This window comes from Pseudomonas sp. Marseille-Q8238 (assembly GCF_965111915.1).
The window spans coordinates 1-114,016 of record NZ_CBCOPI010000001.1 but is presented as its reverse complement, the minus strand read 5'-3'; the positions used below and the strand labels follow the sequence as shown (position 1 = coordinate 114,016).

At 63.7% G+C, this 114,016-nt stretch carries 100 protein-coding genes and 1 pseudogene (1 of these 101 cut by a window edge); 40 read left to right on the top strand and 61 right to left on the bottom strand.

Translation table 11 applies throughout. The annotated features are described in order from the left end of the window. Window positions 1-1,351, bottom strand: partial view of a virulence factor SrfB gene (locus ACWPW0_RS00505; RefSeq protein WP_447587984.1) — the 5' portion only. 1,631 nt of this gene lie to the left of the window's left edge; 1,351 of the gene's 2,982 nt are visible here — the first part of the coding sequence; its start codon is at window positions 1,349-1,351; the stop codon falls past the left edge of the window. Between the two features lie 30 nt (window positions 1,352-1,381). Beyond that, on the bottom strand, window positions 1,382-2,734 hold the full coding sequence (locus ACWPW0_RS00500) for an SrfA family protein (protein ID WP_454254105.1): 1,353 nt from the start codon (window positions 2,732-2,734) through the stop codon (window positions 1,382-1,384). Window positions 2,735-2,766: 32 nt separating this feature from the next. Here ACWPW0_RS00500 and ACWPW0_RS00495 point away from each other — a divergent pair, with 32 nt between their 5' ends. Then, window positions 2,767-2,889, top strand: a complete 123-nt coding sequence (locus tag ACWPW0_RS00495; RefSeq protein ID WP_447587980.1) for a hypothetical protein — start codon at window positions 2,767-2,769, stop codon at window positions 2,887-2,889. 115 nt (window positions 2,890-3,004) lie between these two features. On the opposite strand, the gene ACWPW0_RS00490 is transcribed toward ACWPW0_RS00495, so the two are convergent. Next, window positions 3,005-3,391, bottom strand: a complete 387-nt coding sequence (locus ACWPW0_RS00490) for a DUF2388 domain-containing protein (protein WP_454254104.1) — start codon at window positions 3,389-3,391, stop codon at window positions 3,005-3,007. Window positions 3,392-3,502: 111 nt separating this feature from the next. Then, window positions 3,503-3,913 (bottom strand): GFA family protein, encoded by a 411-nt coding sequence (locus ACWPW0_RS00485; RefSeq protein WP_454254103.1) that lies wholly within the window; start codon window positions 3,911-3,913, stop codon window positions 3,503-3,505. Window positions 3,914-4,048: 135 nt separating this feature from the next. Here ACWPW0_RS00485 and ACWPW0_RS00480 point away from each other — a divergent pair, with 135 nt between their 5' ends. From ACWPW0_RS00480 to ACWPW0_RS00470, 3 genes are all read left to right on the top strand, one after another. Next, window positions 4,049-4,441 carry a DUF2388 domain-containing protein gene (locus tag ACWPW0_RS00480; protein ID WP_454254102.1) on the top strand — a complete coding sequence of 131 codons (393 nt, stop codon included), beginning with the start codon at window positions 4,049-4,051 and terminating at the stop codon, window positions 4,439-4,441. 337 nt (window positions 4,442-4,778) lie between these two features. Continuing rightward, window positions 4,779-5,552: a TerC family protein gene (locus ACWPW0_RS00475; protein ID WP_454254101.1), complete on the top strand. Its 774-nt coding sequence runs from the start codon at window positions 4,779-4,781 to the stop codon at window positions 5,550-5,552. A gap of 151 nt (window positions 5,553-5,703) precedes the next feature. Then, window positions 5,704-6,594 carry a tetratricopeptide repeat protein gene (locus ACWPW0_RS00470; RefSeq protein WP_454254100.1) on the top strand — a complete coding sequence of 297 codons (891 nt, stop codon included), beginning with the start codon at window positions 5,704-5,706 and terminating at the stop codon, window positions 6,592-6,594. A 63-nt stretch (window positions 6,595-6,657) separates the two neighbouring features. On the opposite strand, the gene ACWPW0_RS00465 is transcribed toward ACWPW0_RS00470, so the two are convergent. The 8 genes from ACWPW0_RS00465 to ACWPW0_RS00430 form a co-directional block, all read right to left on the bottom strand. Further along, complete coding sequence (locus ACWPW0_RS00465) at window positions 6,658-8,337, bottom strand: OmpA family protein (RefSeq protein ID WP_454254099.1); 1,680 nt, start codon at window positions 8,335-8,337, stop codon at window positions 6,658-6,660. 39 nt (window positions 8,338-8,376) lie between these two features. Beyond that, window positions 8,377-9,231 (bottom strand): hypothetical protein, encoded by an 855-nt coding sequence (locus tag ACWPW0_RS00460; protein ID WP_447587966.1) that lies wholly within the window; start codon window positions 9,229-9,231, stop codon window positions 8,377-8,379. Beyond that, entirely contained in the window at window positions 9,228-10,880 is a 1,653-nt protein-coding gene (locus ACWPW0_RS00455; RefSeq protein WP_454254098.1) for an AAA family ATPase, read from the bottom strand. Before ACWPW0_RS00455 ends, ACWPW0_RS00460 begins: the two co-directional genes overlap by 4 nt. A gap of 4 nt (window positions 10,881-10,884) precedes the next feature. Then, window positions 10,885-11,658, bottom strand: a complete 774-nt coding sequence (locus ACWPW0_RS00450) for a PspA/IM30 family protein (RefSeq protein ID WP_447587962.1) — start codon at window positions 11,656-11,658, stop codon at window positions 10,885-10,887. Window positions 11,659-12,070: 412 nt separating this feature from the next. Then, the gene (gene recD, locus ACWPW0_RS00445) at window positions 12,071-13,921 is read right to left on the bottom strand and encodes an exodeoxyribonuclease V subunit alpha (RefSeq protein WP_454254097.1); all 1,851 of its coding nucleotides are present in this window, start codon (window positions 13,919-13,921) and stop codon (window positions 12,071-12,073) included. Window positions 13,922-14,105: 184 nt separating this feature from the next. Beyond that, a complete protein-coding gene (gene recB / locus ACWPW0_RS00440; protein WP_454254096.1) occupies window positions 14,106-17,687 on the bottom strand; it encodes an exodeoxyribonuclease V subunit beta in 3,582 nt (1,193 codons plus the stop codon). Then, window positions 17,684-20,995, bottom strand: a complete 3,312-nt coding sequence (recC, locus tag ACWPW0_RS00435; RefSeq protein ID WP_454254095.1) for an exodeoxyribonuclease V subunit gamma — start codon at window positions 20,993-20,995, stop codon at window positions 17,684-17,686. Before recC ends, recB begins: the two co-directional genes overlap by 4 nt. Before the next feature lie 175 nt (window positions 20,996-21,170). Next, entirely contained in the window at window positions 21,171-22,448 is a 1,278-nt protein-coding gene (locus ACWPW0_RS00430) for an MFS transporter (RefSeq protein ID WP_454254094.1), read from the bottom strand. A gap of 159 nt (window positions 22,449-22,607) precedes the next feature. Between ACWPW0_RS00430 and ACWPW0_RS00425 the strand changes: the two genes are divergently transcribed. From ACWPW0_RS00425 to ACWPW0_RS00400, 6 genes and pseudogenes are all read left to right on the top strand, one after another. Further along, window positions 22,608-23,732 carry a PilT/PilU family type 4a pilus ATPase gene (locus ACWPW0_RS00425; protein WP_447587952.1) on the top strand — a complete coding sequence of 375 codons (1,125 nt, stop codon included), beginning with the start codon at window positions 22,608-22,610 and terminating at the stop codon, window positions 23,730-23,732. Between the two features lie 431 nt (window positions 23,733-24,163). Beyond that, window positions 24,164-25,873, top strand: a complete 1,710-nt coding sequence (locus ACWPW0_RS00420) for a Na/Pi cotransporter family protein (protein WP_454254093.1) — start codon at window positions 24,164-24,166, stop codon at window positions 25,871-25,873. A 222-nt stretch (window positions 25,874-26,095) separates the two neighbouring features. After that, window positions 26,096-28,366, top strand: a complete 2,271-nt coding sequence (locus ACWPW0_RS00415) for an EAL domain-containing protein (RefSeq protein WP_447587948.1) — start codon at window positions 26,096-26,098, stop codon at window positions 28,364-28,366. Further along, a pseudogene (locus ACWPW0_RS00410) lies at window positions 28,285-28,692 on the top strand (PAS domain-containing protein); the annotation flags it as partial. The gene ACWPW0_RS00415 and the pseudogene ACWPW0_RS00410, both read left to right, overlap by 82 nt. A gap of 540 nt (window positions 28,693-29,232) precedes the next feature. Beyond that, entirely contained in the window at window positions 29,233-29,985 is a 753-nt protein-coding gene (locus tag ACWPW0_RS00405) for a methyl-accepting chemotaxis protein (RefSeq protein WP_454256677.1), read from the top strand. A gap of 72 nt (window positions 29,986-30,057) precedes the next feature. Then, window positions 30,058-31,068, top strand: a complete 1,011-nt coding sequence (locus tag ACWPW0_RS00400; protein WP_447595504.1) for a DUF5924 family protein — start codon at window positions 30,058-30,060, stop codon at window positions 31,066-31,068. A gap of 250 nt (window positions 31,069-31,318) precedes the next feature. Here ACWPW0_RS00400 and hmpA read toward each other — a convergent pair whose 3' ends face one another. Then, window positions 31,319-32,500, bottom strand: a complete 1,182-nt coding sequence (gene hmpA / locus ACWPW0_RS00395; RefSeq protein WP_454254092.1) for an NO-inducible flavohemoprotein — start codon at window positions 32,498-32,500, stop codon at window positions 31,319-31,321. A 148-nt stretch (window positions 32,501-32,648) separates the two neighbouring features. Between hmpA and norR the strand changes: the two genes are divergently transcribed. Continuing rightward, window positions 32,649-34,208 (top strand): nitric oxide reductase transcriptional regulator NorR, encoded by a 1,560-nt coding sequence (gene norR / locus ACWPW0_RS00390; RefSeq protein WP_454254091.1) that lies wholly within the window; start codon window positions 32,649-32,651, stop codon window positions 34,206-34,208. 194 nt (window positions 34,209-34,402) lie between these two features. On the opposite strand, the gene ACWPW0_RS00385 is transcribed toward norR, so the two are convergent. The 7 genes from ACWPW0_RS00385 to ACWPW0_RS00355 form a co-directional block, all read right to left on the bottom strand. Continuing rightward, complete coding sequence (locus tag ACWPW0_RS00385; protein ID WP_454254090.1) at window positions 34,403-35,629, bottom strand: nucleoside recognition domain-containing protein; 1,227 nt, start codon at window positions 35,627-35,629, stop codon at window positions 34,403-34,405. A 524-nt stretch (window positions 35,630-36,153) separates the two neighbouring features. After that, window positions 36,154-36,615 (bottom strand): inhibitor of vertebrate lysozyme family protein, encoded by a 462-nt coding sequence (locus tag ACWPW0_RS00380; RefSeq protein ID WP_447587938.1) that lies wholly within the window; start codon window positions 36,613-36,615, stop codon window positions 36,154-36,156. Between the two features lie 9 nt (window positions 36,616-36,624). Continuing rightward, complete coding sequence (locus tag ACWPW0_RS00375) at window positions 36,625-36,789, bottom strand: DUF1328 domain-containing protein (RefSeq protein ID WP_233685637.1); 165 nt, start codon at window positions 36,787-36,789, stop codon at window positions 36,625-36,627. A 48-nt stretch (window positions 36,790-36,837) separates the two neighbouring features. Next, window positions 36,838-37,038, bottom strand: a complete 201-nt coding sequence (locus ACWPW0_RS00370) for a hypothetical protein (protein ID WP_447587935.1) — start codon at window positions 37,036-37,038, stop codon at window positions 36,838-36,840. A 27-nt stretch (window positions 37,039-37,065) separates the two neighbouring features. After that, complete coding sequence (locus tag ACWPW0_RS00365; protein ID WP_447587933.1) at window positions 37,066-37,305, bottom strand: hypothetical protein; 240 nt, start codon at window positions 37,303-37,305, stop codon at window positions 37,066-37,068. Window positions 37,306-37,559: 254 nt separating this feature from the next. Beyond that, entirely contained in the window at window positions 37,560-37,994 is a 435-nt protein-coding gene (locus ACWPW0_RS00360) for a PA2169 family four-helix-bundle protein (protein WP_447587931.1), read from the bottom strand. Between the two features lie 78 nt (window positions 37,995-38,072). After that, window positions 38,073-38,909, bottom strand: coding sequence for a BON domain-containing protein (locus ACWPW0_RS00355; protein WP_454254089.1), 837 nt, complete (start codon window positions 38,907-38,909; stop codon window positions 38,073-38,075). 228 nt (window positions 38,910-39,137) lie between these two features. Between ACWPW0_RS00355 and algB the strand changes: the two genes are divergently transcribed. Then, window positions 39,138-40,472 carry a sigma-54-dependent response regulator transcription factor AlgB gene (gene algB, locus ACWPW0_RS00350; RefSeq protein ID WP_447587927.1) on the top strand — a complete coding sequence of 445 codons (1,335 nt, stop codon included), beginning with the start codon at window positions 39,138-39,140 and terminating at the stop codon, window positions 40,470-40,472. Continuing rightward, a complete protein-coding gene (locus tag ACWPW0_RS00345; protein ID WP_454254088.1) occupies window positions 40,469-42,244 on the top strand; it encodes an ATP-binding protein in 1,776 nt (591 codons plus the stop codon). The genes algB and ACWPW0_RS00345 overlap by 4 nt, the downstream gene beginning before the upstream one ends. Before the next feature lie 110 nt (window positions 42,245-42,354). On the opposite strand, the gene ACWPW0_RS00340 is transcribed toward ACWPW0_RS00345, so the two are convergent. Continuing rightward, entirely contained in the window at window positions 42,355-43,131 is a 777-nt protein-coding gene (locus tag ACWPW0_RS00340) for an N-acetylmuramoyl-L-alanine amidase (RefSeq protein WP_454254087.1), read from the bottom strand. Then, a complete protein-coding gene (locus ACWPW0_RS00335; RefSeq protein ID WP_454254086.1) occupies window positions 43,128-43,721 on the bottom strand; it encodes a MarC family protein in 594 nt (197 codons plus the stop codon). The genes ACWPW0_RS00340 and ACWPW0_RS00335 overlap by 4 nt, the downstream gene beginning before the upstream one ends. A 222-nt stretch (window positions 43,722-43,943) precedes the next feature. Here ACWPW0_RS00335 and ACWPW0_RS00330 point away from each other — a divergent pair, with 222 nt between their 5' ends. Further along, window positions 43,944-45,344: a DASH family cryptochrome gene (locus tag ACWPW0_RS00330; protein ID WP_454254085.1), complete on the top strand. Its 1,401-nt coding sequence runs from the start codon at window positions 43,944-43,946 to the stop codon at window positions 45,342-45,344. 61 nt (window positions 45,345-45,405) lie between these two features. Here ACWPW0_RS00330 and ACWPW0_RS00325 read toward each other — a convergent pair whose 3' ends face one another. The 5 genes from ACWPW0_RS00325 to ACWPW0_RS00305 form a co-directional block, all read right to left on the bottom strand. Beyond that, window positions 45,406-47,406 carry a GGDEF domain-containing protein gene (locus tag ACWPW0_RS00325; protein WP_454254084.1) on the bottom strand — a complete coding sequence of 667 codons (2,001 nt, stop codon included), beginning with the start codon at window positions 47,404-47,406 and terminating at the stop codon, window positions 45,406-45,408. Beyond that, window positions 47,403-48,284, bottom strand: a complete 882-nt coding sequence (locus ACWPW0_RS00320) for an endonuclease/exonuclease/phosphatase family protein (protein WP_454254083.1) — start codon at window positions 48,282-48,284, stop codon at window positions 47,403-47,405. Before ACWPW0_RS00320 ends, ACWPW0_RS00325 begins: the two co-directional genes overlap by 4 nt. 10 nt (window positions 48,285-48,294) lie before the next feature. After that, the gene (locus tag ACWPW0_RS00315; RefSeq protein WP_447587913.1) at window positions 48,295-48,924 is read right to left on the bottom strand and encodes a thiol:disulfide interchange protein DsbA/DsbL; all 630 of its coding nucleotides are present in this window, start codon (window positions 48,922-48,924) and stop codon (window positions 48,295-48,297) included. A 214-nt stretch (window positions 48,925-49,138) separates the two neighbouring features. Then, window positions 49,139-49,783: a c-type cytochrome gene (locus ACWPW0_RS00310; RefSeq protein ID WP_447587911.1), complete on the bottom strand. Its 645-nt coding sequence runs from the start codon at window positions 49,781-49,783 to the stop codon at window positions 49,139-49,141. A 43-nt stretch (window positions 49,784-49,826) separates the two neighbouring features. Continuing rightward, window positions 49,827-50,120 (bottom strand): c-type cytochrome, encoded by a 294-nt coding sequence (locus ACWPW0_RS00305; RefSeq protein ID WP_447587909.1) that lies wholly within the window; start codon window positions 50,118-50,120, stop codon window positions 49,827-49,829. A gap of 202 nt (window positions 50,121-50,322) precedes the next feature. Between ACWPW0_RS00305 and yihA the strand changes: the two genes are divergently transcribed. Further along, window positions 50,323-50,970, top strand: coding sequence for a ribosome biogenesis GTP-binding protein YihA/YsxC (gene yihA, locus ACWPW0_RS00300; protein ID WP_454254082.1), 648 nt, complete (start codon window positions 50,323-50,325; stop codon window positions 50,968-50,970). Window positions 50,971-51,306: 336 nt separating this feature from the next. On the opposite strand, the gene polA is transcribed toward yihA, so the two are convergent. Continuing rightward, window positions 51,307-54,111 carry a DNA polymerase I gene (polA, locus tag ACWPW0_RS00295; protein ID WP_454254081.1) on the bottom strand — a complete coding sequence of 935 codons (2,805 nt, stop codon included), beginning with the start codon at window positions 54,109-54,111 and terminating at the stop codon, window positions 51,307-51,309. A gap of 73 nt (window positions 54,112-54,184) precedes the next feature. On the opposite strand from polA, the gene ACWPW0_RS00290 reads away from it, so the two are divergent. Then, window positions 54,185-54,472 carry a DUF2782 domain-containing protein gene (locus ACWPW0_RS00290; protein ID WP_447587904.1) on the top strand — a complete coding sequence of 96 codons (288 nt, stop codon included), beginning with the start codon at window positions 54,185-54,187 and terminating at the stop codon, window positions 54,470-54,472. Between the two features lie 59 nt (window positions 54,473-54,531). Further along, window positions 54,532-55,482, top strand: a complete 951-nt coding sequence (locus ACWPW0_RS00285; RefSeq protein WP_454254080.1) for a homoserine kinase — start codon at window positions 54,532-54,534, stop codon at window positions 55,480-55,482. 50 nt (window positions 55,483-55,532) lie between these two features. Here ACWPW0_RS00285 and ACWPW0_RS00280 read toward each other — a convergent pair whose 3' ends face one another. Continuing rightward, on the bottom strand, window positions 55,533-56,444 hold the full coding sequence (locus ACWPW0_RS00280) for a zinc ABC transporter substrate-binding protein (protein ID WP_454254079.1): 912 nt from the start codon (window positions 56,442-56,444) through the stop codon (window positions 55,533-55,535). A gap of 63 nt (window positions 56,445-56,507) precedes the next feature. On the opposite strand from ACWPW0_RS00280, the gene ACWPW0_RS00275 reads away from it, so the two are divergent. The 3 genes from ACWPW0_RS00275 to znuB are packed head-to-tail and all read left to right on the top strand — an operon-like array spanning window position 56,508 to window position 58,553. Then, window positions 56,508-57,008 carry a Fur family transcriptional regulator gene (locus ACWPW0_RS00275; protein WP_454254078.1) on the top strand — a complete coding sequence of 167 codons (501 nt, stop codon included), beginning with the start codon at window positions 56,508-56,510 and terminating at the stop codon, window positions 57,006-57,008. Then, window positions 57,005-57,772 (top strand): zinc ABC transporter ATP-binding protein ZnuC, encoded by a 768-nt coding sequence (gene znuC, locus ACWPW0_RS00270; RefSeq protein WP_447587897.1) that lies wholly within the window; start codon window positions 57,005-57,007, stop codon window positions 57,770-57,772. Before ACWPW0_RS00275 ends, znuC begins: the two co-directional genes overlap by 4 nt. Further along, window positions 57,765-58,553 carry a zinc ABC transporter permease subunit ZnuB gene (gene znuB, locus ACWPW0_RS00265; protein WP_454254077.1) on the top strand — a complete coding sequence of 263 codons (789 nt, stop codon included), beginning with the start codon at window positions 57,765-57,767 and terminating at the stop codon, window positions 58,551-58,553. Before znuC ends, znuB begins: the two co-directional genes overlap by 8 nt. Before the next feature lie 52 nt (window positions 58,554-58,605). On the opposite strand, the gene ACWPW0_RS00260 is transcribed toward znuB, so the two are convergent. Next, complete coding sequence (locus ACWPW0_RS00260) at window positions 58,606-59,499, bottom strand: LysR family transcriptional regulator (RefSeq protein ID WP_454254076.1); 894 nt, start codon at window positions 59,497-59,499, stop codon at window positions 58,606-58,608. Window positions 59,500-59,614: 115 nt separating this feature from the next. Between ACWPW0_RS00260 and ACWPW0_RS00255 the strand changes: the two genes are divergently transcribed. The 6 genes from ACWPW0_RS00255 (at window position 59,615) to ACWPW0_RS00230 (ending at window position 64,445) form a co-directional block, all read left to right on the top strand. After that, window positions 59,615-60,094, top strand: a complete 480-nt coding sequence (locus ACWPW0_RS00255; protein ID WP_454254075.1) for a VOC family protein — start codon at window positions 59,615-59,617, stop codon at window positions 60,092-60,094. Then, window positions 60,081-60,674: a glutathione S-transferase gene (locus ACWPW0_RS00250; protein ID WP_454254074.1), complete on the top strand. Its 594-nt coding sequence runs from the start codon at window positions 60,081-60,083 to the stop codon at window positions 60,672-60,674. The genes ACWPW0_RS00255 and ACWPW0_RS00250 overlap by 14 nt, the downstream gene beginning before the upstream one ends. 187 nt (window positions 60,675-60,861) lie before the next feature. After that, on the top strand, window positions 60,862-61,713 hold the full coding sequence (locus ACWPW0_RS00245) for a PA5502 family lipoprotein (protein ID WP_454254073.1): 852 nt from the start codon (window positions 60,862-60,864) through the stop codon (window positions 61,711-61,713). Between the two features lie 185 nt (window positions 61,714-61,898). After that, on the top strand, window positions 61,899-62,906 hold the full coding sequence (locus ACWPW0_RS00240) for a methionine ABC transporter ATP-binding protein (RefSeq protein WP_447587886.1): 1,008 nt from the start codon (window positions 61,899-61,901) through the stop codon (window positions 62,904-62,906). Next, window positions 62,906-63,583, top strand: a complete 678-nt coding sequence (locus tag ACWPW0_RS00235; RefSeq protein ID WP_447587884.1) for a methionine ABC transporter permease — start codon at window positions 62,906-62,908, stop codon at window positions 63,581-63,583. The genes ACWPW0_RS00240 and ACWPW0_RS00235 overlap by 1 nt, the downstream gene beginning before the upstream one ends. A 79-nt stretch (window positions 63,584-63,662) precedes the next feature. Continuing rightward, on the top strand, window positions 63,663-64,445 hold the full coding sequence (locus ACWPW0_RS00230) for a MetQ/NlpA family ABC transporter substrate-binding protein (RefSeq protein ID WP_447587882.1): 783 nt from the start codon (window positions 63,663-63,665) through the stop codon (window positions 64,443-64,445). Window positions 64,446-64,563: 118 nt separating this feature from the next. Here the strand turns inward: ACWPW0_RS00230 and ACWPW0_RS00225 are convergent, their stop codons facing one another. The 15 genes from ACWPW0_RS00225 to ACWPW0_RS00155 all read right to left on the bottom strand — a co-directional run bounded on the left by ACWPW0_RS00225 (window position 64,564) and on the right by ACWPW0_RS00155 (window position 80,658). Next, a complete protein-coding gene (locus ACWPW0_RS00225; RefSeq protein WP_454254072.1) occupies window positions 64,564-64,989 on the bottom strand; it encodes a YbaN family protein in 426 nt (141 codons plus the stop codon). Beyond that, window positions 64,982-65,572 (bottom strand): biliverdin-producing heme oxygenase, encoded by a 591-nt coding sequence (locus ACWPW0_RS00220; protein ID WP_454254071.1) that lies wholly within the window; start codon window positions 65,570-65,572, stop codon window positions 64,982-64,984. The genes ACWPW0_RS00225 and ACWPW0_RS00220 overlap by 8 nt, the downstream gene beginning before the upstream one ends. A 237-nt stretch (window positions 65,573-65,809) precedes the next feature. Continuing rightward, complete coding sequence (locus ACWPW0_RS00215) at window positions 65,810-67,144, bottom strand: TolC family outer membrane protein (RefSeq protein WP_454254070.1); 1,335 nt, start codon at window positions 67,142-67,144, stop codon at window positions 65,810-65,812. After that, window positions 67,141-68,472, bottom strand: a complete 1,332-nt coding sequence (locus ACWPW0_RS00210) for an HlyD family type I secretion periplasmic adaptor subunit (RefSeq protein ID WP_454254069.1) — start codon at window positions 68,470-68,472, stop codon at window positions 67,141-67,143. Before ACWPW0_RS00210 ends, ACWPW0_RS00215 begins: the two co-directional genes overlap by 4 nt. 85 nt (window positions 68,473-68,557) lie before the next feature. Further along, window positions 68,558-70,312 (bottom strand): type I secretion system permease/ATPase, encoded by a 1,755-nt coding sequence (locus tag ACWPW0_RS00205; RefSeq protein WP_454254068.1) that lies wholly within the window; start codon window positions 70,310-70,312, stop codon window positions 68,558-68,560. A gap of 156 nt (window positions 70,313-70,468) precedes the next feature. Beyond that, window positions 70,469-70,681 carry a hypothetical protein gene (locus ACWPW0_RS00200; protein ID WP_447587870.1) on the bottom strand — a complete coding sequence of 71 codons (213 nt, stop codon included), beginning with the start codon at window positions 70,679-70,681 and terminating at the stop codon, window positions 70,469-70,471. 250 nt (window positions 70,682-70,931) lie between these two features. Further along, entirely contained in the window at window positions 70,932-71,579 is a 648-nt protein-coding gene (locus ACWPW0_RS00195) for a heme acquisition protein HasA (protein ID WP_454254067.1), read from the bottom strand. Between the two features lie 129 nt (window positions 71,580-71,708). Further along, window positions 71,709-74,654 (bottom strand): TonB-dependent hemoglobin/transferrin/lactoferrin family receptor, encoded by a 2,946-nt coding sequence (locus ACWPW0_RS00190; protein WP_454254066.1) that lies wholly within the window; start codon window positions 74,652-74,654, stop codon window positions 71,709-71,711. A 255-nt stretch (window positions 74,655-74,909) separates the two neighbouring features. Continuing rightward, on the bottom strand, window positions 74,910-75,893 hold the full coding sequence (locus ACWPW0_RS00185) for a FecR family protein (protein WP_454254065.1): 984 nt from the start codon (window positions 75,891-75,893) through the stop codon (window positions 74,910-74,912). Window positions 75,894-76,117: 224 nt separating this feature from the next. Then, window positions 76,118-76,636, bottom strand: coding sequence for an RNA polymerase sigma factor (locus ACWPW0_RS00180; RefSeq protein ID WP_454254064.1), 519 nt, complete (start codon window positions 76,634-76,636; stop codon window positions 76,118-76,120). A 62-nt stretch (window positions 76,637-76,698) separates the two neighbouring features. Beyond that, on the bottom strand, window positions 76,699-77,337 hold the full coding sequence (locus ACWPW0_RS00175) for an SCO family protein (RefSeq protein ID WP_447587860.1): 639 nt from the start codon (window positions 77,335-77,337) through the stop codon (window positions 76,699-76,701). Further along, window positions 77,334-78,233, bottom strand: a complete 900-nt coding sequence (gene cyoE / locus ACWPW0_RS00170; protein WP_447587858.1) for a heme o synthase — start codon at window positions 78,231-78,233, stop codon at window positions 77,334-77,336. Before cyoE ends, ACWPW0_RS00175 begins: the two co-directional genes overlap by 4 nt. A 16-nt stretch (window positions 78,234-78,249) precedes the next feature. Continuing rightward, on the bottom strand, window positions 78,250-79,308 hold the full coding sequence (locus ACWPW0_RS00165) for a COX15/CtaA family protein (protein ID WP_447587857.1): 1,059 nt from the start codon (window positions 79,306-79,308) through the stop codon (window positions 78,250-78,252). Between the two features lie 50 nt (window positions 79,309-79,358). Beyond that, entirely contained in the window at window positions 79,359-79,940 is a 582-nt protein-coding gene (locus tag ACWPW0_RS00160) for a hypothetical protein (protein ID WP_454254063.1), read from the bottom strand. Further along, complete coding sequence (locus tag ACWPW0_RS00155) at window positions 79,915-80,658, bottom strand: SURF1 family protein (protein ID WP_454254062.1); 744 nt, start codon at window positions 80,656-80,658, stop codon at window positions 79,915-79,917. The genes ACWPW0_RS00160 and ACWPW0_RS00155 overlap by 26 nt, the downstream gene beginning before the upstream one ends. A gap of 74 nt (window positions 80,659-80,732) precedes the next feature. Here ACWPW0_RS00155 and ACWPW0_RS00150 point away from each other — a divergent pair, with 74 nt between their 5' ends. Next, window positions 80,733-80,936 (top strand): twin transmembrane helix small protein, encoded by a 204-nt coding sequence (locus ACWPW0_RS00150; protein WP_447587853.1) that lies wholly within the window; start codon window positions 80,733-80,735, stop codon window positions 80,934-80,936. A 42-nt stretch (window positions 80,937-80,978) separates the two neighbouring features. Here ACWPW0_RS00150 and ACWPW0_RS00145 read toward each other — a convergent pair whose 3' ends face one another. Genes ACWPW0_RS00145 through coxB form a run of 4 tightly spaced genes read right to left on the bottom strand, consistent with a single transcriptional unit; the run spans window position 80,979 to window position 85,177 of the window. Beyond that, a complete protein-coding gene (locus tag ACWPW0_RS00145; protein WP_447587851.1) occupies window positions 80,979-81,866 on the bottom strand; it encodes a cytochrome c oxidase subunit 3 in 888 nt (295 codons plus the stop codon). 12 nt (window positions 81,867-81,878) lie between these two features. Further along, window positions 81,879-82,457 (bottom strand): cytochrome c oxidase assembly protein, encoded by a 579-nt coding sequence (locus ACWPW0_RS00140; protein WP_447587849.1) that lies wholly within the window; start codon window positions 82,455-82,457, stop codon window positions 81,879-81,881. Between the two features lies 1 nt (window position 82,458). Beyond that, complete coding sequence (gene ctaD, locus ACWPW0_RS00135) at window positions 82,459-84,048, bottom strand: cytochrome c oxidase subunit I (RefSeq protein ID WP_447587847.1); 1,590 nt, start codon at window positions 84,046-84,048, stop codon at window positions 82,459-82,461. A 1-nt stretch (window position 84,049) separates the two neighbouring features. Continuing rightward, window positions 84,050-85,177 carry a cytochrome c oxidase subunit II gene (gene coxB, locus ACWPW0_RS00130; protein ID WP_447587846.1) on the bottom strand — a complete coding sequence of 376 codons (1,128 nt, stop codon included), beginning with the start codon at window positions 85,175-85,177 and terminating at the stop codon, window positions 84,050-84,052. Between the two features lie 374 nt (window positions 85,178-85,551). On the opposite strand from coxB, the gene ACWPW0_RS00125 reads away from it, so the two are divergent. After that, a complete protein-coding gene (locus ACWPW0_RS00125; RefSeq protein ID WP_454254061.1) occupies window positions 85,552-86,193 on the top strand; it encodes a hypothetical protein in 642 nt (213 codons plus the stop codon). A gap of 50 nt (window positions 86,194-86,243) precedes the next feature. Here ACWPW0_RS00125 and ACWPW0_RS00120 read toward each other — a convergent pair whose 3' ends face one another. From ACWPW0_RS00120 to ACWPW0_RS00105, 4 genes are all read right to left on the bottom strand, one after another. Further along, window positions 86,244-86,969 (bottom strand): carbonic anhydrase, encoded by a 726-nt coding sequence (locus tag ACWPW0_RS00120; RefSeq protein WP_447587843.1) that lies wholly within the window; start codon window positions 86,967-86,969, stop codon window positions 86,244-86,246. A 117-nt stretch (window positions 86,970-87,086) separates the two neighbouring features. Then, on the bottom strand, window positions 87,087-88,145 hold the full coding sequence (locus ACWPW0_RS00115; RefSeq protein ID WP_454254060.1) for a PA0069 family radical SAM protein: 1,059 nt from the start codon (window positions 88,143-88,145) through the stop codon (window positions 87,087-87,089). 82 nt (window positions 88,146-88,227) lie between these two features. Next, a complete protein-coding gene (locus tag ACWPW0_RS00110; RefSeq protein WP_447587839.1) occupies window positions 88,228-88,629 on the bottom strand; it encodes a hypothetical protein in 402 nt (133 codons plus the stop codon). A 45-nt stretch (window positions 88,630-88,674) separates the two neighbouring features. Beyond that, window positions 88,675-89,670: a bile acid:sodium symporter family protein gene (locus ACWPW0_RS00105; RefSeq protein ID WP_454254059.1), complete on the bottom strand. Its 996-nt coding sequence runs from the start codon at window positions 89,668-89,670 to the stop codon at window positions 88,675-88,677. Window positions 89,671-89,753: 83 nt separating this feature from the next. Between ACWPW0_RS00105 and ACWPW0_RS00100 the strand changes: the two genes are divergently transcribed. After that, complete coding sequence (locus tag ACWPW0_RS00100) at window positions 89,754-90,545, top strand: AraC family transcriptional regulator (protein WP_454254058.1); 792 nt, start codon at window positions 89,754-89,756, stop codon at window positions 90,543-90,545. Window positions 90,546-90,570: 25 nt separating this feature from the next. Here ACWPW0_RS00100 and ACWPW0_RS00095 read toward each other — a convergent pair whose 3' ends face one another. The 3 genes from ACWPW0_RS00095 to ACWPW0_RS00085 form a co-directional block, all read right to left on the bottom strand. Continuing rightward, window positions 90,571-93,012, bottom strand: coding sequence for a TonB-dependent siderophore receptor (locus tag ACWPW0_RS00095; RefSeq protein WP_454254057.1), 2,442 nt, complete (start codon window positions 93,010-93,012; stop codon window positions 90,571-90,573). Window positions 93,013-93,195: 183 nt separating this feature from the next. Beyond that, window positions 93,196-94,191 (bottom strand): FecR domain-containing protein, encoded by a 996-nt coding sequence (locus ACWPW0_RS00090; RefSeq protein WP_454254056.1) that lies wholly within the window; start codon window positions 94,189-94,191, stop codon window positions 93,196-93,198. 5 nt (window positions 94,192-94,196) lie between these two features. Next, window positions 94,197-94,706 carry a sigma-70 family RNA polymerase sigma factor gene (locus ACWPW0_RS00085; protein WP_454254055.1) on the bottom strand — a complete coding sequence of 170 codons (510 nt, stop codon included), beginning with the start codon at window positions 94,704-94,706 and terminating at the stop codon, window positions 94,197-94,199. 196 nt (window positions 94,707-94,902) lie between these two features. On the opposite strand from ACWPW0_RS00085, the gene glyQ reads away from it, so the two are divergent. From glyQ to ACWPW0_RS00030, 11 genes are all read left to right on the top strand, one after another. Further along, window positions 94,903-95,850 carry a glycine--tRNA ligase subunit alpha gene (glyQ, locus tag ACWPW0_RS00080; RefSeq protein ID WP_447587828.1) on the top strand — a complete coding sequence of 316 codons (948 nt, stop codon included), beginning with the start codon at window positions 94,903-94,905 and terminating at the stop codon, window positions 95,848-95,850. Then, entirely contained in the window at window positions 95,850-97,904 is a 2,055-nt protein-coding gene (gene glyS, locus ACWPW0_RS00075) for a glycine--tRNA ligase subunit beta (protein ID WP_454254054.1), read from the top strand. Before glyQ ends, glyS begins: the two co-directional genes overlap by 1 nt. 95 nt (window positions 97,905-97,999) lie before the next feature. Beyond that, window positions 98,000-98,530: a D-glycero-beta-D-manno-heptose 1,7-bisphosphate 7-phosphatase gene (gene gmhB, locus ACWPW0_RS00070; protein ID WP_454254053.1), complete on the top strand. Its 531-nt coding sequence runs from the start codon at window positions 98,000-98,002 to the stop codon at window positions 98,528-98,530. Between the two features lie 14 nt (window positions 98,531-98,544). Continuing rightward, window positions 98,545-99,318 (top strand): lysophospholipid acyltransferase family protein, encoded by a 774-nt coding sequence (locus ACWPW0_RS00065; RefSeq protein WP_454254052.1) that lies wholly within the window; start codon window positions 98,545-98,547, stop codon window positions 99,316-99,318. Between the two features lie 220 nt (window positions 99,319-99,538). Next, window positions 99,539-100,162, top strand: coding sequence for a CDP-alcohol phosphatidyltransferase family protein (locus ACWPW0_RS00060; RefSeq protein WP_447587820.1), 624 nt, complete (start codon window positions 99,539-99,541; stop codon window positions 100,160-100,162). Window positions 100,163-100,172: 10 nt separating this feature from the next. Continuing rightward, window positions 100,173-101,930 (top strand): bifunctional alpha/beta hydrolase/class I SAM-dependent methyltransferase, encoded by a 1,758-nt coding sequence (locus tag ACWPW0_RS00055; RefSeq protein WP_454254051.1) that lies wholly within the window; start codon window positions 100,173-100,175, stop codon window positions 101,928-101,930. Continuing rightward, window positions 101,930-103,288, top strand: coding sequence for a phosphatase PAP2/dual specificity phosphatase family protein (locus ACWPW0_RS00050; RefSeq protein ID WP_454254050.1), 1,359 nt, complete (start codon window positions 101,930-101,932; stop codon window positions 103,286-103,288). The genes ACWPW0_RS00055 and ACWPW0_RS00050 overlap by 1 nt, the downstream gene beginning before the upstream one ends. After that, entirely contained in the window at window positions 103,278-103,733 is a 456-nt protein-coding gene (locus ACWPW0_RS00045; RefSeq protein WP_454254049.1) for a hypothetical protein, read from the top strand. Before ACWPW0_RS00050 ends, ACWPW0_RS00045 begins: the two co-directional genes overlap by 11 nt. Before the next feature lie 9 nt (window positions 103,734-103,742). After that, window positions 103,743-104,366 carry a lysophospholipid acyltransferase family protein gene (locus ACWPW0_RS00040; protein WP_447587813.1) on the top strand — a complete coding sequence of 208 codons (624 nt, stop codon included), beginning with the start codon at window positions 103,743-103,745 and terminating at the stop codon, window positions 104,364-104,366. A 1-nt stretch (window position 104,367) separates the two neighbouring features. Further along, complete coding sequence (locus ACWPW0_RS00035; RefSeq protein ID WP_454254048.1) at window positions 104,368-105,300, top strand: phosphatidate cytidylyltransferase; 933 nt, start codon at window positions 104,368-104,370, stop codon at window positions 105,298-105,300. Window positions 105,301-105,328: 28 nt separating this feature from the next. Then, the gene (locus ACWPW0_RS00030; protein WP_454254047.1) at window positions 105,329-106,435 is read left to right on the top strand and encodes a hypothetical protein; all 1,107 of its coding nucleotides are present in this window, start codon (window positions 105,329-105,331) and stop codon (window positions 106,433-106,435) included. Window positions 106,436-106,452: 17 nt separating this feature from the next. Here the strand turns inward: ACWPW0_RS00030 and ACWPW0_RS00025 are convergent, their stop codons facing one another. The 5 genes from ACWPW0_RS00025 to dnaA form a co-directional block, all read right to left on the bottom strand. Continuing rightward, on the bottom strand, window positions 106,453-107,652 hold the full coding sequence (locus tag ACWPW0_RS00025) for a GGDEF domain-containing protein (protein ID WP_454256676.1): 1,200 nt from the start codon (window positions 107,650-107,652) through the stop codon (window positions 106,453-106,455). A gap of 251 nt (window positions 107,653-107,903) precedes the next feature. Beyond that, window positions 107,904-110,324 carry a DNA topoisomerase (ATP-hydrolyzing) subunit B gene (gene gyrB, locus ACWPW0_RS00020; protein WP_447587807.1) on the bottom strand — a complete coding sequence of 807 codons (2,421 nt, stop codon included), beginning with the start codon at window positions 110,322-110,324 and terminating at the stop codon, window positions 107,904-107,906. A gap of 4 nt (window positions 110,325-110,328) precedes the next feature. Further along, entirely contained in the window at window positions 110,329-111,432 is a 1,104-nt protein-coding gene (gene recF, locus ACWPW0_RS00015; RefSeq protein ID WP_454254046.1) for a DNA replication/repair protein RecF, read from the bottom strand. A gap of 7 nt (window positions 111,433-111,439) precedes the next feature. Further along, window positions 111,440-112,543, bottom strand: coding sequence for a DNA polymerase III subunit beta (gene dnaN / locus ACWPW0_RS00010; protein WP_447587803.1), 1,104 nt, complete (start codon window positions 112,541-112,543; stop codon window positions 111,440-111,442). A 30-nt stretch (window positions 112,544-112,573) separates the two neighbouring features. Then, the coding region (gene dnaA / locus ACWPW0_RS00005; protein ID WP_447587802.1) for a chromosomal replication initiator protein DnaA at window positions 112,574-114,016 on the bottom strand (1,443 nt) is incomplete at its 5' end.

Below are 114,016 nucleotides of genomic sequence, written 5' to 3'. Positions count from 1 at the left end.
GCACGCGCGAGTGGCTCATGCGCAGGCGCTGCGACGGGCTGTTGATCTGCATCAGCGCCTGGCCGAGCACTTCGCAGAGCATGAAGGTCATCAGCGAGCTGCGCGAATAATGCGGGTGGAATACCGGCATGCGCTCGTCGAAGGGCAGGGTGTAGAGCGCCTGGCCTTTTTCGTTTATCAGCCCGGCAACCGGTGCGGCGGTGGCATGCGGCTCGCTTTCGGATTTGACGTAGGCGCAGTTGAAGCGCCAGCCCGGCTCGTAGTTGTCCTCGTCCCACAGGTAGCGTTTCGGGCTGGACAGGCCGGTCGAACCCTCGGTGCCGCGACGGCGGCTGGCCAGGCGACCGGCCTCGCGGCCAACGCGGGCGATGGTCGGCCACTGGAAGGCTTCACGGCGACCGCTCTGCACCGAGAAATGGTCCTTGCCGAACACCGCCTGGGCGAACTCGATACGGCTCTCGAACGGCTCCGGGTAGACCTGCTCGGGCTGGGTCAGGTCGCGCAGTTCCAGCTCGTAGCGCTTGCTCAGGCCGTCGTTTTCCTGCGGATGGTCCTCGATCAGGATGCCGCAGGTCCGCGAGTTGCCGACGTCGAGCACCATGTCCACCGGGATCGCCTTGTGCAGGTCGCTGTCGCGGTTGGACACCACCTTGAGCTCCGGCACCGGCAGCGCCGTGCCAAGCAGGTGCAACAGGTTGAGGTAGTGCGCCTGGTGATAGAGCTCCTGGCATTCGTGCTCGATGTCGTCGAGCTGCATGCGCACCGGCGGCAACTGCGCCTGCTCGGTGAACACTTCACGCAGCCAGCCATCGACCCAGGTCAGGTCGAGGAACCAGCCCATTTCGTCGGCCTGGTGTGCCAGGGCGAACGCCGCACCGGCACGCACGTCGTCGCTGGTCGGCGCGAGATAGGCCGTGTCGCTGCGGCTGGCGAAGACCTTGGTGTCGAAGGCAAAGGTCACCCGGTGGGTGTGGCCGTCCGGATCTTCACCGTCCTTGAGCTCGACGATGCGCACCCGCGCCCAGTTCGACGGACCGTCGTCGAAGCGCCGGGGCGGGCTGAAGCGGAAGAATGGCAACGGCAACCAAAGGCCCTTGAGCAGGCGCACCGACTGATCGACCGCCACGCTGTAGGCCGGGCTCACCGCATTGCCGGGGGCGGCCGGGTGGAAGAAGCTGTTGTTGCGCTCGTCGAACATCAGCCGCGCCAGCGGGCCGTCGTTACGCTGGCGCACGAACTCGCCAGGCAGCTCGCGGCGCAGCTCAAGGGTCACGGCAAAGTCCAGGAACTGGACGCCGCTGCCCATGATCAGGGTGATCTTGTCTTCGTAATCGGTCTTTTCTGGAAACATGGTGCTCTTCTTCCGCCCTGTTCTCGCGCCTTACTTGGCGCCCTGTCTCATGGACATGGGGAATTGCTTGTTCTCGTAGCTGCCGGTGCAGTCGGCGGCGCTGCGGGCATCCGGGCTGCATACCACGTCCGGCAACTTGTAGCTGCTGCCATCGTTGCAGGCGGCCTGGCCCTGGTTGTTGATCGCCAGCTTGCCGCCCTGCATCGCGGCATTCACCGCGCCCGAACATTCGACGCCATCACCGCGACGTACCTTGACCTGGCCCTTGCCATCCTTGAAGTCATAGTCGAGCTGCATGGGCTTGCCGGTTTGTGCATCCTGAATGCCGGCACCGGCTTTCCAGTTTCCATTGAGGAACTCGGTGGAACCGGTTTCCAGCGCCTGCGGCGGAATACTCAGGTCCTGCGGTACGTCCTTGCCTGGCGGTTGCTTGCGCGGCTCCTGCTGTTCCTGTGGCGGCTCGGCAGGAGGCTCTTCACCAGACGCTTCGTCAGGCGCAGGCGGCGTTGGCTCTTCACCCGGTGCCTCGGACTCATCGGGAGCAGGAGCGCCGTCACCGGACTCATCGACAGGCGGCTCCTGCGCACCGGGCTCCTGTCCGTCCGGCAGTTGGCCATCGACCGCGGCACCACCCGCGCCATCAACCACGCCACCGCGCCCGATCACGTCAACCTCACGCTCATGCACCGGCATTCCTGGCAGGTCGATGCGATCCAGGCCGAGCGGCAGCTCGACCGTCGGTGCACAGGCTCGCAGCAGGAACAACAGCAACAGCAGGAGCAACGGCAGAAGCAGCAGCCACAGCCAGCGCCACCAACGGGACTTCTTCACCACCTCGACCGGCACGGCGGCAGCCAACGGCGGCGGCGCGAGCGGTGCGACCGGGGCAGCGCTGGGTACCGGCGGGCGCAGACACAACAGCGGGTCGTGGTCGTAGGTGCCGGCGTGGTCGGTAAACCCCCAGAAGGTGATGACCGGCTTACCGTCGACCAGATAGACGTGATTGCTGTCGGGGAAATGGATGGTCTTTTCCAGCAGACGGCCGAAGATCTGTTTCTCGCGGCTCTGCGCATCGCTGCGCATGGTCTCGCTGGTGCTGCCGAGCTGGGCATGCATGGCCTCGAGCTGAGCATAGGCCTGGGTACGCTCTTCGGCAGTGGCTGCCGACCAGGGCACCACATCGCCCTCGGCGGGCGCGTACCAATCGATTCGATCGCCGGTTTCGTTGGGCTGGGGAATGGCCAGGCAACTGGCAGCTTCGCGGCCCATCTTCAGGCGGATGGCCTCGCGCAGTTGCAGCGCTGCGCTGTACACCGGCTGACCGTCGACGCCCAGCGCCTTGAATTCCTGAAGATTACCCGTGCGGAGCAATGCACCTGGCATGTGCGGTTATCCTTTCCCAAGCCGATCTTGAAATGAAAGGCATCGCAGCCAAAGGCCACGACGCCTGCCCGCCCATCATGCAGGAACTCGCCGGCTTCGTCAGCGATGACGAAAAAGCCTTCGGAATTCAGCAGTTAGGAGCAGAGTTTAGGTGACAAAATGTGACACAAGCCTCGCTTCAATGGAATGCTTTTCTGTCGCCATAAGACTGGCGCTCGGCCCATGCCAGAGCCACCGCAACGGCTTTCCTGCCTGCTGGCAATAGCCGGCTCAGCGCCCTCCGGCACCCTGCCGGGCGAGAATCGCCTGGGCGAGGGACTGGTCGTCGTGCCCCGATAGACCGGGCCGTTTGCGCAAGGCCTCGAGGGCCGCCTCCAATTGCACGCCACGAATGCCGCCGACGCTGGCCACGAAGGCCGCCGCTTCATCCTGGGCCATGACCAGCTTATGTTCGAGGTTGTCGTCTCCCTGCGAAAGCTCGCCGGACGTTTCGCTACTTTTGTCCAGTGACCCCGAACTGACGAACAGCGGAATGGACGTCACCAACAAGCCATAGGCACTACCGGCCTCGACCGGACTTTCAGTGTTGGAAAACGCCACCGTGCTGAGTGCGCTGCACACCGCCACGCACACAATGGACAGGGTGAATCTGGACATGCGAAAGCGTCCTTGCAGAAGGGTGCTGGACCTGCAGCCTGCTGAATAGCGATGGCGCTGGCAAGTGAGCCAGCACGCGCAGAGAGAAAACGACGATGGCAGCGCCGGGCCTCAGCGGCCATCCATATGCTCCTCATGCTCTTCTGGCAGTTGCTCATCCAGATGCAACCAGGGCAGGCGACTGCCCACCCAGATATGCCGAGTTGCGGCAGCCTGGTCGACCTCATCCAGCGTCGCCACAGTGATATCCAGTGACACCGGGCTGAGCGTCGTGAACAACGCCAGGTTGCAGCCGCATCCCGGACAGAAGTAGCGCGTACAGGTTGCTGACGAGGCGTATTCAGTGGGCACACCGCAGGTCCAGCGAAAGCTCGCCAGCGGCACCGTGACCCAGGTGGTGACGATACCGCCGGTGGTGCGTCGACAGATCGAGCAGTGACAGTGGGCAATGTCATGCAAGGCCGCCTGGAAGCTGTAGCGCAGCCGGCCACAGTGGCAACCGCCGTTGTGCACATCAGTCATACGAGACTCCCAAAAAGCGCTGTCTGCCAAACCCTCGTTATACCGTGGCGATCTCTGCGCTGGACTGCCACTTGCCATACACGCCGTCATTGCGCAGGCTGCGGGTCCAGCACCCTCCTGCAAGGACGCTTTCGCATGTTCAGACTCGCCCTTCCGGCCCTGCTCATCGCATTGTTCAGTACGCATGCCAGCGCCTTCATCCAGGTGACGCCCAAGTTCAGCGATCAACCAGTGGCCGCCAGCACCTTCTTTGGCGTGATGATTACCGCGCTGCCGTTTATCAGTACCACTTCGCCGGAAGCCGGCAGCGATCTGTCCGATGCGCTCACCGAAGAAAGCAGCCTCGACCACAAACTGGTCATGGCCCAGGATGAAGCAGCCGCCTTCGTGGCCAGCACCGGCAGCATTCGTGGCGTACAGCTGGAAGCCGCCCTTGAGGCCCTGCGTCAGCTCCCTGAGCTGTTGCCATACGACGACCTCTACCTCGCCACAGCGATCCTTGCCCGTCAGAGCGCCGGAGGGCGCTGAGCCCACGGCCCCACAGCTTTATTACCGCGTATTACGTGCGCGGCCATCTCGTCCGCAGCAGAACCCAGCTGGCAAGCCTCGCGGCCTCTTTTCAGGAGGCGACACATCAGGCTTCATCACTCGACCAGCACGACCACTCATGCGGTTGCTGTGGGCGGCCGCAAACAGTCTGTGTATCCTGCTCGCCGCGCCGACATCTGGCGCCTACGCTGCACTTCCATTACCGATGAAGCGCAACGGCAGAACACCCCCGAAGAAGCCGGAAATCGCGCGAGCACTTTCCGGCTTCTTCGTGCTCCAACCCCCTAATCGCTGACGTTCACGAGGAACTCGCATCATGGAATGGCTGAGCAGCCCGGAAATATGGGTCGCCTTCTTGACACTGACCGCCCTGGAAATTGTCCTGGGCATCGACAACATCATCATGATCGCCATCCTCGTGGGTCGCATGCCGCCGCATCTGCAGGCTCGCACGCGCTTCTTCGGGCTGGCCCTGGCGATGATCACCCGCATCCTGCTGTTGCTGTCGATCACCTGGATCATGCAACTGACCAACGACCTGTTTCATGTCTTCGACCAGGGCATCTCCGGTCGCGACCTGATTCTGTTCTTCGGTGGCCTGTTCCTGTTGTGGAAAAGCAGCACCGAGATGTACCACAGCCTGGAAGGCGAAGATGAGGCCGAGCAGCAGCCCACCGGTACCGCGCGCAACTTCATAGGCACCATCATCCAGATCGCCATCATCGACATCGTGTTCAGCCTGGACTCGGTGATCACCGCCGTCGGCATGGTCTCCCATGTGCCGGTCATGGTCGCCGCGATCATCGTCGCTGTGCTGGTGATGATGCTGGCCGCCGGCACCATCAGCGCATTCATCGACAAGCACCCGTCGCTGAAGATGCTGGCCTTGGCCTTCCTGGTGGTGGTCGGTACCGTGCTCATCGCCGAAGCCTTCGAAGTCCACGTACCGAAGGGCTACGTCTACTTCGCCATGGCCTTCTCGCTGGGCGTGGAAGCGCTGAACATCCGCATGCGTATCGCTCGCCGCAAGAAAAATGGCGAGCAAGAGCTGGCGCCGGTAAAACTGCGCAAGGATATTCCGGGCGAATAAGCCGGAGCTGCCTGCACAAGAACGGGGCCGTCATGGCCCCGTTTTGCATTGGGCATCCTGGCGAGCGTCACCGCTGCAGGGCGTGGGATAAACGGCCCAAGGCACAGATGCATTGCCGCGCCATCTAACATATTTTCATCAGGAGAGACCTGTGGCCGACCAGGACATTGCCGAAGACCTTCACCAGCGAGCCATGGCCCTGCACGACGAGGGCGACGAAGAGCAGGCGCTGGAACTCTATCACCGCGCCCTCGAGCTCGATTACGCCCGGCCGACCACCCACTACAACATCGGCCTGATCCACAAGTACCGCCGGGAATGGGCGGTCTCGCAGCGGCATAACCAGATCGCCGTGGAGCTGAATCCCGAGGACGAGGCCGCCAACTGGAACCTGGCCATCGCCGCCACCGCACTGCAGGACTGGCGTACCGCGCGGGATGTCTGGCAGCGCCTGGGCGTGGCCATTGAGGCCGGCGACAGCCCCATCGAGCAGGACTTCGGCCAGACGCCGGTACGCCTGAACCCCGAGCAGGGCGGTGAAGTGGTCTGGGCCAGGCGCATCGACCCGGTGCGTGCGCGCATCCTCAACATTCCCTATGCCGACTCCGGCCACTGCTATGGCGATATCGTCCTGCACGATGGCGCGTCAGTCGGCCAGCGTGAGGTCGATGGGCGCACCTACCCGGTGTTCAATGTGCTGGAGCTGTTCCAGCCCTCGCCTCACAGCACCTACGAGGCCGAGCTGCAGGTCACCGGTGAAGCCGATGTGCAGGCACTGCTCGAACGCCTGGACGCGCGCGGCATCGCGGCCGAAGACTGGTCACGCTCGGTGCGCATCCTGTGCAAGCACTGTTCGGAAGGGACCGCCCATGAAGACCACGAGCATCAGGAAGCGCCGTTCGACGAACAGCAGCCTGCCAGGCTGATCGCCGTTGCCGGCCCGGACGAAGCGGCTATTCGCGAAGCGCTGACGAGTTGGGAGGATGGCAGTCGTCGATTGGTCAGCCTGGACTGTGTCCTCGACGCCAACGATCTGGAGTAACAGGCGGGATAAATAGCGAGCATTGCGCCACCGACATGAGTGCCGGTGGCGCCTGGGCTCAGCTTATTCGAGGGTGAACCACTGCACTTCGACGCGGCGGTTCTGCTCGCTGTCCTGGCTGACCGGCTCTTCCCAGCCACGGCCGACCAGTTCGATGCGGTCTTCCTTGATCCCTGGATGGCGGACCATCAGCGCGTCCTTCACCGCCTGCGCACGCTGACGCGACAGCTCCATGGATTTGAGCGCCATGCTGCGCACCAGCGACGCGCCGCCCTGACGTTCGAAGTCGGCCACCATCGCGTTGTCCACGTGGCCGCGCAGCAGGACGATTGAGCCGGGGCTGACCTGGAGGAACTTGCGGATGGTGTCCAGGTAGTCCTGGTTGGCCTTGGCGTCCTTGTCCAGCACGGCCGAGTTCGGCTCGAAGAAGAAGCGGATGTCCTTGCTCAGCAGGGCATCGCCCTCCAGTGCCACCTTGCCGCTGGTGCGGATCGGCGCGATGGAAATGCTCTGGCCCTTGAACTGGCCGCTGGCGTCCAGCTCCTTGAGGTAGCGCAGATCGGCAAAACGCGCCGGGTCGGCGGCATTCTTGATCAACGCACCATAGGCCAGCACCGAGGACTGGAAGATGCCCTGGAAGGAGCCCGCCGAGTCGATGCTGCCATCGAAGAACGCCAGGTTCTCCGGCAGGTTGCTCAGGTGCACCTTGCTCAGCTCATCGAGGGTTTCCTGCTCGGTCCAGCCGAACGCCTTGCCGACCAGCGCCGCATGGGCGCGCGGGTCGTCACGCAGTTGGCGGTTGCCTTCGAGCAGGCCGTGCACCAGGCCTTTGACCACTTCCGGATGCGCCGTGGCGAAGCCCTTGTTGAGCACCAGGATGTCGGCGACCACCAGCAGGTTGCGGTTGGACACCAGCATTTTTGCGGCGCCGGCGGAATCCGCCACCACCTGATCGGTACGCGGCGACCAGCCCACGCAACCGTTGATACGCTTGCGGCCATTCAGCTCGGCAGCATAGGCGTCACAGGCGATGAACGCATCGTCATAGAACACCAGGCCCAGCTCGTTGGGGCCAGGACGGCTGTCCAGGTCACGCAGCACCTTCACCGGCACACCGGCTTCGGAGGCCAGGTAGCGGATGAAGAACTCGCTCTCGTTGAACTGGGTACCGGCCAGCACCTTGCCCTTGAGCTGGTTGATGCTGGCGATACCACTGTCGACCACCACCTGGTCGGCGCCACGGGAAAAACCGATCTGCGCCGGCACCGTGACTTCGAACTGACGCCCGAGCACGGCAAGCACGTCCGCAGTGGTCGCCACGGCCGCCAGTTGGCCATTGTTCAGCGCCGACCACTCCTCGCTCTCACCCTTGTCGAAACGCACCTGGAAGCCATAGTTCTTGGCGAAGAACGAGTCGGGGTTCGGCTCCAGACCGCCGTTGGCGACGATCAGGCCGCCATAGCCGGCGTACTCGCTGATGTCGACATCGATGATGTTGTTCTTCATCTCGTAGGGCGCCGCCGATTGCAGCTTCGGCGTGCCGACCACCGGCTCGATCGGCTGCGGTACCGAACCACTGCTGCCACTGCTCGACGACGCGCTGGCCGGGCCACCTTCACCGCTGCGCATGTCCTTGGTCACCAACCAGCCACCCAGGGCGATCAGACCGAGAACCAGGATGATGGTCAGCAACTTGCCGCCGGTACTTCCACGCTGGCGCAGGCTGGATGAAATCGAGTGCATGACGCGTCTCCCTGTCAGGAGCGGGCAACCGCCCGCCAATCAGTGTCTGGCCGCTTCGGCCGTGGCTGGTTTTTCGCCCTGGCCCTGCAGCACGTAGCGCGGCAAGGCCTGTTGTTCGTTGAGTTCGAGTACGCCGATCAGGTCACGCTGGCTGTTCAGCCAGCGGCTGGCTTCGTTGAAGGACGACGTCAGTGCATTCAGCGCCACACCGATCTGATCTTCATCGGTGGCCAGCAGGGTCTGCTCGCGGATCAGCGCGATCTGCTGATCGATGCGCGCAAGCTCGGCATCCACGTGTTCCTTGCGCCGTATGCCTTCGGCGTGTGCCGCCTGGCGTGCGTCGATCACCTGCTTCTGCTGCTCGAGGCTGCGGCGCAGGTCATCGTTGATATCGTTACTGGCCAGGCGCAGGTCGATCTGGTCTTCCTGCTTCTGCAGCTCGACGCTTTGCGCACCGGCCGTATCGACCAGCACGTTCAACGCTTGCCCCGCGACCAGCAGGCGCAGGTTGAGCCACACCAGTTGCTCCAGGCTGCTGGCATGCGAGGCCATCACGGGTGAGCGAGAGAGCAGTTGCAGCACCTCGCGCGCGCGCCCTTCGATGCGTTGCTGGCGTTGTTTCTGTACATCGCCGAGCAGGGCCAGGGTGGTCTCGTAACGCTGCCCCGCAGTATCAACCGGCAGCGCCCGAGCATCCACCGTTCGCCGAAAGTTCGGGTTGCTCGACAGCAGCGCCAGGTAGGCCAGCTCCAGGCCACCGCCCAGCACCCAGAAGCCCGGGCTGACGAACGCACCGAGCAGGCCGAAGGCCGCCAGGGCGAACCAGTTCAACGGCACCGGCATGCCCAGAGCACGGGCATTGAAGGCGGCACTCAGGTAACGCAGGGTACTCATGGGGCGACAACCTCCTGCCCGAGCGCACGCAGGGATTCAGGCACGAAGGCGACATCGGTGGCTTCGCGAATGGCGATCTCCATCTGGAAGCGCAGCACCTGTGGCGACACTGGCGGCTGGTAGCCCTGCAGGCACTGTTCCAGCGCCGCCAGCGCGTCGAGGCCGGCGGTGCGCACCTGGCGGTAGACCTTGACCGCCAGGGCCTCGGCCGCGCCGGGGGTGAGCAGCAACGGCAGCGCCAGTTGTTCCAGCGCCGAACTGTCCAGGCGCAGGTCGAAGCGTTTGAGCATGGCCTTGAGCAGGCCGGCACTCTCCGCCACGCTGGTGGTGGGCAGCAGGGGAATCTTCACGTCGACGCGACCCGGGCGCTTGAGGTCGACCTCGATCAGGTCGGGGCGCGAGGAAGCGAGAATCCAGATGACCTTGCCACGGTTGTCGGCAGCGCCCATCTCCTGGGCAATCATCGAGTAGATGCGCCCGGACAGGCCGCCGTCGCTGCCGCCACCCTCGCGTTTGCCGAGGGTCTGGTCGGCCTCGTCGACGAACACGATGCAGCGGCCCAGGCCACGGATCAGGCGGAAGATCTTCTCCAGGTTGCCCTCGCTGGAACCCACCCAGCGGTCGCGGAAATTCTTCAGCTTGACCACCGGCACGCCCGCTTCGCCGGCCAGGCACTCCACCAGGTAGGTCTTGCCGGTGCCCACCGGGCCGCAAATGATGTAGCCCTTGGGCAGGGCGCGCAGGTCGGCAGCCTGCCACAGCGCCATGTCCTGGCGCAGCCAGGTCTTCAGCGCATCCTGGGCGTGGTAGTCGTCGAGGGTGCGCTCCGACTCGATGAACTCCACCAGCCCGGCGCTATCGGTTTCGACCAGGTCCTTCTTCGCCTCGACCCAGTCCTGGGGGCCGAGTACGCGACCTTCGTGGGAGCGTCGCCGGACCAGGCTGGCCAGCGCGCTGAGGCTGACCCCGGCCAGGGTCTGCGCAGCGGCGGCATCGTCTTCGGCGAAGGCCTTGGGATGATCGAGGCGCAGTTGCGCCAGGCATTGCTGCAGGCTCTCGGCATCCGGCAGCGGCACCTGCACGCGGTCGATGCGCGGGTTGTTGGCCACCAGCGGGTGCAGGTCGTTGAGGTTGTCGGCAATCAGCAGGCTGGCGAAGGCCATATCGCTGAAGGGCGGCTCGGCGGCCCAGTCACGCACCAGGCTGGCCAGGCTGGCGGTGGCGAAATCGCCCTGACGACTGGCCGGCAGGACCAGTTCGGCACCGCGCAGGATCACCGCCACGTGCTCGTCGCCACCGCGCCCGAGTGCACGCAGGTTGGCCTGGTAGCGCAGGTAACGGCTGATCAGCTCCACCGCTTCGCTCGGGTCATGGGGCCAGGGCTGGATCTTTTCCGCCGCGGGCCACTGGGCAAAGCGCTCGCCACCGCGCAACAGGCTGAGGCCGTTGCCCGGGTCGTAGAGAAAGACGATATGAAAGGTGCCGAGCAGCCGGGCTTCCAGGTAACGGGTCAGGCTGACCAGACGCCCTTCCAGGGGAAAGCGGTCGGCGACATTGCCGTACAGCACGAACTGGCCATGCGCCCCGCTTTCGTAGGCCAGGCGCAGTTCATCGATCCAGGCCGGCAGGACGCCGTGCTCACGCTGCATGGGGTTACTGGCTTTCCGACTGCGAGGTACCGCCTGTTTGCGCAGTGCCGCCCATGTTGCGATTGGTCGCCGGCGCCTCGTTGCTCACCGGCTCGCCCGGCAGGCTGATGCCTTCCTTGGCGGCGAAATCGGCCAGGGCCTGGTCGGCCAGCGCATCCATCTCGGCTTCCTTGAGGTTGACCTCGCTCATGTCCATCGAATCACGAGCCATGCGCGCACGACCGGCAGCCTTGGAGCGTTCTTCCTCGACCATCTCGTGCAGGCGGTTGAGGGTGTCGCCGGAGCCACCGATATTGCTCACCATGCCGGCAGCCATTTCGTTCATTTCAGCCATGGCGGTCTTCATGCGCATGTCGTTGATCGCGCCCTTGAGGTTTTCGATCTTGGTGCGCGCGGCACTGACCGCCACTTCGCGGGCCTTGGTCAGGTTCTGGTAGGTCTCTTCGGCCTGGGCCAGCTGGCGGCGGTTCTCTTCCAGCTCGCGGGCCAGGTTCTGCAGGCGCAGGGCGTTCTGCGCAGCGGCCGACTTGTTGCCGGCACGCAGGTGCGCGGTGGTGCGGGCATGCAGCTCACGCTCCTCGGTCTCCTGCTTGCGCACCTGGCTCATCAGGCGCTCGGCCAGGCCGGCGTGGGCGGCCAGGCCCTGGTTGAAGTTGGCGATCTGCTTGCGCAGGTTTTCCTGCTCCAGCTCCAGCAGGGCTTCCGGGTTCTTGCGCTCCAGGTCCTTGACGAACAGCGACAGCATGCCTTTGAAGATATTGGCGAGGCGAGTGAACATGAGGACTCCTTGCTGAATGTTCAGTCCGTAAGACCGGCACCATGCCGGAAGGGATCACGCATTTTTCGTGACCGGGCCGGCAGATGCAACCTCGATGCGCAATTACGCGAAACGCCGCACTCGCAGCGGGTTACAGCGTGGCGGCAACAGGGCCTATCGGACACGCCTGGAGTCTGTCTATTTTCGCTTTAATTCATCAAATCGGATGGGAATATATTTCCAATCCGGCGCTTGAAACGGGCTTTTTGAGGCAATTACGGACACCACAGTTGGTGGGCTGAAGCCCACCCTACGCGGGGGTATAACTCTGTAGGGTGGGCTTCAGCCCACCAATCGGCGCGTCATGAAACGCAAAAGTCGAATGTCCGCAACTGCCGCGATCCGGCCATCCATGCCGGAACGGCAATAGCCGCTAGAACAGGCTGAGCTGGTCCGTCCCCACACTCACTGCAGGCGCTGCTGTGGGAACTGCCGTAGGTGCCGAGGCCAGGCGTTGCGCCAGACCGGCGGCGCGTTCGGCACGGGTGCTGACCGCTTCCGCCAGGCGCGCCGGCAGGCCCCAGATTTCCACGCGCTGCTTGGCACGGGTGATGCCGGTGTAGAACAGCGCGCGCGTCAGCAGCGGGCTGGGCGTCTCGGGCAGGGCCAGCAACACCTCGGTGAACTCCGAGCCCTGGCTCTTGTGCACGGTCATGGCAAAGGCGCTGTCATGGCTGGGCAGGCGCGCCGGGGCAAATGCCCGGTAGCCGCCTTCATCCGCCTCGCCGCTTTCGAAGAACACCCGCAAGCCATCCGCGCTTTGCAGGCACAGGCCAATATCGCCATTGAACAGCCCCAGGGCGTAATCGTTCTGCCGCACCATCACCGCTCGGCCGGGGTACCAGCGCTCGCGCTCCGGCAGGCTCAGGCGCCGCTTGAAGCGAGCCTCCAGCGCCTCGTTGATACCGGCCACGCCCCAGGCACCTTCGCGCAGGGCGGTCAGCGCCCGGAACGCATTGAAGGCGGCGAAGGCCTGGGCCGGATCGCCCGTACGCGCGGCCTGCAGGTAAGGTCGGTAGCCCTGGTCGAGTCGCTCCAGCAGCGCACTCGACGTGGGCTGCTCCTGCCAGCACAGGTCGTCATGTGGCTGCCGAAGCAGCGCCAGCGTGCCGTTCGCATCGCCGGCATTGATCCGCCGGGCCAGCTCGCCAATGCCGCTGTCGCCGGCGAAGCGATGGCTATGGGTCAACAGCACCACCGCGTCGCCCAGGTGCGAACGGGGCGCCTCGACGGGTACCTGTTGCCCGGTGATGCGCTGCAGCTCGGTCGCGGCCTGGGCATCGAAACCACGGCCCTCGCAGAGTTCGGCGAACACCGCACCGGCCTCGACGGCGGCGAGCTGGTCCTTGTCGCCGAGCAGGATCAGTCGCGCGTGCGGCGGCAGGGCAGCAACCAGCTTGGCCATCAGCGCCAGGTCGACCATCGAGGCTTCGTCGACCACCAGCACATCCAGCGCCAGCGGGCGTGCCGCGTCGTGGCGCACCTTGGGCGTGTCGCCACGGCTGCCTAGCAGGCGGTGCAGGGTGCGCGCCTCATCCGGCAACGCGGCCTTGATCGCCTCGCTGACCGGCAGCGCGGCCTTGGCATTGCGGATCGCCTCGGCCATGCGTGCGGCCGCCTTGCCGGTGGGTGCGGCCAGGCCGATGGCCAGGGTCGAGCCCGCATGAGGTTGCTCCAGCAGCGCGGCCAACAGGCGCACCACGGTGGTGGTCTTGCCGGTGCCGGGGCCGCCGGAGATCACCGCCAGGCGCCGGCGCACCGCCTGCGCGGCAGCCAGGCGCTGCCAGTCCGGCGTGGTGCCGGCATTGAACGCGAACAGCCGCGCCAGGCTCTCGCCCAGCACCGCCTCGTCCACCTCTGGCACATCCGCAGCGCGCGCCAGCAACTGTTCGGCCAGGCCGCTCTCGTAGGCCTGGTAGCGGGCCAGGTACAGGCGCTCGCCATCGAGGATCAACGGCGCGAATTCACTGGGGCCACCCACCAGCGCAGAGGCTTCCAGCTGCGCACGCCACGCATTCAACAGCGGCAGGCTGAAGGTCACCTCCGGCCAGGGACGCTGCCCGGCCAGACGCGCCAGCGGCAGGCAGACATCGCCCCGCCCAAGGGCCTCGGTACACAGCGCGGCCGCGGCCAGCACGCTGTCAGGCGCGGCGGGATCGAGGCGTTGCAGGCTATCGACCAGGGCGCGCTCCAGCGGACCCAGGGGTAACTCAGCGAGGTTCATCGCGCTTCTCCGGCGTGGGACGTGCAGGTGGCTATCGCGACACCTGGCTTAAGCAGCGCGCAACCGGGCCAACCACGTGGAGTCCCTGTGGGAGCGGGCCATGCCCGTGATGCTCCCGGTATGTCGAGGGCATGACCCGCTCTTACATCGAGTCGGTACGGGCCCGACCTGCAGGTGGCGCGCATCACTGGCCCTCCGCGAACAGTCGGTCCAGCGCATCCAGCAATTCGTCACTGGGCCGGGCGAAATACACCCCGGCCTGCGGCATGCCGCGCAGGAACAGGTAGTAGGCGCCGCCGAGCTGGTCATTGCGGAAGTCGGCCAGGCGCTGACGCAGGAAACGCCGCAGCGCCACCAGGTAGATCAGGTATTGCAGGTAGTAATGCTCGCCGGCCAGGGCCTGCAGCAGGCGCTCGCCACCGTAGTGGTCGGCGTTCGGGCCGAGCCAGTTGGACTTGTAGTCGAGGATGTACCAGCGCCCGTCATGCTCGAAGGTGAGGTCGATGAAGCCCTTGAGGAAACCCTTGAGGCTGTCGAATTCCAGACGCTCGGCGGCCTGGCGCAAGGGTTCGGCCAGGCCCATGGCCGGGTCGCTGAGCAGCGCACGCAGGCGTGGCACGTCCAGCTCGGCGACCGGGAAGGTGAAGCCCAGCTCGGGTAGGCGGCGTGCCGACTGCAGGCTGGCCAGGGTCAGGCCGGCGCCATTCAGATCGGTGTCCAGCACCCGTTGCAATTGCTCGCTGGCCACCGCGCCCCACAACTCGGCATCGATGCCATGGGCGCTCAGCGCCGGCGCCACCAGCTCGGCCAGGGGCGCCTTGTCACGCGCCCAGTCTTCGAGGATCGCATGCAGGCAGGTACCGGCCCGCGCACCACGGGGGAAGGCAAAGAAGCCGGTGCCCGGTTCGCTGGCATCGGGCATGGCCAGGGCGTCACGGTCCGGTGCCTCCATGTGCATGCCGGCGGCCAGCCCGGAGAAACTGCCGATGCGCCAGGCGCTGTGCAGGCTGCGTTCGAAGCTCTGCAGGCGGGCAGGCGGCAAGGCGCGTTGCTCGCCGTCGGCATTGGCTTCCCGGTCGAGCAACGGCGCACGCGCGATCATCCCGGCGCTGCCCTGGGCCAGCGCATCCAGCTCGATGGCCAGCGCCTCGCCAGGGGTGTCGTTGAGATGGCCACCCAGCTCGCTCAAGGCATCGTCACCAGGCAACTGGCGGCCGTGCAGCAGCCAGGCCAGGGCGCTGCTGTGCAGGCCTTCGTCGGGCAGGGCGCCGGTCTTCTGGTTCGGCTTGGGCACGGCGACCGGGCCCCAGTGCAGCCACAGGCGATCACGCGCGCGGGTCAGTGCCACATAGGTCAGGCGCAGCTTCTCGGCGAAGGTCTCGCGACGCGCAGCTTGCAGGTGCTGCGGCAGGTTCGCGCTGCCCAGGTCGAGCAACGGCTGGCCGTGTTCGTCGTGGCACCGGGCGCTGTCGGTGTGCTGGCCGAGCAGACGGCCGTCCCACAGGAAGGGGCAGAACACCAGCGGGTATTCCAGGCCCTTGGAGGTGTGGATGGTGACGATCTGCACCCGCTCGGCATCGCTTTCCAGGCGCAGTTGCGCATCCTCGCCCGCGCCTTCGCTGCCGCGCTGGCCGTTGAACCAGGCGAGCAGGGCTTCCAGGCCGGGCCGTTGCAGGCTCTCGGCTTGCAGCAATTCAGCCAGGTGCAGCAGGTTGGTCAGGCGACGTTCGCCATCGAGGCCGGCGAGCAGTTTCTGCGCGACGTTTTCCTGGTCGAGCCAGGTGCGGAACACGCGCATGAAACCGTGCTGCTGCCAGAGCTGGTGATACTGCTCGGCCGCCGCCCGCTCGCGATCCCATTCCAGCTCGACTTCCTGGCAACGCGCCAGTTGCAGGGCATCGCGGCCGAGCAGGCGCGTGGCCAGGGCATAGCGCAACACACCCTCGCGGCCCGGCTCGGCATAGGCGGCCAGCACCGCGGCCAGCTCGCCGGCCTCCTCGCTGTGCCAGACGCTGTCGCGGCCACGGCGCACGCTGGGCACGCCGCGCGCGGCCAGTTCACTGGCGATGCTCGCCGCCTCGCGATGGCTGGCGACCAGCACGGCAATATCCCCGCCCTTGAGCGGCGTGTGCTGGCCATCCGTATCGAAGTAGGCCCGGCCCTGGGCGCTGGCGGCCAGCAGCCCAGCGATACGCTGGGCGGTGTCGATGGCGGCGATCTCGCCGGCGCGGCCCTTGTTCAGCCCGTCATTGCCCAGCCACACCAGGGACAGCGGTGCATCGCTGTCGTCAGCAGGCAGCACCAGGCGCGCGCGCGACTTGCTGCCGGCGCTGACCGGCGGGTAGTCGAGGCCCTTCTCGGCGAACGGCTGCGGTCGACCGAACAGGTGGTTGAGCGCGGCGATCAGTTCAGGCGTGGAGCGGTAGTTGAAGGGCAGGTCGTACTGCCGATCCGCCGCATCACGGGCGCGCAGGTAGGTGGCCAGGTCGGCGCCACGGAAGGCATAGATGGCCTGCTTGGGGTCGCCGACGAAGCACAGATCGCCGCCTGGGCCACTGCGCGACTCGCTGGCAGCGCCCGGAATAGCCGGATAGATGCGGTCGAAGATCTCGTACTGCACCGGATCGGTGTCCTGGAATTCGTCGATCAGCGCCAGTGGATACTGGCTGCGCAAGGTCGCCGCCAGGTCTGCCCCGGCGGGGCCATGCAGCGCCTCGTTGAGGCGATTGAGCAGGTCATCGAAGGCCAACAGGCGCTGCGCCGCCTTGCGCGCCGGCAGCTCGGCGTTGAGCTGGTCGAGCAGTTGCACCTGCAGGGCGATGAGTTTCTGCCGCCCTGCCGGCAAGGCCGCCGACAGGGCGTCGAGCAGCGTATCGAATGCCTCGGCGATAGGCCCCTGCGGCGCATCGAAGCCTTTCTTGGTGGCCTTGAGCAAGGCAGCCGCGCCGAACTTGGCCAGGCCATCCGGCTGCTCGAACAGCGCTGCCGGGTCGGCGAAATAGGCGTCCAACTCGGCCGCCCACAGTTCGAACTTGGGCGACTTGTGCGTGCTCTGACTAAGCCCGCCGTGGGCGTGCAACTGCGCGACAAAGGCCGCGCCCTGCTCGCGCCACACTTGCTCGGCATGTTCCCAGGCAGCGCTGGCCACAGCCAGCTCATCGCCGCCGAGCGGCTCGCGTGGCTCGATGCGCAGGTAGGGTTTGCCAAGGTGGCTACGCAGGGCCTGGCGCAGGCTGGCCGGCGTGACTTTCTGCTTGGCCAGGAAGCGCGCCCAGGCCGGATCGGCCTCGGCCAACACATGGCGCCAGGCATCGGCGAGCAGTGCGTCGAGCACCTCGCGGTCGTCCTGGGTCAGCTCGCTGTCGAAGTCGCCACCCGCCTCGAACGCGGCGTCCTGCAGGGCACGCTGGCAGAAGCCGTGGATGGTGAAGATCGCCGCCTCGTCGAAACCATGCACGGCGAGCAGCAGGCGCCGGCGCGCGTCTTCGCCAGGATGACGGCGGTGCAGTTCGGTGAGGAATCCATCGGTACTCGGCGTGCCTTCATACAGCGCCAGCAGCTCGGCCAGGCGTGCGCGAATGCGTTCGCGCAATTCGGCGGTGGCGGCGGTGGTGTAGGTGACCACCAGGATCTGGCTGACGTTGAGCTGTTGCTCCAATAGCAGCCGCGCATACAGCGCAGTCAGGGTCCAGGTCTTGCCGGTACCGGCGCTGGCCTCGATCAGCGAGCGGCCGGTGAAGGATGAGGTGTGCAGGTCGAGGCTCATGCGTCGTCCTCATCGGCCGCCAGCGCCAGCAGCGCCGGGCCGAGCAACTGTTCGGCGAGTTGTTCGAAGCGCTCGCCGAGCGGGTCGCGATCCCTGAAGGCCAGGGCGTACCAGGGGTCCAGCGCCTCGCCGGGGATCGGACTGAAGTCGGCGCCGAACCAGGCGCCGCGTGCCGCGCCACGGGCAGCGTCGATGGGCTCCTTCTTGCTGCGCGCGCTGGGCGTTACCAGGGCCTTGGCGAAGTCGTGGCTGCTGCGGGTGATGAACGGCAGCGGCGCGCTGAGGGCTTCGCGGTAGGCGGCGAGCCAGGGTTCGAGCAGCTCGCGGGGATTGGCCAGCGGGGTCAGTTGCCAGTCGCCAGCCGGCGACACCAGCAGGCTGTCGCGCACGATGGGTGCCTCGTTCGGGCGGTTGGCGGAGACATTGAGCAGCAGATGGCGCAGCCAGAAACCGGGCAGGTCCCAGGCGCCAGGGGCATTCAGGCGCCAGTCGAACAGGCCGGCGGAGGTCACGCCATCCAGCCAGCCATGCACGCGCACACCGGCCAGGCTGATATCCACCAGCAACGGCTGCGGCGCTTCGGCGGGGCGCAGCTCGAACAGGCGCGGGGCGAAGGCGCGCACCGGGCCACGCAATTTGCCCCACAGCGCGTGGCCCAGCTCACCCGGTGGCAACCAGCCGGCCGCGCGGGCGATGCGGCGCTCCTCGGCTTCGCCCCAGTCACGCTCCATGGCCTGCAGGGCCAGTTGGCGCAGACCACGGCGCGCCGGCCCTTCGAGGGTGAAGGGCTCGTCGGCGGCGATGGCTTCCTCGGCATCGGCCAGGCGCAGGCCAAGACGCTGTTCGAGGAGGAAGCGTGCCGGGTGGCGGAAGCATTGCAGCAGCTGTGCGGGTTCGAGAGTCAGTAGATCTGCGTCCGGCTCCGGCAACCGGGTGAGAAAGGCCGGCGGCTCGAGGGGCGCTTCGGCCAGCCGTTGGGCGGCGCGAAACCAGGCAGTGGAGAAGCCCTGGCGAGCACCCCGTACCTCGAAGTTGCCAGGGGCGAAGGGTTGCAGCGGATGAGCCATGCTGATCGCCGTGCTGGCCTTGCCGGTTGGCGTGCGGGCGGTGATGTCGACAGCTTCGAGCAGCTCGCTGACCAGCACCGAAGGCGGCAGCACGGCATTGTCGCGCGGGTCGCGGCCCACATAGCTGAGGTACAGGCCTTCGCGGGCCGAGAGCAGGGTTTCCAGCAGCAGGTAGCGGTCGTCCAGGCGTCGAGCCCGGTCGCCACGCCGTGGTTTGTGGCTGATCAGGTCGAAACCGGCCACCGGTGTGCGCCGTGGCAGCGCGCCGTCATCGAGACCGAGCAGGCAGACCAGGCGAAACGGCAGGCTGCGCATCGGCACCATGGTGCAGAAGGTCACCGCACCGGTGAGGAAACCCGAGGCACCGCCACCGGCCTCCAGCGCTGCGGTCAGTTGCTGGCGCACCAGGGCCAGCTCCAGCGGCCGTTCGATGCCGGCGTCGACGGCCTGGCGGGCGAGGGCGGCGCAGGCCTGGCTGAGCAGGAGCAAGGTATCGCCGGCTTCGCGCTCGTCGAACAGGCTGTCGATCAGCCCTTGCAGGTCCAGCGCCCAGTCGGTCAGCGGGCGAGGGCGCTGCAGCTGTTCGGCCAGGTTGGCGAGCTTGCCGACGAAGGCGCACAGGCGCCCGAGCAGTTGCCCGCGCGCGCCTTCCAGGGCATCCAGCGGCAGGCTGTCGCCAAGCAATGGGATGCCGTCGCCCGCCAGTTGTGGCGGCGCGGCGAAGCCCAGCAGCAGACGGTCCAGGCCCTGCGCCCAGGTGAAGGCGGCATCCGCCGGCAGGCCCAACTCGCTGCGGTGCGCGGCATCCCGGCCCCAGCGCACACCGGCGTCGCGCAGCCAGTCGCGCAGCAGGGGCAGGTCTTCGTTTTCGATACCGGCGCGGCGGGCGATGGAGGGCTGCTCGAGCCAGGCGAGAATGTCCTCGGCGGCAAAGCGGCTTTCCGGCAGGGCCAGCAGTTCGAGAAAGGCCTCCAGCAGCGGCAGTTCGGCACGCAGGCTGCGGTCAGCGAGGCTGAAAGGAATTCGCGGGGCGGCCATCCGTGGGGCGCTTTGCCGCGAGGTGCCGGTGCGCGAGGAAAACACCGCATCGATATAAGGCGCGTAACGTTCGATGTCCGGGGTCAGCACCACCACCTGGTCCGGCGTCAGCGTGGGGTCGCTGGCAAAGCGGGCGAGCAACTGGTCATGCAGGATTTCCACCTCGCGCAGCGGCGAGTGGGCAATGTGCAATTCCAGCGAGCGGTCATCCTCGTGCAGCGCGATGCGTTCGCCGGGCTGGCGAGTGTGCAGGCGCAGGATGTCGTGCTGCAGGGCATGCAACAGGCTGTCGTCGATGAGGTCGGCGTCTTCGGAATACAGCCCGGTTTCCTGGCCGCCTTCGGCCGATGCCAGGCTGAACAGGCTGTCGAAGAAATCGCGCCCCTGCTTGCCGAGGCTAGCCAGCAGAGGATGCCCAACGTCGAGGTACCACTCATCCGGGCTTAGCTCCGGCTGCTTGGCCAACTCGCGAATGTCGCGGATTTCCCCCCAGGCCTCGCGGCACGGGTTGAGGGCGAACACCACCACCTCGGTGTGCCGCGCCAGGCCATCGAGCACGCGCAGGTGATGCGGTGGCAGGCTGCTGATGCCGAAGATCAGCAGGCGCTCCGGCAGGCCTTCGATGGGGGTTGCGTCGTACAGGCGCTGCAGCAGGTCGTCGAGCAGACGCGCGCGGTGCGGGTGGCCGTCCTTGGTCAGCTCGCGCCAGAGCAGCGCCTGCCAGGCTTCGTCGGCGCCGAGGTCGCACAGCTCGCCGCGCTCCCAGGCGGCCAGCCAGTCATCGCGGTAGAGCAGGTACTGGTCGAACACGTCGGCGACCTTCGCCGCCAGGGACAGGCGTCGGCGCTCGTCACCACCGTCCAGATAGCGTTGCAGGCGCTCGGCACGTTGCAGGTTGGCCGGTTCGCACAGCCAGTCGTAAAGGCGCCAGGTCAGGGTCACCGGGGTGAACGCCGATTGCTCCGGCAACTGGCCGAGCACCTGCCGCGACAAGGCCCAGACGAACGCCGCCGGCAATTGCACGTCCAGCTGCATGGCGATGCCCTGCTCGCGGGCCAGTTGCAGCGTCAGCCAACGTCCGATGCCCTGGCTCGGTACCACCACCTGGGCCGGCGCAAAGGGGTCGCGCAGCGGCTGGGCGAGCAGGCGAGTGGCCAGGGCGCCGAGGGTTTCCAGGTCGGGGGCGTGGAAGAGGTTGAGCATGAGCAGCCGGGCATCCTGTGGAACCGATAAACGCCTGTCGGGCTGGGTCGCGGTGGCGAGACAAGCCCGAGTCGAGGTCGTATTTTCGATTTTCCGGGGGTAATAGCCAGCTATTTTCTCGCCGCCAGGCGATCCAGCCGTGCCCACGCCCGGCCTGGGTACGTGGGCGAGCCGCTCAAGCGGCCACCCGCTCGCGCTTGAACGCCAGCAAGGCCACGAAGAATGCCCCGGCAATGCCAACGGAAATCATCAGCCCGTGCGGGCTGACATAGGAGACCGTCGCCCCGGTGGCGATCGGGCCCAGCACACTGCCCACGGTGTAGAACAGGGCGATGGCGGTCATGGCGGTGGACACCTGATGTTCACCGACGCGATGGCCCGCTTCGATCACCGCCAGGGTATTCATGCCACCGATGGCACCGCCCCAGAGAAACACGATGCAGGCGGTAAGCCAGGGCAGCGCGCTACAGAAGGGAATGGCCAGCGTGCCGGCCACCAGAACCGCGCCGCAGATCAGTTGGCCGGTCTTGTAGGAGCTGTTGTCAGCCATCCAGCCGATGGGCAATTGCAGCAACGTGCCACCCAGGCCGAACACCGAAATCAGCACCGTGGCGGTGGCCAGCAGATAACCGGCGGACAGGCTGTAGCCGGCCAGGAACGACACCGTGGAGGTTTCCGCGAAGCCGGCAATGAATGCGCCGCACAGCGCCACCGGGATGACGCTGAACAATTTGCCGTGACGTTTCTCGGTCGGCAGCGGCGGCCGTGTGTCGTGCCTTTTCAGCACCACGGCCAGGCAGCCCGAGACGAACACGATGGCCGCGCAGGCGTAATAGGGCACGGCGCTGTCGACGCCAAGCAGCACCAGCAGCAGCGGGCCGATGGCGATACCCAGGCCCATCAGCGTTTCGTGGACGCCGATGGCCCTGCCCCGTTCGCGCTTCGAGGCCACCACGACGATCCAGGTGTCGCAGGCGATCCAGCGCAGGATCAGCCCCACGCCAAGCACGAAGTTCAACCCGAAGATGAGGTAGAGATTGCTCGTCAGCGTTATGCCGATCAGGGCCAGGATGGTCAGCCCGGCACTGACGAGGTTGGCGTTGACCAGCCCCCAATGGCCAAGCAGACGCGGGACGATCTTGTACAGCAGCAGAATCGCCAGCCACGAGGCACTGACCACCACGCCGATCTGCGCCGGCTCCACGCCTTTCTGCTCCAGGGACAGCGACAGCAGGGGCGTGACGGTGCCGATCTGCACGATCTGCGACAGAGCGGACAGGGTGTTTATCTGGGTCAGGGCAAGCCAGCGTTGCCGGTCGGAGAACGCTGGAGTGAGGCTTTCCATGAAAAGGCAGACCTTTTTGCACCAGGGCGACAGGGCAATGCTCATCGCAATATCGGCGGGTTTGCAGAGTAACCAGTCCGCTGCCGAGCCGCCCAATCCATCGCGCATAAGCACCTTACTTATCGGCATAGCGTCCAGCGACTCGCCGGCTGACTGGCTGCCGTACTGATAGGTGTACGGGCACCGCGCTGACCGCCGTACTCGTCAAAGCGCGCACGGTATCGCTATCCTTGGTCGCTTCATGGACCAACGCGGCGGAGCGATGGAATGACCGAGCACGGCAATCCGGTGGATGTTTTCCCTTATCTGCAACTGATGCATCAGCGCGGCGGCTCCGACATGTTCTTCAGCGTGGGCGCGCCGCCGCACATGAAGATCGAAGGGCACAGCCACCCGGTCGGCCAGTACGCGCTCAAGAGCGGCGACGGCCAACAGATGGCCTACCAGTTGATGACGCAGAAACAGATCGCCGAATTCGAGCGCGACCTGGAGATGAACCTCGCCGTCAGCCTGCAGAACACCGGGCGCTTCCGGGTCAACGTGTATTACCAGCGTGGCGAAGTGACCATGGTGGTGCGCCTGATCAAGAACCAGATTCCCGATTTCGCCAGCCTCGGCCTGCCACGCGTGGTGGAGAAACTGGCCCTGCAAGACCGTGGCCTGATCCTGGTTACCGGCGCCGCCGGTTCGGGCAAGTCGACCACCCTGGCGGCGATGCTCGACTACCGCAACCAGCACCGCAGCGGGCACATCGTCTGCATCGAAGACCCCATCGAATTCCTTCACGCGCACAAGCAGTCGATCGTCGACCAGCGCGAAGTCGGCCTGGACACCCACAGCTTCGCCGATGCCCTGCGCAACGTGCTGCGCGAGGCGCCGGACGTGATCATGCTCGGCGAGATCCGCGATGCCGCGACCATGCTCCACGCCCTGCACTATGCCGAGACCGGACACCTGTGCATCGCCACCCTGCACGCCACCAGCAGCAGCCATGCGGTGCAACGCATCGTGCGCTTCTTCCCCGACGACGCGCGCAAGCAGGTGCTCGCCGACCTGGCGCACAACCTCAAGGCGGTGATCGGCCAGCGCCTGGTGCCCGGCAAGACGCAAAAGCGCGTCGCTGCCATCGAGCTGATGCTCGGCACGCCTTACATCCGCGACCTGATCCAGCGCGACCAGCTGGAAGACCTGCGCGAAGCCACCGCACGCGCCCTGGAGCAAGGTCTGCAGACCTTCGACCAGCACCTGTTCAGCCTGCTCGAAGACGGCCGCATCGACCTGGCCGAAGCCCTCAAGCACGCCGACTCGCGCACCGACCTGAGCCTGCGCTTCAAGCTCGAGCGCGGCTTCAGCGCCGAGGATGCGGAACTGAAAGTGCTGCGTGATAGTTAAGGTCTTGATGGAGGGCGGATCGGCACAGTTGCGAACGCCATAACGGGTGGGCTAAAGCCCACCCCATGCAAAGGTAGGTTCGGTAGGGTGGGCTTTAGCCCACCAATCGATGCGTAATGAAACGCAAATGTCGAATGCCCGCCATTGCCTCGAAGAGGCCCGCTCAACGAGCTGTACTTGAAAACAAAATCAATTGGTTAAGGCGAGCCTCCTACAGGGCCCACGAAGCCTTGATGCGCTGGATACTCGCGGGCATGACCTGGACGCCCCCGCACGCCCCACAGAAAGCCGGTACGACCCATTGTGGTTGCGCCTCACAGAGCCACCCAATTACCACCGGAAACTGGCGAAATCCCACAGAGCGAACAAAGCTGCAATGAAGTGTTCACACACAACATTGCTTGGCTAAATCGTCGGGGAGCCGCTGTCGCATGTTGACCCTGCTCAATCTGCTGTCCTCCATCGCCCTGCTCGTGTGGGGTACGCACATCGTGCGTACCGGCATCCTGCGCGTGTACGGCTCGCAGTTGCGCCACATCCTCGCCCACAACATGCATAACCGGCTGATGGCCTTCGCCGCCGGCATCGGCGTCACCGCGCTGGTGCAGAGCAGCAACGCCACCGCGTTGCTGGCCACCTCCTTCGTCGGTCAGGGCCTGATGGCACTGCCGCCGGCGCTGACCATCATGCTTGGTGCCGATGTCGGCACGGCGCTGATGGCACGGGTGCTGACCCTCGACCTGTCCTGGCTGTCGCCGCTGCTGATCTTCCTCGGCGTGCTGCTGTTCCTCTCGCGCAAGCAGAGCCGCGTGGGCCAGGTCGGGCGGGTGGCCATCGGCCTGGGGCTGATCATTCTCGCCCTGGAGCTGATCGTCAGCGCCACCGAGCCCATCGCCCATGCCAATGGCATCGACGTGCTGTTCGCCTCGCTGACCGGCGACCTGCTGCTCGATGCCCTGGTCGGCGCGCTGTTCGCCCTGCTCACCTATTCAAGCCTGGCCGCCGTGCTGCTCACCGCGACACTGGTCGGTGCCGGCGTGATCGGCCTGCCGGTGGCCATCGGCGTGGTCATCGGCGCCAATATCGGCAGCGGTGTGCTGGCGCTGATCAACACCAGCATGCAGTCCGCCGCCGGGCGTCGGGTGGCCCTGGGCAGCCTGCTGTACAAGCTGATCGGCCTGTTGCTGGTGGTACCCCTGAGTACGCCGCTGGTGCACTGGATGAGCGAGCTGAAGGTCAGCCCGGCGACCCTGGTGATCGGTTTCCATGTGGCCTACAACAGCCTGCGCTGCCTGCTGATGTTGCCCACCGTCGGCCTGATGGCGCGCCTGTGCACGATGTTGTTGCCGGAGCGCGCGGTGGAAAATGGCGTGGCCAAACCCCGCCACCTCGACCAGACGGCACTCGATACACCGAGCCTGGCCCTGTCCAACGCCGTGCGCGAAACCCTGCGCATCGGCGACCTGATCGAACAGATGCTCGCGCGCCTGCTCGAAGTATTGCGCGAGGGCTCCAGCGAATCCGGGCGTACCATCCGCCGCCTGGATGACGATGTCGACGCCCTGTACAACGCGGTCAAGCTGTACCTGGCGCGCATGCCGCGCGATGACCTCGGCGAACACGACAACCGGCGCTGGGCGGAAATCATCGAACTGGCGGTCAACCTGGAGCACGCTGGCGACCTCATCGAGCAGATGGTCGGCAAGCTGCAGAGCCACAAGCGTCCACGCCACCAGGCTTTTTCCGACATGGGCCTGGAAGAACTCAGCGAGCTGCACGCCGACCTCACCGCCAACCTGCGCCTGGGCCTCAACGTGTTCCTCAGTGGCGACCGCATCAGCGCCAGCCAGTTGCTGCGCGAGAAACGCCGTTTCCGCCTGCGCGAGCGCAAGCTGGCTCACGCCCACGTCAACCGCCTCAGCCGCCAGGTGACCCAGAGCCTCGAAACCAGCTCCCTGCACCTGGAGCTGATCGCCGACATGAAGCGCCTCAACTCGCTGTTCTGCTCCAGCGCCTATGCCGTGCTGGAGAACGAGGACACCGGCGCCCTGCATGCCGATCTTGGTGACCCGATCGGTGAGCCCGCACCTGCCGCAGAGCCTGGCGACGCCTCCATGCACCTGCGCACCGCCCAGGACTGAACGCCCCGGCGCCAGATTCCAGCCTCCATCAGCGGCTTTTCCCCTTCGCGAAAGCCGGCCATTCGCCATCACTGAACTTGACCAGGATCAATAGTTGCTGACGGCATTCGCCTTATCGTCGACCGCCGCTCCACCTGCGCAGACCTCCTGCAGCCCCGCCAGCCGCGGCTGCAGAGCCCGCAGGCTGTGACGTATGGGCGAACTTAGGGAGAAGGAGGAACGATGGGCTCAGCCGAAGCGCTGCAGGAACTGATGCGCCGCATCGGCCTCGATCAGGACGAAGTCAGCGAACGCTGCCGCCTGCTCGATTGGCACTCGACCGACGCCCAGCGCCTGAACGACGCCGCCACGCTCATGGCACCCGCCCAGCAGGCATTCATCGACCGGCTCTACGAGCACCTCGATGACTTCACCGGGCCCTCCAACCTGCTGCATACGCCGGAGGTGGTGACACGCCTCAAGCACAGCCAGCTGGAGTACTACCAGCGCCTGTGGCACGGCCCCTACGATTGCGATTACGTCAGCAGCCGCCTGCGCATCGGCCTGATCCACCAGATCGCCGGCGTCGAGCTGAAGTGGTACCTAGGCGCCTATCGCCTGTACCTCGACGAGATGTTCGTCACCCTGCTCGGCGACCATCCCAATGCCGCGCTGTACGCCAGCCTGCTCAAGGCGGTGTTCTTCGACATGACCCTGGCTCTGGACACCTACAGCAGCGCCCAGCGCAAGGCCCTGGAGGACAGCGAGGCTCGCTTCGCCCGCGCCCTGCGTGGCGCCAACGACGGCATCTGGGACTGGCACCTGGAGCACGACCGTCTCTACATTTCCTCGCGCTGGGCCGGCATGCTCGGCCTCAGCCGTGACAGCCTCGGCGAGAGCAGTGGCGCCTGGTTCGCCCGCGTCCACCCGGACGACCTGCCCGGCCTGCGCCAGGCCATCGACGCCCACCTGCGTGGCGACACCGCCCTGGTCCATCATGAGTACCGCATCCGCCGGCGCAACGACGACTACCTGTGGGTGCTGACCCGTGGCGTGGCCGAGGAAGACAGCAGCGGCCAGCTGCGTATCGCCGGCTCGCAAACCGATATCAGCGCGCGCAAGGCGGTCGAAGAACAGCTGCGCCATGCCGCCCGCCACGACCCGCTGACCGGCCTGGCCAACCGTCTGCGCCTGGACGAATTGCTGTTGCAGGCCCAGCACCAGCTGCGCAAAGCCGGCGCGCGGCAGGCGGCCCTGCTGTTCATCGACCTCGACCGCTTCAAACTGATCAACGACAGCCTGGGCCACCCCTACGGCGACCGCGTGCTGGTCGAAGTCAGCCGGCGCCTGGCACTGTGCCTGCGCACCGGTGATCACCTGTTCCGCTTCGGCGGCGACGAGTTCGTCGTGCTGCTCGCCGACCTCGCCAGCGTCGACGATGCCGACCAGGTGGCGCAGCGCATGCTCGACAGCCTGCACCTGCCGCTGCACCTGGACGAACACACCCTGGTGGTCAGCGCCAGCATCGGCATCGCGCCTCTGCAGGCAAGCTCCGCCTCGCAGGATGCCCTGCAAGCCGCCGACCTCGCGCTGTACCGCGCCAAGCAGGCCGGCAAGGCGCAGTTCGCCCGCTACAGCGTCGAGCTGCAAGCCAGCGCGCGGCACCAGCTGGAGCTGGAAAGCGCACTGGGCCAGGCGCTCGACCGCCACGAATTCGTGGTGCATTACCAACCGATCTGCCGCATCGACCAGGACACGCCATACATGGTCGGCGTCGAAGCGCTGCTGCGCTGGCGGCATAACGGTCAATTGATTTCGCCGCTGGAATTCATCCCCTCGCTGGAGGAGTCCGGCGAGATCCTGCGGGTCGGTGACTGGGTGCTCGAACAGGCCTGCCGCCAGACCCGTGCCTGGCAACTGGCCGGCCAGCGCCAGCTGCGCTGCTCGGTCAACCTGTCCAACCGCCAGTTGCAGCAGGATGATTTCGTCGCCCGCCTTACCGATATCCTGCAGGACACCGGCCTGCCGCCAGCCAGCCTGGTGCTGGAGATCACCGAGACCCAGTTGATGCAGGACAGCACCGCGACGCTGATCACCCTGCGCGAGCTGGCCAACCTCGGCGTGCGCCTGGCGCTGGACGATTTCGGCACCGGCTACTCGTCACTCGGCTACCTCAAACGCTTCCCCCTGCACATCCTCAAGATCGACAAGAGCTTCATCAACGGCGTGCCGCAAGACGCCGAGCTGAGCGTGATCAGCCGCGCCATCATCGGCCTCGGCCACAGCCTGGGTCTGGAGGTGGTGGCCGAAGGCGTGGAGCGCCGCGAATACCTGGACTTCCTGCGTGACGAAGGCTGCCGTCTGGCCCAGGGCTACTGGTTCAGCCGGCCGCGCCCGGCCCAGGACCTGCAACGCCTGTTCAGTGGCGAGGAATGCTTCGAAGGGCTCTGGTGCCTGCTGCCGGAAACCCGTACCGCCGATCCCGTCAGCCCTCTCGCGGAAACCCAGCCATGAAGATCAACCTGCCGGTCAGCACGCGCCGGGTGCCGGTCGATGCCGCCGCCAACATTCTCTCGACCACTGACCTCAAGGGTGCGATGACCTATGCCAACCCGGACTTCATCGACATCAGCGGGTTCGACGAAGCCGAGCTGATCGGCCACAACCACAACACCGTGCGCCACCCGGACATGCCGCCCGCCGCCTTCGCCGACCTGTGGCGCACGCTGAAGAGTGGCCGACCCTGGATGGGCCTGGTCAAGAACCGTTGCAAGAATGGCGACCACTATTGGGTCAGCGCCTACGTCACGCCGGTGTGGCGCAATGGCGAAGTGGTCGAGTACCAGTCGGTACGCACCGCTCCCGATGAAGCCCTGATCGAGCGTGCCGAAGCACTGTATGGACAGCTGCTGGCCGGCCATACGCCCCGTACCCTGCGCCGTGCGCGCTGGTCGGCGGTCCAGCGGCTGGCGGCGCTATGTGGCCTGCCGACCGGGCTGGGCGCATTCGCCCTCGGCCTCGCCGGTGCGCTGCCCATCGCCGCCACGGCCGCTGTCAGCCTGCTGCTCGGCGCCGGGGTCGGCGTGATCGTGCTCTATGCCCTGCGCCCTCTCAACGTCCTCACCGAACAGGCCCGGGCAGTGGCTGACAACCCGCTCAGCCAATGGCTGTACACCGGACGCAATGACGACTTCGGGCAGATCGCCTTCGCCCTGCGCAGCCTGGAAGCCGAGGCCGGCTCGGTGGTCGGGCGTATCGCCGACTCGGCGCGCCAGCTCAACCTCGATGCCGGAGAGCTGGCCGCGGCGGTCGACAGCAGTGGCCACGCCACCCTGCGCCAGCAGAGCGAGACCGAGCAGGTCGCCAGCGCCATAGGCGAAATGGCGGTCAGCGTGCAGGCGGTGGCCCAGCATGCGCAGCTCAGTGCCAGCGCCGCCAGCGAGGCCGACCAGGAAACCGGCAGCGGCCTGTTGCTGGTCGAGCGTACTCGCCAACTGATCCTGTCCCTGGCCGAGGAGCTGCAACAGAGCAACCAGGTGATTCACCAGCTGGAAGTGCACAGCCACGAGATCAACAAGGCCCTGGAGGTGATCCAGAGCATCGCCGAACAGACCAACCTGCTGGCGCTCAATGCCGCCATCGAAGCCGCTCGCGCCGGCGATGCCGGACGCGGTTTCGCCGTGGTCGCCGACGCCGTGCGCGGGCTGGCCTCGCGCACCCAGCAGTCGACCGCAGAAATCCACGCCATCATCAGCAGCCTGCAGCAGGGCACTGGGCATGCCGTGGCCGCCATGGATCGCAGCCAGCAACAGGCGCAGGTCAGCGTCGAGCAGGCCCTCGAAGCGGCCCGCGCGCTGGGCGGCATCACCCAGCGCGTTGGCCAGATCAGCGACATGAGCGTGCAGATCGCCAGTGCCGTGGAGCAGCAGAGTGCCGTCGGCGAGGAAATCCAGCGCAGCCTGTGCGGCATCCGCGAGGCCAGCGACAGCAACGTCGCGGCCAGCAGCCAGAGCCGCATCAGCGCCGAACATGTCGCGGGGCTCGCCAGTCACCTGCAACTGCTGGTCGAGCAGTTTCGCGGCCGCCACCTGCGTACGGCCAAGCCGCTGCTGACGCCTGTCGATGGCCGGTAACCAACAGGCTGTTAACGCCCTTGAGCGGGCATGCGATCATTCGCGCCCCTTGCCGTGTTGCCGCGCCCGACCATGCCCCACTGGAAAACCCTGCCCACCCGCCTGATCACCCTGCTGCAACGCTATCCAGGGTTGATCGCCCTGTGCGGCTTCGTCTCCGGTATCGCCAGTTTCTTCCTGGTCGACCGTCAGGAGGGGGTGGGCCGGGTCATCGCCATTCTGATGTTGCTGAGCTGGGTCTGGCTGTTGTTCGAAGGGCTGCTCACCCGCAGCGCCGCACGCTGGCTGGGCATGGACATTCCGCCGGTGGTGCTGCGTTACCTGACGCAGCTGATCCACCAGGAAAGCCTGTTTTTCGTCCTGCCATTTTTCTTCGTCACCACGGCCTGGAACAGCGGGCAACTGGTGTTCACCAGCCTCCTGGGCATCGCCGCGCTGCTGGCGATCATCGATCCGCTCTACTACCGCTGGCTGGCGCCGCGGCGCTGGCTGTACCTGGGCTATCACACCCTGACGCTATTCGCCGTGCTGCTCACCGCCCTGCCGCTGATCGTCCACCTGACCACCGCGCAGAGCTACCAATTGGCCCTCGGCGCGGCCCTGCTGCTGTCCCTGCCGAGCCTGGCCAGTTCGCTGAAGCTGAAGCGCCTCTGGCACTGGCTGGCCCTGCCGGGGCTGATCGCCGTGCTCGGAGTGGTCGGCTGGCTGGGCCAGCGCTGGATTCCGCCCGCCACCTTGTGGCTCACCGATGTGGCGGTGACCGCGCAATTCGACAACCAGAATCGCGCGCCCGGCGACAGCCTGGAGCAGATCAGCGAACGCGACCTGCGCAGCCAGGGCCTGTATGCCTACACCTCGATCAGCGCACCGCGTGGCCTCAACGAGCGCATCTACCACGTCTGGCAGCGCGATGGCGTGGTGGTCGACCGCATCGCCCTGGATATCCGTGGCGGGCGCAAGGCCGGTTATCGCGCCTGGACCCACAAGCGCAACTTCCCCTCCAAGGTGGTGGGCGACTGGCAGGTGCTGGTGCTCACCGAAGGCGGCCAGCAGATCGGTATCCTGCGCTTTCGTGTCGACTAGGGGATGTTGACGTTTCGCCTTAACTCATTGAATCGGATGGAAACATATTTCAAATCCAGCCCCCGAACGGGCCTCTTCGAGGCAGTTGTGGACACCGCAGTTGGTGGGCTAAAGCCCACCCTACAAAGTCTGAGTCCCACGTAGGGTGGGCTTTAGCCCACCAATTGGCGCGTCATGAAACGTAAAGGTCGAACGTCCGCAACTGCCTCAATCCGGCCATCCATGCCGGAACGTCAACAGCCCCTAGTTCTCAGTCCCCCAGCGCCGCCGCCGGGCCAAAGAACTCGTAACGGATCTGCGCTGGCGGCACGCCGAGGTCGTGCAGATTACGCTTGAGCGCGGCCATGAACGGCTTGGGTCCGAGGAAATAGACATCGGCATCACGCTCGGCGGGCAGCCAGCTTTTCAGACGCTCCGCTGTCAGGCGGCCATGGGCATCGGCGCCATCGTTCGGGCGCTGGTCCTCCAGGCAATAGAAACGCTGCACCTGCGGATGGGCCGCGACCAGTTCGTCCACCCGGCTGGCGAAAGCCTGCACACCCGCATGCCGCGCACAGTGGATGAAACGGATCGGCCGCCCGCTGGGTGCAGCCGCTTCCAGCATCGCCAATAACGGAGTGATGCCGACCCCGGCACCGATCAGCACCAGCGGCTTGCTCGAACGATCCAGAACAAAGTCGCCCGCCGGGGCGAACAGCTCCAGCTCGTCGCCTTCGCCGACGCGGTCATGCAGGTGGCTGGAGACGCGCCCGCCCGGCTCGCGCTTGACGCTGATACGGTACTCGCGACCGTTGGCCGCCGCGGACAGGGAGTAGTTGCGGCGCACTTCCTCACCCTCCAGCTGCAGGCGCAGGCCGATGTACTGGCCGGGAATGAAGTCGAGCACGGCGCCGCCGTCGGCCGGCTGCAGATGGAAGGACACGATCTCTTCGCTTTCCCGCACCCTGCGCGCCACCCGGAACAGCCGACCGCCGCGCCAGCCACCCAAAGCACGTTCGGTGGTGGCGTAGACCTCCTCCTCGGCGCTCATCAGCAAGTCGGCCAACTGACCGTAGGCCGCGCCCCAGGCAAAGATCACCTCATCGGTGGCAACCTCGGCGCCGAGTACCTCGCTGATCGCACGCAACAGGCAGCTGCCGACGATCGGGTAATGCTCGGGAAGAATCTGCAGCGATACATGCTTCTGCACGATCTGCCCCACCAGCGGGCCAAGCTCCTGCAGGCGATCAATATGCCTGGCGTACATCAGCACGCCATTGGCCAGGGCACGGGGCTGGTCACCGCTGGCCTGGTGCGCCTGGTTGAACAGCGGACGCACCTGTGGGTATTCGCTCAACATCAGGCGATAGAAGTGGGTGGTCAGTGCTTCGCCACCGCTTTCCAGCAGCGGTACGGTGGCCTTGACGATGGCAATGTGTTCGTTGGACAACATATAAGATTCCTCTTGCACGCAGGATTGTTCTGCAGGAGCCTTATCAGCATCTGTGCCAGTAATTTATCTATTTAAATCAAATACTTGAACAATACAGAGTCGATTCGACAGCACAGAGAAAGAGTCAATCGGACAGCAAGGAGTCAACATGACAACCCACCCATTGCTCCAGGCATGGTTGCCACTGGTCGATGATCTCAGCCGGGAACTGGCCGAGGATGAGCGCTATCGGCGCCTGCTCAGCGCCCTGCGCACGCTGATTCCCTGCGACGCCGCCGCGCTGCTGCGCCTGGACGGCGGGCAATTGATTCCGCTGGCAGTGGACGGACTCAGCGCGGACACCCTGGGCCGCCGCTTCACCCTCACCGAGCACCCGCGCTTCGAGGTGCTGCTGGGCAATCGCCAGCCGACCCGCTTCGCCGCCGACAGCGAACTGCCCGACCCTTACGACGGCCTGGTGGAGAAACATGTCGGCCACCTGGAAGTGCACGATTGCCTGGGCTGCCCGCTGTTCATCGACGACCGCCCCTGGGGCCTGCTCACCCTCGACAGCATGACCCCCGGCAGCTTCGCCCAACGCGACCTGGACAACCTGGAAGCCTTCACGCGCCTGGCGGCCGCCTCGGTCAAGGCCCACCAGCGCCTGCTCAACCTGACCCAGCGCGCCGAGGCCGAACGCCAACTGGCCGCGCGCTTTCGCGAAGTCGCCGGCCAGGCGGTACGTGCCGAACTGATCGGCCAGAGCACCGCGCACAAGCGCCTGCAGGCGGAGATCGACACGGTGGCCGGCAGCGACCTGACGGTACTGATCGGCGGTGAGACCGGGGTCGGCAAGGAGCTGGTGGCCCAGGCCATTCACGGCCGCTCGCCGCGCGCCAGCAAACCGCTGATCAGCATCAACTGCGCAGCGCTGCCGGAACAACTGGTGGAGAGTGAATTGTTCGGCCATGTCCGCGGCGCCTTCACCGGCGCCAGCGGCGAGCGCAGCGGCAAATTCGAGCTGGCCGATGGCGGCACGCTGTTTCTCGACGAGGTGGGTGAGTTGCCGCTGGCGGTGCAGGCCAAGCTACTGCGTGTGCTGCAGAGCGGCCAGTTGCAACGCCTGGGCTCGGACCGCGAGCACCGGGTGGACGTGCGCATCCTTGCCGCCACCAACCGTGAGCTGGCCGAGGAGGTGCGCGCCGGCCGTTTCCGCGCCGATCTCTATCACCGCCTTAGCGTCTATCCACTGCAGGTACCGCCACTGCGCGAACGTGGTCGTGACGTCCTCTTGTTGGCCGGGCACTTCCTCGAACAGAACCGCGCCCGCCTGCACTTGCGTGGCCTGCGCCTGGCCAGTGAGGCCCAGGCGGCGCTGCTCGCCCATGCCTGGCCGGGCAACGTGCGCGAACTGGAACACCTGCTGGGTCGCGCGGTACTCAAGGCCCTGGCCCGCCAACCGGAACGCCCGCGCATCCTCAGTCTGGAAGCCGTCGATCTGGATCTGGGAACTGCTCAGCCAATCCGCCAAGCCACCACCGCAATACCGCCAGCGACCACGCCCGACACCCCGATCGGGGACCTGCGCGAAGCGGTGGACGCCTATCAACGCCAGCTGATCCAGAGCGCCCTGCAGCGCCACCAGGACAACTGGGCCGCCACCGCCCGCGAGCTGGGACTCGACCGCGCCAACCTGCACCGGCTGGCCGTGCGCCTGGGGCTCAAGTAGGGGGCGTCGTGCGACCGGCATGCTTGCACATTGTCCGGTGCGCCTGGCGCTCCCTACGCAAGCCTGTGCAATGCGTTGAGGGACTGCGCCTATCCACGGTCGCCTGAACGCTGCGATGCGGAACATCACAAGACAGGCGCCCATGAAAAGCATGGGCGCCATTGATCAAGGTTTATAGATAGAGGGCCTGCCTCTCAGCCGAAGAACCAGTAGCAGACGCTGATCGCCGCGATGACCCCGGCCAGGTCGGCCAGCAGCGCACAGCCCACCGCGTGCCGCGCACGCTGGATGCCCACCGCACCGAAGTACACGGCCAGCACGTAGAAGGTGGTCTCGGTGCTGCCCTGGATGGTCGCTGCCACCAGTGCCGGGAAGCTGTCCACGCCGTGGGTCTGCATGGTTTCAATAAGCATCGCCCGCGCTGCGCTGCCGGAGAACGGCTTGACCAGCGCGGTGGGCAACGCCTCGACGAAACGCGTGTCCCAACCGGCCCATTCGACCAGCGCACGAATGCCGTCCAGGCCAATCTCCAGCGCTCCGGATGCCCGCAGCACACCCACCGCGCAGAGCATCGCCACCAGGTAGGGCAGCAGGCTCTTGGCCACGTCGAAGCCTTCTTTGGCACCTTCGACGAAGCTGTCATACACCGCCACCTTGCGCAGCCAGCCCACCAGCAGGAACAGCAGGATCAGGCCGAACAGGGTCAGGTTGCCAAGCAGCGACGACAGCGCCGCCAGGGCCGTGGCACTGAGGGTGGCGAGCACGGCCATGAAGCCGCCGAGCAGCAGGGCGCCGGGAATCAGGTAGGCCAGCACCACAGGGTCCCACAGGCGCAGGCGCTGCATCAGCGCCACCGAGAGCAGGCCGGCCAAAGTGGAGGCGCTGGTGGCCAACAGGATCGGCAGGAATACCAGGGTCGGGTCCACCGCGCCTTGTTGTGCGCGGTACATGAAGATCGACACCGGCAACAGGGTCAGGGACGAGGCGTTGAGTACCAGGAACAGGATCTGCGCATTGCTCGCCGCCGTGGCGCTGGGGTTGAGCTCCTGCAGGGCCTTCATCGCCTTGAGGCCGATGGGCGTGGCCGCATTGTCCAGGCCCAGGCCGTTGGCGGCGAAGTTGAGGGTGATGAAGCCCAGCGCGGGGTGGCCACGGGGTACTTCGGGCATCAGCCGGGCGAACAGCGGGCCGAGGGCACGCCCCAGCAGATCGACCAGTCCGGCCTTCTCGGCGATGCGCAGAAAGCCCAGCCACAAGGTCAGGGTGCCGAACAGCAATATCATCACCTCGACCGACAGCTTGGCCATGGCGAACAGGCTTTCCACCATCGCCGCCCATACCGCCGGGTCGCCCCCGATCCAGCGTGCCAATGCCGCTACCGCTGCTACCGCGAAAAAGCTCAGCCACAAACCGTTGAGCATGTCGTATCCCCATCGAACCGTGCGCCGATGATAGCGCCTGGCGGGCACAGGGTCGCGGCCGGCTGCGTATCGGTTTCCTACGGGTCATGGATTCAGCCAGCACAGGGGACGGCAGCGAGGGGCACAGCTAGGAAGGAAGAGAGTATGTGCAGAGGTGTAGCGTGGTGTGGCATCGCCGCGAGGCTGGTCAGAACCAGCCCCACGGTTACCGCCTGCCTGACCCGGCCCACAGGTGGAGGTACTCCCTGTACCCCTAGGTCGCGCCGCCTATACCGGCCAACGCATCCCGGCCCCCTGGTCGAATACCGTTTCAGCTGCGCACATCCGGTGCTGACCCTCTGGCATCACCCTGTAAGCGTGACTGCCACGGGTGATAAGGAGCTTCGCGTCGTGCGCTACAGCCTCACGGTTGTCGCGTCTGTCGATGAACCACCGCACTCCGGCAGGCGTTCCTCGACAAATCCCTGGTCCGGATGGCGTTGCCTGGTGCCCGCCGCACCATCCGGTCCTGATTCAGCAGCCGATCAATACCAGTTCGGATCGGCTTGCAGTTGTTCGGTGAGCAGTTTCTTCACCGCTTCATCCGGCTTGCCCAACCAGCGCAGGCTGGCATGTTCGCTGGGCGCCCGGTCCAGTGGCAGGCCTGTAGGCACCTGTACGAGCAGGGCGTAGGCCTTGTCCTTGTCCCAGGTGAAGGCGGCATAGAGACGCTGGCTGAAACAGTTGTGCGCTTCGCAGATCTGTCCGACCAGGTACTTGTCACCCCCATCCGCCACCGCCAGCATCGGCGGTGCAACTCCACTGAGGTTGATGACCCACTCTGGCAAACGACTCTCGTCCTCCAACACATCACGCCAGGCTTGCTGGTAATCCGGATGGCTGGCGAGCAGTTCATTCAGGTGGAACTCGGTATCGGTGTTAGCGGCTATTGCCACCGCGCCGCCGCCCAGAAGCAGGGCGGCCACGAGAGACCTCAGGAACAGCATGCGGTCTCCTTATCCGCGGGGGCGACGCCCCATCACGAAGGACACGATGAACATCACCAGGAACACCACGAACAGAATCTTCGCGATGCCAGTGGCAGTGCCGGCGATACCACCAAAACCGAGTACGGCAGCGATGATGGCAATGATCAGAAAGGTTATGGCCCAGCTCAACATGGCGTTTCTCCTTATTTTCTCGGGGTATTGCGGTGCAGCATCGTGAACTCAGCGCAAGGAGGCATTGACGGCCCAGTGCGATGGATGCGCGTCCCTCTGCAGACGGTCTGTCTCGACGTGGCCCTGGTTGAGGTCCAGACCACTGAGGTCATGGCTTTCAACCAGCGCCGTACCCACCAGCAGCACGCTGGCGCACATGGCACACAAGGCGATCAGAACGGCGACAAACAAGAGAGCAACGATCCACATGGCATGTCTCCTTGGTCAGCTAGCGATTCAGAACACCCAGCGCGGCTGGCGGGGTTGTTCGTTCCAGTGATCGTTAAGGGCGTTGTGGTCGCTGGCCTGTACGCCACCCACCTGCTCGAGGCGCAGGATCTGTGGCGTCGAAGGGGCCAGCTGTACCGCCTGCACCGAAGGGGTCTCGTTAACCTGACCGGCCAGTGCCACCAGCAATGCGCTCCCTGCAAGAAGCCCGTTGCCCAGCAAAATGAAAGACAAGTGACGGTTGTTCATCCTGAAGCTCCTTTCAGTTGTCCAGCGCCGCCGGCCGAGGCCGAGGGCTGATACGTGTTGCATCCATATCGGATGGCGTTGTTATTCATATTGCAGCTGGCGTGCCAGCCTTAATTCAAATAAAACACCATTCAAATCAACAACTTAAAAATCATTCCTGGTAGATCTGCTTGCATCCTGCACGATCCGGTCATTTTGCATCGGGCGATTTGCACGATGGCTGGGGCGACACCTCCTTTGTCACCCGTCATGCATCAAGGATTCGCGTGCTTCAGTGCGCGCATACGCTCGTGGCACGCCCGGATCTTGGGCATTTCCGCGATCAATACAGCGCGTACATCCGGCTCGGCACACTCCAGCGCCTCTTCGAAGGCCTGCAGGATGCGATCCTCCGCTTCCTCCAGCTGCGCCACATAGGTAGCGCCCTCATCACTGGACAGCGTAGCCCGCGTGTCGGCGTACACCTGGCGCAACTTGCCGATGACGGTACCGCCGGTCGCCGGGCTTTCCTGGTTGGCCGCGACCACCGCGGTAAGCGCCCGGATCACCTGGCTCTTGGCCTGTGCCATGTCGCGCCAGATCGAGCGTAGACGCTCGTCCTCGACCTGTTCGATGGCGTGATCGTAGAAGCGCTGACCATCACGGGTGACTTCGATCAGTTCATTGAGTTGGGCAATCTTGTCGGTCATGGTGGTTCTCCTGTCTTGCCGTGCCGACTGAAGAGATTCCAGCCGGCAGCACCCGCCCGATACGGGCCGGTGGATGAATCAACTGACGATGCGCAGTGCTCCGGCATCCACACCGCGCACCCCACGAATGTTGCTGGCGATTTCGATGGCCAGCTCACGCTCGGCATTGCTCAGTACCGTGCCGCTCAGGCTGACCATGCCATCCTGGGTGGCCACGGAGATTTCCAGGGCATCGAGGTTGCGGCTGTAGAACAGGCTGGATTTGACCTTGCTGGTAATCCAGCCATCACTGATCGCCGCCTTGGCATCCTTGGCAGCATTGCGTACCTCGTCAGCCTTGCTGTCGGCGGTGCTCACGCTCAGGTAGTTGTTCACCCGGCGCACGCCATCCGTGTTGGCGGCCAGCTTGCCGGCCAGCTCCTTGGCCGTTGGGGTACGCGCATGGCCATTGAGCGTGACCACGCCGGCCTCGGTCTTCACGGCAACATCCAGGCCCTGGGTGTTGGTGTTCCACAGCAACTTGGACTTCACCGTGGCCGTCAGCGTGGCATCGTCGAAACGCTGGGCCAGGGTGGGTGAATCCGACTCCTCGGGTTGCAGGTCAGGGTCGATCTGCAGCTGGTTGTCGACCGAGTCGATGCCACTGATTCCCAGGGCGATTTGCTCGGCCAGCTCGCGCTCGACCGGCGTCTCCACGCGCCCGGTAAGGATGGCGCGGCCATCTTCCACCTGTACCTTCAACGGGAACGGATTGAGGTGGCGATTGAGGGCAAACGCCGTCCAGATCGAGCCTTCCTGACGCGCCTCGGTCAACTGCTGGGCAACTGCCTCCGGTGCAGCCTGGGCTGCCAGTGGAGTCAGGCCGATAAAGCCGGTGGTGGCCAAGGCCAGGACAAGGGTTTTAAGCGGGGGCATAACACTCTCCAATCGTCTTCACAGCACGACTGCGTGCACAGCCGCGAAGAGAAAGTCGCAAGCACCGTGCCAGCATTTCCGATTAAAACTTCTTTTAAAATCATACGTTTGGATTAACACCATTAGATTGCCAGCATGCAGCCTGCAAGATCGGCCTAGACTCGTCGTGCAACTTGCACGAACTTTCCTTGACTAATGTCTGCACTCACCTAGCGGAGCACTTCCACCATGCAAGCAAACGGTCGCATTCTCCTGGTCGACGACGAAGCGGCGATCCTGCGCACGTTCCGCTATTGCCTGGAGGACGAGGGCTACCAGGTGAGCACTGCCAACAGCGCAGCGCAGGCCGAAACCCTGTTGCTACGCCAGGTCTTCGACCTGTGCTTTCTCGACCTGCGCCTGGGCGAGGACAATGGCCTCGAAGTGCTGGCGCAGATGCGCGTGCAGGCACCGTGGATGCGCGTGGTCATCGTCACCGCGCACTCGGCGGTGGATACCGCCGTCGATGCCATCCAGAACGGCGCGGCGGACTACCTGGTCAAGCCGTGCAGCCCCGACCAACTGCGCCTGGCGGCCGCCAAGCAACTGGAGGTGCGCCAGCTGGCTGCCCGCCTGGAAGCCCTCGAAGGTGAAGTGCGCCAGCCCAAGGACGGCCTCGACTCCCACAGCCCGACCATGATGGGCGTGCTGGAAACCGCGCGGCAGGTCGCCGCGACCGATGCCAACATCCTCATCCTCGGTGAGTCCGGCACCGGCAAGGGCGAACTGGCCCGCGCCATTCACGGCTGGAGCCCACGCTCGCGCAAATCCTGCGTGACCATCAACTGCCCCTCGCTGACCGCCGAGCTGATGGAAAGCGAGCTGTTCGGCCATAGCCGTGGCGCCTTCACCGGCGCCAGCGAAAGCACCCTGGGCCGGGTCAACCAGGCCGATGGCGGCACCCTGTTCCTCGACGAGATCGGCGACTTCCCGCTGACCCTGCAACCCAAGCTGCTGCGCTTCATCCAGGACAAGGAATACGAACGAGTCGGTGATGCGGTGACCCGCCGCGCCGACGTGCGCATTCTTGCCGCGACCAACCTCAACCTGGATGACATGGTGCGCTCCGGCACCTTCCGCGAAGACCTGCTCTATCGCCTCAATGTCATTACACTGCACCTGCCGCCCCTGCGTGAACGCGGCGAAGACATCCTCGCGCTGGCCGAGCGCTTCCTCGCCCGCTTCGTCAAGGACTACGCCCGCCCCGCGCGCGCCTTCAGCGACGAGGCCCGTAGCGCGCTGCTCGACTACCGCTGGCCCGGCAACATCCGCGAGCTGCGCAACGTGATCGAGCGCGCCAGCATCATCTGCGCCGAGGACCGGGTGCAGCCTAGCCACCTCGGCCTGAGCGAAACCACGACCAGCAGCGCACCGCGCGTTGGCGCCGAAATGAGCCTGGAAGCGCTGGAGAAAGCCCATATCGCCGCCGTGCTGGCCAGCAGTGAAACCCTCGACCAGGCGGCCAAGGTGCTGGGCATCGACGCCTCCACCCTGTACCGCAAGCGCAAGCAGTTCGGCCTATGAAACTGCGCAACCGGCTGTTCATCAGCAGCGGCGCACTGATCACCGTGGCGCTGGCGGGCCTGCTGCTGAGCATGTTCAGCGTACTGCAGCTGACCAAGACGCAGAACCAGACGATGCTGCGCAACCTGAAGATCATCGATGCCACCCTGGGCATGCGCCAGGAGGTGGGCCGCCAGGTGACCCTGGTGCTTTCCGAACACCTCGACCAGGCAGCCCTCGATCAGGCCAACAAGAATTTTCACCAGTGGCTGCAACTGGCCCGCGACAGCGCTAACGAAAACACCGACCAACAGGCATTGCTCGATGTCGCCGGCTCCTATGACGAATTCGCCAGGATGCTGGCCCAGCCCAATGACATTCGCCGCGAGCTGCTCAAGAACGATAACTTCGGCAAGGCCCTGGATCACCTGCGTGAGCGTATCAACACCGTCCAGGCACGCTATGTCAGCCTGCTACAAGACGCGCAGGTCGATGCCAGCGAGCGCGCCCGACTGATCGCCTGGCTGCTCGGGCTGATTGGCCTGGCCGTATTGCTGGTTGGCTTCGTCACCGCCAATAGCATTGCCCAGCGCTTCGGTCGACCTATCGAAGCACTGGCGCGAGCCGCCGACAAGATTGGCCAAGGCGACTTCCAGGTCACCCTGCCGCTTTCACCCGTGGCCGAACTGTCTGCACTGAGCCGTCGTTTCGGCTTGATGGCCGATGCCCTGCTGCAGTTCAAGAGCAGCAATATCGAAGCCCTGATGGCCGAGCAACACCGCCTGCAGGCGGTGCTCGACAGCATCGACGACGGCCTGCTGATCTTCGACCGGCGCGGCCTGCTCGAACACTTCAACCCGGTGGCGCAGCGCCAGCTCGGCTGGCAGGACGGCCATGCCGTCGAGAGCCTCGGCCAGGCCCTGCATCGCCCCGCACTCGACGAACAGTTGCAGAAAGCCCTGCGCGGCGAAAACCTGGACGAAGTACCCGAAGACCTGCAGGTCGAAGCCGCTGGCGAAACGCGCCTGCTGACCTACAGCCTGACCCCGGTGATCCATAGCCAGGGGCATATTCTCGGTGCCGTGATGGTGCTGCACGACGTCACCGAGCAGCGCGCCTTCGAACGGGTGCGCAACGAGTTCGTGCTACGTGCCTCCCACGAGTTGCGCACCCCGGTCACCGGCATGCACATGGCCTTCGGTCTGCTGCAGGAGCGCCTGCGCTTCCCCGAGGACGCCCGCGAGAGCGACCTGCTGCGCACCGTCGACGAAGAGATGCACCGACTGGTCCAGCTGATCAACGACCTGCTGCATTTCTCGCGCTACCAGAATGGTCTGCAGAAGCTCGACCTGGCTCCGTGTGATATCGAGGACGTCCTGCACCTAACCAGCCAGCGCTTTGCCGCCGAAGCCCAGGCGCGCGAAGTAAACCTGTCCCTCGATATCTCTGCGCAGTTGCCACGTGCCGCACTCGACCGCCTGCAGATCGAACAGGTGCTGGACAACCTGATCACCAATGCCCTGCGTCATTGCCACCCCGGCGGCAATGTTCGCCTGCAGGCCCGGCGCCAGGAGGATCGGTTGATCCTGAGTGTCGAGGACGACGGCGAAGGCATCGCCTACAGCCAGCAGGGGCGCATCTTCGAGCCTTTCGTGCAGGTCGGACGCAAGAAGGGTGGCGCCGGCCTCGGCCTGGCGCTGTGCAAGGAGATCGTGCAACTGCACGGCGGGCGCATCGGCGTCAATTCACGCCCCGGCCATGGCACCCAGTTCTATCTGACCCTGCCGCTCTGAGTGCCCTGCGGAGCAGACGCTACGCAGGGTGCCCATGCACACCGACAGCTAGCCGTTTATCCAGGCACGCAGCCTGGGCAGCCAGCGGCAGACACTAGCGGTGAACGCGATCAGCCGTGGCTGCCATTGAGCACCAGCAGAATCGCTGCACTTTCGGCATCCGGCTCACCGTCGTAGCGGGCCTGGCGGTACTTCATCTGGAAGGCCGCCAGCACCTTGCGCGTGGCCTCATCCAGGACACCACTCTGCTCGATAGGGTAACCCAGTCGCGCCAGCTGCTCCTGGAACCACAGCGGCGTCGGCAGACTCTGCGCGAATTTCATCTGTTCGCGGGTGACTGCAGCGGCATCCGGCCAGCGGATCAGCCCGGCATCGGCCAGGCGCTTCCACGGGAACAACGGGCCCGGATCGACCTTGCGCTGCGGCGCGATATCGCTGTGACCGATGATGCTGTCGATGGGCAGATCATGACGCTTGACCAGATCCTTGAGCAGCACGATCAGCGCATCGATCTGCGCCGGGTTGTAGGGCTGCCAGTAACGCCCCTGCGGGCCGTCGAAATAGCCCTGGTTGACCAGCTCGATGCCGAGGGTGCTGGCATTCAACCAGGTACGCCCCTGCCACTCGCTGACGCCGGCATGCCAGGCCCGCCGGTTCTCGTCGACCAACCGGTAGATGGTCGGCGGATTGTCGCCGATCAGGTAGTGGCTGCTGACATCGGTCTGCGTCAGCAGGGCCAGCGAGCGCGGCAGGTCGGTGGAGGTGTAGTGCACGACGATGTACTGCACACGGCTGCTCTGCCCGCGGGCAGTCAGGCTGTCATCGATCGTCGGGCCGCTGCTGCAGGCAGCCAGCAGCAGGGCAAGGGTGAGGACAAGAACTCTCATGGGGTGATGTGCAAGACGCTCTGCAAGTTATCCAACAACATGTCGACACTCAGCATGATCAATAGCATGCCGGTCAGACGCTCTACCGCCGTCAGGCCGCGTGGCCCCAGGAACCGTTGTAGCCAGGAGGCCTGCAACAGGATCAGTGCGGTCGCCAGCCAGGCCAGCCCGACGGCCACGTACAATTCCCATAGCGGTCCCTCATGGGTATTGCGCAAGGTCATCAGTACCGCCAACGCCGAAGGACCAGCCACCGCCGGTGTAGCCATCGGCACCAGCATCGGCTCGCCATCCGGCAGGTCGCCCAGCACGCCCTGCGGCGAAGGAAAGATCAGGCGCATGGCAATGACGAACAGGATGATACCGCCAGCAATCGCCGTGGCCTCGCGAGACAGGCCGAGTCCGCTGAGAATCTTGTCACCAAAGGTAAGAAACAGCATGAGCAGGGCCAGGGCGAACAGCAGCTCGCGGACCACTACGCGCAGACGCCGCTCGGGGGCGACATTCTTCAGCGCCGCCAGGTAGATGGCGATGTTGCCGAATGGGTCGGTGACCAGAAACACCAGCACGGCAATGCCGAAGATATCCATGAAACGCTCCTGAACGAATGGTTCATTCTAGGGCTGATGGCATGTTGGCGCGACTGGAACTCGGTCCAGCACGCGGCACTATCACCGCTACAGAAATCGCCAAGTCCGTCATGTTTTCCTTTCATCGGCAGGCGATTGGCAGTCGATGTCGGGATAAACGGTGCCCCTGCCGTGGTCACAGCAGCGTATCGTCACCGACACGCTTACCGAGGGTTGACTGCCATGCGCCGCCTGCTGCTCTGGTTCAAACAGGATCTGCGCCTCGACGACCATCCGGCGGTGCAGGCCGCCGTGGATGCCGAACAGGTTCTGCCGCTGTTCGTGCTCGACCCCGCCCTGCTGGATTACAACGCGCTCGGCAGCCGGCGCCTCGGCGTGCACCGTGCACGCTTCCTCCTCGAAAGCCTGGCCAACCTCGATAGCGAACTGCGTCAGCGCGGCTCTGCCCTGCTGGTACTGCCGGGGCGGGCCGAGGAGGTGATCCCGGCCCTGGTCGAACGCTTTGCCTTGCAGGAAGTGCTGACCTTGGAGGAGATCGCTCCCGAGGAACGTCAGCAACTGGCCGAGCTGCGACAGAAGCTCGGCCACATCCCCTTGCGCGAACTACCGGGCAACAACCTGCTGCGCCTCGATGAGCTGCCTACCGCCCTGGAAGCGCTGCCAGCGGTCTACAGCCAGTTCTGCCAGCAGGTTGAAGAGCGCCTGCCGGTGTTCCAGCCGCTGCCGATCCCTGAGCGCCTGCCGGGCCTGCCGGACAACGCCCTGGAGGTATTCGAGCCATTGCCGGTGCTGTCCCAGCTTGGTCTGGGCGAACCACTCAACGCGCTGCACAGTGCCTTTCCCTTTTCCGGTGGCGAGATCGCGGCATTGGCCAGGGTGCGCGATTACCTGTGGCTGCACCAAGGCGTACGCCACTACCAGGACACCCGCAACGGCCTGATCGGCAGCGAATACTCGTCGAAGTTCTCTCCCTGGCTGGCCAATGGCTGCCTCTCGCCACGCCGTGTGATCGCCGAGCTACGCCGCCACGAAAGCCTGTACGGACGCAACGCCTCCACCCAGGCATTGTGGCGTGCCCTGCTCTGGCGCGACTTCTTCCGCTGGACCCTGCTGCGCCATGGCGACACGCTGTTTCAGCAACGCTCGCCGCATCCGCTCGATGCGCGCTTCACCCAGTGGTGCCAGGGCCGTACCGGCATGCCGCTGGTGGATGCCAACATGCGTGAGCTGGCCGCCACGGGCTTCATGTCCAATCGCGGGCGACAGGTGGTGGCCCGTTATCTCGTGCACGACCTGAATCAGGACTGGCGGCATGGCGCCGCCTGGTTCGAGGAGCACCTGCTCGATTACGACCCCGCCAGCAATTGGGGCAACTGGGCTTACCTCGCCAGCGCCGCCAGCGATCCGCAGCGCCAGCAACCCTTCAACACCCTGCGCCAGGCCCGTCAGTACGACCCGGAAGGTGCCTACGTCAGCCTCTGGCTACCGGAGTTACGCAACGTGCCGGCGCATTTGCGGCATACGCCCTTCCTGCTGTCGCAACGGCAGTTGGAGATCGCCGGCTATCCACGCCTGGAACAGATCCCCGATACGTGGCGCCCATACCTGCCGCATGTGGCTTGAAGCCGGTGCTTGCGTGGAGGCAATCGGGGCGTACGGCGCACCCTGCGGGCGTGCTCTGGGTTTAGCCGAGCTCGATTCGATTGCGCCCTGATCCCTTGGCCCGATAGAGGGCCTGGTCGGCCCGTTTGAATGCCTGATCGACCTGGTCGCCGCTGGAAAAGGCGGTGATGCCACCGGACAGGGTGATCGTCACCGGTTCGCCCTTGAAGTGGAATGGACACGCCTCGATCGCCTCGCGCAGCGTCTCCAGCAACTGCTGCCCACCCGCCAGCGGCGTGGCCGGAATCAGCAGGACGAATTCTTCGCCACCAAAGCGCGCCATGAAATCGGTCTTGCGCAGGCGCTTGCTCAGCTCACTGGCAATCAGCTTCAGCACCTTGTCGCCCGCCAGGTGACCGTAGCCGTCGTTGATGCGCTTGAAGTGATCGATGTCCAGCACCGCCAGCAGCAAGTCGCCGCCATAACGTTGCCAGCGAGCCATTTCCAGCTCCACGCGCTCACTCCAGCCAGCACGATTGGCCAGCCCGGTCAGCGGATCGATCAGCGCCCTCTGCCGTTGTTCTTCGAGGTGATCACGGAAAACCTGAGCTTCCTGCTCCATGTCCGCCACGCGCTGGACCAACGCCTGCAGGCGCGCAGCGACATCCGCCTCACGACCATCGCGTTGACGCTGGTGCTCGCTGACGGTCGTGAGCAAACCGTCCAGCCTGGCCTCGAGCGCCTGCTTGAGGGTTTCCAGGTCAACCGCTTCCTGCACGCTGGCCTGCAAGCCGCTGACCTGTTCATGCAATTCGATATGGAAGCTGCGTGCGTTTTCCAGGCTTTCGCTGTAGCCGGCCTGGGCTTCGCTCAGGGTGCCGAGAAACGCCGCCAGACGCTCATTGAGTTGCTGCAGATAAACGGCAAATTCACGTTGACCACTATCCGTCACGGCCAGGACCAGCACCGCGAGGTCATCCAGCACCGGAACCAGTTCGTACCAGTTCAGCCCGCCCTGCATACGCGCGCGCAGGCTTTCGGCCTGCGGTTGGTGGCGCGTCGGCAACTCCAGTTCATCGAGCAAACCGAGCAGGCTGCGCGAGACATGGGGAGCTATTGCGCTGTAGCCAGGTTCCGGCAGCGGGGGCAGGGCATAGTCGGGATCACCCTCGCCAATCAGGATCCGGGCATCCAGCGGCAGGCTGTCCAGGACCGAAAGGGCGGTTGGCGCCGGGCGCTCTGCAACAACCACGTCGCAGGTCTCAGCCTGCAGGTCGACGTCAGACCTGGCCATAGCTGACACCAAGGGGGCCTCACTGACACGCGGCTCGGTGTCTTCCAGCACCACGGCCTCTGCCTCGGGCGCTGACGCTCCGGGCTGGGCAATGGCAGCCGGAGCTTCAGCCAGCGTTGGCGTTGGCGTTGGCGTTGGCGTTGGCGTTGGCGTTGGCGTTGGCGTTGGCGTTGGCGTTGGCGTTGGCGTTGGCGTTGGCGTTGGCGTTGGCAGGGGAGCGTGCGGGGCCTCCTCCACGACCGCAACCCCGGGTGCCGCATCTGCCTCATCGCGACTGCCGAACAAACGCTGCAGCAGGCCCGGACGAGCCACCTGATCGCTGCCTAATACGGCCAGTACGTTCTGCTGCAAGCTGCTCAGCTCAGCGAGCAATGCCGGCAGCTCGCGTGACTGACTGGCGCGCTCGTCGACACGTTTGACGAACTGCTTGAGCGGTTTGCGTACCTCACGGGGCAACTCCAGCGCCAGCAGTTGCTGGGTCAGTTGGGTCAGCCCGGCGACATTCTGCTCGGCCCGCAACTGGCGGCGCTGCTCGGAGTCCAGCACGGCCTTTTCCAGACGCGGGATAAGTGCCGACAGCCCGGCATCCATCTGATCGCCGCGGATCACATTGCGCAGCTCCTGCATGCACTGGTCGACGGCCTTGTCACTGCCCTCGGCTGCCAGCGAGCTGCGCACCAAGCCACGCCGAAGCAAGTCCAGACGCGCCTCCCAGCGCCGCTCCAGCTCCTCCTGTTGCTCGAGGCTCTCCAGGTATTTGTGCTTCCAGCGCTGGCTATCATCAGTCATGGGGATGATCCGGGAACGAGCGATTTAGTCTGGCAATCGTTGCCATATTGCCCTGCCGGCAGACGGATATCGACTGCCACCGGCAGGTGATCGGAAATGGGCTGGCTAAGGACTTCCACTCGCTCCAGGGTCAGCTCGGGACTCAACAGAATATGGTCCAGGCAACGCTGCGGCCGCCAGCTGGGGAAGGTCGCCTCGGCCTGGGGCGCGATCAGGCCCAGGTCACGCAACGGCGAGTTCTGCAGCAATTCATTGGCATGGGTGTTCATGTCGCCCATCAGGATCTGGTGGCGATAGCCACCGATCAGCTCGCGGATATAGGCGAGCTGGCGCGTGCGGGTACGGGCCCCCAGCGCCAGGTGCATCATGACCACCACCAGCGCATCCGCCCCCTCGCCAAAGCGCAGCAGAATGGCGCCACGCCCCGCTGGGCCGGGCAATGGGTGGTCTTCCATAAGACTGGGCTGCAAGCGGCTGAGCACGCCGTTGCTGTGCTGGGCGAAACGCCCGAGGTTGCGATTGAGCTGCTGGTACCAGTAGGGGAAGGCACCCAACTCGGCCAGGTGTTCGACCTGATTGACGTAGCCAGAGCGCAGGCTGCCGCCGTCAGCCTCCTGCAAGGCGACCAGATCGAAGTCACCGAGCAGGTCGCCGATACGCTGCAGGTTACCGGCACGCCCAACATGTGGCAGCAGGTGCTGCCAGCTGCGGGTCAGGTAGTGCCGGTAGCGCTGGGTGCTGATGCCGACCTGGATATTGAAGCTGAGTAGGCGCAGGCGGCCATCAGCCGGCAAACCGCCGTTGGATTCCGAGCAATGTCCATTGACCTGTGGCGTGCACAGGCTGGCGGATCGCCCGGGATTCCGACGGCGTAGCATGGCAAGGCACTCAGTGAGCGGCGCGCTCTTTGGCGATCAGGAAGTCAGCCACTTGCAGCGCTTCTTTCTCGCCGCCGGACGAACGCACGTCGAAACGGTATTTGCCGTTGACGATCAGCACCGGTACGCCGGTGATCTGATAAGCCTTGGCCAGTTGACGCGCCTTGGCCATCTGGCCTTTCACGGCGAAGGAGTTGTACATGCTGAGGAAGCTGTCACGGTCGACACCCTGACCGACGAGGAAGTCTGCCATTTCTTCAGGTGTGTCCAACTGTTTGCCCTGGGTGTGGATGGCGTCGAATACGGCCTTGTGCACCTTGTGCTCGACTTTCATCAGGTCGAGGGTGATGAACAGCTGACCGTGGATATCCCAGGTACGACCGAACAGGGCGGGAACGCGTACGAAGTTGACGTCGGCCGGCAGCTTGTCGACCCAGGCGTTGAGGGTCGGCTCGAACTGGTAGCAATGCGGGCAGCCATACCAGAACATTTCCACCACTTCGATCTTGCCCGGCTGCGAGACCGGCACCGGATTCTGCAGCTCGACATATTGCTTGCCGGCTTCGATGGTATCGGCCTGGGCACTGAGGCCGAACAGGCTGAGGGTGGCGAGGAAGGTACCGAGAATCAGGTTACGCATGCAGGACTCCTTGGCGAACGGGGACCGCGCGGGGCGCAGTCGGTTTTCGACCGGCGCCCGCATGGCGGGTTCCGGCATTGTAGCGGCGCGGGCAATAAAAAATCGCCGGGTGCGCTTTTTTACCTCTCTTGCGCAGGCCCGAAGAGTACTGCCAAACAGTGCAGGCATAAAAAAGGGTGGCCATGGCCACCCTTTTGTTTGCGCTCAGGCGTGCTTAGTGCAGGCCCTGGACATAGCTGGAAACCGCAGCGATATCCTTGTTACTCAGCTTGGCAGCGATGGCGCGCATGATCATGGTGTCGCCATCGTTGGTGCGGTTGCCTTCGCGGAAGTCGGTCAGTTGCTTGGCCACATAGGCGGCGTGCTGGCCACCCAGGTGCGGGAAGCCGGCAGCGGCGTTACCCGCGCCATCCGGAGCATGGCAACCGGTGCACGCCGGCATGCCTTCTTCGAGCTTGCCGCCACGGAACAGGGCTTCACCGCGAGCGACCAATGCAGGGTCGGCAGCACCGACGCTGGTTTTCTGGCTGGCGAAGTAGGCGGCGATATCGGCCAGATCCTGTTCGTTGAAGTTGTCCAGCATGCCGGTCATTTCAAGCACTTTCCGGCCCTTGCCCGCCTCAGCGGTCGGCGCGGTGCCGGCCTTGATGTCATGCAGTTGCTTGAGCAGGTAGCGCTCACCTTGACCCGCCAGCTTCGGAAAGTTCGGCGCCGGGCTATTGCCGTCAGCACCGTGGCAGGCGCCGCATACGGCGGTTTTTGCCTGGCCGGCGGTAGCATCACCGACGATCTTGTCGGCGCTGTGCGCGGCAGCGGAGACACCGAGGGTCAACAGCAAGCTCACCAGTAGTTTGTTCATCAGCTAATCCAATAACGGCTAGAGGTAATAGGTTTTTACGGGACTACTCGCTCATCAACTCGATGACGGCCTGGTAGTCCTCGGTACTGCAATTCATGCACAAACCACCGGGTGGCATGGCATTCAAACCGTGGGTAACGCTTCTTACCAAGGTGTCCATGCCCTTGGCCAATCGTGGCGTCCAGGCTGCCTTGTCGCCTCGCTTGGGCGCCATCGGCAATTGTCCATCATGGCAGGCCGAACAGGTCTTGGCGTATACCGCCTGTGCATCCTGCGCTGCCTGTACGGCACCCACCAAGGCCCAAAACAAGGCAACACCCAGCAACCATTTTTTCATGGGCCAACCTCATCGGGGCCGGGAATCACCTGCGTTCTATCGCGCAGTCGACTGAAACATTCCCGGAACAACGGATGGGACAAAGCGCACACAAAATCTGCGGCATTATATACTGGCGTCGCTGAAACGGAAGCGACACCATGCCGCGCCTCGAAAGCGCCACCCTGCTGCGCGGCACGTCCGCCCTAATCGGAACCTCCCCATGCAACCCAAGAATCCCATCATCGGCCTGTGTCAGCAGGCTGCCTTCATGATCAGCGCGGCCAAGGTCGACCAGTGCCCACCGGACCAGGGCCTCGAAGTGGCCTTCGCCGGTCGCTCCAACGCCGGCAAGTCGAGCGCGCTGAATACCCTGACCCATGCGAGCCTGGCCCGCACCTCGAAAACCCCGGGGCGCACGCAGCTACTCAACTTCTTTCGCCTGGATGACGAGCGCCGCCTGGTCGACCTGCCCGGCTATGGCTATGCCAAGGTGCCGATCCCGCTCAAGCAGCACTGGCAGCGGCACCTCGAAGCCTACCTGGGCAGCCGTGAAAGCCTCGCCGGGCTGATGCTGATGATGGACATCCGCCACCCGCTGACCGAATTCGACTGCATGATGCTCGACTGGTCCAAGGCCAGCCACATGCCGCTGCACATCCTGCTGACCAAGGCCGACAAGCTGGCCTTCGGTGCCGCCAAGAACGCACTGCTCAAGGTGCGTCAGGACATCCGCAAGGGCTGGGGCGAGGACGTCGGTATCCAGCTGTTCTCGGCCCCCAAGCGCCAAGGTGTGGAAGAAGCCCAGGCCGTGCTGGCCCAGTGGCTCGGGTTGACCGGCGAAGCAGCAGACGAAGAAATCGAAGCCTGAATCGCGGACAAAAAATCGGCGGGAGCGGTTTTTGACGTTGCGCAGCAACGGCCCGAAGGGTGATCGCCAGGAATGGCGGGCAAAAAAAACCCCGGCTTCGTATGGGGAGGAAGAAACCGGGGTTCAATTCTGAACCGCTAGGGCGGGGTTCAGAGATCTGCCAACACTAAACACAACAAAGGAGCATCGAAGGGCTACAAGCCATTCGTAAACTCTGACCGGCCGCCTTGGCCGTTAGTTCAACTTTTCTTAAACTCTGTCGTTCTTAAAAAAGCGCTTTTTAGATCGCAGCGTAAAGAACGCGCGCTTAACACTGCGACCTTATGCCGCATCACGTCAGTGGGCTTCATCCCAGTTGGCGCCGACTCCAGCCTCGACCAGCAACGGCACATCAAGCTCCGCTGCCGCGCTCATCAATGGCAGCAACCCGGCCTTGAGGTCCTCGACCTGGTCCTCGCGGACCTCCAGAACCAGTTCATCGTGTACCTGCAGGATGACCTTGGCATCCAGACTGCAGGTCGCCAGCCACTCGTCCACCGCGACCATCGCGCGCTTCATGATGTCCGCCGCGGTGCCCTGCATCGGTGCGTTGATCGCCGTGCGTTCGGCGCCTTTGCGCAGCGACGGGTTCTTCGCATTGATGTCCGGCAAATACAGCCGGCGGCCGAACAGGGTTTCCACATAACCCTGCTGGGCGGCTTGTTCCCGGGTGCGCTCCATGTAGGCCAGCACGCCTGGGTAGCGCGCGAAATAGCGGTCGATATAGGCCTGCGCCTGCTTGCGGTCGACGTCGATCTGCTTGGCCAGGCCGAAGGCGCTCATGCCGTAGATCAGGCCGAAGTTGATCGCCTTGGCCTTGCGCCGCTGGTCGTTGCTGACCTCCTCCAGCGTGACGCCGAACACCTCGGCGGCAGTGGCCTTGTGCACGTCACGGTCATGGCGGAAGGCATCCAGCAGGCCTTCGTCCTTGGCCAGGTGGGCCATGATGCGCAGCTCGATCTGCGAATAGTCCGCCGCCACCAGCTTGTAGCCCTTGGGGGCGATGAATGCCTGGCGGATACGCCGGCCTTCGGCGGTGCGGATCGGGATGTTCTGCAGGTTCGGATCACTGGATGACAGGCGTCCGGTCGCGGCCACGGCCTGGTGATAGCTGGTGTGGATGCGTCCGGTGCGCGGGTTGATCTGCTCCGGCAGGCGGTCGGTGTAGGTGCTCTTGAGCTTGCTCAGGCTGCGGTACTGCATCAGCACCTTGGGCAGCTCGAAGTCCTGCTCGGCCAGTTCGGCAAGCACCGCTTCGGCGGTGGAGGCCTGGCCGGTGGCGGTCTTGCTGATCACCGGCAGGCCGAGCTTTTCATAGAGGATCGCGCCGAGCTGCTTGGGCGAGCCGAGGTTGAACTCCTCGCCGGCGATGGCGAAGGCCTGACGCTCCAGCTCGACCAGGCGCTCGCCCAGCTCGACGCTGTGCTCGCCGAGCAGCTTGGCGTCTACCAGCGCGCCCTGGCGCTCGATACGCGCCAGCACCGGCACCAGCGGCATTTCGATTTCGCGCAGCACCTTGGCCAGCGTTGGCGTGGCCTCGAGTTTCTGCCACAGGGTCTGGTGCAACCGCAGGGTGATATCCGCATCCTCGGCGGCGTAGGGGCCGGCCTGTTCCAGGGCGATCTGGTCGAAGGTCAGTTGCTTGGCGCCCTTGCCGGCGATGTCTTCGAAACGGATGGTGCCGTGGTCGAGGTACTTCATCGCCAGGCTATCCATATCGTGGCGCGTGGCGGTGGAGTCGAGCACATAGGATTCGAGCATGGTGTCGAAGGCCACACCCTGCACGTTGACCGGCGTCGAGGCGTTGGCCAGCACGTTGATGTCGTACTTGGCATGCTGGCCGACCTTGGCCTTGGCCGGGTCTTCGAGAAGCGGCTTGAGTGCACGCAGCACCGCATCGCGGTCCAGTTGTGCCGGCACGCCCATGTAGCTGTGAGCCAGTGGCACGTAGGCTGCCTCGTGGGGCTCGACCGCAAAAGACACGCCCACTACCTGCGCCTGCTGCGGGTCGAGGCTGGTGGTTTCGGTGTCGAAGGCAATCAGCTCTGCCGCCTGCAGTTTGTGCAGCCAGGCATCGAAGCGCGCCTGATCCAGCACGGTTTCATAGCGCGAGTCACTGGCAACTGCCTGCTCCTCCACCTCGCTCACGACCTCCGGCTCATCGAACAGGCCACCCGTGGGCGCTGGCTTGGCGACCACCTTGGCAACCGGCTTGCTCTTCGCCTGGCTGCGCTGCAACTCATCCATCCAGCCGCGGAATTCCAGCTCGGTGTACAGCGCCAGCAACGCCTCGTGATCCGGCTCGCCCGGATGCAGCGATTCGATCGTGATATCCAGCGGCACGTCGAGCTTGATGGTCGCCAGCTGGTACGACAGGTAGGCCATTTCCTTGTGCTCGGTCAGCTTGGCCGGCAGGGTCTTGGCGCCACGGATGGGCAACTCGGGGACCTTGTCGAGGTTGGCGTAGAGCACGTCGAGGCCGCCACCAACACCGACCAGCAGACCCAGCGCGGTTTTCTCGCCGACACCCGGCACACCGGGAATGTTGTCGACCTTGTCGCCCATCAGCGCCAGGTAATCGATGATCAGCTCGGGGCCGACACCAAACTTCTGCCTCACGCCTTCGATGTCGTAGACGCTGCCGGTCATGGTATTGACCAGGGTCACGTGCGGGCAGACCAGTTGCGCCATGTCCTTGTCGCCGGTGGAGATCACCACATCGCGCCCCTCGGCGGCGCACTGGCGGGCGAGGGTGCCGATCACGTCATCGGCCTCGACACCTTCCACGCACAGCAGCGGATAACCAAGGGCACGCACACTGGCGTGCAGCGGCTCGACCTGGCCGCGCAGCTCATCGGGCATCGGCGGGCGGTTGGCCTTGTACTCGGCGAAGATGGCATCGCGGAAGGTGCCGCCCTTGGCGTCGAAGACCACGGCGAACGGGCTGTCCGGGTACTGCTTGCGCAGGCTCTTGAGCATGTTCAACACACCCTTGACCGCGCCGGTCTGCAAACCCTTCGACGTCGCCAGGGGCGGCAGGGCATGGAAGGCGCGGTACAGGTAGGAGGACCCGTCGACCAGAACAAGAGGTGTGTTGGACATGCGCAAGATCAACCTTTTCCACGGGTCCGGCGCTAGAATGCACGGACCATTGACGATAAAGGACAAGGTTACCATGCGCGCACTCAACCGCCTGTTGTTGACCGGCTTGCTGGCCATGAGCCCGATGCTCGCCCTCGCTGCCGATGACGCCCCGAGCGCCGATCCAGACGTGACCATTCGCCAGGACGGCGACCGCACCATCACCGAATACCGGCAGAACGGCTTCCTCTACGCGATCAAAGTCACCCCGAGCAAGGGCAAGCCTTACTTCCTGGTGCGCGCGGACGGTAGCGAAGGCAACTTCATCCGTTCCGACCAGCCAGACATGCTGATCCCCGCCTGGGAAATCTTTAAGTGGTAAACGCCGCGTGGACGCTGGCGACAGCGTCCTCCTGGCCCTGATCTGCGAGCCGTTGCCCCATGTCGGTTTTCACCCCTCTCGAACGCCCCGAGCTGGAAGACTTCCTCGTCCCCTACCAACTGGGGCGCCTGAAAGACTTCCAGGGCATCGGTGCCGGTACCGAGAACAGCAATTTCTTCGTCAGCCTGGAGGCCGGCGAATATGTGCTGACCCTGATCGAACGCGGCCCCCAGGCTGATCTGCCGTTCTTCGTCGAGCTACTCGGGCGCCTGCACGAAGCCGGCCTGCCAGTGCCGTATGCACTGCCGACGGCAAGCGGCGTACGCCTGCGTGAACTGGCTGGCAAACCGGCCCTGCTGCAACCACGCTTGCAGGGCAGCCACATCAGCCAGCCCAATGCCCATCATTGTGCTGAGGTCGGCAGCTGGCTCGCCCGCCTGCACCTGGCCACCCGCGAGCAGATCCTCGAACGGCGCAGCGATCGCGGCCTGGACTGGATGCTTGAAGAAGGTCCGTTACTGGCCCTGCAGCTGCCCGACAAACTCCTGCCGCTGCTGCGCGACAGCCTCGACGAGGTGACCACGTTGCAGCCGCGCATTCTCGCCCTGCCACGTGCCAACCTGCATGCCGATCTGTTCCGCGACAACGTGCTGTTCGAAGGCAATCACCTGAGCGGGGTCATCGACTTCTATAACGCCTGCTCCGGCCCGATGTTGTACGACCTGGCGATCACCGTGAACGACTGGTGTTCCCAGGCCGACGAACGCCTCGATGGCCCACGTGCGCGCGCCCTGCTCGGCGCCTATGCCGCGCTGCGACCGTTCACGCCGACCGAAGCCGAACTGTGGCCCGCCATGTTGCGCATCGCCTGTCTGCGTTTCTGGCTGTCGCGACTGATCGCCGCCCAGTCCTTCGCCGGCCAGGATGTGCTGATCCACGATCCCGCCGAAATCCAGCGTCGCCTCTTGCAGCGCCAACAGGTCGACTGCCCGTTGCCGCTGGCGCTTTAGTCGAGCGAGTCTACGTACAGCGCCCCTGCGACGGCTTACTCAAGTGGGTGTTACAGCGCCTCCAGGCAGCCGGCCAGTTGTTCGGCCAGATCGCCGAGCAACTGCTCGTAACCCTGGGCAGAAACGGGCAGGGCGCCGCCCAGGGCATCCATCTCCGCCAGTTTCACCGGCAACCCGGCAGTCAGGGTTTCGGCCAGGCGCGGACGCAACGGCGGCTCACTGAACACACAAGTCGGCCCGGTTGCCTGCAAGCGTGCGCGCATCGCCGCCACATGCCGGGCACCTGGCTGCACGTCGCCCAGCACACTGAACACACCGGCATGCTCGAGGCCATAGGCCGACTCGAAGTAGTCGTAGGCTTCGTGGAAGACGAAATAGGGCTTGCCGGCAACGCCCTGCAGTCGGGCCTTGAGGCGTTGATCCAAGGCATCCAGGCGCTCGCCGAAGGCCTTCAGGTTGGCCTGATAACGGGCCGCATTGGCCGGGTCGGCAGCGGCCAGATCCGCCGCCATGCGCGCGGCGATCACGCGGGCGTTGTACGGCAGCAACCAGAGATGCGCGTCCAGGGTCCCTGGACGGTGGTCATGGTCATGCGCGTCGGCATCACCGTGGTCGTGTGCGTCATGCCCTTCGCCGAAATGGCGCAACTGCATGTCCGGTAATCCCTGCACGGCAATGCTCGGCAAGGTACGCGACTGCAGAACCCGCGGCAGGAAGGCCTCCATGTCCGGGCCGATCCAGTACAGCAGTGCCACGCTCTGCACCTTGCGCACATCGGAAGGGCGCAGGGCGAAGTTGTGCGGCGAGGCGCCCGGTGGCAACAGCACATCCGGGGTTCCGACGCCGTCTTGTACCGCCGCGGCGATCAATTGCAATGGCTTGATGCTGGTCAGCACCTGCACATCGGCACGCGCATTGAGAGAGCAGAGAAGCAGCAGGAGCAGGGCGGAGAAACGCGACACGGGGCAACACCTGAGGGGCAAAGAGTAATAGAATAACGTCTCTTACCCCGGACGTCGCCGCCCATGCTCAAACCTCACACCGCCCAGACCCCACTGGTCTACCTGCCCCACGACCACGCCCAGTGCGTGAACAGTGCCCTGGCCGATGCGGATGCCATCTGCGCCAAGCTGGGGGTGCGCCTGACCGCACTGCGCAAACGCGTACTGGAGCTGGTCTGGCAGAGCCACAAGCCACTCGGCGCCTACGACATTCTCGGTGTACTCAGCGAGGAGGACGGCCGTCGCGCCGCGCCACCGACCGTCTATCGGGCGCTGGATTTCCTCCTGGAAAACGGCCTGGTGCACCGCATCGCCTCGCTCAACGCCTTCATCGGTTGCGTGCGCCCGGAGCATGCTCACCAGGGCCAGTTCCTGATCTGCAAAAACTGCCGCACCACCGTCGAGCTGGAAGCGCAGGCGATCAGCGACGCCATCGTCAGCAGTGCCGCTGACGTCGGTTTTGCCGTGGAAGGACAGACCGTGGAAGTCATCGGCCTGTGCGCCGGCTGCCGGAGCGGCGCATGAGCGAAACGCTGATCCAGCTCGATGGCGTCGGGGTCGCCTTCTCCGGCCAGGCCGTCCTGCAGGATGTGCAACTGGCGGTGCGCGCCGGCGAGATCGTCACCCTGATCGGCCCCAATGGCGCCGGCAAGACCACCCTGGTGCGCGCCGTGCTCGGCCTGCTCAAACCGGACAGCGGCCAGGTGCAGCGAAAGGCCCGCCTGCGCATCGGCTACATGCCGCAGAAGTTACAGGTCGAAAGCACCTTGCCGCTGTCCGTGTTGCGCTTCCTGCGCCTGGTACCTGGCGTGGACCGCAGCATGGCGCAGGACGCGCTGGCCGAGGTGGGCGCCGAGCAGGTCATCGACAGCCCGCTGCAGAGTATTTCCGGCGGCGAACTGCAGCGGGTGCTGCTGGCCCGCGCACTGCTGCGCAAGCCGCAACTGCTGGTACTCGATGAGCCGGTGCAGGGCGTCGACGTCGCCGGCCAGGCCGAGCTGTACCGCCTGATCACCCGCCTGCGCGACCGCTACGGTTGCGGTGTGCTGATGGTCTCCCACGACCTGCACCTGGTGATGAGCACCACCGACCAGGTGATCTGCCTGAATCGTCACGTGTGCTGCTCAGGACACCCGGCCCAGGTCAGCAACGATCCGGTGTTCGTCGAAATGTTCGGCCAGGACGCCAAGAGCCTCGCGGTCTACCACCACCATCACGACCACAGCCATGACCTGCATGGCGCGGTCCTCAAACCCCACGTCCACGGCCCGCACTGCAACCATGGCTGATTTTCTGCTCAACGCTCTGCTCGCCGGCCTGGCCCTGGCCCTGGTGGCTGGCCCGCTCGGTTCCTTCGTGGTCTGGCGGCGCATGGCTTATTTCGGCGACACCCTGTCCCATGCGGCACTGCTCGGCGTGGCACTGGGCCTGATGCTCGATATCAGCCCGACCCTGGCGGTGACCGTCGGCTGCCTGTTGCTCGCCGTGCTATTGGTGACCCTGCAACAGCGCCAGCCGCTGGCCTCGGACACCCTGCTCGGCATCCTCGCGCCGACCACCCTGTCCCTGGGCCTGGTTGCCCTGAGCTTCATGAAGGATGTACGCATCGACCTGCTGGCCTACCTGTTCGGCGATCTGCTGGCCGTCAGCACCAGCGACCTGGCCTGGATCATCGGCGGCAGCGCTCTGGTCCTGCTGCTTCTGCTGCCTCTCTGGCGGCAGCTGCTGGCCATTACCGTGCACGAGGAACTCGCCCGCGTCGAAGGCCTGCCGGTCGCCGGCCTGCGCCTGGGTCTGATGCTGCTGATCGCCGTGGTGATCGCCGTGGCGATGAAGATCGTCGGTGTGCTGCTGATCACCTCGCTGCTGATCATTCCCGCCGCCGCCGCCCAACGCCATGCACGCACCCCGGAGCAGATGGCCGTGGGCGCCAGCCTGCTCGGCATGCTCGCGGTGTGTGGCGGCCTGAGCCTGTCCTGGTACCAGGACACGCCGGCCGGCCCGTCGATCGTGGTCGCCGCCGCCAGCCTGTTCCTGCTCAGCTTCGTCCTGCCACGCCGGGCACGCTGATCGTCCGTCTCAGTCTTGCCAGTGCATACGACTCACCTTGCGGGCGCCTTGCTCAGGAAGGATCGGGAATCGATGCCTTCAATCGTGGCGCGGCCCAGTCGATGAAGCGGCGTACCCGTGGCGACAGCAGGCGCGAATGCGGGTAGACCATCTGGATCGGTACATCGGGCGTCTCGAACGCCCGCAGTAAACGCACCAGGCGCTCGTCGGCCAGCGCATCGGCGACCTGGTAGTGCAGCAAGCGCACCACACCCATGCCCTCGATGCTCGCGGCGCGGGCCACCTCGACCTGGTTCAGCAGCAGCTTCGCCGATACCTCGACACTCAGCGCCTGCCCCTGCTCCAAAAAAGCCCAGCACGGGCCGTGCTGGGCAAAGACGATACAGTCACGCTCACGCAACGTGGCGGGATGCTTGATCGGTCCCGCCTGCAGCAAGCCGGGATGGACGCAGACCACGTGGCGAGTCGCGCCCAGGGTGATCGCGGTCATCGAAGAATCCGGCAGATGGCCGATACGGATCGCCAGGTCCAGCCCTTCCTCCAGCAAGTCGACCGTGCGGTCCAGCAGGGTCAGTTCGACCTGCATGCCCGGATGCGCGCGCAGGAATTCATTCACCAGCGGCGCCACGTGGCGCTGGCCGAACGCCACCGGCGCGGTCAGGCGCAACAGCCCGCCCGGGTCCTGCTGGCGCGCCTCGAAGCGCTGTTCGAGCGTATCGAACTCCGCCAGCATGCGCCGGCTCCAGGCCAGGTACTCGGCCCCTTCGTCGGTCAGCGCCAAGCGCCGGGTATTGCGGTTCAACAGGCGCACACCCAGGTGTTTCTCCAGCGCCGCGAGACTGCGCACGACCGACGCGGCGGACTGGCCAAGGGCATCGGCAGCCGCGCTGAGGCTGCCGGTCTCGACGATGCGCACGAAGGTCGCCATGGCTTTGAGCCTGTCCATCCTTCCCTTCCCATCTGTGCATGGAATGCAACGGTGTTGTAAGGCCCGCGCCATTGGTGGCCTGGCAATCGGCGGGGATACTGCCGACGTCCACTGTCGACCGCAAGGCATCGCCATGAATCCCGCAAACCCTCACGCCAGCGCTTCATTGCCACCCGTGCAGAACAACCCCGCACGGATCCTCACCTATGACCACGTGGGCATTCGCGTCAGCGATCGGCGCCGTGCCCTCGACTTCTATCAAAGCCTGGGCTTCGTCGAAAGCGCGGCCTTTCCCGAACATGAAGCCAACGAGATGCTCAGCGCCGACGGCGTACGCATCAACCTCATCTTCAACGCCGCCCGACGGCCGCAGGCCCGCAATGTCCTGCTGGACGAGCCGATAAAACTGCCCGGCATGACCCACCCGGCTTTCGTCGTCGATGATCTCGCTCGCCTCCAGACGTGGCTGGAGCAGCGCGACATCCGGATCACCGAAGGACCACACCCCATCGGACCACGCCGCATCGCCCTGTTCATCCGCGACCCGGACGGCAACGTCCTCGAGTTCAATCAACTGACTGCCCCCCAGGAGAACCTGCATGACGCTCTATGATCTGGAACTGTCCGGAAACTGCTACAAGGTCCGGCTGTTCGCCGCCCTGGCCAATATCGACCTGACGATCACGCCTGTCGATTTCCTTGCCGGCGAACACAAGCGCGCGCCCCTGAGCGTCCTCAACCCCTGGACCGAGCTGCCCATCCTGGTGGATGGCAAGCGCGTATTGCGTGACTCCCAGGCCATCCTCGTGTACCTGGCAGGTACTCGCGGTGGCGCCGCCTGGTGGCCGGTAGAAGCGCCCCAGCAGGCAGAAATCATGCAGTGGCTGTCGACCGCCGCCAACGAGATCCAGAACGGCCCCGGCGCCGCTCGCCTGGTGGACAAGTTCGGCTATGCCATCGACAAGACCGACGCCCTCAAGCGCGCGGCGCGCATTCTCGACCTCATCGATACGCACCTGCAGCAGCATGACTGGCTGGCACTGGGGCGCCCGACCATCGCCGACTGCGCCGTGTATCCCTATGTCGCCCTGGCGCCGGAAGGTGGCATCGACCTGACACCCTATCCCCACATCATCCGCTGGATCGCGCGGATCAAGGCCCTGCCCGGCTACCTGACCATGCCCGGCACCTGAGGGCGCCCTGGATCGCAACGGGCCGCTCTAGAGCGCATATCCGACTGCAATAACGAAATAACTAGCGGTTAAAAACAGCGATAAAGAGGGCTTCGTCGGCAAAAACCTGATGAAACCACGATGACGAATCTCTAGACTGGCGACCCTGCGCCCCTCAGCGCACCGGTTCCAGTCGAGAGATAAACCCATGAACGCATCCCTGCTTCGCTATGTTGCCGCGCCTCTGCTCGGCCTGCTGTTGAGCGAAGCCCATGCCGAATTCTGGTCGGTGGACGATCAGGTCAAGGCCTTCAATACCGTTTCCAGCCAGATCGCCCGCGGCGAACTGCAAGCGGCGGAAAGCGGCCTCACGACGCTGCAGCAGAGCATTCCGCCCAGCGATGTACGCATCGAGCAGTACCAACGCGAACTGGCCAGCGCCTACCTGCGCCAGGGCCAGCAGCGCCTCGCCGCCCACGACACCCCTGGTGCCAGCCAGGCGTTGAACAAAGCACAACGCTATATGGCCAAGGCCCCTGGCCTGAGGGGCGAGTACGAACAGGCTTTGGCCGCGCTGAAAGCAAGCAGCCCACCCACGCCTGACCCCGCAACCATCGCCAGGCAAAAGGCCGAACAGGCGCAGCAGCAAAAAGCAGCGGAAGAAAAGCTCATCGCCGAACGCGCCAGACAACAGGCCGCGCGCGAAGCCGCTGCCAAACGCACTGCGCAAGAGGCCGCCAAGGCAGAGGCGGCGGCAGCTGCCCGCGCCCCACGCCTGATCGACCCTACAGCCGCCAGCAGCGATGTACCGCTGCCCATGCTCGATACCCAGGACCGTGAAAGCCTGCGCACCCTGCTCGACGCCGTTGCCGCCGATGTGGTGAATTTCAACTGCGCTGTACATATAGAAGTGCGCGAGGCCAAGGACTATCCCTTCGTGGCCGCCTTGCTCTCGGCTCGCATCAAGAAACTCAACCCGGGACATACTCCGCAGCTTTCCCATGTCACCAACCCGGATGCGGTGCCACACCTGGTGCTTACCCCAGGCCAGGGTGAATAGACGAATGGTCGTGAATAAACCGTTTCTTATGTCTTATTTGTTGAAAAACAGGCTAACAAAGACTAAGAACGAATAAACAAACCGGCTAAACTGCGCACGTTTCGGCTAACCGCCTACGCTTGCTGGAGCCCTCCCGACCAACCCTGGCGCGGCAAGGCTGCCAACGCACCCACAAGGTTCGCTCAGTGATCGAGTTCCACCATATCCAGAAAACCTATCGGGTTGCCGGACGTGATATTCCCGCCCTGCAACCTACCGATCTGCGCATCGAAGCCGGCCAGGTCTTCGGTCTGATCGGCCATTCCGGCGCCGGCAAAAGCACCCTGCTGCGCCTGATCAACCGCCTCGAAGAACCCAGCGGCGGTCGCATCGTCATCGACGGTAACGACATCACCGCGCTGGACGCCAATGGCCTGCGCCGCTTCCGCCAGCAGGTCGGGATGATCTTCCAGCACTTCAACCTGCTGTCCTCGAAAACCGTGGCAGCCAACGTCGCCATGCCACTTGAGCTGGCCGGCGAGCTGTCGCGCAGCGATATCGCCCAGCGCGTTGCCGAGCTGCTGGCCCGGGTTGGCCTGAGCGACCACGCCAACAAATACCCGGCACAACTCTCCGGCGGGCAGAAGCAGCGTGTCGGCATCGCCCGCGCCCTGGCCACCCGACCGACCATCCTGCTTTGCGACGAAGCCACCAGCGCCCTCGATCCGCAGACCACCGCCCAGGTGCTGCACCTGCTGGCCGAGATCAACCGCGAGCTGAAACTGACCATCGTGCTGATCACCCACGAGATGGACGTGATCCGCCGCGTGTGCGATCAGGTGGCGGTGATGGATGCCGGGGCGATCGTCGAACAGGGGCCGGTGGCGCAGGTGTTCCTGCATCCGCAGCACCCGACCACGCGGCGCTTCGTGCGTGAGTCCGAGCATGTCGACGAGCAGGAGCAGCACGACGACTTCGCCCATGTCAGCGGCCGGATCCTGCGCCTGACCTTCCAGGGCCAGGCCACCTACGCGCCGCTGCTCGGCACCATCGCCCGCGAAACCGGTGTCGACTACAGCATCCTGGCCGGGCGCATCGACCACATCAAAGACACGCCCTACGGCCAACTGACCCTGGCCCTGACCGGCGGTGATGTGGATGCCGCCCAGGCGCGCTTTGCCGCCGCCGACGTTCACCTTGAGGTGCTGCGCTGATGGACGCCCTGCTGCAACGCCTGCTACCCAACGTCGACTGGCTGGAAATCTGGCAAGCCTGCCTGGACACCCTGAGCATGCTCGGTGGTTCGCTGCTGTTCACCGTGCTGTTCGGCCTGCCCCTGGGCGTGCTGCTGTTCGTCACCGGACCACGGCAGATGTTCGAAAACAAGGCGCTCTATCGCGTGCTGTCGTTGCTGGTCAACGTGCTGCGCTCGGTGCCCTTCGTCATCCTGCTGATCCTGATGATCCCGCTGACGGTGCTGATTACCGGCACCTCGCTGGGCGTCGCCGGTGCCATTCCACCGCTGGTGGTCGGCGCCACGCCGTTCTTCGCGCGGCTGGTGGAAACCGCCTTGCGCGAGGTCGACCGCGGCATCATCGAAGCCACCCAGGCGATGGGCGCAACCACCCTGCAGATCATCTTCCGCGCGCTGTTGCCGGAGGCGCTGCCGGGCATCTGGGCAGCCATTACCGTGACCGCCATCACCCTGGTGTCCTACACCGCCATGTCCGGCCTGATCGGCGGCGGCGGGTTGGGCGATCTGGCCGTGCGCTATGGTTACCAACGTTATCAGCCTGACGTGATGGCCGTTACCGTGATTCTTCTGCTGATACTCGTACAGGTTCTGCAAACCACGGGCGACAAGCTGGTGGTGCATTTTTCCCGTAAATGACATTCCCCGTAAATGAAACAGCAGCGGGCGACCGGCCAACCGCCGGACCCTGCGCACACTTCCCACAAGGAGCTCGACCATGAAGAAACTGCTGACCGCCCTGGCCGCCGCTGCGGCCCTTACCACCGCTGCCGCCCAGGCCGCTGACACCGTTACCGTGGCCGCTACCGCCGTGCCGCACGCCGAGCTCCTCGAGTTCGTCAAACCGGCCCTGGCCAAAGAAGGCGTCGACCTGCAGATCAAGGTCTTCACCGACTACGTACAACCCAACGTACAGGTCGCCGAGAAGCGCCTGGATGCCAACTTCTTCCAGCACCAGCCGTACCTGGATGAATTCAACGCGGCGCGTGGCACCCACCTGGTGAGCATCGCGGGCGTGCACGTCGAACCCTTCGGCGCGTACTCCAAGAAGATCAAGACCCTGGCCGACCTGCCCAAAGGCGCTCAGGTTGCCATCCCTAACGACGCCACCAACGGCGGCCGTGCCCTGCTGCTGTTGCAGAAAGCCGGCGTGATCAAACTGAAGAAAGAGGCGGGCATCACCGCGACCGTCAAAGACATCGCCGAGAACCCGAAAGCCATCAAGGTGCGCGAGCTGGAAGCCGCAACCCTGCCGCGCGTGCTGGACCAGGTCGACCTGGCCCTGATCAACACCAACTATGCGCTGGAGGCCGGCCTCAACCCGACCAAGGACGCCCTGATCATCGAAGGCAGCGATTCGCCTTACGTGAACATCCTGGTCGTACGTGAAGACGAGAAAGATAATGCCGCCCTGCAGAAACTGGCCAAGGCCCTGCAGACCCCGGAAGTGAAGACCTTCATCGCAGAGAAATACAAAGGCGCCGTGGTGCCGGCATTCTGATTGCGCCCAGGCGCTCGGAATGAACAAGCCCGCTCAATGAGCGGGCTTTTTTATGGCAGCGAGAATCCGTCAGGTACTCGCCCACGATGACCAGCCTGGGCGAACAGACGCTAGCTGATCACTCCGCACAGGGCGCCGGTGCATCACGAGGTTGCTCGGGGCGCGACCAGATCCAGATCGCGCCGCAGCTCATCCCGGCGGCAGCAAACAAGATGGAAGGCAGGTGATTGACGGTCAGCAGCATGATCAGCAACGCGACCGTCATGCTCAACGCAGAAACCACCTTGGTACGCCGGGTGATGATGCCGCCGTTGCGCCAGTTCTTCAGCAGCGGACCGAACACCCGGTGATTCTCCAGCCAGGCGGCCAGACGCGGCGAGCTACGCGAAGCGGCCCAGGCGGCCAACAGCACGAACTCGGTGGTCGGCAAACCAGGTACCACCACGCCGATCGCCGCCAGGGCGATACTGAGATACGCCAGGATCAGCCAGAGCCAGCGGAACCGGGTCGGTCGCAGTGGCTGGCCGCTCTGCTCATCAGGCAAAGCAGCGCTCCAGGTGCACGACGAAACGCTCGAACGCGGCAATGGCCGCCACTTCAGCTTCGCGCTCCTGCTCGGCGTCCAGTTCCAGACCGTCGAGGATCGCGGTGAACTGCTTCCAGCCTTGAGCCCGGCCACCCTCAGGTTCGCCGAGATGGCGCGCGCCAAAGGCCTCGCTCAGGCCCAGCGCCGGCATGCGCTTGAGCAGGAAGGCCGCACCGAGCTTGGAGCCCTCGGAGACGAACAGCCAGGCCATGGCAGCACCCAGACCGAGGCTCTGGCCCCGCACGCTGTCATCGCCCTCGGGTACGGCATGCTTGAGGTCGGCCAGATCCAGGCGGGCCTGCTCAACCCGGCAACGCGCCGACAGGTCAGGCACCAGCGCGATCAGGGCAGGATCGTTGTAGAGCTTTTCCAGGTCGTACTGGAACAGGTACTGGGCCGCGACGAAACGGGAAAAACGCTCCGGGCTGCCGAAGGGGTCATGGCTCTTGACCAGGGCATCGAGCTTGCTGTGCGGCTCGTGGGTGATCTGGTTGAGACGCTGGGAACGCAGGGGATGGGAGAGTTGCGAGGATGCAGTCATGGGATTCTCATGGAAGCGGGCCGGCCACGCGTGCCGACAGGGTCTGGTTCAGCAGAATTGATGCGCAGCGATAGCGCCCACGTCGTGGGCATTTCTCTTCAGCATGCTTATAGAGACGAATAACCCCTGGGTTGCCAGTAAAAAATATTTCTCATTCGCTACACACCACCACACGCACCGGCTTGCGCGAAGAATCGCCAGCGCGTTCTTCCTCTATCTCTCGAGCCCAACCCCCTATCACCCTGGCGCACCAAAATAACCCCCCAGTTGCTGCAGGTCCGCCGCATCGAGGACGCCCGCCAGGTAGCGCAGCTGCAACCAGGCACGCAGGTAGGCATAGCGGGTTTGCGCCAGGTCGCGGCGGGCACTGTAGAACTGCTGTTCGGCGTCCAGTACGTCGAGGTTGACCCGCTCACCACCCGCCACGCTCTTGCGCGTGGCATCGATCAAGGTGCCGGCCGAGGCGACCACCTGTTCGTAGGCGCGTGCCTTGGTCACGCTGCTCAGGCACAGCTTGTACTGTTTGCGCAGCTCGTTGAGGGTGGTTGCCGTCTGCGCGTCCAGCTCATAGCTGGCCTGCTCGTAGCGACGTGAGGCCTGGCGGGTGCCGGCTGCCACGCCACCGCCGGCGAACAACGGCACGCTGATCTGGATGCCGATGCTGTCGGTGTCGTACTGCTGGTTGTAGCTGCTTTCCGAGTCGGAACTGGTCTTGCGCGTGCTGGCGTACAGGCTGAGGCTGGGCAGATGGCCGGCGCGGCGCTGTTCACGTTGCTGGGCCGCCACGTCCAGGGCATGGCGCTGGGCGGCGAGGTCGGCATTGCTGGCCATGGCCAGATCGCGCCAGGCGTCGAAGCCGGCAGGCTGCAACGGCAGGATATGGAAGTCGCCAACCAGTGGCGCCAAATCGTCCAGCACCAGCGGTTCGCCGATGATCGCCTGCAGTTCACGCAACGCCGCATCCAAGGCGTCGCCTGCCTCGATCTCCTGGGCCAGGGTCAGGTCATGCCGGGCCTGGGTTTCCAGCAGGTCAGTGCGCGTGCCCTCGCCCTTCTCGAACAGGTGCTGGTTGAGTTGCAGGCGTTCGGCATAAGCCATGCGCTGTGCGCCGGCCAGGGCGATCTGTTCGCCCGCCAGCAACGCCTCGCTGTAGGCCTGGAACAACCGCACCAGCAATTCCTGGCTACGCCCGCGAAAGCGTTCGTCGGCCAGCAGGGCCTTGGCCTCGCCTTCGCGGTACTGCGCCCAGGCGGCATAGTCGAGCAGGGGCTGGCGCAGGGTGAAACTGGAGGCGTAACTCCGGTAGTCGCGGTCGGCACGCACATTGCCCTGCGCGGTCGACTGGGTCACCTCGGATTCGTTGCGGGCGTTGTTGTAGCTGTAGCTCAGCTTGGGCAACAGTGCGGCCCGGCCAATGGCGCGATCCTCCTGGCCGGCCTCGCGCTCCTTGAGTGCGGCGTGAAAGGTCGGGTCGTTGCGCAGCGCCAGGGCGTAGGCATCCTGCAGGTCGAGGGCGTGGACGGAGGACGTGAAACAGGCGACGAGCGCCCAGCAGATCCAGCGCATCATCATTCTTCCACCAGGGCCATGTGGGTACGGTCGGCCAGTGGCTTGAACAGGTAGTTGAGCAGCGAACGCTCCCCCGTGCGCACGAAGGCTTCCACCGGCATGCCGGGGCGGATGGCCACGTCGCCCAGCGCGCGCATGCCGGCTTCGCTCACCTGGGCGCGCAGGGTGTAATAGGGTTCGTCCGTGCGTTCGTCCACCAGCCGATCCGCCGAGACCAGCGTCACTTCGCCCGCCACCCGGGGCGTGGTGCTCTGGTTAAAGGCCGAGAACATCAGCTCTACCGGCAGGCCGGGGTGCACCTTGTCCACCAGGTTGACCGGCACCCGGCCTTCGACCAGGAGCGACTCGTGCTCCGGGACGATTTCCATCAGTTGCTGCCCCGGGCTGATCACGCCGCCCTCGGTGAATACGCTCAGGCCCACCACGATGCCATCGGCAGGTGCCCGCACCTGACTGTTGGCCAGCTCGAACTCGACCCCGGCCAGCCGGTGGCGTACGTCTTCGCTGCGTGTCTGCGCCTCGGCCAACTGGGTGCGCACCTCCGTCTGGTACTCCTCGCGGCGCTGACCGATGCGCAAGCGCATCTCGACAATCTGCCGTTGCAGCAGGCCGATGCGACCGATGTCATCCGCCAGCGCGCCGTTCAATTCGGCATACAGGCGCTCGGTGTCGAGCAGGCGGTTGCGGGCGATGTAGCCGTCACGAGCCAGCTCGCGCAACCCGGTTAGCTGCTCGGCCAGGGCTTTTTCCTGCGCCTGCTTGCCCTGTTTCACGGCCTGCAGCCCGCGCAGTTGCGATTCCGAGCCGGCGATGCCCTGGGCCAGGCCATCGAGCTCCAGTGCCAGAGCCTGGCGGCGGCTGTCGAACAATTGCTGCTGCGACGCCAGTACTGCGCTCACCAACGGTTCCGCCTGCCAGGCTTGCAGCTGTGGATCGAAGGTGATTGCGCCCAGCCCGTCACGCTCGGCCAGCAAACGGTTTTCACTGGCGCGGGTGCCGATGAACTGCACACGCAAGGAGTCGACCTGGGCCTTGAGTGCGGTTTCATTCAGCCGCAGCAGGACCTGACCGGCCTTGACCCGGTCGCCGTCGCGCACCGCGATGTGTTCGACGATGCCGCCCCCCGAATGCTGCACGGCCTTGCGATTGCCCGACACCATGACCTTGCCGGATACCGCGACGCCCTTGTCCAGTGGTGCCAGGGCGGCCCACAGCAGGAAACCGCCGAAGCCGGCGAGCACCAGCCACCAGCCCAGGCGGGTATGGCGGCGTTCATCGATGGGCAGTACATCGGCCAGGGGCTGGGCACGATTGTTCGACGGGCTATTCATGGGTCAGTCCTGAGATGTCGGGATACATCAAGCGTCGGTAACGAGATGTCAGCCACGCAGGGTCGAGCCCTGCGGACCGGCAGGCTCATGTCACAGGGGTGCCGTAGCTCATGCTCAGGCTGGGGGCGACCCGTAAGGCCGGCGTCGCTGCTGGTTTGGCGCTGCCCTGCAATTCCTGCAGCACCCGCTCGGCCGGGCCGAATGCCTGCATCTGCCCGGCACGCAGTAACAGCAGTTTGTTCGCGCCCTTGAGCAGCGTGGGCTTGTGGGTGATCAGCACGACGGTGCGTCCCAACTCCTTGAGACGGGTAATGGTGGCCAGCAGGGCCTGTTCGCCTGTTTCGTCGAGATTGGCGTTCGGCTCGTCCAGCACGATCAGCGCCGGTAGGCCATACAGGGCACGCGCCAGGCCGATGCGTTGTTTCTGCCCCCCGGACAGGCCACTGCCGCCGTCACCCAACCGTGTGTCATAGCCCTGCGGCAAGCGCAGGATCATGTCGTGCACGCCGGCCATCTGCGCGGCGGCCACCGCCTGCTCGGCATCCACCTCGCCAAAACGGGCGATGTTCTCGGCGATGCTGCCGGCGAACAATTGCACATCCTGCGGCAGGTAGCCGATGTACGGGCCAAGCACGGCCTTGTCCCACTGGTGCATGTCGGCGCCATCCAGGCGCACCTTGCCGGTCAGTACAGGCTGCGCCGCCACCAACAGGCGTGCGAGGCTCGACTTGCCGCAACCGGATGGCCCGAGGATACCGAGCACATCACCGGCTTCCAGCACGAAACCGATATTGCTCAACACCGGCACCCGACCGCCGGGCGCACAGGCGGATACGCTCTCCACGCGCAATTCGCCACGCGGGGCGGGCAGGTCCATGCCAGCCTCACGGGCCGGGTGTGCCTGTAGCAGGTTCTGCAGGCGCTGGTAGGCCTGGCGGGCGGATGCCCACTGTTTCCAGGCACCGATCACCTGATCCAGCGGGCCCAGCACCCGTCCGACCAGGATCGACCCGGCGATCATCATCCCCGGCGTGATCTCCCCGGAGACCACCAGCAATGCGCCCAGCCCGAGCATCAGCGACTGAAGGGCCAGCCGGACGCCTTTCGACCAGGCACTGACGGCCGCCGTCTTTTCACTGGCCAGGCCCTGCTGCGCGAGAAAGCCCCGGTGTTCCTGTAGCCAACGTTCACGCAGGTTGCCCAGCATGCCCATGGCCTCGATGGCCTCGGCATTGCGCAGATCCGCATCGGCGCGCTGGCTGGCCAGGATTGACAAGCGCCCGGCCTCGGCCAGCGGTTGCCGGGATACGTACTGGTTCAGCCAGGCCAGGGCCACCAGGATCACCGCACCGCCCAGGGCCAGGAAGCCCAGCCACGGATGGAAGAGGAAGATCACCAGGAGATAGATCGGGAACCACGGGGCATCGAAAAACGCGAACAGCGAATTGCCGGTGGCGAACTGGCGCAGGCTGGTCAGGTCCTTCAGCGCCTGCCCGGCCGAAGTCCGACCCGCTTTCAGATTGGCCTCGAACGCGGCGGCGTAAACCCGCTGGTTCAGGCGCATGTCCATCTGTGTGCCCAGGCGGATGACCACGAAACTGCGCACCCACTCCAACGCCCCCATGAAGGCGAACAGGCCAAGCATCATCAAGGTCAGCATCGCCAGGGTCATCTGATTGCCGGAGGCCAGCACCCGGTCATACACCTGCAACATGTACAGGGCTGGTGCCAGCATCAGCAGGTTGATCACCGCCGAGAAGAATCCGATGCTCCAGAAGCCGCTCTTGTAGGCGGTAAGGGCTGAAAGGATCTCACCTCCGGCTTGTCTGGGTTTGCTCATACACCATCTCCTGTGATGGAAACCCGATCGTGGGCACGTTGGTGAGAACCGCAGGGCGGATTAGCGCGTCGTAATCCGCCGGGTGCTACAGGCTGGCCAGCGTCACACAGAAGGCGTTCCGAATTGCGCATCTGGCCAAGCCAGCCGGGTGTCCAGCTATTCATCGGCTTCATACTGGTGCGTGGCCGAGACATAGGCCGATGGGCCGTAGCCACTGCTCGGGCCTGCCTGCCAGTTGCCGAGGCTGGGGTGTGCGGTCTGTGGCGGGCGCGGTGTCGCCAAGAACTGTTGGCGAGCCTGATGACGCGCGACCAGCGCCGCGAGCGAAATGGGTGCCGGACGCGCACGCACCAGGGCCAGTGCAGGCATGGCCTCTTTCAATGCAAATGGCGGAACTTTTAGTGACTTTTCTCGCGCATGAGAATCATTAACATATGAATTTTGGACGGATTGCATCTCGGCCCGAGACTTTTTACGGGACATGATTGACCTGCCTGGGTGAAGTTGGGAGCATCTCCCGGTCCCGACACAACCCACGTCCGCAAAAACTCAGGTTGTGCCGGGTGTTTCAGAGGCGGGTAAAAGAGCGATCTTTTATCCGCTTTTTATTGCCTGATGATCAGGCTGCCAGCAGGTAGTCGTCGCCTTCTGGAATACCGACCAGTGCGGAGTCGCAACCGCAGTCATCGAAGGGAGTACCGAGGCTTGCGAGGGTATCGGTGAGATCAACGCCATAGATATCTTCAAGCACAGCGTAAAGGCCACCGTAGCCACCCGCTGGTGTTCCGAGCAGAGTGCTGCCATAACCAGTCAGCGACCCGTTCATCAAACCCCAGATCACATCGTGGACCGAGTAGGCGCCAACGTTGGTGGCATCGCTGACAATTGGCTCGTCGAAGCAAATGGTCAGGAAGGGGTCGATGACCGCACCATTTGCATCCAGGCCGCCACCGAAGGTGATCTTCTCGATGGTGCCGTACAGGGTATGGGATTGAGCACCGGGTATTGCTCCACCGCTGAGTGGCGGGAAGTAGTAGTTCAGGTCGCCATACGCCGAGAACGCATAGCCGGCACCTGTGGAGAAGGAATAGGTATCTCCCGAAACCACACCACCATTGTAAAAACCACCTGTATTGCCTGGGTGACTGCCTGGAACACCGTCCGCTGCCCAAGCATCCAGAACCGTTTCAAGTGAACTGGTCCAGTCAGTGAATGCTGGATAATGGTCTTCGTTCTCGCTATAGCAGAACGTTGCAATAGTCGCCATGTTAGGTCTCCCTGTATTTCACTTGGCCAGTGGTTGGCCGGTTAGAAAGCCACACCGAAATGGTGTGCCTTGGAAAGACGGAGAACTCCCCGCCTTTGTTCCTAAGAGACGATAAAAAGCATCGACTCTTTAGAATCTAACTTCAAAACCTGCCTGCACAGTACGTCCCGGGGCGTAAGTTCGGGAGAACATATCTGAATAACCACCAAGGTAATTCTCGTCTCGAATATTCTCTACGGCTAAATTGAGAGCGAGGTTGTGTAGCGGCTGGTACTTGGCATAGAAGTCCCATGTGGTATAGGAGTCCCACAAGTTATCACCGGTAGTCCAATTACTAGGCGCATCGCCCTCACTGCGGTTATAGCGAATCCCCATGTCCAGTTTCTTGTCGAAGAGGCGAACACCCAGCGTGGCGCCATGACGGTCCATCGGCATGGCACGCGTGGCATTCATTACCCCCGCGATATCACATGGGAGGATTCTGCTATCCAGCATTTCCTGATAAGACCCATATCCTGCAGCGATAGCTTGAAGATGTTGTGGCGTCATGGATCCATCTTCTCTTGGCTGATCGAAGCGACTGATCTGGCTACCCAAGGGCCATTGCTTCTTGCAGAAATCATTTTCGTCACTCAAGTACTTCGTATAATTAGCTCCGATGTACCAGAGCTGGGCATCATAGTTGCCTTCCAGCTCTATACCGCGAAACTTGGTTACCTCTAGATTATTCACGAAGAAATTGTTACCCAGCCCGCCAGTAATAACCCCTGGTAACGTGTTCGATATACTGGTGAACACGAAGTTATCCACCTTGGTATCGAAGTAAGCCAGTTTTATCCCCAGGCGGTCGTCGGTCTTAAAGAGATTCTGGCGCAGGATATTCAGACCCATTTCCCAACTGGTGGAGCGCTCCGGATCAAGCAAGGGGTTGGGGTACATATACTCCGCACCGCCGCCGGGATGGGAACCTTCCCACAGGGTCTCGGTAATGGCCGGTGGACGGAAGCCCTTACCCCAGTTGGCGAACAGCTCGAGCCAGGCCACAGGTTTGTAGGAGGCTGATGCGAAGGGTGAAAACCTGCCCATGCTACGGTCGACGTCGTATTCATACCTGATGGCTTCATCGGTCCACTGTTCTCCCCAGCGCGTTGTCGTCCAGTAACTGGTTGCCTGATTGGACTCCCACCACGCAATGGCGCCCGCTTCTCCCCCGGTCAACCCTGCCTGGCAGCCTGCATAGTTTGTGGCGTTGGTTTGCGGGCGATTGCACCAGTAGCTCAGGTAGCTATCGAAACGACTCAGGTAGCTGCTTTTCGCCCCGGGAACCGTCGTTTTCCCACGCAAGTGGTACCAGTCATAACGCAACCCTGCCTTGAGGGTGAAGGGGTCCTTTGCAAAGGTCAGCGAGGCAAAGGCACTGGCCACATCACGCCGCCCATTGGGGTTCAAGTTGTTCCCTGTCAGCCCTTCCAGATAGCTGGTAGTTACCCCGTTGCGATTGGCTTCATTGCCAGACTTGCCCTCGTCCTGAAACCACTCGATGCCATAGTTGGCTGAAAGCTCCGCACCTTGAATACGGTCGACGGTGAAACTTGAGGTGTTCTCCAGCTGCAAGCCCCACGTATCGGTACGGCTATGCGTTGTATTGGTCAACCCGGCTAGGCAAGCACTTTGCCAACTCGCCGCTATCGGATTCTGCAGACAATAACCATTACTCCAAGCAGTATTTGTCAATGCGGTAGGACGAGCGTCAGCAACGCGATGGTTCTCAGTGCTGACGAAATACAGTTTGACCTTCAGATCGATCAGCGGGTTGTCCGGAGCAAAGGCATAGTCCAGCGCATAAGAGTCATTTTCGGCTTCCGCGGCACCATAAGATCTATTTCCATTGGCATTGGCCTGGCTCCAGTCCGAGGTATTGCTGTAGGAAATTTCCGTACCGGTGTAAGTGAACTGCAGGCTCTGTTCATCACTGAGCCTCCAACGTGCTTTAGCCAACCAGGAGTCCTGCTTCTGGTCGGAATAACGCATCTCATTGATTTCCTGTTGCCCCAGCGACAGCGACTCGGTAAGCCAAGTCCGCCCACGATCACCAATCTCATAGGCACCCAGGTTCTTCTGGCTACGCGCGAATAACAGCTCCAGGCGATCATCGAAACGCCCGGCTACCGCAGCACTGCCGAGGAAATTCACGCCATTAGCATAGCCGCCAACGCCGGTGGTGCCGCGCAGGCGTACACCCTGATCCTTGCCCGGCAAAATGATGTCGTCATAGTCCAGGGTCTGGAAGTTGGCGCTGCCGGCAATGGCATTGGCGCCGTATACGCCGGCATTGGGGCCTTTCTCGATGACCACGCTGCTGAGCAGTTCGGAGTCGATGTACATCTCGCCATTGCGCTGCTGGTGACCGCTTTCCACATGGTTCTGGCGCATGCCGTCGATCATCATGTTGACCCGACCGAAGTCCTGCATACCGCGATTGTTCACCGACAGGGACGGGTTGTTGCGGTCGACCGCGCTGGTCACCCCAGGCGTATCCGCCAGCATGTCGGCGGCATGCCGGGGCGGGCGCCGGTCGATCTGTTCGCGGGTGATCACGCTCACCGAGCGTGGCGCTTCGTACACCCAGTCGTTCACATGACCAGCCTGGATCTGAGTGGCCCCCAGCTCCAGCGCACCGTCCATACTCGCACCCGCCAACCGCTCCAGGCTGACCTTGCGCTCACCGGTGAACTGGTAACGGACCGGTGCGCCCGCCAGCAGCAGAGCAAGGCCGTCCTCGACGGAGTAGCGCCCCTTCAAACCACGGCTATGCAGACCCGACAGCTTCCCACTGTCGAAAAACACCTGTACGCCTGCCTGCTCGGCAAAGGCGACAACGGCGCGATCCAATGCCTGTTCGGCGATATTGAAATCGACCGTCGAGGTTGCTTGTGAGGTAGCGCCCTGCGTCCCATCCATGGAGGTTGATTGCGCGTGCGCTGCTCCCACCAGCAGCGCACAACCGGCCAGAACCAGGCAGCGCGTCCATGCTGCACGAGGCTTCAAAGGCCGGGATAGATTGTCTTGAGTCACGCTTCCTGCTCACTTCGTTGGCTTGTTTTTATCGATTAATGAAAATCAATCTCAACAATGCAGACGAGCGAAGCGAGAAAAGTCAGTAAGTATTTCGAGAAAAAGTTTGTGGCTCTGGCACAAAGGCGCCCAGAAAGACCACCTCACCATCAGTGGTCTTCCAGGTCGTATGGCAGGCAAGTTCGCGCCAGCCGGGGTACATGTTAGCTACGCCATGGCGGTGCGCGCGGTGAACCCTGAGGAAGCGTGCGAGAGCTAGTAGATCAGGCTGACGCCTGGAAGATCGGTGCGTTTGGCGTGCAGCTCACGGGTCACCGTCGACAAGGCCTCATCCAGGCTGTCGAGGCGAAATACGCCACTGACTTCACGCTGGGCCAACTGCGCGTCGGCGATCACCACCCAGCCTGTACGATAGCGGTTGAGGCGTTGTGCGACCTGCTCCAGCGGCACGCGCTCGAACACCAGCACACCCCGTTGCCAACTGCTGGCACGTTGCACATCAAGGCCACCCAGAGGCTCGATGCCCGCCTGGTCATAGCGGGCCGCCTGCCCCTCTCCGAGTACCAGCCGATTGTCGGCAGGCGAGGACGAGGACGGCACTTTCAACTCCACACTGTGTTCAAGCACGCCAACCCAGGCACCCTCGCCGGCGTTCTCGCCCACCACGAAACGCGTCCCCAGCGCACGGGTGCTGCCACCACGGCTTTCCACCACAAACGGGCGCTGTTCATCTGGCCCCAAGGGCGCAACGGTGAAACTGGCCTCGCCCTGCAACAGACGAATGCGTCGCTCGCTGGCGCTGTATACAAGGTCGATGGCACTTTGCGTATCCAGCTGAGCGACGCTGCCATCGGGTAGCTGCACTTCGCGAATCTCTCCTCGGCTTGTCGCATGGTCGGCCAGCAGCGGGACCATCATCTGCGCCCCCTGTTGCACGCTCACCACCAGCAGCACGAGAGCCGCAGCAGTAGCCACCCAACGCAGCGGAGCAGCGCGGCGGCGCGCGGGGAATTGTCGGACCTCGGCAAGGGGTGCCGTTGCTTGGGCGCTGCCCAGTTGTCCCAGCAGGTTCCAGGTGGCCTGGGCGTACTGCAACGCCTGAACGTGGCGGGGATCATCCGCCAGCCAACGCTCCAGTTCCGCCGGGCGCGCGGAGCCCGCTGCAGCCGCGTCGAGACGCACCGCCCAGTCGGCAGCAGCCTCGCGAATCTCCTGCTCTCGCACGTCGTGGCTAATCACGTTTATCTCTCATTTATCGTTATCAGGCCGCTGAAAAACTACCTGCGTTGGCAATACGTCGTTAAAAACCGCCTCAGAATGCTCGTTTAGAACACCTGAACTGCGCTTCTTCGGCTGTTTTTGCCTCGTCTTGCCTGCCTCGCTTACGTTTTTCAACGGTCTGCTATACGTATGCAGACGTTCGAAGCGTCTTTTTACGGTAATCCATTTGTCCATATCCGCCGTCAGCCATCCTGAAGACGTGCGGTCACATGAGCCAGTGCCTTGGCCAGGTGCTTTTGCACCGAGCTGTCGGAAATCGCCAAACGACGGGCGACTTCGGCATGGGTCAGGCCCTGAATACGGTTAAGTTCGAAGATCTGCTGTGTTCTGGCAGGCAGCTCGGCAATGGCACTGCGCAATAGCTGCAGCCGCTGCTGGGCATCCAGCTGCTCATCGAGGGCAGGGCGTTCATCTTCGATATGCGCCAGGGCTTCATGGGGCTGGCTGTCGGTGCGACGTCGCTGCTGCTGGCGAATATGGTCGACCAGCAGGTTGTGCGCCGTGCGGTAGAGATAGGCCTGGGAGTTGTCGATGCGCTCGCGCTCACCTTGCTCGGCCATGCGCAAGAAGCTCTCCTGAACCAGGTCGGCAGCCAGTTGCGGGTCACGTACCTTGCGGGTCAGTAACCCCTGCAACGTTCGGGCATGCTTGAGGAACAAGCCCCTGAGATCGGTCTCGGGCACGCGCGCTCCAACATCCATACCGAGGGAAGAGGAGCGCCATGCTAGACAACAAGAGAATGATTTTCAATTGAGACTAAATATCAAGTCTCTTTCTTCAACAGGGAAGGCAGCTGCGCCGCGAGTTTGTCGACGTTGACGGGCGAGCGAATGAACCCGCGCTGGGTGCCATCCGGCCCGATGATGACCAGATTGCCGCTGTGATCGACGGTGTAGTTCTCCTTGCTGGTATCCGCCGGAATGAACGGAATGCTCACGCCGTTGGCCAGTTTCTGGATATCGGCCGCCTCGCCGGTCAGGCCCAGGAAGGCCGGATCGAAATAGGCCAGGTACTTCTTCAACTGCTCGGGGCTGTCGCGGTTGGGATCGACCGTCACCAGCACCACGCGCAGGCGCGCCTGGTCTTCAGCCGAAAGCTGGCCCTTGAGCTGGCGCACCTGGGCCAGGGTGGCCGGGCAAATATCCGGGCAGAAGGTATAGCCGAAGAACAGCAGGCTCCACTGGCCCTTGAGCTGATCGACTGCTACCGGCTCCCCGTCCTGATTGCTCAGGCTCAGTGCAGGCAACGTACGGCTCTGCGGCAACAGGACGATGCCCGCATCGAGCAAAGCCGCCTTGTCGGTGCCGTCGCCCCGGCTGTTCAACACCTTGTTCACCGCCAGGCCGAGGATCAGGGCAACGACAGCGATCAGGACAAAAACGGTTTTCTGGATTCGGCTCATAGACTCAGCAACAGGTAATGGTCGGCAAGGAGGGCGATGAACAGCAGGAACAGGTACCAGATACTGTACTTGAAGGTGTTGATCGCCGCGTGCGGCTTGCTGTCACGGTACAACACCACAGCCCAGTGCAAGAAGCGCGCACCCAAAACTACTGCCGACACGAGATAGAGCAACCCGCTCATGTGAATCGCATAGGGCAACAGGGTCACGGCGAACATCACACAGGTGTACAGCAGGATGTGCACCTTGGTGTAGTGCTCACCGTGGGTCACCGGCAGCATCGGGATATCGGCCTTGGCGTACTCCTCCTTGCGGTGAATCGCCAGGGCCCAGAAATGCGGCGGCGTCCAGGCGAAGATGATCAGCACCAGCAGCAACGGTTCAGCAGACAGATGCCCGGTGACCGCCACCCAGCCAAGCAACGGTGGAGCGGCACCCGCCAGGCCTCCGATAACGATGTTCTGTGGCGTCGCCCGCTTGAGAAAGCCGGTGTACAGCACCGCGTAACCAAGCAGAGAAGCCAGGGTCAACCAGGCGGCCAGTTCGTTGGTAAAGGTCAGCAACAGGGCCAATCCCGCCAAGGCGAGAACCAGGGCAAAACTCAGCGCGGCTGTCGGCGAGACCCGGCCACTGGTGACCGGACGCTTGTGCGTGCGCGCCATGATCGAATCGATACGCCGGTCGACCACATGGTTGACCGCCGCCGCTGCGCCGGCACACAGGCCGATGCCCAGGTTGCCGAACAGCAGGACGGTCCACGGCACACCGGCACGGGTGGCGAGGAACATGCCGACCAGGGACGTGATAAGCATCAGCAGCACGACGCGCGGCTTGGTCAGCTCCAGGTAATCACGCCAGCTGGCCTGTTCACGGTGGACTTGCAGCAGAGTAGCCATGAGGGTCTCTCCCTAGTTATTTGCCGGCAGCAGCCAGCACACGCGAAGCCTGTAGTTGCGCCAAGCCCTGCACCGCCGGAGCGGGTGCTCGGCGCAGGCGGTAATTGATCAGTACCAGCACCAGCAGCAGCGCAGCACCGCCGCCGTTGTGCGCCACGGCCACAGCCAGTGGCAGGTGCAGCAGCACGTTGCTCACGCCCAGGCTGATCTGCAGCGCCAACGCCAGGACCAGCAGCCCGGCCAGCTTGCCCAGCCCTGCACGCGACAGGCGCCAGGCCAGCAGCAGCAACACCAACGTCACCAATAGCGCGCCCAGTCGGTGAGTCAGATGGATCGCCGTCCGCGCATCACTGTCGAGCTGGCCACCCAGGTAGTTGGGGCCAATGTGCTGGGTCAGATGAAAGCCATTGGCGAAATCGGTTTGCGGCCACCATTGGCCATGGCAGGTCGGCAGATCGACGCAAGCTACCGCCGCATAGTTGGAGCTGACCCAGCCACCCAGGGCGATCTGCCCGATGACCACGGCCAAAGCAACACCCGCCAGCACGCGCAAGCGCGGCGAGGGGGCTGGCAACGCCGTCCAGGCTCCGGATAAACGCACGCTGAGCAGGAACAACAATGCCAGGGTCGCGAAGCCTCCCAGCAGGTGTGCAGTGACCACCTGCGGCCACAGCTTGAGGGTGACCGTCCACATGCCGAACAGGGCCTGCGCGATCACCACCGCCAACAGCAGCAACGGCAATTTCAGTGGCTGCCCGGGCTGGCCACGACGGGCCAGTGCCTGCACCGCCAAGCCGAGAATCAGTAAGCCCAGGCTGCCGGCGAAGTAGCGGTGAATCATTTCATTCCAGCCCTTGTGCGCTTCCACTGGCGCATCCGGGAAATGCATCTCGGCATGGGCCAGTTGCGCCTCGGTCTTGGGCACATGGATGAAGCCGTAGCAGCCCGGCCAATCCGGGCAGCCGAGGCCGGCGTGGGTCAGCCGGGTATAAGCGCCCAGCAGCACCACCACCACGGCCAGCAGGGTGGCGAACAGGGCCAGGCGATAGCCGGGCAGGGATTTGCGTTCAGTCATGCAGGGCCCTCTTCTTGTTTTTATTGAGCGGCGGTGCCTGCCGCATCGACTCAACCGATCTGCGAAAGCTTCAGCAACAGGCGCAGATCATCGAGGATCGACTTGCCCTTGCTCGTGGCGTCGTAGCGCAGTACCAAGTTGCCGTGTGGGTCGACAATCCACAGCTGTGCACCGGTAGCCTGCGATGCGGCCTTTTCATAGGTTTGTGGGTCAAGGCGGTAACGACCCAGTTGTGGGTACTCGCGTTTTAGCTGTGCGTCGTAGTCGGCTGGCAGGGGCGTGCTGACGGCCAGGCCATGGCTGGCCCGCGTGGCATCGCGGTTGAGGCCGACCTGAATCTGCCGCGCGGTGTACACCAGTTGTTGGCAATCTTCGGCACAGGCGCCCGGCGCGGTGACCAGCAACTGCCAACGCTGCTGATCGGCACCGCTTACGCCAAGGTCGGCCAGGTTCTGACCATCACCAATCAGTACGCCGTGGTAGTTGCGCGAATCCGGCACCCAGAAACGCCACTGGTACATGGCCGTGGCGAGGATCATCGGCCCGATCGCCACCAGCAGAATCACGATCAGCTGCAGCCGCCCTCTGGCCTTACGCGGGGCGGCATCAGAGAGGGTGCTGGGGGGATTCATGGTTGTGCTCATGGTGCTGCTCCCGCGCATTGCGCCATCCGAGATAGAGATAAAGACCACACAGTGCGGCCGCCAGGGCGAACCACTGCACCGCATAGCCGGTGTGTTTTTCCGGACTCATGGCCACCACCGGCCATTGCGTCAGATAGCTCGCCGGACCTGATTCGAGGCGAACCTCATATGCCAGACCACCGCGACCGAGCTGCTGCCAGAGCGGCTCGGGCTCGATGCGGGTGACCAACCGTGGCCAACCATTGCCCGGCTGATCGGCCTGCAGCTGAAAGCTGGTGCCGGGCGGCAGATAGACCTGACCAACCAGCTCCAAAGGCTGCTCGGGGGTCGTGAACTGAGGAGGCGTACGCCGATCCGGCCAGGCCAGCCAGCCGCGATTGAGCAGTACCCAGAGCCCACTGGCCTGATCGTAAAAGGGCTGCAATAGCTCGACACCGGCCTGGCCGTTGTGGGTACGGTTATCCAGCAACAGGCTATGGGCAGCATCGAACTGACCACGCAGACGAATGCGCACGGCATTGAGATCACGACGTTGTTCAAGTTCGGTGAGGCTGACCGGTGCCGCCTGCTGGCTCGCCTCATGCTGGGCCAGCAGAGCACGCTTTTCCTCGGCCCGCGACAGTTGCCAAAAACCGAGCGTGACCAGCAGCGGCAGCAACACGGCGACCACCAGGCTGGGCAGGATGCCCGGACGAAAGGCGCTCATCGGCGCGTCCCGAAGCAGGCTGTGGCGCTGGCTATACTGAACCGGTACTTCATTCCCCACCCCCGGAGTCACACATGCTAAAAGCCGTGATCGTCCTCTTTCTGCTAGCCACCATGGCCAGCCTGTTCAGCGGCCTGTTCTTCCTGGTCAAGGACGATGGTCGCGGCTCGCGAGTGGTCAATTCGCTGAGCGTTCGTGTCGGGCTGACCGCTGTGACCGTGGCGTTGATCGCCTGGGGGTTCTACAGCGGCCAACTGGCCAGTCATGTCACCTGGTAAAGGCGCCCCTCGCAGCGTTTTCGCGGTGAGGGACGCAATTGGTCACAGCACGTAGACGAAGATAAACAGGCCCAGCCAGACCACATCGACGAAGTGCCAATACCAACTGGCCGCCTCGAAGCCAAAGTGCTTGTCCGCCGTGAAGTGCCCCTTCATCACCCGCACCAGCATCACCGTCAGGATCAGCGCCCCCATCGTCACGTGCGCACCATGGAAGCCGGTGAGCATGAAGAACGTCGCGCCGTAGATCCCTGAGCCCAGAGTCAGGCCGAGCTCGTGGTACGCCTCGTAATACTCGTAGGCCTGCAGGATCAGGAAGCAGATACCGAGCAGTACGGTCAGTGCCAGCCAGGCCTTGAGCGGGCCACGCTTGTCCTTCTTCAGGGCATGGTGGGCGAAGGTTACGGTGAAGCTGGAAGTGACCAGCAGGATGGTATTGATCAGGGGCAGGTGCCACGGATCGATCACCTCTTTCGGTCCGGGGAACAGCTTCGGATCGGGCGTGTTGAGCAGCGGCCAGGTGTACTCGAAGTTCGGCCAGAGCATGTTGGCCACCCCCTTGTCGCCCTCACCGCCGAGCCACGGACCGGCCCAGGTGCGCACATAGAACAGCGCGCCGAAGAACGCCGCGAAGAACATCACCTCCGAGAAGATGAACCAGCTCATGCCCCAGCGGAATGAGCGATCCATCTGCGGGCTGTAGAGCCCCTGATGGCTCTCCTTGATCACACTACCGAACCAGCCGAACAGCATGTAGGCGAGGAACAGCGCGCCGACGAAGAAGATCCACGGCCCGTGTGAGTCCGCGCGATCGGCCTTGAGGTCGTTGAACCAGGTGCCGAGACCGAAGACGGTGATCAGCATGCCCAGGGTGGCGATGATCGGCCACTTGCTCTGGGCGGGAACGTAGTAGTGCTCATGACTCGACATGTCTTGTTCTCCTTATGGAGCCGCCCGGGTGAGGGCTGTCTGGGCAAGAGTCGCCTGCGCGACCGGTGGTTTGCGCGCAGTGATATCGAACAGGGTGTAGGCCAGTGTCAGGTGCCGCACATCGCTCGGCAGGTCCTGGTCGACGATGAAGCGCACCGGCATTTCGATGCGCTCTCCCGGCTGCAGGACTTGCTGGGTAAAGCAGAAGCACTCGGTCTTGTGGAAGAACGCGGCCGCCTTGGATGGCGCGACGCTGGGCACGGCCTGCGCTGTCATCGGTTTGTCAGTGGGGTTGTAGGCCACGAACAGCATTTCGTTGCTCGACCCCGGATGCACCGTCAGCTCATCGGCTTCGGGATGGAACTCCCAGACCATGTCGACAGCGTTGGTGGCGAGAAACTGCACGCGCACCTGACGCGCCTCATCGGTCGTCTGCACCCCCTGGTAAGCCCCTGCGGTCTTGCCATTGATACCGAACGCCTGACACATCACTTCGTAGATCGGCACCAGGGCGAAACCGAAGCCGAACATGGCTACCACCAGCACCAGCAGGTAGCTGACCAGTCGGCGCATCGGCATGGTTTCGCTCATCTCACTTCACCTCGGGTGGCGTGCTGAAGGTGTGATAAGGCGCAGGCGAGGGAATGCTCCATTCCAGGCCCTCGGCCCCATCCCAGGGTTTGGCCGGCGCAGGTTTGCCGCCACGAATGCACTTGATCACGATGAACAGGAAAAACAGCTGCGTGGCGCCGAAGGTGAACGCGCCAATCGACGAGATCATGTTGAAGTCGGCGAACTGCAGGTTGTAGTCCGGAATGCGCCGCGGCATGCCGGCCAGGCCGACGAAGTGCATGGGGAAGAACGCCAGGTTCATGCCAACGAAGCTCAGCCAGAAATGCAGCTTGCCGAGGGTCTCGTCGTACATGTGGCCGGTCCATTTCGGCAGCCAGTAGTAGGCCGAGGCGAAGATGCCGAAGATCGCACCGGGCACCAGCACGTAGTGGAAGTGCGCCACCACGAAATAGGTGTCGTGGTACTGGAAGTCCGCCGGGGCGATGGCCAGCATCAACCCGGAGAAACCACCGATGGTGAACAGGATGACGAAGGCCACGGCGAACAGCATTGGTGTCTCGAAGGTCAGCGAGCCCTGCCACATGGTGCTCGCCCAGTTGAACACCTTCACCCCGGTGGGCACGGCGATCAGCATGGTGGCGTACATGAAGAACAGCTCGCCGGTCAGCGGGATGCCGACGGTGAACATGTGGTGCGCCCACACGACGAAGGACAGGAAGGCGATGGCCGCGGTGGCATAGACCATGGAGCCGTAACCGAACAGCGGCTTGCGCGAGAAGGCCGGGATGATCGAGCTGACCGCGCCGAACGCCGGCAGGATCATGATGTACACCTCGGGGTGGCCGAAGAACCAGAACACGTGCTGGAACAGCACCGGGTCACCGCCACCGGCCGCGCTGAAGAAGCTGGTGCCGAAGTGGATATCCATCAGCATCATGGTCACCACGCCGGCCAGCACCGGCATCACCGCGATCAGCAGGAAGGCGGTGATCAGCCAGGTCCAGACGAACAGCGGCATTTTCATCAGGGTCATGCCGGGGGCGCGCAGGTTGAGGATGGTGGCGATCACGTTGATCGCCCCCATGATCGAACTGACGCCCATCAGGTGAATGGCGAAGATGAAGAACGTAACGCTCTCCGGTGCGTAGGTGGTGGACAGCGGCGCGTAGAAGGTCCAGCCGAAGTTCGGGCCACCCCCGGCCGTGAACAGGGTGCTGAGCAACAGGCCGAACGCCGCCGGTAGCAACCAGAAGCTGAAGTTGTTCATCCGCGGCAGGGCCATGTCCGGCGCGCCGATCATCAGCGGGATCATCCAGTTGGCCAGGCCGACGAACGCCGGCATGACCGCGCCGAAGACCATGATCAGGCCATGCATGGTGGTCATCTGGTTGAAGAACGCCGGCTCGACGATCTGCAGCCCCGGCTGGAACAGCTCGGCGCGGATGACCATGGCCATGCTGCCGCCGACCAGGAACATGGCGAAGCTGAACCACAGGTACATCGTGCCGATGTCCTTGTGGTTGGTGGTCAGCACCCAACGCATCAGCCCCTTGGCCGGGCCGTGGTGATGGTCATGTCCGGCATGACCGTTGTCGATCACTGCACTCATGTCATTTCTCCTCGGCCTGTTTCAGCTCAAGCACTTCTTTCGGCGTGACCATGTCACCCTTGTTGTTGCCCCAGGCATTGCGTTCGTAGGTGATGACGGCGGCAAGGTCGACTTCCGACAGTTGCTTGCCGAACGCGGCCATGGCAGTACCCGGCTTGCCGTGGAAAACGATGCTGAGGTGGCCTTCCTTCGGCCCGGTGGCGATCTTCGAACCCTTGAGCGCCGGGAACATCGGAGGCAGGCCCTGGCCTTCGGCCTGGTGACAGGATGTGCAGTAGCTGTGGTAGACCTTGTCGCCGCGCTCGACCAGTTCTTCCAGCGTCCATTCCTTGCTGGTCAGCTCCTTGAGCTTGGCGGCTTCTTCCTTGCGTTCGCCGAGCCAGGCGGCGAAATCTTCCTTGGACTTGGCCTCGACCACGATCGGCATGAAACCGTGGTCCTTGCCACACAGTTCGGCGCACTGCCCACGGTAGATACCGGGCTCCTCAATGCGCGTCCAGGACTCGTTGACGAAGCCGGGGATGGCGTCTTTCTTCACCGCCAGCGCCGGAACCCACCAGGCGTGGATCACATCCGCCGAGGTGATCAGGAAGCGCACCTTGGCGCCCACCGGCACCACCAGCGGCTCATCGACCTCGAGCAGGTAGTGTTCGCCCTTCTGGGCCTGGTTGTGGATCTGCGTGGTCGGCGTGGCCAGGTTGCTGAAGAACTCCACATCCTGGCCCAGGTATTTGTAATGCCACTTCCACTGGTAGCCGGTGATCTGGATATCCAGCTCCGACTCCGACGTGTCGTAGATGTCGATCAGCGTCTTGGTCGCCGGGACCGCCATCACCACCAGGATCACCAGCGGCACGACGGTCCAGAGGATCTCCACCGTGGTGCTTTCATGGAAGTGGGCAGGTTGTTGGCCAGTAGAGCGGCGGTGCACGATCATCGACCAGAACATCGCGCCGAATACCACGACGCCGATGGCGACGCAGATCCAGAAGATGGTCATGTGCAGATCGAAGACGGTACGGCTGACCTCGGTTGCGCCGGGGGTCATGTTCACCGTCCAGGCGGCGTGCGCCGAGCTGAATGTCAGCCACAGCAGCATGCCCATCCAGACTCGTGGATGTCGCATCATCGCGGGTTCCCCTTATTTGTTCTTGTTATCCCGCCGGCTAAGCCTGCGGCTAAGGGATCGACTGCCGATACTGCTGGCTACAACATGTCGAAACCTCTCCGTGCCGAAGCCCGTCCGGTTCCATCAGGTTCACGCCTTGCGATTTCGAGTATAGACAGGGACCGCGACATAACAATGCCGCCGGGAAAATGCCTGGGCGGATTTGGCCTTGCGCTGAAGGGCGCGGATGACGAGGGGTGCAGGCCAGAGCCTGGCGTGGCTTATCGCGAGTCAGAATAAAAATTTCAGAATTATGAAAATCTGTTCTTAGGTGGACTTATCAGCCAGCTAATGTGAGTTCTCGTTCAAATAATGTCCTGATCATTGGAGCCCCCATGAATACCGTCGCCTTGCGCGAACTGATCCAGCAGGCTCAGGCGCACGAAGCCCGAACCGGCCATCTTGCCCACCAGTTGAGCGCCCATCTGGAACGCCTGCACCCCACTATCCAGTTGCCGGATAGCGACGCCAATGGTGTGCTCACGCGTTTCGTCGAAGCCTATGTCGAACAGGTGCCGGACGTGCTCGACGCCGCCAACAGCGTGGCCCGCGAAGCCGGTATCGAAGCGCATATCAAGCCGGTGCTGAAGGTCGCCGAGCACTTCTTCCTCAGCCCGCCGCAGCTGATCGAAGGCCATCAGGGCCTCGATGCCCTGCTCGACGAGGCCTACCTGGCCCATCGCCTGGTCGAGGAAGTGAACGACCGCTACATCGCCCACCTGGGTCAGCCACTGATTCCGCTGGATACCACGGTGGCCAACCTGATCGCTCATCAACTGATCGGCGAAACCTTCGCCAACCAGCTCGACGAAGCCGTGCACCATGCGTTGGAAGGCCTGCTCGACGAGGCGGTGTTCCAGCAGAGCTCGGTCCAGGCCTATCGCGCACAGTTGAGTGCACCGCAAACAGTCGCCGCCTGGCGCAACTGGCCCTGCCTGTCACGTCAGTTGGGCGTGGAGCTGGGACTGCCTGGCTGAGCGACTAGCACGCCGATGCAACAAGGCCCGCGATTGCGGGCCTTGTCGTGTCACTGCGCCGGATAGCGCGCCTTCGGTGTGGCCATGGGCACCACGTCGCCATCCAGCGGTAGGAAGCGCCCGCTCTCGGCGTCGTAGGCACGAATCGCGCTGGTCTCGATGTCGTAGACCCAGCCGTGGATGAACAACTGCCCGCTGGCCACGCGCGCCGCGACCGATGGGTGGGTGCACAGGTGGTTGAGCTGGGCCACCACGTTCTCTTCGGTGAGGATGCCGAGGGTGTCGTGGCTGTCGCAGCTGCAATTTGCCTCGACCACCTTGAGCGCGACCTCGCTGTGGCGCAGCCAGGCCTTGACCGTCGGCATGCTCTCCAGGCTTTCGGGCGCCAGTACCGCCTTCATTGCACCACAATCGGAGTGGCCGCAGATGATGATGTGCTGCACGCCCAGGGCCAGCACCGCGTACTCGATGGCAGTAGAGACGCCGCCCATCATCTGCCCGTAGGCCGGTACCACGTTACCGACGTTGCGGGTAACGAACAGGTCGCCCGGCGCACTCTGGGTGATCAGTTCGGGGACGATGCGCGAATCGGCACAGGTGATGAACATGGCGCGCGGGTTCTGCGCACTGGCCAGGGCCTTGAACAGCTCTTCCTGCTGCGGGAAGACCTCATTGCGAAAGCGCTTGAAGCCTCCGACGATGGCGCTCAGCGCGTCATCTGCGCTTTCCGGCGCGGTACGCGCCTGCAGGGGAATGGCGTTGTGCTTGTAGGGCATGGCATCTCACCTCGTACTGGAACCGACGCGCGTTGGCGCACTGCGAATTATCGACCTGGCATGCGGACAGTTGCCAGCTTCGGTGAGTCACATTTCGTTTACAGCAGTACCGGTCGTCTACAACAGCGCCATTTGCCGCCCCGGTGGGGCGAACTGGCTGCAGTCGAGCTGAAACCCGTCGCGACGATTCAGGTCGAGCCGCTTTCTCGCCAGGGCGAAGCGCTGCGCCAGCAGGTCGGCGAAGATGCCTTCGCCGCGCATGCGCTTGCCGAACTGGCTGTCGTAATGCTTGCCGCCGCGTGACTGGCGAATCAGGCTCATCACATGGCCGGCGCGATCGGGGAAATGCGCCTGCAGCCACTCTTCGAACAGCTCGGCAATTTCCAGCGGCAGGCGCAGCAACACATAGCCCGCCGAGCGAGCGCCTGCATCACGGGCCGCCTCCAGTATGGCTTCGAGTTCCATATCGTTGATCATCGGGATGATCGGCGCGGCCATCACGCTGACGGGTATGCCGTGCTCGCTCAATGTGCGCATGGCACGCAGGCGTGCTTTGGGCGAAGCCGCACGCGGTTCCATGATGCGTTTCAGTTCGTCGTCCAGCGTGGTCAGGCTGAAGGCCACACTGACCAGATTGCGCTGGGCCAGCTCTTCGAGCAGGTCGAGGTCACGCAGGATCAGCGAGCTCTTGGTGATGATGCTCACCGGATGGCGAAAGCGCAGGAGAATTTCCAGGGCACGGCGGGTGAGCTGATACTCGCGCTCGATGGGTTGGTAACCATCGGTGTTGATGCCCAGAGCAATGGGCTGCGGCACATAACCGGGCTTGCCCAACTCCTCTTCGAGCCGGTCGGCGAGGTTGCTCTTGGCGATCAGCTTGGTTTCGAAATCGATTCCCGGAGACAGGTCCCAGTAAGCATGACTGGGCCTTGCGAAACAGTAGATACAACCATGCTCACAACCCCGATAAGGGTTCACCGAACGGTCGAAGCCGACATCCGGCGACTGGTTGCGGCTGATCACCGTCTTCGCCGTTTCGCGACGCACTTCGGTGGTCCAAGTCAGCGGCGTTTCTTCCTGGTACCAGCCATCGTCCTCGGCCTGGGAAGAGGTCGGGGCAAAACGGTTATTCGGGTTGCTGGCGGTGCCGCGACCGCGTGGAGGAACAAGGGGCATCAAGGCGCACCATTAACTGTATATAAATACAGTATTCCGGAACACCGGACAGCACAAGCACACCGCGCCGAGCGGTTGTCAGTCAGGCATCGCGCAACAGGTCATTGGCGTTGAGCAGGTCATAGGCGATCTCGGGGGTGCGCTCCAGGCAACGGCGGATGGCCGCGGGAATTTCCTTGCGCGTCTTGCGGCACAGGCCTGGATGGGGATCGAGAACGATGCTGATACCGCGCATGCTGCGCACCTCGTTATGACCGGGCGCAACATGCAAGGTGATGCCGAGTTGTTCATGCAGGCGACGCTGCATGTGTTCCAGATCGGCCAGGCTGGTGAGGTTCTCCAACCGTTCGGTGAGGCGCTTTTCCTCCAACGCAGTCAGGCGCAGGATGCGCACGTCGGCGCCCGCCTCTTGCAGCAGGCGCTCACGGTCGCAGGTGCAGGCGCCGGGCGGGCATTCCTTGCGGATGGGAAAGGAGGTGGTCATTGCGCCGATGATAACCACTCCAGCAAGGGCGTACAGCCACCGTTATCAGGACTCCGCGCGGGCCAGCCCCTCATCCTCTGCCGGACGCCGCGCATAACGTTGCGCCAGCACCGCACAGACCATCAGCTGGATCTGGTGGAACAGCATCAACGGAAGGATGATCAGGCCGATGCTGCCGCCCGCGAACAGCACCTGGGCCATCGGCACGCCCGTGGCCAGGCTTTTCTTCGAGCCGCAGAACAGGATGGTGATGCGGTCTTCCAGGCTGAAGCCCAGCCACTTGCCGAGCAGGTGGGTCAGCACCAGCGCCAACGCCAGCAACAGGCAGCAAGCACCGACCAGCGCCGCCAGCGTCGGCAACGACACCTGGTGCCACAGGCCTTCGATCACCGCCTCGCTGAACGCGGTGTAGACCACCAGCAGAATCGAACCCTGGTCGACGTACTTCAGCCACTCCTTGTTGCGCCCGACCCAGGCGCCGATCCAGCGCCGGGCGATCTGTCCGGCGATGAACGGCACCAGCAGTTGCAGGGTGATCTTGCCCATGGCGTCGAGCATCGAGCCGCCGTCGCCGTGCACATCCAGCAGCAATGCCACCAGCAGCGGGGTAAGGAAGATGCCGAACAGGCTGGACGCCGCCGCGCTGCAGATCGCCGCGGGAATGTTGCCACGTGCCAACGAGGTGAAGGCGATGGCCGACTGCACCGTGGCCGGTAGCGCACACAGGTAGAGGATGCCCATGTACAACTCGTGGCCCACCGCCGGGGCCAGCAGCGGCTTGAGGGCCAGGCCGAGCAGCGGGAACAGCACGAAGGTGCAGGCGAAGATCAGCAGGTGCAGGCGCCAGTGCAGGGCACCGGCAATCACCGCTTCACGCGAAAGCTTGGCACCATGCAGGAAGAACAGCAGGGCGATGGCCAGGTTGGTAACCCAGCCGAACACCTGCGCGGTCTGCCCGCTGCAAGGCAACAGGCTGGCGAGGGCGACCACGGCAATCAGGGTCAGGGTGAAGTTGTCGGGCAGTAAACGTGAACGGGCCATGGGCAGAATTTCCGGGTTGCTAAGAGCAGTGGCGCGACTCTACCGTGACGGATGATTGCCGACTAACGCCAATGAGCCAGTAAATGCCGCCTAAAGGACAAAAAACCACTGTCAGACGCCGCATTCCGGGGCTGCCCAGCCTGCCCCGACCGCTCTACGGCCGCACCGAATCGCTGCCCAATCGGGCGCTGACGCATCATCACAGTCATCCGTGGGTGCAGTTGTCCTATGCCATCCAGGGCGTGCTGGAAGTGCACACCGACGCCGGGCGTTTCGTCGCCCCGCCGCAACGCGCGGTGTGGGTGCCGGCCGGTATGCCGCACCGGGTGTTCAGCTCCCCACACACCGAGATGCGCAGCCTGTACCTGGATTGCAGCGTGACCGCCTGGGCCGCCGAGGGCTGCCGCGTACTGGAGGTGAGTGACCTGCTGCGCGAGTTGATCCGCGCCTTTAGCACCTTGCCGGTCGAGTACGACGAAACTGGTGCCGACGGGCGTCTGGCCCAGGTGCTGCTGGACCAATTGGCAGCAGCACCCCAGGTCGACCTGATGCTGCCGCTGCCCCACGACAAGCGCCTGCAGCAGATTTACCGCAACCTGCAGACTCACCCGGAACAACCGACCACCCTCGGCCAGTGGAGCCAACGCCTGGGTGTGTCGGAAAAGACCTTGAGCCGCCTGTTCCTGCACGACACCGGCCTGACCTTTCGCGCCTGGCGCCAGCGCCTGCGGTTGCTCGGCGCACTGGCCCCCTTGGAACAGGGCCAGCGTGTCACCGATGTGGCCCTGGCCTGCGGCTACGACTCCACTTCGGCCTTCATCGCAGCTTTCCGCCAGCAGTTCGGCGCCACGCCGGGAGAGTTCTTCCGCAGCTGAACGCCGCAGTGCTGTCGGCCCTTCCTCATAGATCCGGGGTGTACCTGACGCTGAACATCACATTGCGCGGATCGCCGAAGCTGTTCGCGCCCCAGGAGTTGCTGATGTTCTGGTAATAGCGCTTGTCGAAGACGTTGTTCAGGTTGCTCTGCAACTGCCAGGCCGCGTTCAGGCGATAGCCCAGCATCAGATCGGCAACGCTATAGCCGCCCTGCTTCACGCCGAAGGAGGTGTAGGCGCTGCTCTGGGTGCGGAAGCCACCACCCACGGTCCATTTCTCCAGGTCGCCAGGCAAGCGGTAGGTCGTGGACAGCTTGAGCACGTTGTAGGGTGTATCGCTATCGAAGCGCGCGCCCTTGTCCGCCGAATTGCTCGCCTTGGTGTGCTCGGCAGCCGCATAGGTATAGCCCGCGGAAGCCTGCCAGCCCGGCGCCAGCTCACCACTCAACTCCAGCTCGATACCCCGGGTGCGGACTTCACCACTGGCTTCGGCGCAGTCGGGAACCCCGGGGCCGCACAGCGCCGACGGCAACGACTTGGCCAGGTTTTCCTGGTCGAGCTGGAACACTGCCAGGGTGGCATTCAGCGCGCCGGCAAAGTACTCGGCCTTGATGCCCGCCTCATAGTTGGTTCCGGTTACCGGTTCCAGCAGGCTGCCGCTGGCATCCTGCGCCGCTTGCGGGCGGAAGATGCGCGTCCAGCTGGTGTACACCGAGTAGGTATCGTCGAGGTCGTAGACCAACCCGGCATACGGGGTGTACTCACGGGTCACCTTGTAGTCATCGCCGAAGCTGTAGATGTCGACATGGGTGGCTTGCTCATAGGCATACCAGTCCAGACGCGAACCCAGGATCAGACGCAGGTCGTCACGCAGGTTGAAGCGCGCAGTGGCGTAGACGCTGGATTGCTCTTCACGACCCGCGCGCGACCAGTTGTTGTCGATGGCCGGTTTCGGATACGCCTTGGGATCGAAGTTGATCGGGTCGATGACGACGTCTGAGCCAATGCCGGGTCCGCCAGGTCCATCGTGGGTGTCATCACGACGGAAGCTCGCCCCCACCACCAGTTCGTGAGTGGCGCCGAACAGCGAGAACGGCCCGCTGGCGTAGGCGTCGACACTCTTCTGCGTGTGCTGGTAGGTATAGCGCCCGATGTTGAGGTGGTAATCGTTGTTCTGGTCGGTGTACAGGCTGCCGCCCAACATTTCCAGATCACCGCGCAGCCAGGTCGTGTTCAGCCGCAGTTTCCAGTCGTTGTCAAAGCGCTGTTCGACTTCGGCGAAGACGCTACGATTCTTCTTGTTCCAGTAGGTCCAGTCCGGCGCCGTACGCGCCGAGCGGGAGAACGGGAAGAAGGAACCATCCACGCGGCTCGGCAACCCGTTCCAGTCGGCACCGGGGTTGTCCTCGCGGTTGTAGTACGCACCGAGGGTGAGGGTGGTGTCGGCACCCAGGTCGTATTCGGTAATGCCATAGAGCAGCTGACGTTTGTTCTCGTAGGCATCGATGAAACTGTTGCGGTCCTGGTAACTGCCGACAAAGCGACCGCGCAGGCTGCCGCTGTCATTCAGTTTGCCGCCGACATCCAGCTCGGTGCGGTAATCATCCCAACTGCCGGCACTGGCGCTGATCGATAGACGCGGGTCGACAGTGGGGCGCTTGCGCACCAGATTCAGCGTGCCGGACGGATTGCCCGCGCCGACCATCAGGCCGGATGCACCGCGCACCACTTCCACGTGGTCATACATCGCCAAGGTCGAGGTACCCAGGGTATCGCTGTCGTAGGCCACCGGCAGGCCATCGATCATGATGGTCTTGATGGCGGCACCCCGGGAGTAGAACTCGGGGCGCTCACCACCGGTCTTGCGCAGGGTCAGGCCCGGCGTGTAGAGGGCGATGTCCTCGAGCTTCTGCATGTTCTGATCGTCCATGCGCTGGCGGGTCACCACGGTGACCGACTGAGGTGTTTCGCGGATCGATGCCGACAGCTTGGTGCCCACGCTCATGGCACCGGTGGTGTAGGAACCGGTCTGCTCGGTGGTACGCCCCAGCCCCACACTGTTGACCCGAGTTGCATCCAGTTGCAGGGCCGCATCGGAAGCAACGCCCTCGACCAGGCCATAACTGCCATTGTCCATGCGCAGCACACTGAGATTGGTCCCCGCGAGAATCCGCGCGAAGCCTTGCTCGATGCTGTACGCACCCCTCAATCCGGCGCTGCGCTTGCCTGCCGTGAGGCTCGCGTTGACGGACACCGGCACACCGGCCTGGCGACCGAACTGGCCAAGCACCTGATCCAATGGCCCGGCTGGAATAGCGAAGTTGATCGACTGAGCAGCCTGGGCCGTTTCAGCCAGGGCAGAGGCGGTGCTTAACGCGCTGACGGCACCGGTGAGCAGGGCCAGGCTCAGCGCCGAGGCGGATGCATGCTTGACGGCGTAGGCCAATGTGCAGGGGCGGTACTTCATGGCAGAAGGTCCATTGCTAGGGAGTGGTTTTCCCCTAGGCCAGACGAGAAATAAAAACCTGCCACCTTTTCGAGAATATTTTTCATTCTCGTTGGATCACTGCGCATCAGCCACTGCGAGGCGTGGCTAACGCGTATGCCAAAGCAGCTGCTGTGTCGATGCAAAAACGCCGTATGGCCCGTGCTACGAGGCTGTGGCCGGCAGCACCGTCACCCAATACGGCGTCAGGCGCTGCACCCGCACTGGCAGGCTGTCTTCCAGCATCGCGAGAATCCGCTCGCCGTCATCCAGCGGATAGGCGCCACTCAAGCGAAGGTCGGCGATTGCTGGATCGCAACGCAGAATGCCCGGTCGATAACGTGCCAGTTCCTTGATGAAATCGCCCAGGCGCATACGCTCGGCAACTAGGAATCCATCAACCCACGCCGTGTTCGCAGCTAGCCCCGGCTGCGCGTCCCAGACCGTGCCGGCAGCGATGCGCGCCTGCCAGCCGGCCTCGATCACCCGCTCCTGACCACCCTCACGCGCCCGCGCCGCGACCTTGCCCTGTGTCACCGTCAGCAAGGTGCCGCCAACATTGTCATCGCGGCGCACGTTGAACCGGGTCCCGAGGGGGCGCAGGTAGGCGTCTGTGGTGCTCAGCAACAGGGGCCGGCGGGCGGGATCGGCAGCCGTGAGGATGTCCACTTCACCGTGGCGCAGAAGCACAAGGCGCGCCTCGGGCGTGAAACGCACGTCGATGGCGCTGCGTGTGTTGAGCCACAGCTCGGTGCCATCGGCCAGGCGATGGTGGCGGCGCTCACCGGTGGCGGTGTGGTAATCGGCCATCGCGCCCTGAACCCATTCGCTGCGCTGCGTCTGCCAGGCGAGCCCGCCGAGCAGGCCAAAACCGACCAGCACCTTCAGCGCCTTGCGCCGGTCGAGGTCACTGTAGTGGCTCTGTCGCGCGACCTGGCGCAACAGCGGATCGGCCAGCAGGTCGGCGCGTTGACTGAGGCTTGCAGGAATGCTCGCCAGGCGCTGCCAAGCCCGTTCGTGTTCGTTGTCGGCCTGCCGCCAGTGTTCGAGATGGCGTTGTTCGGCAGCGCTCATGCAGCCCGATTGCGCCAGGGTGAACCAGGCAATGGCCTGGTCCCTGATCGCAGCGGCAATCGGCTTTTCGCCGTGGTTGAGCGTCATGCTGCTCACTCGAAACGACTGGCGTAGCAGAGGGCGAATGCCTTGCTCATGGACTTCTGCACCTGATTGACGCTAAGGCCCAACTGGCTGGCGATCTGCGGATAGGTGAAGCCGTCCAGCTGCGAAAGGAAGAAAATTTCGCGCTCCCGGGCCGACAGTCCATGCAGCAGCTCATCGATTTCCACCAGCATATCGATCAGCAGCAGGCGATCCTCGGGGGAGGGCTCCAGCGCTTCGGGCCTGGCGGCCAGTGCCTCGAGGTAGGCGCGCTCCACGGCCTGGCGGCGCCAGCGGTTGATCAGCAGGCTGTTGGCAATGGTCGCCAGGTAGGCCAGCGGCTGGCGCAGGTCATGCACCGCGCGGCGCGAACGGATGATGCGTACGAAGGTGTCCTGGGCCAGATCCTCGGCATCGGCCGCATCGCTCAGGCGCTTGCGCAGCCAGCTTTTCAACCACCCATGGTGAGCGAGATAAAGCCGTTCCACATCGCGCTCGAAAACCTGCTCGCTGTCCATCAACACCAGACGCCATTAGATATGATAATTGTTCTCAACAATAATGGATGTCCGCCTCCTCGCGCAATTGCCGGGCAGTGCAGTTCGCATCTTCCTGACCACAGGCCTGCCGCACACGCTGCGCCGGACTCAAGCGCAAGCGCGCTTCGGGTATACTGCGCGGCTTTATGCCAACGCCTCGATACCGGTGAAATTCGTGAGCCAGACAACGCCCGACGTAAGCACCTTCCAAGGTCTGATCCTTGCCCTGCAAAGCTACTGGGCCGAACAGGGTTGCGTGATCCTGCAGCCCTACGACATGGAAATGGGTGCAGGTACCTTCCACACCGCCACGTTCCTGCGCGCCATCGGCCCGGAAACCTGGAACGCCGCCTACGTGCAGCCTTCGCGCCGCCCGGCCGACGGCCGCTACGGCGAGAACCCCAACCGCCTGCAGCACTACTACCAGTTCCAGGTGGTGCTCAAGCCGAACCCGGACAACATCCAGGACCTGTACCTGGAGTCGCTGCGCCGCATCGGCGTCGACACCCTGGTGCACGACATCCGCTTCGTCGAGGACAACTGGGAATCGCCGACCCTCGGCGCCTGGGGCCTGGGCTGGGAAGTCTGGCTCAACGGCATGGAAGTCACCCAGTTCACCTACTTCCAGCAGGTCGGTGGCGTCGAGTGCTACCCGGTCACCGGCGAGATCACCTACGGCCTCGAGCGCCTGGCCATGTACCTGCAGGGCGTCGACTCGGTGTATGACCTGGTCTACTCCGATGGCCCGTTCGGCAAGGTCACCTACGGCGACGTGTTCCACCAGAACGAAGTGGAGCAGTCCACCTTCAACTTCGAGCACGCCAACGTCGACAAGCTGTTCGACCTGTTCGACTTCTACGAGTCCGAGGCCAACCGCCTGATGGAGCTGAAGCTGCCGCTGCCCGCCTATGAAATGGTGATCAAGGCCTCGCACAGCTTCAACCTGCTCGACGCCCGCCGCGCCATCTCGGTGACCGCGCGCCAGCAGTACATCCTGCGCGTGCGCACGCTGTCGCGCAGCATCGCCCAGAGCTACCTGCTGGCCCGCGCCAAACTCGGCTTCCCGATGGCCACTGCGGAACTGCGTGATGAAGTACTGGCTCAGCTGAAGGAGGCCGAATAATGAGCGCTCAGGATTTTCTGGTTGAACTGGGCACCGAAGAGCTGCCACCGAAAGCGCTGAAGAGCCTGGGCGACGCCTTCCTCGCCGGCATCGAGAAAGGCCTCAAGGCTGCTGGCCTGAGCTATGCCAAGGCACACGTCTATGCCGCGCCGCGCCGCCTGGCGGTACGTGTCGACCAGCTCGCCGCGCAACAGCCGGACCGCACCGTCAACCTCGACGGCCCGCCCGTGCAGGCGGCATTCGATGCCGACGGCAACCCGACCCAGGCCGCCCTCGGCTTCGCCAAGAAATGCGGCGTCGAGCTGAGCCAGATCGACCGCAGCGGTCCGAAACTGAAGTTCAGCCAGTCCATCGCCGGCCAACCAGCCGCCAGCCTGTTGCCGGGTATCGTCGAGGCCTCGCTGAACGACCTGCCGATTCCCAAGCGCATGCGCTGGGGCGCGCGCAAGACCGAGTTCGTCCGCCCGAGTCAGTGGCTGGTGATGCTCTTTGGCGACAGTGTGATCGACTGCGAGATCCTCGCGCAGAAGGCCGGTCGCGTCTCCCGTGGCCACCGCTTCCATGCCAACCGCGACGTGCACATCAGCAGCCCGGCCAGCTATTCCGAAGACCTGCGCGGTGCCTACGTGATCGCCGACTTCGCCGAACGCCGCCGCCTGATCGATACCCGCGTCGCCGAACTGGCGGCGGCCGAGCAGGGCAGCGCCATCGTGCCGCCGGCGTTGCTGGATGAAGTCAGCGCGCTGGTCGAATGGCCGGTGCCGCTGGTCTGCTCCTTCGAGGAACGCTTCCTCGAAGTGCCGCAGGAAGCGCTGATCACCACCATGCAGGACAACCAGAAGTACTTTTGCCTGCTCGACGGCAACGGCAAGCTGCTGCCGCGCTTCATCACCGTGGCCAACATCGAATCGAAGGACCCGGCGCAGATCGTCGCCGGCAACGAGAAGGTCGTGCGCCCACGCCTGACCGACGCCGAGTTCTTCTTCAAGCAGGACAAGAAGCAGAAGCTGGAAAGCTTCAACCAGCGCCTGCAGAACGTGGTGTTCCAGGCCCAGCTCGGCACCGTGTTCGACAAGGCCGAGCGCATCTCCAGGCTGGCCGCGTTCATTGCCGAGCGCATCGGCGGCGACGCCACGCGCGCCGCCCGCGCCGGCCTGCTGTGCAAATGCGACCTGGCCACCGAAATGGTCGGCGAGTTCCCCGAGATGCAGGGCATCGCCGGCTATTACTACGCCCTCAATGACGGCGAGCCGAACGACGTCGCCCGCGCGCTGAACGAGCAGTACATGCCGCGCGGCGCTGGTGCCGAGCTGCCGCTGACCCTGACCGGCGCCGCCGTGGCCGTGGCCGACAAGCTCGACACCCTGGTCGGCATCTTCGGCATCGGCATGCTGCCTACCGGCTCCAAGGACCCGTACGCCTTGCGCCGTGCCGCGCTCGGCGTGCTGCGCATCCTCATCGAGAAGGACCTGGACCTCGACCTCAGCGCCGCCATCGCCTTCGCCATCGAGCTGTTCGGCGACAAGGTCAAGGCCGCTGGCCTGGCGCCGCAGGTACAGGACTTCATCTTCGACCGCCTGCGTGCGCGCTACGAGGACGAAGGCGTGGACGTGGCCGTGTACCAGGCCGTACGTGCCCTGAACCCTGGCTCGCCGCTGGACTTCGACCAGCGCGTGCAGGCGGTGCAGGTATTCCGCAACCTGCCGGACGCCGCCGCCCTGGCTGCCGCCAACAAGCGTGTGTCCAACCTGCTCGGCAAGTTCGAAGGTGCAGTGCCGGCCACTGTCGAGGCGCACTATTTCGACAACCCCAGCGAGTTCGCCCTGTACGCGGCGATCCAGCAGGCCGACCACGCCGTGCAACCGCTGGCCGCCGAACGTCGCTACCGCGAAGCCCTGGAGCACCTGGCCAGCCTGCGTGAGCCGGTGGATGCCTTCTTCGAGGCCGTGCTGGTCAATGCCGACGACGCCAGCGTGCGCGCCAACCGCTATGCGCTGCTGGCGCGCCTGCGTGGCCTGTTCCTTGGCGTGGCCGATATCTCGGTACTCGGCTGATGGCGAACCGGTAGGAGCGAGCCTTGCTCGCGAAGCTCTTGCGGGCCTGGTTCGCGCGCAGGGCTCGCTCCTACCCACTACCTGAAACGGCCTCAATGAAACTGCTGATTCTCGACCGCGACGGCGTCATCAATCAGGACTCCGACGACTACATCAAGACGCTGGATGAATGGATCCCCATTCCCGGCGCCATCGCTGCCATCGCTCGCCTGAGCAAGGCCGGCTGGACCGTGGCCGTGGCTACCAACCAATCGGGTCTGGCGCGCGGCTATTACAACCTCGCCACCCTGGAGGCGATGCACGCCCGGCTGCGTCAGCTGGTGACGGAGCAGGGCGGTGAACTCGGTCTGATCGTGCACTGTCCACATGGCCCCGATGACGGCTGCGAGTGTCGCAAACCGAAACCGGGCATGCTCCGGCAAATCGCTGCGCACTATCACACGAATCTCACGGGTATCTGGTTCGTTGGCGACAGTAGCGGTGACCTGGCGGCCGCCCAGGCCGTCGACTGTCAGCCCGTGTTGGTGAAAACCGGCAAGGGTGAACGGACCCTGGCCAAACCATTGCCAGCGGGAACCTTGATATTCGATGATCTGGCGGCCATCGCCGATCAGCTTCTTCTTTAGAGAAACCGAGTCCCATGACGACAGTGCAGGCCCTCAGAACCTTCCTCTTCTACCTGCTGCTGTCCTCCAGCTCGCTCTTCTGGTGCATCCTCTGCGTGTTCATCGCGCCCCTGCTGCCATTCCGTGCGCGCTATCGCCTGGTTGTCCAGGCCTGGTGCGCCAGCGCCACCTGGCTGGCCAAGGTAGTGGTCGGCATCCGCTATGAAGTCCGTGGCCTGGAAAACATTCCGGAAACACCCTGCGTAATCCTGGCCAAGCACCAGAGCACCTGGGAAACCTTCTTCCTCTCCGCCTTCTTCGAACCCCTCAGCCAGGTGGTCAAGCGTGAGCTGCTGTTCGTGCCGTTCTTCGGTTGGGCCATGGCCATGCTGCGCCCGATCGCCATCGACCGCAGCAACCCCAAGGCCGCGCTCAAGCAACTGGCCAAGCAGGGCAACGAGCGGATCAAGCAGGGCGCCTGGGTACTGGTGTTCCCCGAAGGCACGCGGATTCCGCCAGGCCAGATCGGCAAGTTCTCCCGCGGCGGTGCGGCCCTGGCGGTGAATGCCGGCCTGCCGGTACTGCCGATTGCCCACAACGCGGGCGAATTCTGGCCGAAACAGGGCTGGGCGAAGTACCCAGGCACCATCCAGGTCGTCATCGGCCCGGTGATGCACGCCGAAGGCGCGGGGCCACGAGCCATTGCCGAACTCAATGAGCGGGCCTTTGCCTGGGTCAGCGAAACCCAGCAGCAGATCAGTGGCGTTGCGCCCCACCCCTGCCCACCAGATAGCGCAAGCGCTGTTTGAGGCGCCTGTGGACAAGCTGTGTACTAAATGTCTAAAACTGCTCACGGATACCGGTAATTGCTTGATATATATGGATATATATCAAGCCTCTCGAAGCTGACCAAACGGGCATAAGTTTTTCCGCGACAACCTGCAAATGCGGGTTACGCACGCCGAACACGCCTGTAAAGGGATTAAGCTACGCCTCTGTCGAGGCCTACCAGACAAGGACTTCCGCCCCATGCTGTCGATCTATCAGCTGAAACCCCGCTTCCAGAATCTGCTGCGCCCTGGCGTCACTCGCCTGCATGCGCGCGGCGTCACCGCCAACCAGGTCACTCTGTTCGCCGGTATCGTTTCGGTGCTGATCGGCGCACTGCTGGCACTGTGTATCGGCCAGGTCTGGCTGTTCGCCCTGATCCCGCTGTGGATGATCCTGCGCATGGCCCTGAACGCAGTCGACGGCATGCTCGCCCGTGAATTCGGCCAACAGTCGAAGCTGGGGGCCTACCTCAATGAACTCTGCGACGTGATCGCCGACAGCGCCCTGTACCTGCCGTTTGCCCTGCTGCCTGGCGTGTCGCCGTTGCTGGTGATCCTGGTGGTGCTGTTCGCCGTGATCAGCGAATACACCGGCGTGCTCGGCCCGATGGTCGGCGCTTCGCGGCGCTATGACGGCCCCATGGGCAAGAGCGACCGCGCTTTCTGCTTCGGCGTACTGGGCGCCGGTGTGGCGTGCGGGCTGCTCGCAGCGTCTTGGATAAACGTGGCACTGGGCATCATCCTGGCGCTGCTGCTGTACACCCTGTTCAACCGAGTGCGCCAAGGCCTGGCCGAAGTCGCACCGTCCAACCAGCCGGAATAAGGATATTTCGATGCGCGACGTTCAGAACCACATCTTCACCACCCACGATGGCGTTGAGCTGCTCTACCGCCACTGGCCAGCCACGAGCACCGACAACGCGGCAGCGCGCCGGGCTGTGGTGATGTTCCACCGGGGTCACGAACACGGTGGGCGCATGGCCCATCTGGTCGACGAACTGGACCTGCCCGATTTCGATTTCTACGCCTGGGATGCCCGCGGCCATGGCCTGTCGCCTGGCGCACGTGGCGACAGTCCGAGCTTCGCCACCAGCGTGCGCGACGTGCAGACCTTCATCGACCATATCGCCGCCAAACATGGCACCGCCATCGAAGACATGGCCGTGCTGGCGCAGAGCGTCGGTGCCGTGGTGGTGTCGACCTGGGCGCATGACTACGCCCCGAAGATCCGCGCCCTGGTACTCGCCTCGCCAGCGTTCAAGGTCAAGCTCTACGTGCCCTTCGCCCGCCCCGGCCTGAAGCTGATGCGCGCCTGGCGCGGCAACTTCTTCGTCAACAGCTACGTGAAAGCCAAGTTCCTCAGCCACGACCCCGAGCGCATCGCCTCGTTCGAGAACGACCCGCTGATCACCCGGCCGATCTCGGTGAACATGCTGCTCGGCCTGTACGAAGCCGCCGATCGCGTGGTGGCCGATGCCCAGGCGATCCAGATCCCGACCCAACTACTGATTTCCGGTGCCGACTTCGTCGTCCACCGCAAACCGCAGGAGCAGTTCTTCGAGCGCCTGGGCAGCCTGCGCAAGGAAAAGCACATCCTCCCGGGTTTCTTTCACGACACCCTCGGTGAGCGCGATCGCGCCCATGCCCTGGTGCGTGCCCGCCGCTTCATCCTGCGCAATTTCGAGGAGCCGGTAAGCCGCCCTTCACTGCTGGATGCCGACCGCCTGGGCCTGACCTGCGCCGAATCCGAGGAGCTGTCGGCACCGCTGCCGAAGAACTCGCTGGGCGACCTATACTGGCGCAGCACCCGTGCCAGCCTCAAGCTCGGCAGCACGCTGTCCGACGGGGTCAAACTGGGCTTCGACACCGGCTTCGATTCCGGCAGCACCCTGGACTATGTCTACCGCAACACGCCAAGCGGTAAATCCGCGCTGGGTCGGCTGATCGACCAGAACTACCTCAAGTCCATCGGCTGGCGTGGCATTCGCCAGCGCAAGGTACATGCCGAAGAGCTGCTGCGCCTGGCCATGGGCCTGCTGCGCGAGCAGGGCAAGGGCGTGCGCATCGTCGATATCGCTGCCGGCCATGGCCGCTACATTCTCGAATCCCTGGAAGGACTGGAGCACAAGCCGGACTCGATCCTGCTGCGCGACTACAGCGACATCAACGTGCGCGATGGTGCCGCGCTGATCGAACATAAGGGCTTGGGCGAGATTGCGCGCTTCGTCAAAGGCGACGCCTTCGACAAGGCTGATCTGGCAGCCCTGGAGCCGAGGCCGACACTCGCGGTGGTGTCCGGGCTGTATGAACTGTTCGGCAGCAACCAGATGGTTGGTGATTCGCTGGCCGGCCTGGCCGCGGCAGTCGAGGAGGGCGGCTATCTGGTCTACACCGGGCAGCCGTGGCACCCGCAGCTGGAACTGATCGCCCGCGCCCTGACCAGCCACCGCGACGGCCAGCCCTGGGTCATGCGCCGCCGCAGCCAGGCGGAGATGGACCAACTGGTAGAGGCCGCCGGCTTTCGCAAGGTCACCCAGCGTATCGACGAATGGGGCATCTTCAGCGTCTCCCTGGCGCAGCGGGTGTCCTGATGAACGCCGTTTCCACTGCGCGAGAAACCGGGTTGTGGAAGCGGGGCGTACTCTGGCTGCTAGTACTGGGTCCGTTGTTCTTCGCCAGTTATGGCTTTGCCAACTGGCTGACGGCCCAGCGCGACGATGTCGGCAGCCTGGTGTTCGCCTGGGAAAGCCAGACACCGCTATGGGCCTGGACCATCGTGCCCTATTGGTCGATCGACCTGCTCTACGGCCTGTCTTTCCTGCTGCCCGTCAGCCGCCGCGAAATGGACCGCCACGCCCTGCGCCTGCTCAGCACGCAACTGCTGTGCGTTGCCTGCTTCCTCCTATGGCCGTTGCGCTTCACCTTCGAACGCCCCGCCCTGGAGGGTACCTTCGGCCTGATGTTCGATGTGCTGATGGGCTTCGACAAACCCTTCAATCAGGCGCCGTCGCTGCATATCGCCCTGCTGGTGGTGATCTGGGTGATGTTCGCCCGCCACACCCACGGCCCGTGGTTGCGCGGCCTGCTGCACGGCTGGATGGCGCTGATCGGGGTGTCGGTACTGACCACCTGGCAGCACCACTTCATCGACGTGCCCACCGGCATACTGGCCGGCTGGCTGTGCGTGTGGCTATGGCCCATCGAGGGACATAGCCCGTTGCTGGCAGCACGTCCGGCGAAGATGGCCAAGCGCTGGCGTCTGGCCCTGCGCTACGCCTTTGGCGCGGCCCTGTGCGTTGCCATCGCCGCAAATGTCGCGGGCATTGCCTTGTGGCTGCTGTGGCCCGCCGTGGCGTTGCTGCTGGTGGCCTTGAACTACGCACTGGTCGGCGCCGAAGGCTTCCAGAAGCAGGCCAACGGCCGCCTGACCCAGGCCGCCAACTGGTTGTTCGCGCCCTATCTGCTCGGCGCCTGGCTCAACTCGCGACTGTGGACACGGCGTCAGCCTGCCCCCAGCGAGATCGTGCCTGGTATCTGGCTGGGCCGCCTGCCGGACGCCAAGCAGTTGCAGGGCTTCGCCGCTGTCGTCGACCTGTGTGCCGAGTTGCCGCTGAACACCCAGGGCAAGGCCTACCGCAGCATTCCCGTGCTGGACCTGACCACGCCCACGGTGGATGACTGCCTGCAGGCCGCCGCCGCCATCGAGGCGCTGCGCCAACAGGGGCCGTTGCTGGTCTGCTGCGCGCTCGGCTACTCGCGCAGTGCCTGCGCCGTTGCTGCCTGGCTGTTGCTGTACAGCGGTGGCAAGGATGTTGACGATGTTCTGCAGCGCATCCGTCAGGCTCGCCCGCAGATCGTCCTGAGTGATGCCCACCAGCAGGTCCTGGCAGCACTGCGGCAGTTGCCGGCACAGGCACCCATCGCGCAGGAGGTGGCTCATGGCCTCTGAGATGTCCCTGCTGCTGATCGCCAGCCTGCTGCGCCGTGGCCGCCAACTCGACCAACTGTCCACCGGACTGACCCTGCTGGGTCTGGCCGGCGGCCTGCTACCGCTGTTGATCGGACGCGGCAACCTGCTCATGGCGCTGCCCTGCGTCCTGCTGATCCTGCTCGGCCTGGTGCAGAAGTACTGGGCGATTCGCGTGGCCCTGGATGCCGAGCTGTTCGCGACTTTGGCCGCCGACCCGACGCAGCGACAAGCGCGCCTCGCCGAGCTGGATGCGGCCTTGGTCGAGCTCCATTTGCAGCCTGCCGCTCAAGCTGCCCGCCCCTGGGATGCGCGCATTCTTGGTGCCTGGCGCCTGTTGCGTCTGCAGGCCCTGTGGCTGGGCGTCCAACTGTTCCTGGCCCTGATCATGATCCTCGTCGTACCTTGGTTTTCCTTCGCTGGATAGGAGTTGTCCATGCTCGCTTCATTGACTGCCTTTGCCATCACCTCGGGGGCACGCCTGCTCACCGGGGCACGTGCGCTCTGGCTGGGCTCTACGCCCAAGCCGGTACAGCGCCTGTACTACGCCAACCACAGCAGCCACGGTGACTTCGTACTGTTGTGGGCCTCGCTGCCGATGGAGCTGCGGCGCCAGACCCGCCCGGTTGCCGGTGCCGATTACTGGCAAAAGGGCGGGCTGCGCAGCTTCGTGATCAACGATGTGTTCAACGGCGTGCTGGTCGACCGGGACCGCAGCAACCCCGAGCACAACCCGCTGCAACCAATGCTCGATGCGCTGGAGCAGGGCGACTCGCTGATCATCTTCCCCGAAGGCACGCGCAACCTTGGCGACGAACCGCTGCTGCCGTTCAAGAGCGGCATCTTTCACCTGGCCAACGCTGCGCCGCAGGTGGAGCTGATCCCGGTGTGGATCGCCAACCTCAACCGGGTCATGCCCAAGGGCAGGGCGCTGCCATTGCCACTGCTGTGCACCCTGAGTTTCGGTGCGCCACTGGAACGCCTGCCCGACGAAGACAAGACCGCGTTCCTCGAACGCGCGCGCAACGCCCTGTTGCACCTGGCGCCCGAGGAGGCCTGAGATGGATCGCAATACCCTGCTGCTGTTCGTCGGTATCGGTGCCATCCTGCTGCTGGCGTCGCTGATCGGCTATGTGCTCAAACGTCGTTCGGGTGACACGCCCAACTCGGTCATCGACAACCTCAACGCACGGATCAATGCCTGGTGGGTGATGGTGCTGGTCATCGGCATCGCCTTCATGTTCGGCAAGAATGGCGTGATCGTGCTGTTCTACTGCGTTTCCTTCTACGCCCTGCGCGAATTCATGACCCTGACGCCGACGCGGCGCAGCGATTATCCCGCGCTGGTGGCCGCCTTCTACTTCGCCCTGCCGGTGCAGTACCTGCTGATCGGTATCGACTGGTACGGCATGTTCACCATCTTCATCCCGGTCTATCTGTTCTTGCTGTTGCCGATCCTCGCCTCACTGGGCGGCGATACCACACGCTTCCTCGAACGTGCGTCGAAGGTGCAGTGGGGGCTGATGATCGCGGTGTACTGCATCTCCGCCGTGCCAGCGCTGCTGACCCTGGATATTGCCGGCTACGAAGGACGCAACCTGCTGTTGATCGCCTGGCTGGTGATCGTCGTGCAGCTTTCCGATGTACTGCAGTACGTCTGCGGCAAGCTCTTCGGCAAACACAAGATCGCACCGCTGCTGTCCCCGTCGAAGACCGTGGAAGGCTTCGTCGGTGGCGTTGCCCTGGCCACGCTGATCGGTGCGCTGCTGTGCTGGATCACGCCGTTCAGCTTCTGGCAGGCGGCAATGATCGCCCTGATGGTCAACCTGCTCGGTTTCGCCGGCGGCCTGGTGATGTCGGCGATCAAGCGCGACCGTGGCGTGAAGGACTGGGGCCACATGATCGAAGGCCACGGCGGCATGCTCGATCGCCTGGACTCGGTGTGCTTCGCCGCGCCGATCTTCTTCCACGTAGTGCGTTACTGGTGGACCTGAAGCCTGCCAGTAACGAGAGCCAGCCCACATGATTCCAGTCGCCCTTCCGAGCGCCTCGTTCTACCTGCTGCTATTGATCTCCTTCCTTGCCGCCCTGCTATTGGGCGGCTGGTTGCTGGCGCTGCTCGCGAGTCGCGGCGCGCGGGCGAGCCTGCGTCGGCACTGGCTGATCAGTTTGCTGCTGATGCTGGTTCTCGTGCCCCTGACGGCGTTCCAGATCGTTTTTCAGCACGGGGTGCAGCAGATCCACCAGGAGAGCGAACGACGCCAGGCAGCGCTGCGCAGCACGCTGGAGGCACCTACTACGCTCTATGGCATCGAGATGCCTGCCGGTACCCGGCTGACGCTGCAACGGGAACACCAGCCGGAAACCTTCACCAGCGCCGAATTCCCTCAACCGGTGCTCATCCAGGGTATTGCGACCTTGCGCCTCAATCGCTGGTTGCAAGTCCTCCACCAGGAAGGCGTGCCCTACGACGAATCACCGCTGCGTACCACCAGCCTGAAGCTCAGTGGGGAAGGGCAAGCCGCCATTGAAGGCTGGCAGTGCGATATCAGCGCCCCGGTCGAATTCGATGTCAGTGAAGAGAACGACATTCGCTTCAGAACATGTTCACTGAGCGCCGGTAACAGTGTCGCCGGCATCGCCCTGCCGGCCGGTACCGAGTTGCTGGCCAGCGATGGGACCCTCTACACCAACGGCTTTCGCGACAATGATCGCTGGCAGCTGGCTATCCCCGACCAGCAGGTAATAACGCTGAATGGCATTGCACTATCCGGTCTCAGCCTGCGCCTGGATCAGCAGCGGCAGCTGCACAGTTTCGACAATGCCGAATTGGTGTGCTCCCTGCAGCTGGGTGGCTGGCGCTACCCGCCAGGTACTACGGTCAGTTCGGTACCGCTGCACCTGCGCAAGCAGTACCCAAACAGTTGGCTGCTCAGCCCTTATGAACAAGCCGCTGAACGCGCCGATGGTGAGCGTGCCGAAGACGGCATTACTCATGTCTGGGACCTGCAAAAAACACAGCTATTAGCGCAGATGAGCAACGCCGAAGCCGGGGTCATGCGCTTTGCCACCATCCTTGTCGGTGACCAGCAAGAACCGCAGCGACCAGCCTGCCCCACGGGCAGGTGAGTTGGGCTGTCGGCAACTCAGCCGATCTCTTTGAGTTCGTCTGCCAGGAAGGGATCGATCACGCCGGGATACGCCGCCAACAGGCGCAAGGTATTGCGCCCCTCCAGCTTGGCCTCATACAGCGCCACATCCGCCTTGCCGATCAGGCTATCCGACGTATCCGCGGGCCCCGGTACCGCACACCACAACCCCGCACTGAAGCTGAGGGGAATCTGCAGGTTACCGAACTGGGCCGGCGTCTCGGCCATGGAGCGACGCAGTTCATCGACCACGGCCATCGCATTCTCGGCCGTGGTATCCGACAGCAACAGCAGGAACTCCTCACCGCCATAGCGACCAATGCTGTCGGATGCACGCAACCGTTGGGACAGGTGACGGACACAGTGGCAGAGCACTTCATCACCTGCCAAATGGCCATAGCGGTCATTGATCTGCTTGAAGTGATCGATATCGATCATGGCGATTGCCAGTGAGCTGCCCGCCCGACGGGCGCGTTCCAACTCGGCGGAAAGACGCTCCAGAATCGCCCGACGATTGAGCATGCCGGTCAGCGCATCACGCAGGGCCATATGATGCAGCTTCGACTCGCTGCGCTCCTTGGAGAGCAGGACCAGCCCCAGGGAAAACATCATCACGGTGGCCGTACCAATGGCCACGGAAATGGTCTGTTTGAGGTTGCTGACGTCGTATTGCATGTCCTGCGCCACGCCCGCCAGGATCGAGACTACGCGCATCAGCAAGCCAACCAGGCTGATACAGGCCCCGACGATCAACAGACCGTGAGCACGCCCACCTGACTGCGCATTGCGGTAGGCCCAGATCATGATCAACAGGCACTGCACGCTCAGCACCGAGGAGGAAGCCAGCATCCTCGGCTCACGTGTGTCGATCAGCACCACCATCAGCACCACCATGAGCAGGGGCAGGCTGGAGATAAATAGCCAGGGAGTGCGAAGACCCCGGATGCGGAAAATGCTGATCGTATAGAACGCCAGGGCCACCGAGAGCAGCGAATTACCCACGCCGTAGGTCAACCAGAGCGGAGCATGGCCATACAGGGTGTAGCAGACATAAGCGAAGGAATGAGCGAACAGCCCACAGCCTGTGGTGAACAATCCATCGCGAAGCTTGAGTTGCCCAGCGACGATCAGACAGATCGCCATGGTGGTTGCCACCAGGGCAACGGAAGCGAAGAGGGTTGGCGTGTGTGCGGCGATCATGATGACCTGGCTGGGAAGGAACGGTAGCTGAATGAGGTCAGCACCATGGTGTCAGTATGATAGTAAAGAACTCCCAAGGCCGATAAAACGTCAGTAATGCCTATCCACGTACCATTTCGCCAAGCTGGATACTGGCTCACACCAAGGCATTCCCAGCGCGCATTCAAGAGCCACTCAATAAGCTTTTGATATTCCAATAAAAAACCCGGCGCTAGGCCGGGTTTTTCATGATTGCAGGGTGAATGGACTCAGAAGTCCAGGTTCGACACTGCCAGGGCATTGCTTTCGATGAAGTCACGGCGCGGCTCTACCGCATCGCCCATCAGGGTATTGAAGATCTGGTCCGCACCAATGGCGTCTTCGATCGTCACCTTGAGCATGCGACGCACAGCCGGGTCCATGGTGGTTTCCCACAACTGCTCCGGGTTCATCTCGCCCAGACCTTTATAGCGCTGGATGCTATGGCGCTTGGTGCTTTCGGTCATCAGCCAGTTCAGCGCGTCCTTGAAAGTGGTGACCACTTTCTTGCGCTCGCCACGCTGCACGTAGGCACCATCTTCCAGCAGGCTGTTCAGCTGTTCGCCAAGCGTAGTTACCGTGCGGTAATCATTACTGGCGAAGAAATCACGGTTGAAGGTGATGTAGCTGGACAGGCCATGCGCCATGATTTCCACCTCTGGCAGCCACAGGTGGCGCTCGCGGTCTTCACGCAGGCTGGCCTGGTAGGTCTGACCGGATTTCTCCACATCCTTCAGGCGAGCCTGCAAGCCGTCCAGCCAGGTTTGCATCGCCGCCTGGTCAGCGAGTTGTTCGACGGAAACCCGTGGCAGGTAGACGAAATGCTCGGTGATGTCCTGCGGATAGACACGGGACAGGCGACCGAGCGTTTTCATCACGCCACGGTAATCATTGACCAGACGTTCCAGCGCCTCACCGGAGATACCCGGAGCGTTGTCGTTGACGTGCAGGCTGGCATCCTCGAGGGCGGACTGGGTCATGTACTCGTCCATGGCCTCGTCGTCCTTGATGTATTGCTCCTGCTTGCCTTTCTTCACCTTGTACAACGGCGGTTGGGCGATGTAGATGTAGCCGCGCTCGATCAGCTCAGGCAATTGCCGGAAGAAGAAGGTCAGCAACAGGGTACGGATGTGCGAACCGTCAACGTCGGCATCGGTCATGATGATGATGTTGTGGTAACGCAACTTCTCGATGTTGTATTCCTCGCGACCGATGCCACACCCCAGCGCGGTGATCAGCGTACCGACTTCCTGGGAAGAGAGCATCTTGTCGAAGCGCGCCTTCTCGACGTTGAGGATCTTGCCCTTGAGCGGCAGGATCGCTTGGGTCCTGCGGTTACGCCCCTGCTTCGCAGAGCCGCCCGCGGAGTCCCCTTCCACGATATAGAGTTCGGAAAGCGCTGGGTCTTTCTCCTGGCAATCAGCCAGTTTGCCTGGCAGGCCGGCGATATCCAGGGCACCTTTGCGACGCGTCATCTCGCGGGCCTTGCGCGCAGCTTCTCGGGCACGGGCAGCGTCGATCATCTTGCCGACCACGGCCTTGGCTTCGTTGGGGTTTTCCAGCAGGAAGTCGGCGAAGTGCTTGCCCATTTCCTGTTCGACCGCAGTTTTCACCTCGGAGGAAACCAGCTTGTCCTTGGTCTGCGAGCTGAATTTCGGGTCTGGAACCTTGACCGAAATGATCGCCGTCAGTCCTTCCCGAGCATCGTCACCGGTGGTGGCGATCTTGTGCTTCTTGGCCAGACCTTCGGCTTCGATGTAGTTGTTCAGGTGGCGGGTGAGGGCAGAGCGGAAGCCTGCCAGGTGAGTACCACCATCGCGCTGCGGGATGTTGTTGGTGAAGCACAACAGGTTCTCGTTGAAACTGTCGTTCCACTGCAACGCCACTTCCACACCCACGCCGTCTTCTTCACGCTGGATGTTGAAGTGGAAGACCTGGTTGACGATGGTCTTGTTGGTATTCAGGTATTCAACGAAAGCCTTGAGGCCACCTTCGTACTTGAACAGCTCTTCCTTGCCGCTGCGCTCGTCCTTCAGCAGGATGCCAACGCCGGAGTTGAGGAAGGACAGCTCACGCAACCGCTTGGCCAGGATGTCCCAGCTGAAGTGGATATTGCGGAAGGTTTCGTCGGATGGCTTGAAGTGGATCTGTGTACCGGAATCTTCACTGTCACCGACAGGTGCCAGAGGCGCCTGTGGAACGCCGTGCACATAGGTCTGCTCCCAGATCTTGCCGCTACGGCGGATGGTCAGAATCAGCTCTTTGGACAAGGCGTTGACCACCGAGACACCCACGCCGTGCAGGCCGCCGGATACCTTGTAGCTGTTGTCATCGAACTTACCGCCGGCGTGCAGCACGGTCATGATGACCTCTGCAGCGGAGACGCCTTCCTCCTTGTGGATGTCGACCGGGATGCCGCGGCCGTTGTCGCGCACGGTGATCGACTCATCCGGGTGGATGGTGATGCTGATATCGCTGCAATAACCGGCCAGCGCTTCGTCAATCGAGTTATCGACCACCTCGAAGACCATGTGGTGCAGACCGCTGCCATCGTCGGTATCACCGATGTACATGCCTGGTCGCTTGCGTACGGCATCCAGGCCCTTGAGGACCTTAATACTGTTGGAGTCGTACGTTTGGTTTTCGCTCATGCCTTCACTCCCGGTGGTCGTGGGTCTGGGTGATGCAGCCATGTTCCACGTGGAACATCGCAACTGGCGTATCCGTGCGCCAGCCATCCCGCAATAATTCGTGATCGACACAGGTGATAAACACCTGACACTGCAACTCTTCGAGCAGCCGGCACAAGGCCTGTCGATGTTGTTCATCCAGTTCCGACGGTAAGTCGTCTACCAGATAGATGCATTGGCCAAGTTTGGCCTGGTTCAGCAGATGCCCTTGGGCAATGCGCAATGCGCACACCACCAGTTTCTGCTGACCGCGGGACAATATCTCCGCGGCATTATGTGCGCCTAAGCGCAGACGCAAGTCCGCTCGCTGCGGTCCGGCCTGCGTATGCCCAAGCTGCTGGTCCCTAGGCAAGGAAGTCGCCAATACATCACTCAGCGCCTTGTCCTTGTCCCAGCCCCGGTAATAACTCAGGGTCAACCCTTCCAGGTCCACCAGCTCCGCCAGCACCTGCTCGAAAACCGGCTTCAGCGCTTGTATATAGGCCCGTCGGTAACCATCCAGCTCATCGCTGGCGGTACACAATTCACGGTCCCAGGCGGCCTGTACAGCGCCGTCCAGTGTACCATGTCGTAGCCATGAGTTACGTTGCCGCAGGGCCTTCTGCAGGCGCTGCCAGGCCGGCAGGAAACGAGGTTCCACGTGGAACACTCCCCAATCAAGGAACTGCCGGCGAATCTTTGGTGCACCTTCCAGAAGCCGAAAGCTATCCGGATTGATCAGTTGCAGCGGCAGGACTTCAGCCAGTTGTGCCGTGCTGCGCGCATTCTGTCCATCGATACGAATCTGCAACTCGCCCTGTCGATCACGGGAAATCCCCAAACTGCTATCGCGCCCATCCGCCAGACGCACCTGGCCAAATACGGTACAGGCAGGCTGTTCGTACTGAATCATCGGTAACAGGCGATTGCTGCGAAACGAGCGAGCGAGGCCAAGCAGATGGACAGCCTCCAGCAGGCTGGTCTTACCGCTGCCGTTGGCGCCGTGAAGGATGTTGATACGCGGGGAGGGGGAGAGCGTCACCGGGTGCAGATTGCGCACCGCGGTGACGGTGACACGCGAGAGGGACATTCAGAGGTTACAGACGCATCGGCATAACGACGTAAGAAGAGTCGTCATTGCCTGCTTCCTGTACCAGGGCGCTGCTGTTGGAATCGGAGAGGATCAGCCGCACTTGATCGGTGGTCATCACACCCAGCACATCGAGCAGGTAGCTGACGTTGAAACCGATTTCCAGCGAACCACCGTTGTAGTCCACGGCCACTTCTTCCTCGGCTTCTTCCTGTTCCGGGTTGTTGGCCTGGATCTTCAGCTGGCCCGTGGCCAATTGCAGGCGGATACCACGGTACTTTTCGTTGGACAGAATCGAGGTGCGGCTAAAGGCTTCACGCAGCGCCTGGCGATCACCAATCACCAGCTTGTCGCCACCACGCGGCAGCACGCGCTCGTAGTCGGGGAATTTGCCGTCGACCAGCTTCGAGGTGAAGGTGAACTCACCCGTGGTAGCACGCACATGATGCTGACCCAGGACAATGGAAACTTCGCCGTCCTGCTCGGTAAGCAGACGGGCCAGCTCGAGGATACCTTTGCGCGGCACGATGACCTGATGCTTCTCGGTGTTCTCGATCGCCGCTTCCATGGAGCACATCGCCAGACGGTGACCGTCAGTGGCTACGGCACGCAGGATCCCCGTCTGCACTTCGATGAGCATGCCGTTGAGGTAATAGCGGACATCCTGCTGCGCCATCGCGAAACTGGTCCGCTCGATCAGCCGGCGCAGTTTGCTCTGTACCAGGGTAAAGGTCAGCGAACCTGGGCCTTCCTCGACCGTCGGGAAATCATTGGCCGGCAGCGTGGACAGTGTGAAGCGGCTGCGGCCGGCCTTGACCACCAACTTCTGCTCATCGACACGGATGTCGATCAGGGCGTCGTTGGGCAGGCTCTTGCAGATATCCATCAGCTTGCGCGCCGGCACGGTAATTTCACCCGGCTCGGCTGCATCTTCCAGGGTGACCCGGCCGACCAGCTCGACTTCCAGATCCGTGCCTGTCAGCGACAGCTGTTGGCCTTCGACCACCAGCAGCACATTGGACAGTACCGGCAGCGTCTGGCGGCGTTCGACGACGCCGGCGACCAGTTGCAGGGGTTTCAACAGGGCTTCGCGTTGAATGGTGAAATGCATGGTCTCGTCCCTTTGCCTCGTGGGCTGCTATCAGGTGGTCAAGGTGCGCAGCAGGTTCTTGTAGTCCTCGCGGATATCCGCGTCGGATTCCCTAAGTTCAGCAATCTTACGACAGGCGTGCAGTACTGTGGTGTGGTCTCTTCCGCCAAACGCATCACCAATTTCCGGCAGGCTGTGGTTGGTCAGTTCCTTGGACAATGCCATGGCGACCTGACGCGGCCTGGCCACCGAACGCGAACGGCGTTTGGAGAGCAGATCGGAAATCTTGATCTTGTAGTATTCGGCCACCGTACGCTGGATGTTATCCACACTCACCAGCTTGTCTTGCAGTGCCAGCAAGTCCTTGAGCGACTCGCGGATCAGTTCGATGGTGATCGGCTGATTGGTGAAGTGCGAGTGTGCAATAACGCGCTTCAACGCGCCTTCGAGTTCACGCACGTTGGAGCGAATGCGCTGGGCAATGAAGAACGCCGCATCATGGGGCAGGTCGACTTTGGTCTGCTCGGCCTTCTTCATCAGAATAGCCACGCGCGTTTCCAGCTCCGGCGGCTCGACGGCAACGGTCAGGCCCCAGCCAAAGCGCGATTTGAGTCGCTCCTCGAGGCCTTCGATTTCCTTGGGGTAGCGGTCGCTGGTGAGAATTACCTGCTGACCGCCTTCGAGCAAGGCATTGAAGGTATGGAAGAACTCTTCTTGCGAACGTTCCTTCTTGGCGAAGAACTGAATATCGTCGATCAGCAAGGCATCCACCGATCGGTAGAAACGCTTGAACTCGTTGATCGCATTCAGTTGCAGCGCCTTGACCATATCCGCCACGAAACGCTCGGAGTGCAGGTACACCACTTTGGCGTTCGGGTTTTTCTTCAAGAGATGGTTGCCCACCGCATGCATAAGGTGGGTCTTGCCCAGGCCGACGCCACCATAGAGGAACAGCGGGTTGTAACCATGCTTGAGGTTGTCCGCAACCTGCCAGGCGGCCGCACGGGCCATCTGGTTGGACTTGCCCTCAACGAAGTTCTCGAAGGTGAAGGTACGGTTCAGGTAACTGGTGTGTTTCAGCGCACCTTCTACCTGCACGGTGCGCTCGACAGGTCGCGAAGGAGCAGGCTCAGGGGCAGCCACCTGGGTTGAGCCCGGTGTGGTGACTGGCTCATTGACTGGCGCTGAAGGTGTGCTGGTGGGGCGGTTCATTACGGGAGGCGGTGTCATTGCACGCGGAGCCGCGCTGCGTTTACTGCCTATGAGCAGCGACAAGGACGGCGCAAGACCATTGGCACGCTCAGCCAGCAGCTCAAGCAGACGAACCATGTATTTTTCGTTGACCCAATCGAGCACGAAACGGTTCGGCGCATACACCCGCAGATCGTCACCTTCGGATTCAACCTGCAGAGGACGAATCCAGGTGTTGAATTGCTGAGCCGGCAATTCGTCACGAAGCAGCTCGACGCACTGCTGCCAAAGTTCAACGGACAC

Excerpts from the sequence above, each read along its gene's own strand:
- ACWPW0_RS00500 (WP_454254105.1), bottom strand. The coding sequence starts at position 2,734 with ATGCCAGGTGCATTGCTCCGCACGGGTAATCTTCAGGAATTCAAGGCG.
- ACWPW0_RS00495 (WP_447587980.1), top strand. The coding sequence starts at position 2,767 with ATGAAAGGCATCGCAGCCAAAGGCCACGACGCCTGCCCGCCCATCATG.
- ACWPW0_RS00490 (WP_454254104.1), bottom strand. The coding sequence starts at position 3,391 with ATGTCCAGATTCACCCTGTCCATTGTGTGCGTGGCGGTGTGCAGCGCA.
- ACWPW0_RS00485 (WP_454254103.1), bottom strand. The coding sequence starts at position 3,913 with ATGACTGATGTGCACAACGGCGGTTGCCACTGTGGCCGGCTGCGCTAC.
- ACWPW0_RS00480 (WP_454254102.1), top strand. The coding sequence starts at position 4,049 with ATGTTCAGACTCGCCCTTCCGGCCCTGCTCATCGCATTGTTCAGTACG.
- ACWPW0_RS00475 (WP_454254101.1), top strand. The coding sequence starts at position 4,779 with ATGGAATGGCTGAGCAGCCCGGAAATATGGGTCGCCTTCTTGACACTG.
- ACWPW0_RS00465 (WP_454254099.1), bottom strand. The coding sequence starts at position 8,337 with ATGCACTCGATTTCATCCAGCCTGCGCCAGCGTGGAAGTACCGGCGGC.
- ACWPW0_RS00460 (WP_447587966.1), bottom strand. The coding sequence starts at position 9,231 with ATGAGTACCCTGCGTTACCTGAGTGCCGCCTTCAATGCCCGTGCTCTG.
- ACWPW0_RS00455 (WP_454254098.1), bottom strand. The coding sequence starts at position 10,880 with ATGCAGCGTGAGCACGGCGTCCTGCCGGCCTGGATCGATGAACTGCGC.
- ACWPW0_RS00450 (WP_447587962.1), bottom strand. The coding sequence starts at position 11,658 with ATGTTCACTCGCCTCGCCAATATCTTCAAAGGCATGCTGTCGCTGTTC.
- recD (WP_454254097.1), bottom strand. The coding sequence starts at position 13,921 with ATGAACCTCGCTGAGTTACCCCTGGGTCCGCTGGAGCGCGCCCTGGTC.
- recB (WP_454254096.1), bottom strand. The coding sequence starts at position 17,687 with ATGAGCCTCGACCTGCACACCTCATCCTTCACCGGCCGCTCGCTGATC.
- recC (WP_454254095.1), bottom strand. The coding sequence starts at position 20,995 with ATGCTCAACCTCTTCCACGCCCCCGACCTGGAAACCCTCGGCGCCCTG.
- ACWPW0_RS00430 (WP_454254094.1), bottom strand. The coding sequence starts at position 22,448 with ATGCGCGATGGATTGGGCGGCTCGGCAGCGGACTGGTTACTCTGCAAA.
- ACWPW0_RS00425 (WP_447587952.1), top strand. The coding sequence starts at position 22,608 with ATGACCGAGCACGGCAATCCGGTGGATGTTTTCCCTTATCTGCAACTG.
- ACWPW0_RS00420 (WP_454254093.1), top strand. The coding sequence starts at position 24,164 with ATGTTGACCCTGCTCAATCTGCTGTCCTCCATCGCCCTGCTCGTGTGG.
- ACWPW0_RS00415 (WP_447587948.1), top strand. The coding sequence starts at position 26,096 with ATGGGCTCAGCCGAAGCGCTGCAGGAACTGATGCGCCGCATCGGCCTC.
- ACWPW0_RS00405 (WP_454256677.1), top strand. The coding sequence starts at position 29,233 with ATGGCGGTCAGCGTGCAGGCGGTGGCCCAGCATGCGCAGCTCAGTGCC.
- ACWPW0_RS00400 (WP_447595504.1), top strand. The coding sequence starts at position 30,058 with ATGCCCCACTGGAAAACCCTGCCCACCCGCCTGATCACCCTGCTGCAA.
- hmpA (WP_454254092.1), bottom strand. The coding sequence starts at position 32,500 with ATGTTGTCCAACGAACACATTGCCATCGTCAAGGCCACCGTACCGCTG.
- norR (WP_454254091.1), top strand. The coding sequence starts at position 32,649 with ATGACAACCCACCCATTGCTCCAGGCATGGTTGCCACTGGTCGATGAT.
- ACWPW0_RS00385 (WP_454254090.1), bottom strand. The coding sequence starts at position 35,629 with ATGCTCAACGGTTTGTGGCTGAGCTTTTTCGCGGTAGCAGCGGTAGCG.
- ACWPW0_RS00380 (WP_447587938.1), bottom strand. The coding sequence starts at position 36,615 with ATGCTGTTCCTGAGGTCTCTCGTGGCCGCCCTGCTTCTGGGCGGCGGC.
- ACWPW0_RS00375 (WP_233685637.1), bottom strand. The coding sequence starts at position 36,789 with ATGTTGAGCTGGGCCATAACCTTTCTGATCATTGCCATCATCGCTGCC.
- ACWPW0_RS00370 (WP_447587935.1), bottom strand. The coding sequence starts at position 37,038 with ATGTGGATCGTTGCTCTCTTGTTTGTCGCCGTTCTGATCGCCTTGTGT.
- ACWPW0_RS00365 (WP_447587933.1), bottom strand. The coding sequence starts at position 37,305 with ATGAACAACCGTCACTTGTCTTTCATTTTGCTGGGCAACGGGCTTCTT.
- ACWPW0_RS00360 (WP_447587931.1), bottom strand. The coding sequence starts at position 37,994 with ATGACCGACAAGATTGCCCAACTCAATGAACTGATCGAAGTCACCCGT.
- ACWPW0_RS00355 (WP_454254089.1), bottom strand. The coding sequence starts at position 38,909 with ATGCCCCCGCTTAAAACCCTTGTCCTGGCCTTGGCCACCACCGGCTTT.
- algB (WP_447587927.1), top strand. The coding sequence starts at position 39,138 with ATGCAAGCAAACGGTCGCATTCTCCTGGTCGACGACGAAGCGGCGATC.
- ACWPW0_RS00345 (WP_454254088.1), top strand. The coding sequence starts at position 40,469 with ATGAAACTGCGCAACCGGCTGTTCATCAGCAGCGGCGCACTGATCACC.
- ACWPW0_RS00340 (WP_454254087.1), bottom strand. The coding sequence starts at position 43,131 with ATGAGAGTTCTTGTCCTCACCCTTGCCCTGCTGCTGGCTGCCTGCAGC.
- ACWPW0_RS00335 (WP_454254086.1), bottom strand. The coding sequence starts at position 43,721 with ATGGATATCTTCGGCATTGCCGTGCTGGTGTTTCTGGTCACCGACCCA.
- ACWPW0_RS00330 (WP_454254085.1), top strand. The coding sequence starts at position 43,944 with ATGCGCCGCCTGCTGCTCTGGTTCAAACAGGATCTGCGCCTCGACGAC.
- ACWPW0_RS00325 (WP_454254084.1), bottom strand. The coding sequence starts at position 47,406 with ATGACTGATGATAGCCAGCGCTGGAAGCACAAATACCTGGAGAGCCTC.
- ACWPW0_RS00320 (WP_454254083.1), bottom strand. The coding sequence starts at position 48,284 with ATGCTACGCCGTCGGAATCCCGGGCGATCCGCCAGCCTGTGCACGCCA.
- ACWPW0_RS00315 (WP_447587913.1), bottom strand. The coding sequence starts at position 48,924 with ATGCGTAACCTGATTCTCGGTACCTTCCTCGCCACCCTCAGCCTGTTC.
- ACWPW0_RS00310 (WP_447587911.1), bottom strand. The coding sequence starts at position 49,783 with ATGAACAAACTACTGGTGAGCTTGCTGTTGACCCTCGGTGTCTCCGCT.
- ACWPW0_RS00305 (WP_447587909.1), bottom strand. The coding sequence starts at position 50,120 with ATGAAAAAATGGTTGCTGGGTGTTGCCTTGTTTTGGGCCTTGGTGGGT.
- yihA (WP_454254082.1), top strand. The coding sequence starts at position 50,323 with ATGCAACCCAAGAATCCCATCATCGGCCTGTGTCAGCAGGCTGCCTTC.
- polA (WP_454254081.1), bottom strand. The coding sequence starts at position 54,111 with ATGTCCAACACACCTCTTGTTCTGGTCGACGGGTCCTCCTACCTGTAC.
- ACWPW0_RS00290 (WP_447587904.1), top strand. The coding sequence starts at position 54,185 with ATGCGCGCACTCAACCGCCTGTTGTTGACCGGCTTGCTGGCCATGAGC.
- ACWPW0_RS00285 (WP_454254080.1), top strand. The coding sequence starts at position 54,532 with ATGTCGGTTTTCACCCCTCTCGAACGCCCCGAGCTGGAAGACTTCCTC.
- ACWPW0_RS00275 (WP_454254078.1), top strand. The coding sequence starts at position 56,508 with ATGCTCAAACCTCACACCGCCCAGACCCCACTGGTCTACCTGCCCCAC.
- znuC (WP_447587897.1), top strand. The coding sequence starts at position 57,005 with ATGAGCGAAACGCTGATCCAGCTCGATGGCGTCGGGGTCGCCTTCTCC.
- znuB (WP_454254077.1), top strand. The coding sequence starts at position 57,765 with ATGGCTGATTTTCTGCTCAACGCTCTGCTCGCCGGCCTGGCCCTGGCC.
- ACWPW0_RS00260 (WP_454254076.1), bottom strand. The coding sequence starts at position 59,499 with ATGGACAGGCTCAAAGCCATGGCGACCTTCGTGCGCATCGTCGAGACC.
- ACWPW0_RS00255 (WP_454254075.1), top strand. The coding sequence starts at position 59,615 with ATGAATCCCGCAAACCCTCACGCCAGCGCTTCATTGCCACCCGTGCAG.
- ACWPW0_RS00250 (WP_454254074.1), top strand. The coding sequence starts at position 60,081 with ATGACGCTCTATGATCTGGAACTGTCCGGAAACTGCTACAAGGTCCGG.
- ACWPW0_RS00245 (WP_454254073.1), top strand. The coding sequence starts at position 60,862 with ATGAACGCATCCCTGCTTCGCTATGTTGCCGCGCCTCTGCTCGGCCTG.
- ACWPW0_RS00235 (WP_447587884.1), top strand. The coding sequence starts at position 62,906 with ATGGACGCCCTGCTGCAACGCCTGCTACCCAACGTCGACTGGCTGGAA.
- ACWPW0_RS00230 (WP_447587882.1), top strand. The coding sequence starts at position 63,663 with ATGAAGAAACTGCTGACCGCCCTGGCCGCCGCTGCGGCCCTTACCACC.
- ACWPW0_RS00220 (WP_454254071.1), bottom strand. The coding sequence starts at position 65,572 with ATGACTGCATCCTCGCAACTCTCCCATCCCCTGCGTTCCCAGCGTCTC.
- ACWPW0_RS00215 (WP_454254070.1), bottom strand. The coding sequence starts at position 67,144 with ATGATGATGCGCTGGATCTGCTGGGCGCTCGTCGCCTGTTTCACGTCC.
- ACWPW0_RS00210 (WP_454254069.1), bottom strand. The coding sequence starts at position 68,472 with ATGAATAGCCCGTCGAACAATCGTGCCCAGCCCCTGGCCGATGTACTG.
- ACWPW0_RS00205 (WP_454254068.1), bottom strand. The coding sequence starts at position 70,312 with ATGAGCAAACCCAGACAAGCCGGAGGTGAGATCCTTTCAGCCCTTACC.
- ACWPW0_RS00200 (WP_447587870.1), bottom strand. The coding sequence starts at position 70,681 with ATGCCTGCACTGGCCCTGGTGCGTGCGCGTCCGGCACCCATTTCGCTC.
- ACWPW0_RS00195 (WP_454254067.1), bottom strand. The coding sequence starts at position 71,579 with ATGGCGACTATTGCAACGTTCTGCTATAGCGAGAACGAAGACCATTAT.
- ACWPW0_RS00180 (WP_454254064.1), bottom strand. The coding sequence starts at position 76,636 with ATGGATGTTGGAGCGCGCGTGCCCGAGACCGATCTCAGGGGCTTGTTC.
- ACWPW0_RS00175 (WP_447587860.1), bottom strand. The coding sequence starts at position 77,337 with ATGAGCCGAATCCAGAAAACCGTTTTTGTCCTGATCGCTGTCGTTGCC.
- cyoE (WP_447587858.1), bottom strand. The coding sequence starts at position 78,233 with ATGGCTACTCTGCTGCAAGTCCACCGTGAACAGGCCAGCTGGCGTGAT.
- ACWPW0_RS00165 (WP_447587857.1), bottom strand. The coding sequence starts at position 79,308 with ATGACTGAACGCAAATCCCTGCCCGGCTATCGCCTGGCCCTGTTCGCC.
- ACWPW0_RS00160 (WP_454254063.1), bottom strand. The coding sequence starts at position 79,940 with ATGAATCCCCCCAGCACCCTCTCTGATGCCGCCCCGCGTAAGGCCAGA.
- ACWPW0_RS00155 (WP_454254062.1), bottom strand. The coding sequence starts at position 80,658 with ATGAGCGCCTTTCGTCCGGGCATCCTGCCCAGCCTGGTGGTCGCCGTG.
- ACWPW0_RS00150 (WP_447587853.1), top strand. The coding sequence starts at position 80,733 with ATGCTAAAAGCCGTGATCGTCCTCTTTCTGCTAGCCACCATGGCCAGC.
- ACWPW0_RS00145 (WP_447587851.1), bottom strand. The coding sequence starts at position 81,866 with ATGTCGAGTCATGAGCACTACTACGTTCCCGCCCAGAGCAAGTGGCCG.
- ACWPW0_RS00140 (WP_447587849.1), bottom strand. The coding sequence starts at position 82,457 with ATGAGCGAAACCATGCCGATGCGCCGACTGGTCAGCTACCTGCTGGTG.
- ctaD (WP_447587847.1), bottom strand. The coding sequence starts at position 84,048 with ATGAGTGCAGTGATCGACAACGGTCATGCCGGACATGACCATCACCAC.
- coxB (WP_447587846.1), bottom strand. The coding sequence starts at position 85,177 with ATGATGCGACATCCACGAGTCTGGATGGGCATGCTGCTGTGGCTGACA.
- ACWPW0_RS00125 (WP_454254061.1), top strand. The coding sequence starts at position 85,552 with ATGAATACCGTCGCCTTGCGCGAACTGATCCAGCAGGCTCAGGCGCAC.
- ACWPW0_RS00120 (WP_447587843.1), bottom strand. The coding sequence starts at position 86,969 with ATGCCCTACAAGCACAACGCCATTCCCCTGCAGGCGCGTACCGCGCCG.
- ACWPW0_RS00115 (WP_454254060.1), bottom strand. The coding sequence starts at position 88,145 with ATGCCCCTTGTTCCTCCACGCGGTCGCGGCACCGCCAGCAACCCGAAT.
- ACWPW0_RS00110 (WP_447587839.1), bottom strand. The coding sequence starts at position 88,629 with ATGACCACCTCCTTTCCCATCCGCAAGGAATGCCCGCCCGGCGCCTGC.
- ACWPW0_RS00105 (WP_454254059.1), bottom strand. The coding sequence starts at position 89,670 with ATGGCCCGTTCACGTTTACTGCCCGACAACTTCACCCTGACCCTGATT.
- ACWPW0_RS00100 (WP_454254058.1), top strand. The coding sequence starts at position 89,754 with ATGCCGCCTAAAGGACAAAAAACCACTGTCAGACGCCGCATTCCGGGG.
- ACWPW0_RS00095 (WP_454254057.1), bottom strand. The coding sequence starts at position 93,012 with ATGAAGTACCGCCCCTGCACATTGGCCTACGCCGTCAAGCATGCATCC.
- ACWPW0_RS00090 (WP_454254056.1), bottom strand. The coding sequence starts at position 94,191 with ATGACGCTCAACCACGGCGAAAAGCCGATTGCCGCTGCGATCAGGGAC.
- ACWPW0_RS00085 (WP_454254055.1), bottom strand. The coding sequence starts at position 94,706 with ATGGACAGCGAGCAGGTTTTCGAGCGCGATGTGGAACGGCTTTATCTC.
- glyS (WP_454254054.1), top strand. The coding sequence starts at position 95,850 with ATGAGCGCTCAGGATTTTCTGGTTGAACTGGGCACCGAAGAGCTGCCA.
- gmhB (WP_454254053.1), top strand. The coding sequence starts at position 98,000 with ATGAAACTGCTGATTCTCGACCGCGACGGCGTCATCAATCAGGACTCC.
- ACWPW0_RS00065 (WP_454254052.1), top strand. The coding sequence starts at position 98,545 with ATGACGACAGTGCAGGCCCTCAGAACCTTCCTCTTCTACCTGCTGCTG.
- ACWPW0_RS00060 (WP_447587820.1), top strand. The coding sequence starts at position 99,539 with ATGCTGTCGATCTATCAGCTGAAACCCCGCTTCCAGAATCTGCTGCGC.
- ACWPW0_RS00055 (WP_454254051.1), top strand. The coding sequence starts at position 100,173 with ATGCGCGACGTTCAGAACCACATCTTCACCACCCACGATGGCGTTGAG.
- ACWPW0_RS00050 (WP_454254050.1), top strand. The coding sequence starts at position 101,930 with ATGAACGCCGTTTCCACTGCGCGAGAAACCGGGTTGTGGAAGCGGGGC.
- ACWPW0_RS00045 (WP_454254049.1), top strand. The coding sequence starts at position 103,278 with ATGGCCTCTGAGATGTCCCTGCTGCTGATCGCCAGCCTGCTGCGCCGT.
- ACWPW0_RS00040 (WP_447587813.1), top strand. The coding sequence starts at position 103,743 with ATGCTCGCTTCATTGACTGCCTTTGCCATCACCTCGGGGGCACGCCTG.
- ACWPW0_RS00035 (WP_454254048.1), top strand. The coding sequence starts at position 104,368 with ATGGATCGCAATACCCTGCTGCTGTTCGTCGGTATCGGTGCCATCCTG.
- ACWPW0_RS00030 (WP_454254047.1), top strand. The coding sequence starts at position 105,329 with ATGATTCCAGTCGCCCTTCCGAGCGCCTCGTTCTACCTGCTGCTATTG.
- gyrB (WP_447587807.1), bottom strand. The coding sequence starts at position 110,324 with ATGAGCGAAAACCAAACGTACGACTCCAACAGTATTAAGGTCCTCAAG.
- recF (WP_454254046.1), bottom strand. The coding sequence starts at position 111,432 with ATGTCCCTCTCGCGTGTCACCGTCACCGCGGTGCGCAATCTGCACCCG.
- dnaN (WP_447587803.1), bottom strand. The coding sequence starts at position 112,543 with ATGCATTTCACCATTCAACGCGAAGCCCTGTTGAAACCCCTGCAACTG.